The following is a 102,697-nucleotide window of genomic DNA, read 5'->3' on the forward strand; positions in this document are numbered from 1 at the left end:
CTTCATGGCGGCGCATCCGGAGCTGATCGACCCGTTCAACGACTACAAGACGTCGGGCCACAACCCGATGAGCATCCCCTTCGCCGATAACGGCTTTGCCGTCATCACCAAGGAGAATGCCGACTCGTTCGACCTGAACAAGTACATGCAGGGCCGCGATCCCAGCTAATCGCGTCCATCAGGCAATCGCGCCATCCGGCGCGGTTGCCTTATCCCTCCCTGAGCAGGTGAGCACACAAGTGGAAAAACCGCCCCTCCTCAAAATATCCGGCCTCAGCAAATCGTTCGGCCCTGTCCGTGCGTTGCGCGATGTTGGTTTCGAGCTGCGCGCCGGCGAAATCCACGCCATTGCCGGCGAGAACGGCGCCGGCAAGTCGACGCTGATGAAGGTGATCGACGGCATACTGCCGCCCGACAGCGGCGACATCCAGATCGACGGCCGCTCCGTTTCGATCCGCTCGCCGCTGGTGGCGCAAAAGCTCGGCATCGGCTTCGTTCATCAGGAGATCGCGCTCTGCCCCGATGTCTCGGTGGCCGAAAACATCTTTATGTCGATCACCAACGCCAGCAAGGCGCTGCTGATGAATTACCGTGACCTCGAGAAGCGCGCTGCCGCGATCCTGGCGCGGCTTGGCAACATCGATCCGACCGCGATGGTGCGCAGCCTGTCGATCTCCCAGCAGCAGCTGGTCGAGATCGCCAAGGCGCTGACGCTCGATTGCCGCATCCTCATCTTCGACGAGCCGACCGCCGCGCTGACCGAGCGCGAGGCCAAGAAACTGTTCGAGATCATCCACCAGCTTGCCGGCGAAGGCATCGGCATCATCTACATCTCGCACCGCATGGCCGAAATCTTCGAAAACTGCGACCGCGTCACGGTGCTGCGCGACGGCCGGTACATCACCACGCTCGACATATCGGCGACGACGCCCGAACAGGTGGTGGCGTCCATGGTCGGCCGCGTCATCGACAGCCTCTATCCCGAGAAGCTGCGCGACGACGAGCGGGCTGAGGAGATCCTGCTCGAGGTTAACAAGCTCTCGGAAGCAACCACCTTCCGCGACATCAGCTTCCAGTTGCGCAAGGGCGAAATCCTCGGCATTGGCGGCCTGATCGGCGCCGGTCGCAGCGAGATCGTTCGGGGTATCTGCCGGCTGGAGGGTCAGGTGACCGGCAATCTCAGCCTGCATGGCAAGCCGCTGTCGCTGACCCATTATGGCGATAGCATCGCCGCCGGCATCGTCTACCTCTCCGAGGACCGCAAGGGCGACGGCTTGTTCCTCGACATGTCGATCGCTGCCAACATCTCGGCGCTGGCGGTGGATCGGATCTCGACGCGCTTCGGCCTCATCAACGACCGCCGCGAGAAGCAGCGGGCGGAGACGATCGGCAAGCAGCTATCGCTGAAATGCGGCCATGTCGGCCAGCCGGTTTCGACGCTCTCGGGTGGCAACCAGCAGAAGGTGGCGATCGCCAAGATGCTGTCGGTCGACCCGAAAGTGATCTTCCTCGACGAGCCGACGCGCGGCGTCGATGTCGGCGCCAAGGCCGAAATCCACCGGATCCTGCGCAAGCTGGCGCGCGACGGCGTCGGCATCGTGGTCATCTCGTCGGAACTGCCGGAACTGATCGGCGTCTGCGACCGGGTGCTGATCGTACGCGAGGGACGCATCACCGGCGAGGTCACCGGCGCGGAAATGACCGAAGAAAACATCATGGTCCTGGCATCGCTTGCCGATGACGGCCGGCAACGGAGCGCCGCATGAGCATCGTGGGGGAAAGCATGGACAGCGTGACGCCGCCGGCCCGCATCGGGTTCGGTGAAAGGCTTGGCGGCCTGATCAGGATGCGCGAGACCGGTCTGATCCTCATCATCGCCGTGCTCTTTGCGGTCATGTCGTTCGCATCGCCGTACTTCCTGACCTGGGACAACATGCGGGCGATGGCGATGGCCTTCGCGGTCGAAGGCATCGTCGTCGTCGGCATGACGATCCTTCTGATCTCAGGCGGCATCGACCTTTCGGTCGGTTCGGTCACCGCACTCGCCATGGTCATTGCCGGCCTGCTCTTCCTCGGCGGCGTCGACCCCTGGCTGGCATCATTGATTGCATTAGCGGCCTGTGCAGGCATCGGCGCCTTTATGGGCTTCTTCGTCACCCGAGTGGGGCTGCACCACTTCATCGTCTCGCTGGCGGTGATGGTGATTGCGCGCGGGCTCTGCCTGCTCGGCACCGGCGGCCGGCCGCTCGGGCTCTACACGCTGCCGCCCGAGTTCAAATTCATCGGCCAGGGCGCCATTGGCGGCATTCCGGTCGTCATCATCATCTTCATCGTCTTCGTCATCCTGTCCGACTTCATGCTGCGCCGCACGACGATGTTTCGCAAAGTCTTCTACACCGGCAGCAATGAGAAGGCCGCCGCCTATTCCGGCATCCGTACCAAGAAGGTCGTGTTCCTGACGACGACGCTCTGCTCGACCCTGTGCGGCTTTGCCGGCGTGATCTACATGGCCCGTTTCGGCTCGGCCCAGCCGACCTTCGGCTCCGGCATGGAACTAAACGTCATCGCCGCCGCGGTGATCGGCGGCGCCAGCCTGACCGGCGGCTCCGGCACCATTCTCGGCGCCATCCTCGGCACCATCCTGCTCTCCGTCGTTTCAAGCTCGCTCGCTCTGCTCGACGTGTCCGTCTATTGGCAGGACATCATCCGCGGGTCCATTCTGCTGACGGCGGTCACCGCCGATTACTACTTCAACAAGCGGCGGGGCTGAGATGGCGGACGGCAGGGAAGATTTCGAGGCGATCCGGCAGATCCACACCGTTCTGGTGCTGCACTTCGTCGACGGCATGAAGCAGAACGACATTGCGGCGGCGCTCAACCTTTCGGCGTCGAAAGTCAATCGGCTGATCGCGCAAGGGCGCAAGCTCGGCATGCTGAGGATCGCGGTCGAGAGCCCGTTCCAGCGCCTCGTCGACATCGAAAAGCAGCTGATCGAGGTCGCGCAACTGGCAGCCGCGATCGTGACTCCGACCGTGGCCGGCAGTCCCGACAGCACGCTGCAGCAGGTGGGGCGCGCGGCGGCCAACCAGTTGCTCGAGACTTTGCGCGACGGCGACGTCATCGCCATTACCGGCGGCAAGGCGATCAGCGCGCTGGTCGAAAACCTGCAGCCCGAGCGCGCCTTCGACGTCACCGTCGTGCCGCTGACCGGCGGCGTCCAGGGCAAGCACTATACCGACGTCAACCATCTGGCGACGCGGCTGGCCGAACGCCTCGGCGGCACCAGCATGCTCTTGCATGCGCCGCTCTTTGCCGAAAGCCGCGAGCAGCGCGATCTCCTGCTGGACATGGCCTCGGTGCGCGAAATCTTCGATCTGGCGCGCAAGGCGGCGATCGCGCTGGTCGGCGTCGGCTCGATCCAGACGCCGGGGTCGAGCTATTACGACCTCCACCCGGGCCTCGATCCCGACCGCGAAAAACTCGCCGCCAGCGGCGCAGTCGGCGAGTTCCTTGCGCATCTGATCCGCGACGACGGCACGCTGGCCGACTATCCGCCCAACGACCGCCTGGTGGCGCTGGCGCCTTCGGAGCTCGGTCGTTGCCGGTCGGTGATGGGCGTCGCTAGCGGCGCCGAAAAGGTCTGGCCGATCCGCGCAGCGCTTCGCGGCAACTATCTCAAATCACTGGTCGTCGACGAAGAGACGGCCAATGCAGTCCTGAGCAATGCGGGGAGCATACGCAATGTCGCCTGAAATGTTGACGCGCACCATTGGCGCGTCGGGAATATCCGCCTCCGCAATCGGCCTTGGCACCTGGGCCATTGGCGGCTGGATGTGGGGCGGTACCGACGAGGCGCAATCCATCGACACCATCCGCGCCTCGATCGATGAAGGCATTTCGCTGATCGACACCGCGCCGGCCTACGGCAAGGGGCTGTCCGAGGAAATCGTCGGCAAGGCGATCAAGGGCCGCCGCGACAAGGTCGTGCTCGCCACCAAGCTTGGGCTGATCTGGCATACCAAGAAGGGCAACCACTTCTTCGACTATGACGGCGCGCCGGTGCATCGCTATCTCGGTGCCGACTCTGTCGTCTACGAAGTCGAGCAGAGCCTGCGCCGCCTCGGCACCGACCATATCGACCACTACATCACCCACTGGCAGGATCCGACCACGCCGGTCGCTGAAACGATGGAAGCGCTCGACCGGCTGAAAACCCAGGGCAAGATCCGCTCCATCGGCGCCAGCAATGTCAGCGTCGCCGATGTGAAGGCCTATCTCGCGGCCGGCCAACTCGATGCGGTCCAGCAGGAATACAGCATGGTTGCGCGTGACATGGAACAGGATCTCTTGCCCTTCTGCGCCGGGAACAACGTGTCGGTGCTCAGCTATTCGTCGCTGGCGCTCGGTCTGCTCTCGGGCAAGATCGGTCCCGACCGCGTCTTTACCGGCGACGACCAGCGCAAGGACAATCCGCGCTTCTCGCAGCCCAACCGCCGCAAGGTGGCAGCGCTGATGGAAGCGATCAAGCCGAGTGCCGAGGCGCACGGCGCCAGCGAGGCGCAGGTGGTCATCGCCTGGACGCTGCAGCAGCCCGGCATCACCTTCTCACTCTGCGGCGCGCGCAGCCCGCAGCAAGCCAGGGAAAACGCGCAGGCCGGCCGCATCAAATTGTCGGGACAGGAGATCAACCAGATCAGTGAGGCCGCCAGCCGCCATCTGACCAATCTCGACGCCTGACCGCCACCAGTAACCCGAACCAAGTTGAGCTGCCGTCCACCGGACGGCAGAACGGCCCAACCTTGCCCGGCAAAGCCATGCCTGATCAGAGAACCGTCATCCTCGACACGATCCGCCGCAACGGCGCGTTCGATGTCGTTGTCATGGGCGGCGGCATAAACGGCATCGGCGTTTTCCGCGAACTGGCGCTGCAGGGTCTCCGAGTTCTGCTGGTCGAACGCAACGATTTCTGTTCGGGCTGCAGTGCGGCACCCTCGCGCATGATCCATGGCGGCCTGCGCTATCTCGAGAATGGCGAGTTCGGCCTGGTGCAGGAATCGCTGCGCGAACGCGACGCGCTGCTGGCCAATGCGCCGCATATGGTGCGGCCGCTGCCGACGACAATTCCGATCCGCTCCGTCTTCTCCGGGCTGATGAACGGCGCGGCAGGCTTTCTCGGCTTTTCGGAAACGCCTTCCAGCCGTGGCGCGCTGGCGATCAAGGCAGGCCTCGCGCTCTACGACTGGACGACGCGCAAGCGCCGGGTGCTGCCGCGCCACAGTTTCCGTGGCGCCAGGGCGACCTTCGCGCAATGGCCGGCGCTCGATCCCAACCTTCGTTTTTCCGCGACCTACTACGACGCATGGATAAGCTATCCCGAACGGCTCGGCATCGAATTGCTGCTCGATACCGCACGCCTGGCGCCCGACAGCCTCGCGCTGAACCGCGCCGAGATTGCGCGGGTAGGGTCGGCCTTCGAACTCATCGACACGGCTGGCGGAGAACGTTTCGCCGTGACCGTCAAGGCGATCGTCAATGCGACAGGCGCCTGGCTCGATTCGGCGATCGCCCGGCTCGACGCCTCCGACAGGCCTGCGGCGCCCCTGGTCGAGGGCACCAAGGGCTCGCACCTCATCCTCGACAACGAGCCGCTCCACCGTGCGCTCGGCGGTCACATGATTTTCTTCGAGAATGCCGACGGTCGCGTCTGCATCATGTTTCCCTATCTCGGCAAGGTGCTGGTCGGCTCGACGGATATCCGCGTCAGCGAAGCCGGGCGCGTGCGCTGCGAACCGGCCGAGACCGACTACATATTGGCGGCGGCGCGGTTGGTATTCCCGTCCATTCCGGTCCGTGCCGCCGACGTCGTCTTCACCTATAGCGGCATCCGGCCGCTGCCGAAGAGCGACCATGCCTTCACCGGCAGGATATCGCGCGGCCATTCCGTGCATCGCATAGCCGGCGGCATCCCGCAATTCTGCATGATCGGCGGCAAGTGGACGACCTTCCGCGCCTTCGCCGAACAGGCGGCCGACGACGTGCTGGCCGAACTTGGCCGCGAGCGCATTCGCGGCACGCTGGCGCTGCCGATAGGCGGCGGCCTCGGTTTCCCCGCAGATCCGGCATCGATGGCAGCCGATCTCGCCGCTGAGTTCGCGATCAGTGCCAACCGCGCCGCCTATCTCATCGATCGCTACGGCAGCGGCGCGCGCGACATCATCCTGTTCTGCCTCGGTCGTCCCGACGACACCAGGCTCGACGACAGGACCGAAACCACGACGGCCGAGATCGTCTATCTCGCCCGGCATGAGTTCGTGACCTGCCTCTCGGATGTTGTCTTGCGCCGCACGTCGCTTGCCATTGCCGGCGACATCTCGACGGTATCAATCGAGCGCATCGCGGATGCACTGGCCGCCGAACGCGGCTGGAGCGATCCGCACCGCGACGAGGAGATAAAAAGTCTCATCGCCGAACTCGACACCTATCACGGCGTCTCGCAAGAGATGCTCGACCAACGCACGATCCCAGGAGCAGAACATGAAAGTCAGCACCAAGGCCCGGATGAACCGGATGTTCACCAACGGCAATTGCCTCGACGTGGCGCTCGATCACGGCGTCTGCAATGAACCGGGGTTTCTCATCGGCCTGGAGGACATGCCACGTGTCATCGACACGCTGATCGCGGCAGGGCCCGATGCGCTGCAGCTCGCCTATGGCCAGGCCGATCTGCTGCAATCGCGACCGGACAAGGGCAAGCCGGCGCTGGTCATGCGCATCGACATGGGCAACCCTTACAATGCACAGCGCCACCGGGTGATGTGGTCGATGCTGCAGAACCATGACGAGCCGATCATCGGCGCGCTGGAAATGGATGCCGCCTGCGTCGTCGTCAATCTGTTCATGCTGCCCGACGAGCCGGAACTGTTTCGCCAATGCGTCGAAAACATCAGCAAGGTCCGCGCCGCCTGCCATCGCTACGGCATGCCGTTGATGATCGAGCCGCTGGTCATGCTGCCCAACGATATCAGGGGCGGCTACCAGGTCGACGGCGATGCGGAAAAGATCGTGACGCTGGTGCGTTTCGCCGCCGAAATGGGCGCCGACATCATCAAGGCCGACCCGACCGAGCACGCGGAAGATTTCCACCGCGTCGTCGAGGCGGCACGCGTGCCGGTGCTGGTGCGTGGCGGCGGCAAGGACGATCTCAAGACGGTGCTGGCAAAATCGTCAGCCCTGCTCAGACAAGGCGCCAAGGGGCTGGTCTATGGCCGCAACATCTATCAGCATGCCAATCCGAAGGCGGTAGTGAGTGCGTTGATGGCGATGATCCACAACGACGCCGGCGGCGAAGAGGCTTGGGACATCTACAACAATGGCTGATCAAGCCGCCTATCTGCTCGGCCTCGACGCCGGCAACACCATCATCAAGGCTGTGCTGTTCGATCATACCGGACGGCAGCTCGCCATGCATGCGGTCGCCGGCCGTTCGCACACGCCGGAGCCGGGCTATGTCGAGCGCGACCTCGGCGGCATGTGGGCCGATGCGCGCGACGCTATCCGCGCCTGCATCGCGCAGGCCGGCATCGATGCCCGCGGAATCGCCGCCATCGGTTGCGCCGGCCATGGCAACGGCCTTTATCTGGTCGACCGTGCCGGCGAACCGCTGATCGGCATCCAGTCGCTCGACACCCGCGCCGCCGGCATGGCGGCGGCCTTGGCGGCGCGAAATGCCGAAGCGCTGCACGCCATCTGCTTGCAAAAGCCATGGCCGGCGCAGACGCCGACCTTGCTGGCCTGGGTCAAGCAGCATGCGCCCGACCTTTATGCCGCGGCCGGCACAGCGATGCTGTGCAAGGATTTCATCACCTACCGCCTGACAGGGGAGCGGGGGAGCGACGTCTCCGACATGTCCGGTTGCGGCCTCGTCCGCATGCCCGAAGGCGTCTATGATTCCGAGCTTCTCGCGCTCTACGGCATCGAGGACGCGCAGGCCAAACTGCCTCGATTGCGCGAGAGCGCCGACATCGCCGGCGCGGTCACCGCGCAAGCGGCTGAAGAGACCGGACTGGCGGAAGGCACGCCGGTCATCGCCGGCTATTTCGACGTCGTCGCCAGCGCCATGGGAGCCGGCGTCGTGCGTCCCGGCGAAGCCTCTGTTATCGCCGGCACCTGGTCGGTCAATCAGGTCTTCTCCACCGCGCCGGTCGTCGACCCAGATGTTTTCATGGTGGCGCGCTTCGGTCCCGGCCGTTTCGTCAACATCGAATCCAGCGCTACATCGGCCGCCAATCTCGAATGGTATGTACGCGAACTCGTCGAGCGCGGTGCCCATTATGACGATCCGTTCGGCCACTGCAACGCGGCTGTCGGCGCGGTGACGCCAACCTGGGACGATCCGATGTTCCACCCGTTTCTCTACGGGTCGGGACAAGGGGCGGAGTTCCGCGCCGGCTTCTACGGCCTCGCCGGCTGGCATAGGGAAGGCCATATGCTGCGCGCGCTGTTCGAGGGCGTGATGTTCGAGCACCGGCGCCACATCAATGTTCTGAAGGACGCCGGTGTCAGCTTCGACAAAGCGGTCCTGTCCGGCGGCGGTTCGCGCAGCGAGCACTGGCCGCAGATCTTCGCCGACGGGCTTGGCGTGCCGATCACCGTCCCTGAAGCACGCGAGACCGGCGCACTTGGTGCGGCGATCGGCGCCGGGGTCGCGGCCGGCCTGTTCGCCGACTATGAGGCCGGCGTCGACGCCATGACCCGGTCAAGCGCCGCCTACCGTCCGAACCCGGCCATGCAGGACCATTACAACAGGCGTTATCGCGCCTATTGCGGCCTTGCCGATACGCTGCGATCGTTCTGGGCCGAACACGCCGCAGAACCGAGTAGAACACCGCCGAGTAAACCACCGCAATGACCCAACGGCTCGATGGCGACTACGACTACATCATTGTCGGCGCAGGCACCGCCGGCTGCGTGCTGGCCAATCGCCTGAGCGAAAACCCGGCGACGCGCGTGCTGCTGCTCGAGGCCGGCGGCAGCGACAATTATCACTGGGTGCATATCCCGGTCGGCTATCTCTATTGCATCGGCAATCCGCGCACCGACTGGATGATGAAGACTGCCCCCGAAGCCGGCCTGAACGGCCGCTCGCTGGTCTATCCCCGCGGCAAGGTGCTGGGCGGCTGCACCTCGGTCAACGGCATGATCTACATGCGCGGCCAGGCGGCGGACTACGATGGCTGGCGGCAGATGGGCAATGTCGGCTGGGGCTGGGACGATGTGCTGCCCTACTTCCTCAAATCCGAGGACCATCATGGCGGCAAGACCGAGCTGCATGGCTCCCGCGGCGAATGGAAAGTGGCGCGGCAACGCCTGTCGTGGCCGATCCTGAACACCGTGCAGGAGGCGGCCAAGGAATTCGGCATCATGCCGCGCGAGGATTTTAACGACGGCGACAATGAGGGGTCCGGCTTCTTCGAAGTCAACCAGAGCAAGGGCGTGCGCTGGAACACAGCCAAGGCATTCTTGCGCCCGGCGCTGCGACGGCCGAACCTCAGGCTGGTCGTCAACGCGCATGTCGAGACGGTGTTGTTCGAGGGCAAGCGTGCTATCGGCGTTTGTTATCGCGTCGGCGGCCAAACCATCGAGGCAAAGGCCAGGAGCGAGGTGCTGCTGACCGCCGGCTCGATCAACACGCCGAAACTGCTGGAGCTTTCCGGGGTTGGCGAGCCGGATCGCCTCGCCGCGCTCGGCATCGATGTGGTTCACGCCAGCCCCGATGTCGGCGAGAACCTTCAGGACCATCTGCAGATCCGCACTGTCTACAAAGTGTCGTCGGCGCTGACGCTCAACACGCTAGCCAACAGCCTGAGCGGCAAGGCGAAGATCGCGCTGCAATATGCCTTTGGCCGCTCGGGACCGATGTCGATGGCGCCGAGCCAGTTCGGCATGTTCTCGAAATCCGATCCGTCGATGGCGACGCCGGACCTGGAGTACCACGTCCAGCCCTTGTCTACCGACCGGCTGGGCGACCCGCTGCACCCGTTCCCGGCAATCACCATGTCGGTCTGCAATCTGCGGCCCGAGAGCGTCGGCTCGGTGCACGCTACGACGCGCGAGCTGGCCGTGCAGCCGGAGATCCGGCTGAACTACCTCTCTACGGCGCGCGACCGCGAGATCGCGCTGCGTTCGGTGCGCCAGGCGCGCAGCATCATGACCGCCAAGGCTCTTGCCGGCTTCCATCCGGAAGAAATCCTGCCTGGTCTCGCCCACCAGTCGGACGAGGACCTGCTGCACCAGATCGGCTCGATCGCCACGACCATCTTCCACCCGGTCGGCACCTGCCGGATGGGCATCGATGACCGCGCCGTCGTCAGCCCGGACCTGCGCGTGACCGGTATCGAGGGGCTGCGGATCATCGACGCGTCGATCATGCCGCGCATCGTCTCCGGCAACACCGCCTCGCCAGTGGTGATGATCGCCGAGAAGGCGGCGGATATGATCCGCCGGCCTGCATGACGTCGCCGCCGCCTATGACCCCGGCACGTCGTAGATCGCCCTGACTTCGACGGTGCCGATTTCAGCCAGCGGAATTTTGCCGGCGATCTCCAGCGCCTTGTCGAGAGTGTCGGCTTCGATCATGACGAAACCAAGCAACTGCTCCTTTGTTTCGGCAAACGGACCGTCAGTGATCAGCCGCTTGCCTTGGCGCCGCCGCACCGTCTTCGACGTCTTCACCGATTGCAGCGCCTGCGCGATGATCAGCTTGCCTTGCTGGTCCAATGACCGGTCATAGGCCATCGAATCGGCGTCGAGCTTGGCCAGACGCTCAGGCGTCATGGCATGGAGGTCCTTTTCCTCGCCGTAGACCAGACAGACATATTTCATTTCCAGCTCCCTTGCTGTGACGAACCATAGGTGATCACGGCGCCGGCGGCATCCTTGCCGGCAGCAGCGTGGTCGAGCACGCAGACCGCAATGCCGATCACGGCGACCGCAGCAAGCAGCCGGCGGAAGCCGGAAGGTCGCGAGCACTCGATCTCGTGTAGACGCGCGCTTTTGTCGGCGTCGTTCCAATGGGCAGAAAACAGATTGTTCATCTTGGATCTCCATCCGCCACGAGAATCCGTGGACGCTCGCAGGACGGCCGGCGCCGATGCAAGTCGACATTTTTGCACGCACATTTTTTCAGAAAAATTTGCAGGGCACGCCGGCGTCGCATCCGGAACAGCGCGGTGGTCTTCCCCTGCCGCCGCGCTATAGTTGGAGGGAACGCCGCGTGGCCGGCGCTGTCGCTGTAATCAAGGAGAATTCTATGGACCGTACCGCAAACGCCGTCTGGAAAGGCAATCTGAAGGAGGGCACGGGCACGCTCGACAGCCAGAGCGGCACCTTGAAGGGCACGCCCTATTCGTTCAAGGCTCGCTTCGAGGACGAGAGCGGCAAATCCGGCACCAATCCCGAAGAGTTAATCGCGGCGGCACACGCCGGATGCTACGCCATGCAGCTGTCGCATTTCCTGGCCGAGAACGGCACGCCCGCCACCGAGCTCGACGCCAAGGCGGTGGTGACGCTGGTCCCCGGCACCGGCATCACCGGCAGCGCCATCACCCTGATCGGCAAGGTACCGGGCATCGATGCGGCGAAGTTCAAGGAATTGGCCGAGAAGGCCAAGGCCGAATGCCCGGTTTCGAAGGCGCTCGGCGCCATCAAAGTGTCGCTCGACGCGAAACTGGGGTGATCCGCCGATTTTGCCCGGGGTAGCGATTCTTCGCGCCCCCCTCTGCCCTGCCGGGCATCTCCCGGGGAAATTGGAAGCTCGGTAGCTGGCACTCTTCTTTCGACGTTCGTGATTGGCGAAGGCCGGCGTGACATCTGATCTCCCCACTTGAGGGGGAGATGGCCGGCAGGCCAGAGGGGGTGCTGTCCCGCCGACGTCTCGGATACTATTGGGCGCCCAGCGCATCAAGCCGGGCGCGAAGGGCTACGACTTCCTGCTCCAGAGCCTCCAATCTCGCTTCCAGGTCGGAAGCAGGCAAGGCCGGCGCGCTCCGCTGCACCGATAACGCCGCGACGTCCACCGGTCCTGCGAGCAGATGCATAAAACGGTCCTCGCGCTGCCCCGGCCCGCGCGGTATTTCCTGGACGAGCGGCGGGCGGCGGCCGATCAGCATGTCGAGTTCGCCACGCAGGTCCTCGACGGACGAAAACCGCGCCATGCGCTCAGCTCGCGCCAGCAACTCATGCGCCGTCTGCGGCCCGCGCAGCAAAAGCAGGCCGATCACCGCGGTCTGCGGCGTGGTCAGCGAGAAGCGCTGCGCCATCTGATGCTCATAGCGCTCGACGCGCGAGCCGAACATCTGACGCACCAGCCCCTTCTGCTCGAGCAGCTTGAGAGTCCGATGCACCTCCGTCTGCTCCAGCGCCATGACAGGCTCGCGCGCCGTCTTCTGGTTGGCGGCTGCAAGTGCTGCATTCAGCGTCAGCGGGTAGACATCCGGCGTCAGCTCCTTCTTCTCGATCAGGCAGCCGAGCACACGGGCTTCGACGGGATTGAGAATGGGAAGGTCATCGCTCATTGAAGTCCAGCCTCCCGGCGGTAAAATTCGGTTGCAAGGGCATGTTTGCGCGCTTGGCCGGCTTTGTCCCTGACGGGGCCGACTAGGTTCATTTCGTGGTGACCATAGCGGGCTTCGAGATAGCGCGCGATTGCGGTCGGGATGAGGCCCGAGCCCATCTCCCGCGTCCGGCTTTTGCGCTCGATCAGGCCGCGGATTTCGTCGCTGGCTTGAGCCGGTATCTCGGTCTGATCGAGGCATTCGCCAAGGTTCATCGGCGGCAGGCTGGCAAAGCCGCGCTGTTCCATCCAGTCGAGCGCCACGAGCGGGCGGATCAGATAGAACAGCTTCTTCAGCTTCACCTCGCCGGAGAAACTGCCGATCTTGGCGACATGCGAACGCGCAAGGCCGAGATAGTGGTGCGATACCTTCGCCGGATCGACGATCTCGGCCAGCAAATCGAGAAGGGGCTGGCGAAACCCCGAAACCTCCTCATAGACGATCGGCGACTTCGCCCATTCGACTATGACGGCATTGCCGCCAAGCGCCAGCAGCAACGCCTTGCGCAGATCCCAGCCGCCGGCATCGATCTCGCCTTCGATCGGAAACTCGATCACATCGCGCGCCTGCTGCAGCACGAGGTGATCGGTTACCGGTCTGATATAGACAAAGCGGCAGTCATAATCGCTGTCGGGAGACGGAACCCCCCAGGCGCGGCTGCCGCTTTCGATGGCAAACAGGATTTTTACAGGCTGGCTTCGCACCAGATCGAGGCGGGCGCGCAGCGCCGCGACGGCGTCCGGCGAAAAGTCGGCGGGTAGCGGCGGCGTCAGACTCTGCGCTCCACCATCATCTTCTTGATTTCCGCAATCGCCTTGGCCGGGTTGAGCCCCTTCGGGCAGGTCTGGGCGCAGTTCATGATGGTGTGGCAGCGGTAGAGCCGGAATGGGTCTTCGAGATCGTCGAGCCGTTCGCCCGTGGCTTCGTCGCGGCTGTCGATCAGCCAGCGATAGGCCTGCAGCAGCGTCGCCGGGCCGAGATAGCGGTCGCCGTTCCACCAGTAGCTCGGGCACGAGGTCGAGCAGCAGGCGCATAGGATGCACTCGTAGAGCCCGTCGAGCTTTTCGCGGTCCTCATGGCTCTGCAGCCATTCCTTGGCTGGCTCTGGCGACACTGTCTTCAGCCATGGCTGGATCGAGGCGTGCTGGGCGTAGAAATTGGTGAGGTCGGGCACCAGATCCTTGACCACCTGCATATGCGGCAGCGGGTAGACCTTGACGGCGCCGGAAATGTCGTCGCAGCCCTTGGTGCAGGCCAGCGTGTTGGAGCCATCGATGTTCATGGCGCAGGAGCCGCAAATGCCTTCGCGGCATGAGCGGCGCAAGGCAAGCGTCGGATCGATCTTGTTCTTGATCCAGAGCAGCGCGTCGAGCACCATCGGCCCGCAATCGTCCATGTCGACGAAATAGGTGTCGATGCGCGGGTTCTCGTCATCGTCGGGCGACCAGCGGTAGATGCGGTATTCCCGCAGGTTGGTGGCGCCCTCCGGCTTCGGCCAGGTCTTGCCCGGCTGCACCTTGGAGTTCTTGGGAAGCGTGAGTTCGACCATTACCTCAGATCCTTTCGGATGGCGGGCTTCGGCACCATGGTCAGTATACCCTGGCCTTCGGCGCGATCTTGGCAAGACTGATGCCGCCGTCCTTTTCCGCCACCAGCGGCTCGGTGTGCACGGGACGATAGCTGAGGCTCACCTGGCCGTCCTCGCTTAGCCGGGCCAGCGTATGCTTGCGCCAGATAATGTCGTCTCGGGCCGAAAAATCTTCGCGCGCATGCGCGCCGCGGCTCTCCTTGCGCGCCTCGGCGCCGTAGACCGTGGTGATGGCGTTGGCCATCAGATTTTCCAGCTCCAGCGTCTCGACCAGGTCGGAATTCCAGATCATCGAGCGGTCGGAGACTTTCAGGTCCTTGAGCTCGGTCCATATCTGCGAAATGCGCTTGCAGCCGTTTTCGAGCGACTCCTGTGTGCGGAACACGGCGGCGTCTTCCTGCATCGCCTTTTGCATTTTCTCACGCAGAACGGCGGTTGGCGTCGAGCCATTGGCGTGGCGCAGCCGGTCGAAGCGGTCCATGATGTTTTCGACCGAGGCTTCGTTGGGCGAAGGGATCGCCGAATTGCGGTCGATGACCTGGCCGGCGCGGATTGCGGCGGCGCGGCCGAACACCACCAGATCGATCAGCGAGTTCGAGCCCAGCCGGTTGGCGCCGTGCACGGAGGCACAGCCGGCCTCGCCGACCGCCATCAGCCCGGGTGACACCCGGTCAGGATTCTCGACCGTCGGGTTCAGCACCTCGCCCCAGTAATTGGTCGGCACGCCGCCCATATTGTAGTGCACCGTCGGCAGCACGGGGATCGGCTCCTTGGTCAGGTCGACGCCGGCGAAAATCCTGGCCGATTCCGAAATGCCCGGCAGCCGCTCATGCAGCACGGCCGGATCGAGATGGTCGAGATGCAGGAAAATATGGTCCTTGTTCTTGCCGACCCCGCGGCCTTCGCGGATCTCCAGCGTCATGCAACGCGAGACGACGTCGCGCGAGGCCAGGTCCTTGGCCGACGGCGCGTAGCGTTCCATGAAGCGCTCGCCCTCGGAATTGACGAGATAGCCGCCCTCGCCGCGCGCGCCTTCGGTGATCAGGCAGCCGGCGCCGTATATGCCTGTCGGATGGAACTGCACGAACTCCATGTCCTGCAGCGGGAAGCCCGCCCGTGCCGCCATGCCGCCGCCGTCGCCTGTACAGGTGTGCGCCGACGTCGCCGAGAAATAGGCGCGGCCATATCCGCCGGTCGCCAGCACCACCATCTTGGCGGAGAAGCGATGGATGGTGCCGTCGTCGAGGTTCCAGGCGACGACGCCGGTGCAGGTGCCGTCCGGTTCCATGATCAGGTCGAGCGCAAAATACTCGATGAAGAACTGTGCATTGTTCTTCAGCGACTGGCCGTAGAGCGTGTGCAGGATGGCGTGACCGGTGCGGTCGGCGGCAGCACAGGTGCGCTGCACCGGCGGGCCGTCGCCATAATTCATCATGTGTCCGCCGAACGGCCGCTGGTAGATCTTGCCCTCTTCGGTGCGCGAGAACGGCACGCCGTAATGCTCGAGCTCGTAGACCGCCGCCGGTGCCTCGCGCACCAGATATTCCATGGCGTCGACGTCGCCCAGCCAGTCCGAACCCTTGACGGTGTCGTACATGTGCCACTGCCAGGAGTCCGGACCCATGTTGGACAGCGACGCGGCAATGCCGCCTTGTGCCGCCACCGTGTGCGAGCGGGTCGGGAACACTTTGGTGATGCAGGCCGTGCGCAGGCCCTGCTCGGCCATGCCGAGCGTGGCGCGCAGGCCGGCGCCGCCGGCGCCGACGACCACCACGTCGAACTTGTGGTCGACAAAGGTATAGCCGGTGGCCGATTTCGCGTCCTTGGCCAAATCAGCCTCCGAATGCCAGTTTGAGCAGGGCGAAGATCGAGGCGACGCCGACCGCTATGGTGAAAAACGTGCTGAGTGCGATCAGCGCCAGCTTCATGCCTTCGGCATGCACGTAATCCTCGATAATGACCTGCATGCCGACACGCATATGGGTGAGACCGGAAACGAGCACCAGCGCCAACACCAGCGCCACGAACGGACTGGCGAGCGCCGCCCGCACCTCGGCGAAGCCGGCGCCATTGAGCGCGATCAGGAACCCGACGAAGAACAGTATCAGCGGGATGTTGGCAATGGCCGTCAGCCGCTGTCGCCAGAAATGCCCGGTGCCTTCGCGGGCCGAGCCCAGACCGCGGACCTTGGCCAGCGGCGTGCGCATATCGTTGTTGTTCGTGCCGCTCATCACAAGGTTCCCCGCGCCATGTAGCCGGCGACCCAGATCAGCAGCGTGAGCAGGATGGAACCGGCGAGCGTCGCCCAGGCGATCTTCGATGCCGTGTTTTTCTCCAGCCCGGCGCCGGTGTCCCAGACGAGATGGCGCACGCCGCCCAGCATGTGGTGCATCAGCGCCCAGGTGTAGCCGAACAGGATGAGCCGGCCGAGCCAGGTGCCGAAGGCCCAGTTGATCCAATCGAAAGCGCCTTGCGAACTCGCCGCCGCCATCAGCCACGCGGCGACCAGCAGCGTGCCGAAATACAGCGCCCCGCCAGTGATGCGGTGAATGATCGACATCGTCATGGTGATCGGTGGGCGGTAAATCGTCAGGTGCGGCGAGAGCGGCCGTTCACGTCTGGCGGTTCGGGTGGCTGGTGATTTGCTCATGGCTGCCCCAGTTCGATGTCCGGAGCCGCGGTGGAAAGCGGCACTTACCGCCTCGATATATGACTTCAGACAGCCGGTTTCTAATGCTCTTTTTGCACCGCGTCAAAGCCGGAAAATCGTTTTGAAAACGTCATTTAGTCTGACAAAAGGCTGCTGTTTCGCTTCAATCGATTTGGCCACCGTCGAAAGCCGGCGCACCGTTCGCTGCAGTGCGGCATTTCCTTTGCAATCGACGCCAGGCTATCGTTTGCAGGTCTGTGGTGTCGAGCCCCTCTTCATCACCAGCGCCTCGCGCGCGTCGATCACGATTGCGTCATGCGACGCGGCTTCCTGGTAGCGGCTGGACTGGTTGGCGGGTGATGCGGCAAACTCCTCGGTCGTGCCATCGGGCCTGAGAACGCGCAACGCCGTGCCGAGGTTCTGGATGGTGATCATGCCGCCATTGCCGCATCTGTAAGTTGCCGTGCCGACAGCAGACCGCGGCGCGGTAAGGTCGGTGACGATCTTGGCTGAACGTGCGGCAGGCGCTGTCGGAGCCGTTGCGGAAGCCGGGGGCGCCACAGGTGCGGCGGACTGCTGAGCCGGCACGGGCGCGACAGTGGGTGGTACGGTATTCACCGCCGTCGGCGCGCCGTTCTGCGGCACGCAGGCTGCGGCAGTCAGCAAGGGGATCGACAACAGCGTCACCCGAAACGTCCGGCGTAACGCCATATGCTGTCCTCCTGCGCGGCTAACTAGCCGCGATGTTCCACCAAGATCAAGCTCACCCGACGTCAGCGTAGTTGTGTGCGTCGCGGCCGATGGTGCGGGCAAGCATGGCCGAATGATGACGCCCGGGTTTCCATCCCGTCGGATATTAACCATGTTTGGCGAGAGATCGCCGCCGGATGCGCCTGCCCTCTTAACAAAGGTTAAGAAAAGGTTAATTTCCGATTCGATCGGGTCCACAGCAGAGAGGACACCATGCTTTCGAATTCAGGAAGAGCGCGCCTTGCGGCGCTTGTGCTGGCGACAGCCAGTCTCGGCTTCGCCGCCCCGGCAATGGCCTGGTCGCGCCATCATGACCGCGTCTATGCCGATTCCCTGGGCAATCTCGTCATCGACAGCGCCGCCGGCTACAAGCGCATCATTGTCGGCCAAGGCAGGCTGGCCAAGAAATTGTCCGACTACACCAGCGCCGGGCAGCCGGAAGCGGAACCGGAAGTCCTTTATGAAGACGAGGCGGATCACATCTCCAGGCGTGGCTGCTACCAGCCGCCGGTGTTCGTGAAGGGCCGCTCCTATATGTACGGCCTCTCCGATGGCGAAATGCCCAACCTCAGCCCTTGCCGCTGATGATCCGGCACGGCCGAGAGGCCGTTTAAGCGAGACGCTAACCGACGCTGCCTGTATCCGGGATGAACACCGTTTCCGCCCGCTCATAGGACAATCGCACACTGTCGCGGCCGTTCTTCTTGGCCTTGTAGAGCGCTTCGTCGGCGCGCCGCATCAGCGGCTCCAGCCCTTCGTCGCCGGTGCGCGCCGCGACGCCGAAGCTCGCGGTCACCCTGGTGCCCGGCGGCAACCCGTCGACACTGCCGGCCGAATAGTGCGTGCGCACGGCTTCGGCAAACAGCCGCGCCGTGGCAAGATCGCTCAGCGACAGAAGCACGGCGAACTCCTCGCCGCCGATGCGGCCGGCAACCGCACGCATGCCGGCGGCCGCGCGAAGCTTGGCGGCGAAGTCGGCGATCACCTGGTCGCCCGCGGCATGTCCGTATTTGTCGTTGAGCGCCTTGAAGTGATCGAGATCGGCCAGCACCAGCGCGACCGGCACCTTGGTAACAGCGCAATGCTGCAGCACCAGCAAGGCGCGCTCCTCGAAACCCCTGCGGTTGAGCAGGCCAGACAGCGGATCGGTGTGCGTCTCGGTCTTCAGCGCCTTCATCACGTCGAGCGCAGCTGCCGAGAACAGGCAGAGCGCGATCAGCAACGACAGCAGCGCGTGCGTCAAAAGCGCCGTCGTCCAGTAGGACGAGCCATAAAACCCGTCATAGCTGGTGAACGGCCCGTGCGAGATGACGACGAGCAGCGTGCGGCCGATGAAGTTCAGCCCGGACAGCAGCGACAATACGAACAGGATTTTTTCCGTCGGGCCGTTCTTGCGCACGGCGCGCAGCTCGGCGGCGACCAGCAAGCTGAGGCCGCCAAAGCCGAAATTGATCGACAGGATGCGCCAAGTTAAGTCCGGCTGGACGAACAGGAACCAGCAGAATGCGACCATCCCGCCACCCGCCAGAATGCCGATCGCGATATAGGGCACGCGCCTGCCGTAGCGCGAGATGATCGCACCGACGAGGCAGCAGGCGGCGAGCGTGAAGCAGAGGTTGGAGACCAGCTTGGTCAGCACCATGCCGCCGGGCAGCGTGAAATACTGCAGCAGGAAGCCGGGCGCGGACACGCAATAGCTCGTGCCGAGCACAGCCAGATAGGGCCGGTGGCGCTGATAGAACCATAGCACGAGGAACGCCGCGCCGAGCGCCAGCGCGATCGTCGGATTGAGCAGCGCTATGAACAGGCCGGTGTCCAAAGGACGGTGACTTCCCGCTTGACGTCCGGGAAGACCTTAGAGCGCAAGCCCCAACAAGCGGTTAAGCCGGGACGAATATGCAAGTCGCCACTCATGAAGCTGGTGCACGGAACCAGGACCTGAGGCCGGCGTTTCCTGACAGCAATCAAGGAGAAGTTGTTCATGGCCGACACGATCACGCTGACCGATCACGAAGCAATTCGCTCATGGGCCGCAGGGCGCGCCGGATTTCCGGCGATCGTCGATGTATCGCCCGAAACCGGAACGCAGCCGTTGCTGAGGCTCGTCTTCGGCCAGCACGCCTATCAGGACCAGGATCAGCCTGAACGCCCGGTCAACGCAGGCGGCTACGAGCTGGTCGAATGGGACGAGTGGTTCAAGATCTTCGACGAGCGCGAACTGGCGCTGGTGGTCGCGGCCGACGAACCCGGCAGCCGGGAGGAATTTCATGAAATCATCCGGCGTGCCGGCTAGGGCATAATACCCCAAGGGTCTTAGAGCGGCGCGCTTTAAACAAAACCCCGAACGGTGTTGCCGTTCGGGGTTTTGCATACGCTCAGATCAGGCTTGAACCAGTCTGCGCTATTTCCAGTCGCGGATGTCGACGAAATGGCCGGCGATCGCCGCCGCCGCCGCCATGGCCGGCGATACCAGATGGGTGCGGCCCTTGAAGCCCTGCCGGCCTTCGAAATTGCGGTTCGAGGTCGAGGCGCAGCGCTCATGCGGCTTCAGCCGGTCGTCGTTCATGGCCAGGCACATCGAGCAGCCCGGCTCGCGCCAGTCGAAACCGGCGGCAATGAAGATCTTGTCGAGACCCTCGGCCTCCGCCTGTTCCTTGACCAGACCGGAGCCCGGCACGATCATCGCATCGACATGCGCACTCACCGTCTTGCCTTCGACCACCTTGGCCACCGCACGCAGATCCTCGATGCGGCCATTGGTGCAGGAGCCGATGAAGACGCGGTCGAGCGTGATGTCGGTGATCTTCGTGCCCGGCGTCAGCCCCATATAGTCGAGCGCGCGGATCTTTGACGTCCGCTTGTTCTCGTCCGTGATCTCTTCCGGATTGGGAACGACGCCCTGCACCGAAACGACGTCCTCGGGCGAGGAACCCCAGGAGACGATCGGCGGCAGCTTGGCCGCGTCGAGCACGATCACCTTGTCGAAATGCGCGCCCTCGTCGGACTGCAGCGTCTTCCAGTATTCGAGCGCGGCGTCCCACGACGCGCCCTTCGGCGCGCGCGGCTTGCCCTTGACATAGGCGAAGGTGGTTTCGTCGGCCGCGATCAGGCCGGCGCGCGCGCCGCCCTCGATCGACATGTTGCAGATCGTCATGCGGCCTTCCATCGACAGCGCGCGGATAGCCTCACCGGCATATTCGATGACATAGCCGGTGCCGCCGGCGGTGCCGATCTCGCCGATGATGGCGAGGATAATGTCCTTGGCGGTGACGCCTTCCGGTAACTGGCCATCGACACGCACCAGCATGTTCTTGGCCTTGCGCTGGATCAGCGTCTGCGTCGCCAGCACATGCTCGACCTCGGAGGTGCCGATGCCATGCGCCAGTGCGCCGAAGGCGCCATGCGTCGAGGTGTGGCTGTCGCCGCAGACGATCGTCATGCCGGGCAGCGTGAAGCCCTGCTCCGGCCCGATGATGTGGACGATGCCCTGGCGGATATCGTTCTCGGAATAATATTCGACACCGAAATCCCTAGCGTTCTTGGCCAACGCCTCGACCTGGATGCGGCTTTCCTCGTTCTTGATGCCGAATTTGCGCTCCGGCGAGGTCGAGACATTATGATCGACCACGGCCAGCGTCTTTTCCGGATGCCGGACTTTTCTGCCGGTCATGCGCAGACCTTCGAAGGCCTGCGGGCTGGTCACTTCATGGACGAGATGGCGGTCGATGTAGAGCAGACAGGTGCCATCATCCTGGCGATCGACGACATGGTCGTCGAAAATCTTGTCGTAGAGGGTGCGCGGTGCGCTCATGTGCGTAAATCCGTCGATTTGCAAAAAGGGGAAGGGCAGACGCGCCGAAGCCTTCGGCCCGGCGAAAGCGGCTTAGCTAAGTTGGCTGGTGAGCGCGCCGGAAATGCGCGAAGAGAAACGCGACGGCAGGCGTTTTCTGTCCTGCAGCACGAAACCCTTATAGGCCGGATCGCCAAAAAGCTCTTCCATGGCGTGGCTCATACCAATGTTTTGGCTTTTCGGCAATTGCGGCGTGCTTTCGCTTCTCCCCTTGTGAGAGAAGGCGAAGAGGGCGGCGCTCAAAGCACCTCGAACACAAAAGTCTTTACCAACGCATCCGGCTCGGCGATCGCATAGCAGCGGAACCATGGGCTTTGCTCGGCCGGCCGCCATTTCCCGGCCCGCTCCAGCCCGTCGAACACGGCCTGGAAGCCGCCGCTGTCGAACACCTGGTCGCGCACGGTGAAGATCGCGTGGCCGCCTTTTCTGGTGATGCGGACAAGCTCGTGCAGGCCGGACGCCGGCGCATGGCTGATGGTGAACACGCCAGTCGAGAAGAAGGCGCGGAAATGCCCGTCTGGCCAGGGCAGCGGCCCGCCGAGCATTGCCTGCTTCAGATCGCCATAGGCATTGCGGCTGCCGGCGATCTTCAGCATGTCGTCGGAGAGGTCGAGCCCGGCAATGTCGTGATAACCCAGCGCCTTCAATGACGGGCCCGACAGGCCGGTGCCGCAGCCGGCGTCGAGCAGCGGGCCTTCACCCACCTTCACATGGCGCGCCACCCAGGCGGTGATCAGGAACGGCAGCAGATAGCCTAGTGAAGCGGTTTCGCCGTCATAGGTCGCGGCCCAGTCTGCATAGGCCTTGGCCAGCCCTTCCGGCGTGTCGGCCGAATAGACGGTACCCAGCGCCGCATTGGCCTTGTCGATCGTCATCGCCTGCATCCTCCGGAATCCTGTCCTCCGCGATCGTAGCCGTGCCCGCGTCGGACTTCTATTCCTGCTGCGCCCGCCGAAGTCGCTGCTCCAGCCCCCGCAGCGCCAGCGACAGGCTGACGGTGAGGATGAGATAGATATAGGCGACGATCGAATAGGTCTCGAAGAAGCGGAATGAGCCGGCGGCGTAGATCTTGCCCATCTGCGTGATGTCGGCGACGCCGAGCACCGAGACCAGCGAGGAATCCTTGACCATGGCGACGAAGTCATTGCCGAGCGGCGGCAGGATGGTGCGGATCGCCTGTGGGAACACGATCAGCCGGAAGCGCTGCGTGCGCGTCAGCCCGAGCGCCTTGGCAGCCTCGATCTGGCCTTTCTCGACCGACTGGATGCCGGCGCGGAAGACCTCGGAGATGAAGGCGGAATAACCGATGGTCAGCGCCATGATTGCACGCCACAACAGCGACACGTCGCGCACCAAAAGCTCGCCGAGATAGCCGGCGTTTTGCAGCGGCGCGGTCAGCGCATTCCACGCAGTCACGAAGGCCGGCGCGCCGGCGAAGGCGATCCAGAACAACAGCACCAGGATCGGCACGCCACGGATGATCTCGACATAGAAACGAGCGATCTGCCTGAGCCAACGCGACCCCGACAGCCCCATCAGCGCAATGCCGAGCCCGATGGCGGAAGCCAGCGCGAAGGCGACCACGGTGACAAGAATGGTGATGCCGATGCCTTTGGCGACGGTGGCAAAAACCTGGGCGTAGAGATCGCTGGCGGCAATGCAGAGCGCAGCCACGATGGCGAGCGCGATCGCAGCGGCAAGCCACCAGGGGAAATCGGATTTGAGAGTCGAAGCGGGGGGCGTGGCCATCAGGGCGCTTCACCCTCCCCCTTGTGGGGAGGGTCGGCGAACAAGCTTTGCATCGCAAAGCTGGTGAGCCGGGGTGGGGGTCGTGACAAAGCGCCGGCGCTGGCACCCCCACCCCGCTCCGCTTCGCGGATCGACCCTCCCCACAAGGGGGAGGGTAAGGAGTCGGACATCACTGCCCCATCTTGTAGTCGAGAAACCACTTCTTGTTCAGCGCCTCGATCGTGCCGTCGGCCTTCAGCGCCGCGATCGCCGCGTTGACCGGCTTCACCAGGTCCGAGCCCTTCGGGAAGATGAAGCCAAACTCCTCGGTGCCGAGCGGGCCGCCGATCAGCTTGAGCTTGCCGCCGGAGGCATCGACATAGCCTTTGCCGGCGGTGCCGTCGGTCAGGACGACATCGACGTCGCCGGATTTCAGTGCCTGCACCGAAGCGCCGAAGGTCTCGAACTGCTTGATGCGCGGGTTCTGCTCATTGCCGTCGAGCACGCTGTAGACGGCGGTGTAGAACGGCGTCGTTCCGGCCTGCGCGCCGATCAACCCGTCCTTGAAGGCGGCGAAGGTCTTGGCGTCGGTGAAGCGGCTTTCATCGGCGCGCACCAGCATGAACTGCTCCGAACGCATATAGGGGTCGGAGAAATCGACCTTCTCCTTTCGGTCGTCCTTGATGGTGATGCCGGTCATGCCAATGTTGTACTGGTTGTCGGAAACCGCCTGGATCATCGCGTCCCAGGAGGTGTTCTGGTACTCCACCTTGAAGTTCAGCCGCTTGGCGATTTCGTCCATCGCGTCATACTCCCAGCCGATCTGCTTGCCGGTCTTGGCGTCGATGAACTGCAGCGGCGGATAGGCGTTTTCCGTCACCACCACGACCTTCTTGCCGCCGAGATCGGGCAGCGCATCGGCCGCCCATGCAGCGACGGGCGCGAGGAAACAGGCCGCGAGGGCGGCCAGCAGCAGCTTCGATTTGGTCATGACACGCTCCAGGATGAGAAGCCCGCTTGCAGCCGGGCTCGCATGAAAATCCAGGCGCGACTTTAGCCGTCCGCAGACGGCTTGCAAGCCGGTCCGGTGCTCAGCGTCCGGTAAAGCGGATTCCAATGCCTTCAACCAACGCGGTTTTAGAACGCCCCGTGGTCGGAATTTATTCCGTGATTGCGCCGCCGGCAAACCAGGCCCCTCCTGGACACGGGAACCCGTCAGATGACGGATCAGGATGGTGACGTAGCCTCACGCAGCTTGGCGACAAATCCGGTCAAGGTCCGGTGCAGCGACTTCAGCTCCTCGACTTCCAGCGGCATGGCGCAGGCAAGGCCTGCGGATACGTCCTTGATGCGGGCGCGCAGCGCCTGGCCCTTGGCAGTCGGTTCGACCAGCACGCGGCGCTCGTCGGCCGGATCGCGACGGCGGGTGACGAGACCAGCCGCTTCCATCCGCTTGAGCAGAGGCGTCAATGTCGCCGAATCCAGCCCCAGCGCCTCGCCGAGTTCGCCGACCGTGCTCGGCGCATGCTGCCACAGCGCCAGCATCGCCAAATATTGCGGATAGGTCAGGCCGAGCGGGTCAAGCAGCGGCCGATAGAGCTTGGTCATCAGCCCGCTCGCCGAATAGAGCGCGAAGCAGAGCTGCTGGTCGAGGCGCGGAACGGCGATCCTCCCGGCGGTGTCCGCCGGGACTTCGCTGGCCCTGGTTTCGGTCTTCGTCGTCATGCTGCCTTTGCCGGAAGCGCCACGGTCGAAAGCGCCACCTCGATATTGCCTTTGATCGCATTGGAATAGGGGCAAATCTGATGCGCTGCCGATACAAGCGCTTCCGCCGCCGCCTGATCAAGGCCTTTGGTCTCCGCGGCCAGTGCGACACCAAGTTTGAAGCCTTCACCATTGGGAAGCAGGCTGACGGTGGCGCTCACCGCCGCATCGTCCAGCGGCAGCTTCTGCTTGCGCGCGACGAAGCGGATGGCGCTTTCGAAGCAGGCGGCATAGCCGACCGCGAACAGCTGCTCGGGATTGGTGGCGCCACCCTGTCCGCCGAGCTCCTTCGGCAAAGCGAGGTCGACCTTCAGCAGGCCGTCGCTGGTCTCGCCGTGGCCGGCGCGGCCGCCGGTGACGCGAGCCTGTGTGGTGTAGAGTGCCATGTCAGTTCTCCATTTTATTTGTACACCATCATTTAGTGTACAAGATAATTCGAGTCAACAGCCATGGCCAAACTCTCGGCCGGCAATCGTTCACAGTCTGGTGAAACGAAAAAAGGCGGCCGAAGCCGCCTTTTCAAAATCCTTGGACCGACCAGATTTATTCGGCCGGGGTCGCTTCTGCCGCCTTTGCAGCCTCGTCGGCCGCCTTTGCAGCCTCGTCGGCGGCCTTCTTCTCGGCGGCTTCCTTGGCGGCCGTCTCGGCGGCCAGCGCCTGGGCAGCGGCAACCTTCTCGGCTTCGATGCGGGCCTTCTCGGCGTTCAGCGCGTCGCGCTCCTCATCGTTGAGCTTGCGGGCGCGCACGCCGGTGTTTTCCGAAATACGGGCCGACTTGCCGCGACGGTCGCGCAAATAATAGAGCTTGGCGCGGCGCACCTTGCCGCGGCGCACGATCTCGACGCCTTCGACCATCGGCGAGTAGACCGGGAAAACGCGCTCGACGCCTTCGCCGTAGGAGATCTTGCGGACGGTGAAATTTTCCTGGAAGCCGGCGCCGGCGCGGGCGATGACGACGCCCTCATAGGCCTGGACGCGGGTGCGGGTGCCTTCGGTCACGCGGACCTGGACGCGCACGGTGTCGCCGGGCTGAAACTCGGGAAGCTTGCGCTTGGCTTCGATCTTGGCGGCCTGTTCGGCCTCGAGCTGACGGATGATATCCATCTCAATAGTCCACTTCTTGTTCTTCCGACAGTCAGAGCGTCCGACACTCGCCTTGCAGTTCCATTGACCGCTCGGCTATGCCCTTTGTCCCCGAGACATCTTGTCTTCGAAACATTGGGCAGGGGCGACTACACCGTCATTGTTGACGGGTCCGGGAGATTTTTCTCGCCAGTACGGGCGGGCACATACAGCTATTTCACTGACTTGTCACGCCTTGGCCCTGTCTTTTTTGGTCGCATGCCACCACGCAATCGTCCAGTGCAGGGTTGCGCCGGCCCTTCAAGCTTCCTAATCCGGGAGCAGCACACTTATCCGGCGGCCTCACAATGTCTGTTTTCGACGCAGTCCTGCTCTTCCTCGCGGGTTTTCTGTCAGGCGCCGTCAACGCGGTTGCCGGCGGCGGCACCTTCATAACCTTCGGCGCCATGACGCTGGCCGGCCTGCCGCCGATCGTCGCCAACGCCACGTCCTCGGTAACGCAGTTTCCCGGTTACATCACCTCGACGCTGGCTTACTGGACCGACATCAAGCATTTCTGGCGCGGCGCGCTGCTGCTTTGCCTGATCTCGGCTTTGGGCGCGCTGGCTGGTGCGCTCATCCTGCTGGCGCTCTCAAATCCGTCGTTCCGCGCCCTCGTGCCGTGGCTGCTGCTGGCCGCAACCGCCTTGTTCGCCGCCGGGCCGTGGCTGAAACCAACGCCGAAGCCTGGGCATGAAGCCACGGTCGGCTCTCTGGCCGGTTCGCTGGCGCAGTTCGCTACCGCCATCTATGGCGGCTTCTTCGGCGCCGGCATGGGCGTCATGATGCTGGCGACGCTCGGCCTGACGCAAGCCGGCGACTATCACCGGCTGAACGCGCTGAAGAACATGCTGGCCGTTGTCATCGCCGCCGTTGCCATACTGGTCTTCGTCTCCGGCGGCGTCGTCGCCTGGCCGCAGGCGATTGTCATGATCCCCGGCGGCGCGCTCGGCGGCTATGCCGGTGTCTGGATCGCCAAGCGCGTGCCGCAGAACGCCGTGCGCGGCTTCGTCATCGCCGTCGGCCTGTTTCTGGCGTTTTATTATTTCGCCAAGGGCTGAGTGACGAACAGATTCGGTTTTCATGTTTCGCCCAGAGAAAACGAAATGTCGGACTACAAAGTCGTAATTCCCAGAAATCCGTTAGCCGATGGTACTCGCCAGTACGAGTTTCTGACCGATGCCGAATTTCATCAAGTCTCTGAGCTGCTAAAAGCAGATCCGGAAATCATGGCCGCAATCTATAGGCAGGCTGAAAAAATCAATCGAAACCGTGAGGAGGAACCAGACGACGAGATTCCGGTCGCAGGCTATTTGCCTGAAATTGCTGCTGTCATTCATGGTGTCACATCACGCGACACTTCGTCGGGTTTTGCGTTTGCGGTTGTCGCCGAGTTTTTGGAAGAGGAAAAACTCATAGAGAAGATCAGAGGCTAGCCCGGCCTTTGGCGATTTCCGCCATCGTTGCCATTCTCCAGCAAATCAGGCCGCCGCTCCTTCGTCAGCCTCTCGGACTCTGCGCGGCGCCAGGCGGCGATCTTCTTGTGATTGCCGGAAACCAGCACGTCGGGGATTGGCCTGCCTTCGAACTCCTGCGGTCGCGTGTAATGCGGATGTTCGAGCAGACCGTTCTCAAAACTTTCTTCCTCGCCTGATACCGCATTGCCCATCACACCGGGCAACAGCCGGACCACGGCATCGAGCAGCACCAGGGCTGCCGGCTCGCCACCGGAGAGGATGAAATCGCCGATCGAGACTTCCTCCAGCCCACGCGCCTCGATCAATCGCTGGTCTACACCCTCGAAGCGGCCGCAGACGATGACGGCGCCCGGCCCGGCGGCCAGCTCGCGCACCCGCGCCTGCGTCAACGGCTTGCCGCGCGGGCTCATCAGCAATTTTGGACGCGGATCGCCGGACGGCGAGGTGTGGTCGATCGCCTTGGCCAGCACATCGGCGCGCATCACCATGCCGGCGCCACCGCCGGCCGGCGTGTCGTCGACGGTGTGATGGCGATCGCTGGCGAAGTCGCGGATCTGGATAGCTTCCAGCGACCATGTCCCGACTTCGAGCGCCCGTCCGGCCAGCGACAGACCTAGCCCGCCCGGAAACATCTCGGGATAGAGCGTCAGCACCGAAGCCTTGAACGTCACCGGTTGCCCCCGGCGTCGCGTGGCCCGCGCGGCCGGCCCTTCGCGTCGAAGTCTTCTTCGCGCGGCGCCTCGCCATCCTCGTCCTCGACCAGCCCGGCCGCCGCCGGATCGACACGGACAAAACCTTCGGCAACCACCACCTGCGGCACGGCGGCCTGCGTGAACGGGATCAGCACGCCTTTGCGCCCGCCAAGCGTGACATCGAGAATGTCGCCGCCGCCGAAATTGTGTACCGCGACCACCTTGCCGACAACCGCATCCGTGTCGTCGCGGACTTCCAGCCCGACGAGATCGGCGTGGTAGAACTCGTCCTCTTCGCCATCGTCCGGCAGCATCGAGCGGTCGACGAACAGCTCCGTGCCGGCCAGCGCCTCGGCGGCGTTGCGGTCGGCAATGCCCTTGAAACGCACCACGACGACAGTGTTTGCCGGCCTTATGTCGATGATCTGGAAGGCGCGGCCGTCCTTGGCATAGAGCGGGCCATAATCCGCCAGCGCCAGCGGCTCGCCGGTGAAGGTTTTCACCCGCAATTCGCCCTTGATGCCGTGGGCGGCGCCGATCACGGCCATTTGCACGGGGTTCTGGGGCTTCGACATGGCTGATATCCTTTGCCCTGCTCTAACGCCCTACCGGCGTCATTTCAATGATCGCCCGTGGCCATTTCAATGACAGGTTCTTCACCGCTTCCTAACCCGGCTGCCTGACAATGGCGGCATGCAGGAATTTCTCATCCCGGCAAAACCCGACCTCCAGGCAGCGCGCGAAAGCTGGCTGAAGATGCTGGCGCGCGAGCGTCGGCTGTCACCGGCGACCGTCGAAGCCTATGAGCGCGACACGCGCCAGTTCCTGCATTTCCTGACCGGACATTGCGGCGGCTCGCCCGGCATTTCCGACATCGCAACCTTACGCCCGGCCGATCTGCGCGGCTTTCTTGCCGCGCGGCGCAACGCTGGCGCCGGCGCCCGCACGCTCGGCCGGGGTCTTGCCGGCATCCGTTCGCTGCTGCGTTTCCTCGAACGGCGCGGCCTCGCCAACGCCGCGGGTGCAGCAGCTTTGCGCGCGCCGCGCCAGCCGAAATCGCTGCCCAAGCCGCTGACCGCCAGCGATGCCAAACATGTCGTGTCGGTGGAAGGCCAGCTGGCTGAAGAGCCCTGGATCGCCGCCCGCAACGCCGCCGTGCTGACGCTGCTTTATGGATCGGGCCTGCGCATTTCCGAAGCGCTGGGCCTCAGCGCCGCCGACCTGGCATCGGAAGCCGACACCGTGCTGCGCGTCACCGGCAAGGGTGGCAAGACACGGCTGGTGCCGGTGCTGCCGGTGGCGCTCAGGGCAATCGCCGAATACCGAAAACTGTGTCCCTACCATCTCGATCCCAAGGGCCTGCTGTTTCGCGGCGCCCGCGGCGGGCCGCTCAACCCGGCCATCGTCCAGCGCGACATGGCCAGGCTGCGCTCGGCGCTGAACCTGCCTGACACCGCGACGCCGCACGCGTTGCGCCATTCCTTCGCCACCCATCTGCTCGGGCGCGGCGGCGACCTGCGCACCATCCAGGAACTGCTCGGCCACGCCAGCCTGTCGACGACGCAGGTCTATACCGGCGTCGACACCGCAAGACTGCTCGAGATTTACGAATCCGCGCATCCCCGCGCGTGACCACTGTATAAGTCCAGGACAATTTCCCCACGCCGGTTAACCGTTTCGCCGCTTTTCAGTCCTAGAACCGCACCATGAAACGCGCCCTTGCCATTGCCGATCGCGCGGCCCTTGTGTCGCTGAAGCTGCTCGTCGCGCTCAACGCCGTGTTTTGCCTGTCTTTTCTCGTCGTGCTGCTGCTTGCCATGGGCAGGGCGCATGCCGAAGCCCCGGCCTGCGCCGGCGCCGATCTGCTGTCGGCCCTGCAGAAGGAAGACCCCGCCACCTATTCCAGGATCGAGACGGAAGCAGCAGCGACGCTGAACGGCAAGGGCCTGTTGTGGAAGCTGGAGAAATCAGGCGAAAAGCCATCCTTCCTGTTCGGCACCATGCACATGACCGACCCGCGCGTGACCACTCTGCCGCCGGCAGCCAGGAAAGCCTATGACGCCGCCGGCACCATCATCATCGAGACCACCGACGTGCTCGACAAGCAGAAGATGATGGAGGCCATGCTCAAGGAACCCGAGCTGATGATGTTCACCGACAACACGACGTTGTCGTCGCTGTTGTCGCCGGAGGATGCGGCGGTGGTGAACAAAGGGCTCGATGCGCGCGGCATTCCGCCGGCGAGCGTCTCCAAGATGAAGCCGTGGCTGCTGTCGGCCATGGTCGCGCTGCCGGTCTGTGAGGTCGCCCGTCAGGCAGGCGGCGCACCGGTTCTGGACGTCAAGCTGGCGCAGGACGCCAAGGCCTTGGGGAAGCCGGTGGAAGGGTTGGAGACCGCTGCCAGCCAGCTGCGCGCCATGGCCTCGCTGCCGATTGCGTTCCACATCAAAGGGCTGGTCGAGACCCTGAAGCTCGGCGACAAGATAAACGACATCAACGAAACCATGATCGTGCTTTACCAGCGCGGCGACACCGGCACCTTCTGGCCGCTGTTGCGTTCGATCTCGCCCGACGAAGACGACGACGCAGGTTACGCCGAATTCGACCGGACGATGATCACCGGCCGCAACAAGGTCATGGCCGACCATGCCGCACCGATCCTGGCCAAGGGCAATGCCTTCATGGCCGTCGGCGCCATGCATCTTCCCGGCCCCGAAGGCCTGGTCGAGGATTTTCGCAAGGCCGGCTATACCGTCACCGCCGTCGACTGAGCAGCGCCCGTCTTGAATGCCGAATCACGTAAGCCCGGCTCTGTGCGGTGCGCAACTGATTCGCAAAGCGGAGGCGGTTGGCCCTATTTTTGGCGGAAAAGGCCAGCTAAGCTCGTTCTACCTCGTTCGTGATTGATTTTGCGGGGGAAATACAGGCCAACGAGCGGTTGCGAATCAGAATTTTCCTGCGTTCGTCAATTTGAAGGCCTAGTATGAACCCGTTCAACGGTTGCGCGTTGAGGGGTGTTGATTGATGCTTTTCATCCACGGAGGACACTTTTATGGCGAACCCTAACGATCCAGCGCCCAGGTCGGGTGGTGGCAGCGGCTGGCTGATTGCGCTGGTCGTCGTCATCCTTGCGATTGTCGCGTACTATGTTTTCGGCAGAAGCGGCGAACATCCTGCACCCGCAGAGCCGCCGGCAGCCAGCACACCGGCGCCCGCACCTGCACCGGCTGAGCCGATGAAGCCCGCCGAACCGGCTCCCGCACCAGCCCCTGCTCCCGCACCGGCTCCTGCGCCAGCCCCGGCACCCGCGCCCGCTCCGGCGCCGAGCCCGTAATCTGGCCAACTGATCTGGCATCTTGATTCCAGCCAAGAACGGCCCGCTGAAAAGCGGGCCGTTTTGTTTGGGGCACCTATCGGCGAGCGTCGCGATTCTTCACCGCCCCCTCTGTCCTGCCGGACATCTCCCCCTCGAGAGGGGAGATCGGCAGTTCACGAACAGCGCCAGGTTAGAAACGTGAGAAACTTGAAAGCTCGCGACGCGGCGGTGAAGTCCAATCTCCCCCCTTGAGGGTCCCTTGAGGGGGAGATGGCCGGCAGGCCAGAGGGGGGTGCTGTCCCTCCAGCGTTTCCTTAAATATGGATCGGCTTGAAGAACGTCGCCAGCGCTGCTTCCTTCACCGCTTCCGACATTGTCGGATGCGCGTGGCAGGTGCGGGCGAGGTCTTCCGAGGAGCCGCCGAACTCCATCAGCACCGCCGCCTCATGGATCATCTCGCCGGCGCCGAAGCCGACAATGTGGACGCCGAGCACGCGGTCGCTGGCTTTGTCGGCGAGGATCTTCACGAAGCCGTCCGTGTGCAGCATGGCGCGCGCGCGGCCGTTGGCGGTGAACGGGAATTTGCCCATCTTGTAGTCGATGCCGGCCTTCCTCAGCTCTTCCTCTGTCTTGCCGACCGAAGCGATTTCCGGGCTGGTGTAGACGACGCTCGGAATGACGTCGTAATTCACATGGCCGGCCTGGCCGGCAATGGTCTCGGCCACCGCCACGCCTTCATCCTCGGCCTTGTGCGCCAGCATCGGACCGGCGATGACGTCGCCAATGGCGTAGATGCCGGCCACGTTGGTCCTGAGATGCCCGTCGGTCTTGACCCGGCCGCGCTCGTCGACCTCGACGCCGGCTTCTTTCAACCCGAGGCTGTCGGAATAGGCCCGGCGTCCGGTCGAGATCAGCACCGCGTCGGCCTCGATGGTCTCGGCCGCACCACCCTTGACCGGCTCGAACGTAACGGCGGCGCCCTTTTTGGCCTTGGTCACCCCTGTCACCTTGGCGCCGAGCTTGAACTCGAAACCCTGCTTGGAAAGCAGGCGCTGGAACTGCTTGGAGACCTCGCCGTCCATGCCGCCCAGGATGGCGTCGAGGAATTCGACCACGGTGACCTTGGCGCCGAGCCGTGCCCATACCGAGCCGAGCTCCAGACCGATGACCCCACCGCCGACAACCACCAGATGTCCCGGCACTTTCTCCAGCGATAGCGCGCCGGTCGACGATACGATCACCTTCTCGTCGATGTCGACCTTGACGCCGGGAATGCCGGCGACATCGGAGCCCGTGGCAATAACGATATTTTTCGTCTCGATCTCCTCGACCTTGCCGTCCTCAGCCGTCACCAACACCTTGCCGGCCGCAACCACCTTCCCGGTGCCGCGGAAACTATCGATCTTGTTTTTCTTGAACAGGAAGGCGACGCCATTGACGTTGGCCGAAACGGTCGCGTCCTTGTGCGCCATCATCTTCTTCAGATTGAGTTTCGGCGCCGGTATCTCGACGCCCAGCGCATTGAAGGAATGGCCGGCCTCGGCAAACATTTCCGAGGCATAAAGCAGCGCCTTGGATGGGATGCAGCCGATGTTCAGGCAGGTGCCGCCGAAAGTGGCGTTCTTCTCGACCACCGCGACCTTGAGCCCGAGCTGTGCCGCCTTGATGGCGCAGACATAGCCGCCCGGTCCCGACCCGATGATAACGACATCATAAGCCATGTTCGTTTCCCTTAGCTTGGGGCTCAGCGGCCGCCGCTTACATTCAGGATTGCGCCCGTCGTGTAGGACGCTTCATCCGACAAAAGATAGAGAACGGCATACGCGACTTCATCGGCCGTGCCGGCTCGTTTCATCGGCAGCATGTCGCGGAACCGCTCGACCCGGTCCGGCTGGCCGCCCGAAGCATGGATCTCGGTGTCGATAATGCCCGGCCGTATCGCATTGACCCGCACGCCTTCGGTCGCGACTTCGCGCGCCAGGCCGAGCGTGAACGTGTCGATCGCCGCCTTGGACGCGGCATAGTCGACATATTCGCCGGCCGAGCCGTGTAGCGACGCCGCCGACGAGATGTTGACGATGGCGCCGCCCTGGCCGCCATGCTTGCTCGACATGCGTTTGACCGCTTCGCGCGCGCACAGGAACGAGCCGATGACATTGATGCGCATCATGCGCTCCAGCCGCGCCAGGCTCATCTCATCGACGCGCGCCTTGACGTCGACGATTCCGGCATTGTTGACCAGGGCGTCGAGCCGGCCATAGGCGCGATCGACGGCTTCGAACATGGCGACGATGTCGGCTTCGACGCCGACGTCGCCCTTGACGGCAAATGCCTCGCCACCCGCCGCCTCGATTTCGTCGACCAGCGCCTTGGCGGCAGCCTCGTTCGAGGCATAGTTGACCGCGACCCGGTAGCGCGCCTTTGCCGCAAGCCGGCAGGTGGCCGCGCCAATGCCACGACTGCCGCCGGTGACCAGAAGCACCTTCTTGGACGCGCTCATTCCTGGCAACCTTTCAGCAGAAACACGTCCCATGGCAGTTTTGAGAAACCGTTCGGGCCGAAGGCCGTCGACATCTGCAGCGACGGCCCGAGATCGGGGAAGATCAGGCTCTGCGGCGCGTCCGTGCCTTCCGCCGCCAGGAGCGCGATGTTGCCCTTGTCGTCGGCGCTGTAGACGACACCCTGCCACACCGTGCAGCCGGCAAGCTCGTCACCGGTGACGTCGCCGGTCGGGCATTTGTACATCAGCGACCCTTGCGGTCGCGAAACACCGGATGTCCACATGACAATGCCGTCGAGAACGATGCCCTTGTCGAGCACCATCTTGAACGAGTTGGTGACGGTGACCGCATCCGTCGTCGGCCGGAAATCAATGCCGGCCTCGCTTTCGGCATCGCCATAGACAGCAAGCGCCAGCGGGCAGGCGGCATGCGCCTCGTAACCCGCTGCGAGAACAGCCAGCCCGGCCATAAATCCGATCATTGGCGAAGCGATGTTTGTCATGAATTGCTCGGGCTGCTCTCGCGGCCGTCGGCGTTTTCGAGCACCTCGAAATCGGTCATCAAGACCAGCGGCTCGCCGGCCGCATCCAGTCCCCAGAAGGAATAATAGTTCCCATCACCGAAGCCAGTGTCGAACATGGCTATATTAAGCGGATTTCCATCAACCGGATTATCCATGCGGAACTTGTCGAACGAGCATGCAACGTCAGCAAGATAGCTGTCGAGTTCCTCCTGCTTGGACATCAGCGTCAGAACCGACTTGTCCATGAACGAAGCAACATTATCATCGACAATAAATCCAGACTTCCAGGACGATGTGCCGACGTCGCGGACGAAGGCAGCCAACTCCCACCGCACCGGCAAGCCAGTGCCAAACCGCAATACCGCTGCAGCAACACGGCCTTGCGCCTCAAGCAACGTGACTGGATAGCATCCCGGCCTGACCTTACGGCTAAACACAGGCCGTTCCAGCCCGGTAATCAGTGGATCGCAAGCGATGATTTCGCCGGTCGGTAGCTCAAGCTCACCGATCGCGGTGACGATGATCTTCCGCTCCGCCATTTCGGCTTCGCTGAGAGCGAAGACACCGAGATTGCTGCTCGCCGGCGCCGAATCCCATTCAGTCGATGTCGCCGGCGGAGAGATGGCGGCGGAAGCCGCCGGCCGGGAACGCCTCAATACGCTACCCGCTACTCGACCGAGCTTGAACCCAAACCGCGCCAGCCAGCCGCTCATGACGGATCAGCTCCGATCACAAATCAAGCACCAGCCGTTCGGGATCCTCCAGGCTATCCTTGACGCGGACCAGGAAGGTCACGGCTTCCTTGCCGTCGACGATACGGTGATCGTAGCTCAGCGCCAAGTACATCATCGGCCGGATCACGATCTGGCCGCCGACCACGACCGGCCGGTCCTGGATCTTGTGCATGCCCAAAATGCCGGACTGCGGCGCATTGAGGATCGGCGTCGACATCAGTGAGCCGTAAACGCCGCCATTGGAGATGGTGAACGTACCACCCTGCATGTCGGCGACCGACAGCTTGCCGTCCCGCGCGGCGATGCCCAGCCGGCCGATATCCTTCTCGATCTCGGCAATCGACATTTGGTCGGCATTGCGCACCACCGGCACGACGAGACCCTTTTCGGTGCCGACGGCAACGCCGATATGGGCATAGTTCTTGAAGATGATGTCGGTGCCGTCGATCTCGGCATTGACCGAGGGGATTTCCTTCAATGCGTGCGTAACCGCCTTGGTGAAGAAGCCCATGAAGCCGAGCTTCACGCCGTGCTTCTTCTCGAAGATGTCCTTGTACTTGGTCCTGAGCGCCATCACCGCCGACATGTCGACCTCGTTGAAGGTGGTCAGCATGGCGGCGGTCGACTGCGCTTCCTTCAGCCGGCGCGCAATGGTCTGGCGCAGCTTGGTCATGCGCACGCGCTCCTCGCGCGACGCATCGTCGCCCGAAGACGGCGCACGCACGGCGACCGGAGCCGGTGCGGCCTTCGGAATTTCGGCCGGCTGCGACGGCGCGCCCTTGGAAATCGCGTCGAGCACATCGCCCTTCAGCACCTGGCCGCGCTTGCCCGACCCGGAAACCTGGTCGACCGACAGATTGTTCTCGGCGATCAGCTTCGCGGCAGCTGGCGCCGGCGGCATGGTGCGCGGCTCGACCGGCCCGGCGTCGCCGGCTATCTTGGCGGTCTCAGCCGCAGCCTGCCTGGTCGTGTGCGCTGCGTCCGGGCTCGAAGCCTGCGACACCGCTTGCGGCTTGGTCTCCTGCTTGGACGCCGGGGCGGCCGTGGCGACGCCTGCCGAGATCGAACCCAGCAACGCGCCGACGCCGACGGTCTCGCCTTCCTTGGCGGTGATCTCGCCCAGCGTGCCGGCGGCGGCGGCAGGCACCTCCACCGTCACCTTGTCGGTTTCGAGCTCGACCAGCGGCTCGTCGACGGCAATGGCATCGCCGACCTTCTTGAACCACTTGCCGATGGTCGCCTCGGTGACGGATTCGCCGAGAGTGGGAACGCGGATTTCGGTAGCCATTGTGCCTGTTCCGTTTCTTCTCTGTCTGTTCTATTCGCCGGGTTTGTTCTATTCGCCGAGCGCGTCTTCGAGCAGGGCGGCGAGCTGCGCCAAATGCTTCGACATCAAGCCGGTCGCCGGCGATGCCGCCGCCGGCCTGCCGGTGTAGCGCACCCGCTGATGCTTGGCGTCGATATGAGCCAGCACCCATTCCAGATACGGATCGATGAACGACCAGGCGCCCATATTCTTGGGCTCTTCCTGGCACCACACCATCTCCGCATTGCGGAAGCGCGACAGCTCGGTGATCAGGGCCTTGGCCGGGAACGGGTAGAGCTGTTCGACGCGCAAGAGATAGATGTCGTTGATGCCGCGCTTCTCGCGTTCCTCGTAGAGGTCGTAATAGACCTTGCCCGAGCACAGCACGACGCGGCGGATCTTGGAATCCTTGGTGAGCTTGATCGCCTGGTTCTGCAACAGCTGGGCATCGTCCCACAACAGCCGATGGAACGAGCTTTCGCCCGAAATTTCCGGCAGCGTCGACACTGCCCGCTTGTGGCGCAGCAGCGACTTCGGCGTCATCAGGATCAGCGGCTTGCGGAAGTCGCGCTTCAGTTGCCGGCGCAATATGTGGAAGTAGTTTGCCGGCGTGGTGCAGTTGGCGACTTGCATATTGTCTTCGGCGCAGAGCTGCAGGAAACGCTCGAGCCGGGCCGAGGAATGTTCCGGCCCCTGGCCCTCATAGCCATGCGGCAGCAGGCAGACCAGGCCCGACATGCGCAGCCACTTGCGCTCGCCCGACGAGATAAACTGGTCGAACACCACCTGGGCGCCGTTGGCGAAATCGCCGAACTGCGCTTCCCAGAGCGTCAGCGCCTTAGGCTCGGCCAGGCTGTAGCCATACTCGAAGCCGAGCACCGCCTCTTCCGACAGCATCGAGTTGATGACTTCGTAGCCGGCCTGTGCGGCCGAGAGATTGTTGAGCGGGATGTAGCGGGTCTCGTCGCGCTGGTCGTAGAGCACGGAATGGCGCTGCGAGAAGGTGCCGCGTTCTGAATCCTGGCCGGAGAGCCGGATCGGATTGCCGTCGAGCAGGATGGCGCCGAAGGCCAGCGCCTCGGCCGTCGACCAGTCGATGCCTTCGCCGGAGTCGATCGCCTGGCGGCGGTTTTCGAGGAAGCGGATGATGGTCTTGTGCGCCTCGAAACCTTTCGGCACCTCGGTCAGTTTCTTGCCGATGTCCTTCAGCACCTTGACCGGCACGGCGGTCTTGCCGCGGCGCTGTTCGTCCTGGTTGTCGGCGGTGCGCAAACCAGACCAGGCGCCGTCCAGCCAGTCGGCCTTGTTGGGCTTGTAGTGCTGGCCGACTTCCCATTCGGACTCCAGATGGGCGCGCCAGTCGGCCTTCATCTTGTCGAGTTCGGCCTGGCTGATATGGCCCTCGGCGATCAGCCGGTCGCCATAGATCTGCACCGTCGTCTTGTGGTTGCGGATGTTGGCGTACATGATCGGCTGCGTGAAGGCCGGTTCGTCGCCCTCATTGTGGCCGAAGCGGCGATAGCAGAACATGTCCACCACCACCGGCTTGTGGAACTTCATGCGAAATTCGATCGCCACCTTGGTGGCATGCACCACCGCTTCCGGGTCGTCGCCATTGACGTGGAAGATCGGCGCCTCGATCATCTTGGCGACGTCGGACGGATAAGGCGACGAGCGCGAGAAGCGCGGATTGGTGGTGAAGCCGATCTGGTTGTTGATGATGAAATGCAGCGTGCCGGCGACGCGGTGGCCGCGCAGGCCCGACAGGCCGAGAATTTCCGCGATTACGCCCTGGCCAGCAAAGGCGGCGTCGCCATGCAGAAGCAGCGGCAGCACCTTGGCGCGCTCTTCCAGCGGCACGATCTCCTCGCGGCTGCGGCCGAACAGATAGTCCTGCTTGGCGCGCGCCTTGCCCATCACAACCGGATCGACGATTTCCAGATGCGAAGGATTGGCGGTCAGCGACAGATGCACCTTGTTGCCGTCGAATTCGCGGTCCGACGAGGCGCCGAGATGGTACTTGACGTCGCCCGAGCCCTCGACCTCGTCAGGAGCGGCCGAGCCGCCCTTGAACTCGTGGAAGATGGCGCGGTGCGGCTTGGCCATCACCTGGGACAGCACGTTCAGCCGGCCGCGATGCGCCATGCCGAGCACGATCTCCTTCATGCCGAGCTGGCCGCCGCGCTTGATGATCTGCTCCAGCGCCGGGATCAGGCCTTCGCTGCCATCGAGGCCGAAGCGCTTGGTACCCTTGTACTTGACATCGATGAACTGCTCGAAGCCTTCGGCCTCGACCAGCTTCTGCAGGATCGCTTTTTTTCCCGTAGCGGTGAAGGAAATCTCCTTGTCGGCACCCTCGATGCGCGCCTGGATCCAGGCCTTCTCCTCGGGGTCGGAAATGTGCATGAACTCGACACCGAGCGTCGAGCAATAGGTGCGGGTCAGGATCTCCAGCATCTGCCGGATGGTGCCGAATTCGAGGCCGAGCACATTGTCGAGGAAGATCGGCCGGTCGTAGTCGGCTGCGGTGAAACCGTAATTCTCCGGGGACAGCTCGTTATAGTCCTCAAGCGGCTTGGCGATGCCGAGCGGGTCGAGATTGGCATGCAGATGGCCGCGCATGCGGAAGGCGCGGATCATCATGATGGCGCGCACCGAATCGCGCGTCGCCTGATGCACGTCGGCATCCGACAGCACGACGCCATTGGTGACCGCCTTGTCCTTGACCTTCTTTTCCAGATGCTTCTCGACGATGCCCCAATTGCCGTCGAGCGCCGACACCAGTTCGCCATTGGCCTGCAGCGGCCAGGAGGGCTTTGCCCAGGAAGCGCCCTTGGCGTTCTTGCGCACATCGCCGGCGTCGTCCTTCAGCCCGGCGAAAAAATCCTGCCATTCGGGGTTTACCGACTCTGGATCATCCTCATAGGACGCGTACAGCGCGTCGATATAGTCGGCATTGCCGCCATAGAGGAAAGAGGTGAGCGAAAATTGGTCGTTGGCCTGATCTTGTCTTGCCATTTTTGTCCGCGGAGCCTGGCTCCGTCTCCTTTTCAAAAGCGAATAGTGAGTAGCGAATAGCGAGTAGGGATTTTTCCCGGGTCGCGCCGTTACTCTCTTTTCCCTATTCGCTATTCACTACTCGCTACTCACTTGGCCTTGATCGCCTCGACCAGCGTCGTGCCCAGACGCGCTGGCGATGGCGATACTTTAATGCCGGCCGATTCCATCGCCGCGATCTTGTCTTCCGCGCCGCCCTTGCCGCCGGAGATGACCGCGCCCGCATGGCCCATGGTGCGACCGGCCGGCGCGGTGCGCCCGGCGATGAAGCCCGCCATCGGCTTTTTGCGGCCGCGTTTGGCCTCGTCCTTGAGGAACTGCGCGGCGTCTTCCTCGGCCGAACCGCCGATCTCGCCGATCATGATGATCGACTTGGTCTCGTCGTCGGCGAGGAACATCTCGAGCACGTCGATGAACTCGGTGCCTTTGACGGGGTCGCCGCCGATACCGACGGCGGTCGTCTGGCCGAGGCCGACATTTGTGGTCTGGAACACTGCCTCATAGGTAAGCGTTCCCGAGCGCGAAACAACGCCGACCGAGCCTTTGCGGAAGATGTTGCCGGGCATGATGCCGATCTTGCATTCGTCGGGGGTGAGCACGCCGGGGCAGTTCGGGCCGATCAGCCGCGAGGTCGAGCGGTCGAGCCGCGCCTTGACCCTGACCATGTCCATCACCGGAATGCCTTCGGTGATGCAGACGATCAGCGGGATCTCGGCTTCGATGGCTTCGAGGATGGCTTCGGCGGCGCCCGTCGGCGGCACATAGACGACCGAGGCGTTGGCGCCGGTCTTTTCCTTGCCCTCGGCGACCGAGGCGAAGATCGGCAGGTTTTCGCCCTTGGCGCCGGTCCAGGTCTCGCCACCCTTCTTTGGATGGATACCGCCCACCATCCTGGTGCCGTGATAGGCCAGCGCCTGTTCGGTGTGGAACGTGCCGGTCTTGCCGGTCAGGCCCTGCACCAGCACCTTGGTGTTCTTGTCGATGAGAATGGACATCGGAGCCCTTTTCTAAAAACCGTTGATCGAGGAAGGCGAGACGCGCCGGTAGACGCCGCTCACCATGTCTTGCCAGCTGTCGCTGCCGGCAGGTTTGAAATGCAATCGCATGCGGTAGGCATCGGCATTGTCGAAAATATATGTGACCCGCGCGGAACCGCGCGGCGACGACCGATCAAGAGTGAGCTCGCTGCCGTTCCATGCGCCTGTGGCCGGCGAGGCCGGCACAAAGCCCATGGAATCGAACTGGTGCATGGTGACGAGGCTGTTTTGCTGATCGAATCCGAACACTGAGTGCGAGCCGAACGAGACCGTGCCGTCGCGGCGCTGGCGATAGCGCTGCACCACGAACAGGCCGCCGAACTGTGCCTCCCCCAGCACTTCCGACGTCGCCGGTCCACCATCGGCCCATTGTGTTTCCGCCACCTCTTCCTCGCCGCGCCACGCGCCGACCAGCGCCTGCAGGCGCTGGTGATCGGCCGAGAGCAAGGAGAACGCGTTCATGGGTCAGAGCCGCTTCAGGTCGGAGACGGTGAGGTCGCTCTTGGCGTTGCCGGTGTTGAGCGTCGTTGCCGGCTCGAACATCAGCACCACCGGCTCGGCGGTCAGCGACCGCGGCCGGTGCTCGACGCCCTTCGGCACGACAATGAAATCGCCCTCGCCGAGCTCGACCGGGCCGTCGCGAAAATCGATGGCGATCTTGCCCCGCAGCACGAGAAAAGCCTCGTCCTCATGCTCATGTGCATGCCAGTCGAAGGTCTCGCCGAACTTGGCGACCTTCGCCTGGCTGTCATTGACGTCGCCGGCGATATGCGGATCGAAGACCTTGGTGATCGTTCGATCCGCCGCCTCGACCAGGTTTATCTTGCGCGGAGGCATTCGCCTTCAGCCCTTCACCGCCGCCACGATCTTCTTGGCTGCGTCATCGAGATCGTCGGCCGACACCACGTTCAGGCCGCTGTCGTTGATGATCTTCTTGCCGAGCTCGGCATTGGTGCCTTCAAGACGCACCACCAGCGGCACTTCCAGGCCGACTTCCTTGACTGCGGCAATGACGCCCTCGGCGATGATGTCGCACTTCATGATGCCGCCGAAGATGTTGATCAGTATGCCTTTGACGGCCGGATCCTTGGTGATGATCTTGAACGCCGCCGTCACCTTCTCCTTCGACGCGCCGCCGCCGACATCGAGGAAGTTGGCGGGCTCGGCGCCGTAGAGCTTGATGATGTCCATAGTCGCCATGGCGAGGCCGGCGCCATTGACCATGCAGCCGATATTGCCGTCGAGCGCGACATAGGCGAGGTCGTATTTCGACGCCTCGATCTCCTTCTCGTCCTCTTCGGTGGTGTCGCGCAGTTCCATCAGTTCGGGGTGGCGGAAGAGAGCGTTGTTGTCGAACGACACCTTGGCGTCCAGCACGCGCAGGCGGCCGTTTTTCATCACGATCAGCGGGTTGACCTCGAGCAGGCTCATGTCCTTCTCGACAAAGGCCTTGTAGAGGATCGGGAACAGCGTGCCGGCATCCTTGGCGGCATCGCCGGTGAGGCCCAGCGCTTCCACCAATATGTCGACGTCGATGGTCGTCACGCCGGCCAGCGGATCGATGGCGCGGGTGATGATCTTTTCCGGTGTGTCGTGGGCGACGCCTTCAATGTCCATGCCGCCCTCGGTCGAGACGACGAAAGCGATGCGGCCGACCGAGCGGTCGACCAGGATCGACAGATAAAGCTCGCGATCAATGTCGGCGCCGTCCTCGATATAGAGGCGGTTGACCTGCTTGCCGGCGGGGCCGGTCTGCTTGGTCACCAGCGTGTGGCCGAGCATCTCATTGGCGTTGGCAACGACTTCGGCAACCGACTTAGCCAGCCGCACGCCGCCCTTTGCGTCGGGCGACAGTTCCTTGAACTTCCCCTTGCCGCGGCCGCCGGCATGGATTTGGCTCTTCACCACATAGAGCGGACCGGGAAGCGCTTGTGCCGCGGCTTCCGCTTCGCTTGCCTTGAACACCGGCACGCCTTCGGCCACCGGCGCGCCAAACGACTTCAGCAGCGCCTTGCCTTGATATTCATGGATGTTCATCTGGACGGTCTCCGGATCGGCTGCTTTGGGGGATTACTTCGAGGCGAGGTGCGGGGCGATCTTGACGCAGGCCTCGGTCAGGCCCTGCACCGTCGCCACCGAAGCGTCGAACATCTTCTGCTCGGCCTTGTTGAGGTCGATCTCGATGATGCGCTCGACGCCGCCGGCGCCGATGACAACGGGAACGCCGACATAGGTGCCCTTGACGCCATACTGGCCCGAGAGATGCGCAGCGCAAGGCAGCACGCGCTTCTTGTCCTTGAGGTAGGATTCGGCCATCGAGATGGCCGAGGCTGCCGGGGCGTAGAAGGCCGAGCCGGTCTTCAACAAGCCGACGATCTCGGCGCCGCCGTCGCGGGTGCGCTGCACGATCTGGTCGAGCTTTTCCTTCGAGGTCCAGCCCATCTTGATGAGGTCCGGCAACGGAATGCCCGAAACCGTGGAGTAGCGGATCATCGGCACCATGGAATCACCGTGGCCGCCGAGCACGAAGGCGGTGACGTCCTCGACCGAGACCTTGAACTCCTCGGCCAGGAAATAGCGGAAGCGCGCGCTGTCGAGCACGCCGGCCATGCCGACGACATGGGTCTTGGGCAGGCCGGAAAACTTCTGCAGCGCCCAGACCATGGCGTCGAGCGGGTTGGTGATGCAGATGACGAAAGCCTTGGGCGCGTATTTCTTCAGCCCTGCGCCGACCTGTTCCATGACCTTGAGGTTGATGCCCAGCAGATCGTCGCGGCTCATACCCGGCTTGCGCGGCACGCCGGCAGTGACGATGCAGACATCGGCGCCCTCGATCCCGGCATAATCATTGACGCCGGTCAGCCGGGAGTCAAAACCGTCGACCGGCGAAGACTGCGCGATATCGAGCCCCTTGCCTTGCGGAATGCCCTCGGCAATATCGAACAGCACCACGTCGCCGAGGTCCTTGAGGCCGATCATGTGAGCGAGCGTGCCGCCGATCATGCCGGAGCCGATAAGCGCTATCTTGTTGCGTGCCATGTGAGGAAATTTTCCCTTTGTCTGTGACGACGCCCAAATCTCTGGTGATCTGGTTGACGGCGTCGAGGAAGAGGCCGGAATGCTGTGGTCTCAGCGAGATTTCGCCGCATCCAGTAGCCCTGGTGGAAAATATATTCAATCGATTATTTTCGAGTGAATAATTTCAATCGGTTAGAAACATTGGGGTTTACGTAAACGTCAAAGTTTGTAGGCCGACTTGAGAGGTTTTATACAATGAACGTGGAAATCAGAAGACTCTGTCCAGGCGATGACGCCCTTGTGAAGCGCATCGCCGAAGACGTGTTCGACGAGCCGGTGCGGGCCGACAGGCTTGCCGCTTACCTCGCCTCGCCGGGTCATTTAATGATTGTCGCGCTGGCAGACGGCGTCGTCGTCGGCCAATGCGCTGCCATCATCCACCGCCATCCCGACAAGGTGACCGAACTCTACATCGACGAAGTCGGCGTCTCGCCGGCCTTCCAGCGCCATGGCATCGCGCGAAAGATGCTCGACGCCATGTTCGCGCTCGGCCGCGAGCAGGGATGCGGCGAAGCCTGGGTCGGCACCGAACCGGACAATGTTCCAGCGCGGGCGCTTTATGAATCGCGCAGGGAGGTGCATGGGCCGGCGGAGTCGTTTGAGATGTATGTGTATGAGCTTTAGGCGTCGGCGGGACAGCGCCCCCCCTCTGCCTTGCCAGGCATCTCCCCCACGAGAGGGGAGACCGGACGTCACGCGACCTTTCGCCAATCTCCAATGGCCGCAGGAATGAGCGGAGCGCCGAAACCGCCGATCTCCCCCCGTGTGGGGGAGATCTCCGGCAGGACAGAGGGGGGCGAAGGATCACTACATAATGACCTCTTGGAACCCTCAGACCTGCGCTTCCGCGTTGTCCTTCTGCCGTTCCGCCCAGTCCTCCAGCCAGTCGCGGCTTTGCATCTCGATCAGCCGCGAGGCGGTGCGTTCGAATTCGAACACCTCGACGCCGCGCCTGGCCGTATAGAGCTCAGGCGGCGAGGCGTCGGCGCTTACCACCAGCCGCGTGTGATGATCGTAGAGCGTGTCTATCAGGAGGATGAAGCGCTTGGCCTCGTTGCGCTTGCCTTCGCCCAGCACCGGCACGTGATCGATGAAGACGGTCGAGAAGCGGCCGGCAATCGCCAGAAAATCGCGTGCGCCGAGCGGCTTTTCGCAGAGGTCGGCGAAGGAAAACCGCGCTGCATCCCCGGCGGCAGCCGGTATCCTCACTTGCCGCCCCTTGAGCGTCAGCGCGGTCTCGGCCGTTGCCGCCCCGTGCGTCATCGCCTGCCAGGCTTCGTCGAGCATACGATCGGCTTCGGCATCCGCCGGCGTGACATAGACAGGCGTGCGGGCGAGCTTTTCCAGCCTGTAGTCCTTGTCGGCATCAAGCGTCAGCACATGGGCGTGGCGCTCGAGAATGCTGATGAAGGGCAGGAAGAGTTGGCGGTTCAGCCCGTCGCGATAAAGGTCTTGCGGCGCGACATTCGAGGTGGCGACCAGAACCACGCCATTGGCGAACAGCGCCGAAAACAGCCGCGACAGGACCATCGCATCGGCAATGTCGGTGACCGAAAACTCATCGAAGCACAGCACCCAGGCCTGTTCGGCAAGCTGAAGCGCGACCGGCGGGATCGGGTCGTCCTCCTTGACGTCGCCGTTCTTGCGCGCCTGCCGGTGCTTCTGGATGCGGTCCTGCACATCGGCCATGAAGTCGTTGAAATGAACGCGGCGCTTGCGCCTGACCGGCAACAGCTCGAAGAACATATCCATCAGCATGGTCTTGCCGCGACCGACGCCGCCATGAATGTAGAGGCCCTTGACGACCTCGCGCGTCTCGCGCTTGCGGGCAAACAGCCAGCCGAGCGCGCTCGACTTGTGCGCCAGCCGCTTGACCGAGATCTCGTCTGTCAGCCGGTCGAGCGCGGCGGCGATGCGCTCCTGCGCCGCATCGCGCTCGATGGCGCCGGTTGCGACCAGATGGTCGTAGCGCTGCCTGACGGTCGCATGGGTCTGGAGGCCGTCACGCAGATGCATCGGTCACGTCGCTGTCTAGGGATAGGCAGCCTATCTTGTAAGCGATATCGGCAAGCCGTTGGTAGTCTGGCCGTCGAATTTCGAACCGCCCGAGGAATAGAGCCGCGCCAGCGTGCCGCCATTCTCGTCATAGAGCGTCAGCTGCTTGCCGGCGACGTTCCACGATTTGATGCCGTCGATGGGCGGCGGGCAATGCAGCGGCCCGGCGCGGAAGCCGGCGCCGAATTTGGTCTGCGGCGTCGCCACCTTGCAGCTCTGTCCGGACACGCTGGCGTTCCAAACGCCGGCAACGCTCGCAGCGGTAAGGTCGGAGGCTCCGGCCGGCGCCGATCCGTCCGGCGGCAGCGAGGCGACCTGCGCGCCTGCCGGCGCGGTCGGGAATTGCGATGGGTCGGTGGTGCCCGGCGCTGCCGGGGGCGGCAGTTGGCTTCCGCTCACCGTGCCGGCGGGCGCGGGCTGCAGCGGGGCGGGCTGCTGGTCATCCATCGATGAAAAACGCGAGGTCGAACAGCCGCTCGCAACGAGCGCTGCCAGCGATACGGCCATCAGCCCGCTTCTCGAAAAAATCATTCAAACCTCCGTCGGATCCGGCTGGGGGGGAAGCCGTCCGCACAATCTCACCCCTCACCAAGATGGAGAAGGTGGCGAAATTTCAACCCGATATGGTTAAAATAGGGTTTGCACCACGAATTGTTGTAAATTTGTCGCAAAATGGCTGGCGGACAAAAGGCATGTCTTCTCTCTAGCGCGGTTCCAACCGGTACATTGGTTGCGAAAGCGGCACCGGAGCCCGCAGCAGGTCGGCGCATCGGCGGTCGAGCGCAACTGCCGGCGCAAAACTGACTGAAGCGCTTGAGGCGCAAGGCCTGGCGCGTGAGCGGTTTCGCGCCTTCCGTCCGGGCGAGCTTTGGGACGTTCCCGAGATCGAGCGCGGCTGAAGTCTGCATTTGGCCGTTTACGGCACTGCCGTTTTAGCCGATGTTCTATCGCAACAGGGGGAACAGATGAAATCAATCTTGGCAGTTTTGATCGCGCTGGTAATTTCGACGCCGGCCGCTTTCGCGGGCGAAATCTCCGATCGCGCCGCTGAAGCCGAAAAGGCACTGCAGGCGGGTGATGGCGCCGGCGCGCTGGACAAATTCCGCAGCGCCGAGGACGCTCTGTGGCAAGCGATGCCGCTTGGCGTGCAAAATGTGAAGCATATCCTGTCGGCCAGCGGGTTCGGCGCCTACGCCGAGCGCCCGAACCATGTCTACAAGCCGGGCGAAGAGATTGTGCTTTATATGGAGCCGGTCGGTTACGGCTACGGCTCGGATGGGCTCGGCAACAACCAGATCGCGCTTTACGTTGACCTTACCGTGCTTTCCCAGTCGGGCGAGAAGCTGGGAACCGTCGAAAAGCTTGGCCGGGTCCAGCTCGCCTCGCGCTCGCATAACCGAGAGATGTTCTTCAAATTAAACGTCTCCCTGGATGGCGTTCCCCCCGGCAAATACCGCGCGGATTTCCTCATGCATGACGAGAACTCGCAAAAGACGGCGCCTTTCACGACCGACTTCGAGATTGCCGAATAGCGCGCCCAGGCGGAAAGAGCCTCGCGGCAAGGGAACCAGAGCGCGGCAGATGCGTTCTTAAGCCGGCTGCAGGCCAGTCAATTTGCGAGGCATTGTCCATGATCAAATGGATCATCATTCTTCTGATCGTTGCTGCCGCCGCCAGCCTGCTCGGCATGCCGGCGCTGGCCGGTGCCGCCGCCACCGGCGCGCGCCTGCTGATCGGCATCGTTCTCGTCATCTTCCTGCTGATCGTACTCGGCGTTTTCGCGGTAACCTAGACGCAGCCCACACTGGTAATTCCCGCCCGTTTCCGCCATATAGCGGCGAAACGTACAGGAATTACCTCAGATCATGGCAGGCACTGCCCCCTTCGCCAAGATGAACGGCATCGGCAACGAAATCATCGTCGCCGACATGCGTGGCCGTGCCGATAGGGTCACGGCGGCGTCGGCTGTCGCGCTGAACGCCGATGCGGCGACCAGGTTCGACCAGATCATGGCGATCCACGATTCGCGCACGCCGGGCACCGCCTTTTACATCGACATCTTGAATTCCGACGGCTCGGGCGCGCAGGCCTGCGGCAACGGCATGCGCTGTGTCGTCCAGGCGCTGGCCGCCGAAACCGGCCAGAAGACTTTCACCTTCGAGACCCGCGCCGGCATCCTCAACGCCGTCGAACATGCCGACGGGACCATCTCGGTCGACATGGGCACTCCGCGCTTTGGCTGGCAGGACATTCCGCTGGCCGAGGAATTCCGCGACACCCGCATGATCGAGTTGCAGATCGGCCCCATCGACGCGCCGGTGCTCCATTCGCCTTCGGCTCTCTCGATGGGCAACCCGCACGCCATCTTCTGGGTCGAAAACGATGTCTGGTCCTACGAACTCGAGCGTTTCGGCCCGCTGCTCGAAAACCATCCGATCTTCCCCGAGCGCGCCAACATCACCATCGCCCAGGTAACGTCGCCGGAGACGATGATCATCCGCACCTGGGAGCGCGGCGCCGGCCTGACCAAGGCTTGCGGCTCGGCCGCTTGCGCTTCCGTCGTCGCCGCTGCCCGCACCCGGCGCACCGGCCGCAGCGTTACGCTGATGACGCCCGGCGGCGGCTCGCTGCATGTGGAATGGCGCGACGACGACCACGTCATCCTGACCGGTGCCGCTGAATGGGAGTTTTCCGGCAATTTCGATCCGTCGACCGGCACCTGGGCCCGCGACACCGAAAGCGCTGCCTGATGTCTGCACTTGCCGATACCAAAGGCCCCAACTCCCAAGGCATAGACGTCGTCACCTTCGGCTGCCGTCTCAACACCTATGAATCCGAGGTGATGCGCCGCGAGGCCGAAAGCGCAGGTCTCGGCGCGCTCAAAGGCGGCGCGATCATCTTCAACACCTGCGCCGTCACTTCGGAAGCGGTGCGCCAGGCCAGGCAGTCGATCAGAAAGGCCCGCCGCGAAAATCCGGCGGCGCGCATCATCGTCACCGGCTGCGCCGCGCAGACCGAACCGCAGAATTTTGCCGCCATGGACGAGGTCGACCTCGTGCTCGGCAATGAGGAGAAGCTGAAGGCGAACTCCTATCGCGCGCTGCCGGATTTCGGCGTCAACGACACCGAAAAGGCGCGCGTCAACGACATTTTCTCGGTGCGCGAGACCGCCGGCCACATGGTCGACGCCATTGAGGGCCGGGCGCGTGCTTTCGTCCAGGTGCAGAACGGCTGCGACCATCGCTGCACCTTCTGCATCATCCCCTATGGCCGCGGCAACTCACGCTCGGTGCCGATGGGCGCGGTTGTCGAGCAGGTCAAGCGTCTGGCCGGCAACGGCTACGCCGAGATCGTGCTGACCGGCGTCGACATGACCAGCTTCGGCGCCGACCTGCCGGGCGCGCCGAAGCTGGGAAAGCTGGTGAAGACCATCCTGAAGCAGGTGCCTGATGTGAGGCGGCTGCGGCTGTCCTCCATCGATTCGATCGAGGCGGACGACGATCTGCTGGACGCCATCGCCACCGAGCCCAGGCTGATGCCGCATCTGCATCTGTCGCTGCAGTCGGGCGACGACATGATCTTGAAGCGCATGAAGCGCAGGCATTTGCGTGACCAGTCGATCCGCTTCTGCGAGGATGTGCGCAAGCTGCGCCCCGAAATCGTCTTCGGCGCCGACATCATCGCCGGCTTCCCGACCGAGACCGAGGAAATGTTTCAGAATTCGATAAAGATCGTCGAGGAATGTGGGCTGACGCACCTGCATGTCTTCCCGTTTTCGCCGCGCGAAGGCACGCCCGCCGCGCGCATGCCGCAGGTCCGCCGCGAATTGGTCAAGCAGCGCGCGGCCCAGCTGCGCGCCGCTGGTGAGGCTGCGTATCGCCGCCATCTGTCGTCGCTCCCCGGAACGCGCCAAACGATCCTTATCGAGCGCGACGGCCTCGGCCGCACCGAAGGGTTCACACTTGCCGCGCTCGGCACAGGCGCGCCGGGCGAGATCGTCGAGGCAGACATCACCGGCCATGACGGCGTGCGCCTGATAGCGGCGCCGCTCACTGCCTGCGCCGCCTGAGACGATTGAAGCATGGCCGGTTTTTTCAAGAACATATTTTCGTTCGGCAAGAAGGAAGTCGTCGAGGAGCGCATCGACGAAACCGCTCCCCTGCCGCCGATCAAATGGGATGCGCTTGAGGCGCTGAAGCCGGCGGCCGAGCAGGTCGTTCCGGAGTTCTTGAAGCGCGAGGAGCCCGAGCCGCCGACGCCCCACCCTCCCCTCGATGGGGAGGGTCGCCACGAAGTGGCGGGGAGGGGTGAGAGCGCCGACGCCGGCGCCACTCACCCCCAAGCTTCGCTTGGGACCTCCCCCATCGAGGGGGAGGTAAAGCCTGCGCCGCAGTCGGCGCCAGAAGAACCGAATCCCGAACCCGCGCCGACCATCCCGCCCGCACCGGAACCGGTCGTCCCATCCGAGCCGGAACCGTTGCCGGAGCCCGCTCCGGTAGAAGAACCGCAGCCTGAGCCGGAGATACCCGAGCCGCCTGCACCGGAAGAAGTTCCTGCGCCGCCAGCCGTTCCGGAGCCGGCTCCCGAGCCGCAGCCCCAAGAAGTGCCGCCGGCGCCGGCCGAGCCGGAGATCGAACCATCGCGTCCGGAACCGCAGCTGGAGCCCGCTCCCGTCGAAGTGCCGACGCCTGCCGAGACTCCAGCAGAACCGGCCGAAGTGCCGCAACCGTCCGCGCCTCCCGCACAGCCTACCTCAGAGGTCAGCGCCGCCCCTCATCCGCCTGCCGGCACCTTCTCCCCGTATAGCCACGGGGAGAAGGACGAGGCGCCCCACCCTCCCCTCGATGGGGAGGGCTTTACCTCCCCCATCAAGGGGGAGGTAAAGCGCACGTCGGTTGAAGCTGTACCCGCGCCCGTCGAAGCCAAGACCATCGTTGCCGAGCTGGCGCCCGCGCCGGCCCCGCAACCTTCGCCACAGTCAAAACCAGCTCCCGGCAAAGTCACCGTCACCAAAAAGGTCGAGCAGAAAGCCGAGCCGCAAAAGGCGCCCGAACCGGCGCCGCGGCGCTCCTGGTTCCAGCGCATGCGCGACGGGCTTGCCCGCTCCTCGAAAGAACTCACCGGCAACATTGCCGGCGTCTTCACCAAGCGAAAGCTCGACGAAGAGACGCTACAGGACCTCGAAGACGTGCTGATCCGCGCCGATCTCGGCATGGAAACAGCCTTGCGCGTCACCGATGCGCTCGCCGCCAGCCGCTATGGCAAGGATGTCTCCGACGCGGATGTCCGCACCATCATGGCGGCCGAGGTGGAGAAGGTGCTGGCCCATGTCGCCATGCCGCTGGAGCTCGACCTCTCGCACAAGCCGCATGTCATTCTGGTGGTCGGCGTCAACGGCACCGGCAAGACCACGACCATCGGCAAGCTCGCCGCCAAACTGACCGATGGTGGCCTGTCGGTGATGCTGGCCGCCGGCGATACCTTTCGCGCTGCAGCCATCGAGCAGCTGAAGATCTGGGGCGAGAGGACGAAGTCCCCGGTCATCGCCTCAAAGATCGGCGCGGATGCCGCCGGCCTCGCCTACGACGCTTTCGAACGCGCCAAGGAGGCCGGCTCCGACGTACTGATCATCGACACCGCCGGCCGGCTGCAAAACAAGACCGAACTGATGGCCGAGCTGGAAAAGATCGTGCGCGTGCTGGGCAAGCTCGATCCGGAAGCGCCGCATACCGTGCTGCAGACGGTCGACGCCACCACCGGCCAGAATGCGCTCAATCAGGTCGAGATCTTCCGCAATGTCGCCGGCGTCAATGGCCTGGTGATGACCAAGCTGGACGGCACGGCGCGCGGCGGTATTCTGGTCGCGATCGCGGCAAAGCACAAACTGCCGGTCTACTTCATCGGCGTCGGCGAACAGGTCGACGACCTCGAACCATTCTCGGCCGGCGAATTCGCCAGGGCGATCGCCGGCGTAGCGTAACAGGCAATGATCCCGAAGAGCTGACGGCTTTTTGGACAAGATCATGCGTCAGAAGGAAGTCATGAACCCACCCATCCTCGAACGCGACCCGTCCGACCCGCGAAAGAAGAAAGAAAGCGTCAATCCGCTGCTCAAGCTGGTGCTGGAACTCGGGCCGCTGATGGTGTTCTTCTTCGCCAATGCACGCGGCGCCTGGCTGGTGCAGAAATTTCCTGTCCTGGCCGAATTCGGCGGGCCGATCTTCGTCGCCACCGGCCTTTTCATGGCGGCGACGGCGATCGCGCTGATCGCCTCCTGGCTGCTGCTGCGCACCTTGCCGATCATGCCGATGGTCTCGGGCGTCGTCGTCTTCATCTTCGGCGCGCTGACGCTCTATCTGCAGGACGACGTGTTCATCAAGATGAAGCCGACCATCGTCAACACCCTGTTCGGCGGCGTGCTGCTCGGCGGTCTGTATTTCGGCCGATCGCTGCTCGGCTATGTCTTCGATTCGGCCTTTCGCCTCGATGCCGAAGGCTGGCGCAAGCTGACTTTCCGCTGGGGCCTGTTCTTCCTGTTCCTGGCTCTTGCCAATGAAGTGGTGTGGCGGAATTTTTCCACCGACTTCTGGGTTACCTTCAAGGTCTGGGGCATCATGCCGATCACCCTGTTGTTCACCTTCAGCCAGATGCCGCTGATCCTGCACCATTCGATCGAGGATAAGACCGAGAAGGTGGAAGAAGCCGGCAAGTAGAGCAATTCCAGGAAAAGTGTGAAGCCGTCCGGAATTGCGTCCGAATAAACGGAGACGGCCATGGAATTCGTCACCACGCGCGATGAACTGAGGACGATCTACAAGACCCCGCGGCCGACCGACACCTCGATGCGCAAGGAACTCCGGGCGCTCGACGGCCACTGCCGCTCTTTCATCGGCAAGAGCCCTTTCGTGCTGATCGGTTCTTCCGACGGCGCCGGCAATGCCGACGTGACGCCGAAAGGCGACAGACCGGGCTTTGCCCTTGTCCTCGACGACAGGACCATCGCCATTCCCGACCGGCCCGGCAACAACCGGCTGGACACGCTGGAAAACATCCTGCTCAACCCTTCGGTCGGGCTGCTTTTTCTCATCCCCGGCATGAACGAGACGCTGCGCATCAATGGCGACGCCCGCATAACCGTCGATGCCGGTTTGCGCGAGCGCCTCACCGTCGACGGCAAGCAACCGCAAAGCGTCGTCGTGGTGAGCGTCAAGGCCGCCTACATGCACTGCGCCAAGGCCTTCATGCGCTCCGAATTGTGGAAGCCGGACAGCTGGCATGACCGCGCGACGTTGCCGACGCTCGGTCAGATCCTGTCCGATCAGATGGCGCATGCCGAAACTGCCGACGATTTCGACCGCTCGCTGGACGAAGCCTACAGCAAGACCCTGTGGTAGATTTCGGGTACGATTCGCCATTGCGGTCCTTTGCCGGTTTTCCCTAGCCCTGTTTCCCCGTGATCGAACTCCTCGCCATCTCCGGCAGCCTGCGCGCCGCCTCGACCAATTCGGCGCTGCTGGCGGCGCTGTCCGCGAACGCGCCTTCGGATTGCCGCGTAACTGTCTATGACGGGCTCGGCCTGCTGCCGATCTTCAACCCGGATGACGAAGGCGAGCGCACACCGGCCGAGGCCATGCGGCTGATCGAGGCCGTCACCAGCGCCGATGGCATCATCGTCTCCTGCCCCGAATATGCCCATGGCGTGCCCGGCGGCATGAAAAACGCTCTCGACTGGCTGGTCTCGCGCGACGCCGCAGTCGGCAAGCCCGCCATGCTGGCCCACGCCTCCGCGCGCTCGCTCTATGCCCGCGCCGGGCTGGCCGAGATCATGCGCACCATGTCGTTCGCGCTTTGTGAGAATGCGGTTCTGGAGATTGCCTTGCTCGGCAAGAAACCGCCGGAGATAGAAGCGATCCTGGGAGAGGACGAGAACCTGCGGGCCATGCGCGAAGCGGTGCAGGTTTTCGCGAGTTTTATACGCGCAAACGTTGCCTCGTCATCCTAGGGCGGAGCAAGGAGCGAAGCGACGCGGCGCAGACCCTAGGATGACGAACGAAAGGGTGCGGCGCACCCCAACGTGCCGCTGTGCTACCCCTTCCGCAACGTCTCGACATCGGTCACACCGACATACCAGTCGCGCGCGTTGACCTCTTCGAACACCACCCAGACGTCGTCATTGCTAAGCCCGGTGGCGTCCATGATCGCCGCCGTGACCTTTTTGGCAATGTCGGCCTTCTTGCCAGCGGGATCAGCGGCGATCACTTCCTTGACGATGCGGATGTTGACGAATGGCATGACGTCCTCCCCTTGAATTGTGTCTGATAGCGCCGCGCCGCGGCTACGGAATCCGCTCCGGCGAACTGCTTGTCGGTCGTTCCGGCGGCCGCCGCGCAACAGGCGCCGCGGACATGCGCAGAAACGCCATCAAGGGCCGCCAGAGAAGCGTTTCCAGCAGCCTCAATACGTCTTCGCCCCGTTCACCATCAGCCGCACCATGTAGAGCGACGTGGTGCCGGCGATGTAGAGGCAGTTCAGCTTGTTGCCGCCGAACACGCAATTGGCGGTCACTTCCGGCACCTTGACCTTGCCGATCAGCGTGCCGTCGGGATCGTAGCAATGGATGCCGTCGGCGGCACTGGTCCAGATGCGGCCGGCCTCGTCGAGCCGGAAGCCGTCGAACAGGCCGGCCGTGCAGTCAGCGAACACCTTCCCGCCCGAGACCTTCTTGCCGTGCTTGCCGACGTTGAAGACCCGCATATGCGCGGGGTTCTGCGCGCCATGGGTGCGGCCGGTGTCGACGACATAGAGCTGGCTTTCATCCAGTGAAAAGGCAAGCCCGTTCGGCCGGACCATGTCGGTGATGACGGCCTCGACCTCGCCCGTATCCGGATCGACCCGGTAGACATTGCAAGCGCCGATCTCGCTTTCGGCCTTGTCGCCCTCATAGTCGGTGTCGATGCCGTAGCTCGGATCGGTGAACCAGATCGAGCCGTCGGATTTCACGACCGCGTCATTGGGCGAATTCAGCCGCTTGCCTTTCCATTCGGCCGCGATGGTGGTGATCGAGCCGTCATGCTCGGTGCGGCTGACGCGGCGGCCGGAATGCTCGCACGTCACCAGTCGGCCCTGGCGGTCGACGGTGTTGCCGTTGGAATTGCCGGAGGGCTGACGGAAGACGCTGACATTGCCGTCGGTCTCGTCATAGCGCAGCATACGGTTGTTGGGGATGTCGGACCAGACGACATAGCGGCCGGCGGCGAACCAGGCCGGCCCTTCCGCCCACTGACATCCGGTAAACAGCTTTTCCACCTGGGCGTTGCCGTTGAACAGCCGCGCGAAACGCGGATCGAGAATTTCGTAATAGTCTGCGGTCGCCATGCATTTCCTCCGGCATCACGTGACGCGCGGATCAAGCCAGCCTGCGGGCGCGATGGCAAGGTGGCGCAGGCGCAATTGTAAGACAAAAGGTGCCCGGCCGGCATGGCCCGCCAGCCTGTCCGGCCGTTTATGGTGCTGTAGCGCTGTATTAACCCGCTATGCGCCCTGTGCAATGGTGCATTGCAACATCTTCTTTTTGCATCGCACCATTCCTATGTCATGTTGCGAACGACCAAGGGAGGAACAAATTCACCGCTGATATGCGGCACGAAAGGACCCTTGCTATGGCTTTTGACAACCTCTTCTCCCGCGCGCGCTCCTCGATGGCCAAGCGCCGCCACTACAACCGCCTCGTCGCGGAAATCGAAAACCTGACGAGCCGCGATCTGGCCGACCTGCGCGCCGACCGCTCGGAAATGCTCTACCAGGTCCACAGGCAGATCTACGGCTGAGCATTTCAGACCTCAGCGGGGCACCGCCCCCTCACCCGGATTGCCAAACCGAATTGCATGAGCAATTCGGGCAATCCGACCTCTCCCCCCGGGGAGAGGAGCTAGCCTGTGCCGATGCTTCCCTCTTCTCCCCCACGGGGAGGAGGGGGCCGCGTAGCGGCCCGATGAGGGGCATGGCGCCAACGTCAGCCCGGTGCCGCGAGCGCCTTTTCAATCTGCGGCAACAGAACATCCCTCGCCGACTCCCGTGTCAGCGGCCCGACATGCTTGTAGGCAATCTTGCCGTCCTTGCCGATGACGAAGGTTTCCGGCACGCCGTAGACGCCCCAGTCGATGGCCGTGCGGCCGGCCTCGTCGACACCTATCGCCTGGAACGGATTGCCGAGATCACCAAGGAACCGGCGCGCGTTTTGCGCTTGGTCCTTGTAGTTTAGCGCGGCCATGACCAAGCGCTTGTCCTGCGACAGCTGCAAGAGCACCGGATGCTCTTCCCGGCACGGCGCGCACCACGATGCAAAGACGTTGACCAGCGTTACCTTGCCGGCGAAGGCTTTCGAATCCAGCCCGGGCAGGTTTGACCCTTCCAGCGCCGGCAGGTTGGTCTGCGGCGCCGGCAGGCCGATCAGCGCCGACGGCACTGCCGCCTCATCGCGTCCCGACAAAAGCTGCGACAGGAACAATCCGGCGAGGCCGAGAAAAACCAGCAGCGGCAACAGCACGATCAGGCGGCGGCGCGGCGACGCCGGCGTTTCGCTTTCCGTGCTCATGGCTTGCTGGCCCCAGTGCTGGCCCCAGTACCTGCTTTGTCCGAGCGACGCCGCACGCCGGCCGCTTCGAGGTCTGCCAGTTCGCGCTTGCGGGTCCGCTGGTCGAGCAGGATCCAGCCGATCAGCCCGGCCAGCACGATCACCGTGATGCCATAGGCGGCCGCGACATAGAGTGCGTGTGCACTCATGCGCTTCGCTCCCCTTCCACCGTCACTTCGTCGTGCTCGATCATGGCCTTCCCATAGCTTTGCGGCTTTCTTAGCTTTGCGGCTGGGGCTTCGCAATTGATCGTCGCGCCGCAGCGGTCATATCAGTCCGTTCCATGCCGCAGCGCCAGTGCTGCTGCCACCGGACCCAGCACGGCAAGAAACAGCGTCAGCGCGGCAAGAATGAGGAAGGGCTGCAGGAACGGATCAGGGTCGGCCACCGCGCCGTAGCTCGCCGACACCCCGAAGATCAGCACCGGGATCGTCAGCGGCAGCACCAGCACTGAGATCAGCAGCCCGCCACGCGGCAGCGCCACCGCCACCGCCGCCCCGACCGCGCCGATGAAAGTGATCGCCGGCGTGCCGACCAGCAGCGTGAGCGCGGTGGCGCCGATGCTGAGCGGCTCCATGTTCATGAACAGGCTCAGCAGAGGTGCCGCAACCACCAGCGGCAGAACGCTGCCCGCCCAATGCGCCAGGCACTTCACCAGCACCGTCAACGCCAGCATGTGGCGGTCATTGCCCAGCACCAGAAGATCGAGCGACCCGTCTTCGCGATCGGCCTGAAACAGCCGGTCGAGGCCGAGCAGGCAGGCGAGCAGAGCGCCGATCCAAAGGATCGCCGGACCGATGCGGGCGAGCAGCTTCAGGTCCGGTCCGACACCGAAGGGGATGGTGGCGATGACGGCGAGGAAGAAGATGACGCCGGTGAGCGCTCCGCCGCCGGCGCGGATGGAGAGGCGGATGTCGCGCAGGAAGAGGGCTAGCATTGCCAAGCCGCGCCTGCGGTTTGATCGCCATCTTGCCGAAGGTGGCGTTCCTTCACACCCCCCTCTGTCCTCCCGGACATCTCCCCCGCAAGGGGGGAGATTGGCAGCTCCACTGCTGACGCCTCTTTTTCAATGCCGGTGATTGGCGAAAGCCGGCATGACATCTGATCTCCCCCCCTGCGGGGGAGATGCCCGGCAGGGCAGAGGGGGGTGGGCGGGAATGCCGACATCACCCTGTTGCTCCCATCCTCAATTCCTTCGCCCCATCCAATCCGAGCGGCAAATGCGTCGCCGCGACAATGATTCCACCTTCTGCGCAATGCCTCGTCATCAGCCCCGCAAACCGCGCCTCCGAAGCCTTGTCCAGCCCGGCCGTCGGCTCATCCAGCAGCCACAGCGGCTTATGACTGACCAGCAATTTCGCAATTGCCGCGCGCCGCCTTTGCCCGGTCGACAGATAGCCGAAAGGCAGATGGCCGATGCCGCCGAGACCAACCGTCTCCAGCGCCTCTTCGACACCCGACTGCCCATCGCCGTTGAAATCGCGCCAGAAGCGCAGATTCTCCGCCACGCTGAGCGCCGTCTTCATTGCATTGAGGTGGCCGAGATAGTGGACCGCCGAAGCGATCGTCGGAAACGTCTCGCCGCCGCCCTCGATGCGCACGTCGCCTTGCGCCTTCGGCAGCAGCCCGGCGATGACCCTGAGCAGCGTCGATTTGCCCGAACCGTTCGGCCCGGTGACGACCAGCACCTGGCCCTTGTCGAGCGCAAAACCGATGCCGGAAAAGACCGTCTCGCCGCCGCGTTCGCCGCCCAGATTTTCGGCAATCAGCCGCATGCCTGCCCGTCCCGAAAACTTTACCGCGCGATAGCTGCCGCATCGCACAAATTTGCTCCGCAACTGTCTAGAACTATTCCAGAAAATTCTCTATATGCGGGACATCCGTGCCAGCGGTCGGCACGGGAACAGAATTTGCGCCGAACCAGCGCACGCGCCGCCTTGAACGGCTCGGGTTGGCTGGGAACGGACAGCGGAAATGGCCGTACCCGCACCTTTGCGCGTGATTGCATGCCCATCGGCGTCCGTTCCCTTTCAGGCTGAACAGACAAGGACGGACCGCACGTGTCAAAATCCCTCGACAGTTTCAATTGCCGCCGCACCCTCACCGTGGGTGGCGCGGACTATGTCTATTACAATCTGGTCGAGGCCGAGAGGAACGGCCTCACCGGCATTGCCCAGCTGCCTTATTCGATGAAGGTGCTGCTGGAAAACCTTTTGCGCAATGAAGACGGCCGCTCCGTCACCAAGGACTCTATCCAGGCTGTTGCCGGCTGGCTGACCGACAAGGGCACCGCCGGCGTCGAGATCGCCTATCGCCCCGCGCGTGTCCTGATGCAGGATTTCACCGGCGTCCCGGCGGTGGTCGACTTGGCCGCCATGCGCGACGGCCTCAAGGCGCTCGGCGGCGATCCGCAGAAGATCAATCCGCTGGTGCCGGTCGACCTCGTCATCGACCACTCCGTCATCGTCGACGAATTCGGCACGCCACTGGCATTTGCCAGGAATGTCGAGCTCGAATATGAGCGCAACGAAGAGCGCTATAAATTCCTGAAATGGGGCCAGCAGGCGTTCCGCAATTTTCGCGTCGTGCCGCCCGGCACCGGCATCTGCCATCAGGTCAACCTCGAATATCTCGGTCAGGTCGTCTGGACCAACACGGAAGACGGCGAAACCACCGCTTATCCCGACACCTGCGTCGGCACCGATTCGCACACCACCATGATCAACGGCCTTGGCGTGCTCGGCTGGGGTGTCGGCGGCATCGAGGCCGAGGCGGCGATGCTCGGCCAGCCGGTTTCCATGCTGTTGCCCGAAGTCATCGGCTTCCGCCTCACCGGCAAACTCAGGGAAGGCATCACCGCCACTGACCTGGTGCTGACCGTCACCCAGATGCTGCGCAAGAAGGGCGTCGTCGGCAAGTTCGTCGAGTTCTTCGGCCCGGGCCTGTCCAACATGACGCTGGCCGACCGCGCCACCATCGGCAACATGGCGCCCGAGTATGGCGCCACCTGCGGCTTCTTCCCGGTCGACGGCGAGACCATCCGCTACCTCACAATGTCGGGCCGCGAGGAAAGCCGCATCGCCCTGGTCGAGGCCTATTCCAAGGCGCAAGGCATGTGGCGTGACCCCGGCTCGGCCGACCCTGTCTTCACTGACCTGCTCGAACTCGAGCTCGACAGCGTCGTGCCGTCGATGGCAGGTCCCAAGCGCCCCGAAGGCCGCGTTCCGCTCGAAGGCATTCCGGCCGGCTTCGCAAAGGCGATGGAAACCGAGTACAAGAAGGCTGCCGAAATCCACAAGCGCTATGCCGTCGAAGGCACCGACCATGATCTCGGTCATGGCGATGTCGTCATTGCCGCCATCACGTCCTGCACCAACACCTCCAACCCGAGCGTGCTGATCGGCGCCGGCCTTTTGGCGCGCAACGCCAACCGGCTCGGCCTCAAGCAGAAGCCGTGGGTGAAGACCTCGCTGGCGCCGGGCAGCCAGGTGGTCGCCGAATATCTGGAAAAGTCCGGCCTGCAGAAGGAGCTCGACCAGATCGGCTTCAACCTGGTTGGTTTCGGCTGCACCACCTGCATCGGCAATTCCGGCCCGCTGCCGGCGCCGATCTCCAAGACCATCAACGATAAGGGCCTGATCGCCGCCGCAGTGCTCTCCGGCAACCGCAACTTCGAAGGCCGTGTTTCACCTGACGTGCAGGCGAACTATCTGGCGTCGCCGCCGCTGGTGGTAGCCCATGCTTTGGCCGGCACCGTCACCAAGGACCTGACCACCGAGCCACTCGGCGAAGGCCGCGACGGCAAGCCGGTCTATCTCAGGGATATCTGGCCGAGTTCGGCCGAGATCCAGGAGTTCATCGAGAAGAACGTCACACGTGAGCTGTTCGCCCGCAAATATGCCGACGTCTTCAAGGGCGACGAATACTGGCAGAACGTCAAGGCGCCGGAAGGCCAGACCTATGCCTGGGACGACAACTCGACCTATGTGCAGAACCCGCCCTATTTCGCCGGCATGACCTCCGGTTTCGGCAAGATCGGCGACATCAAGGGCGCGCGCGTGCTCGGCCTGTTCGGCGACAAGATCACCACCGATCACATCTCACCGGCGGGTTCGATCAAGGCCGCTTCCCCGGCCGGCAAATACCTCACCGACCATGGCGTCGGCGTTGCCGACTTCAACCAGTACGGCACAAGGCGCGGCAACCATGAGGTGATGATGCGCGGCACCTTCGCCAACATCCGCATCCGCAACCATATGCTGGGCGAGAACGGCCGCGAGGGCGGCTACACCATCCACTACCCGTCGAAGGAAGAGGAATCGATCTACGACGCGGCGATGAGGTACAAAAAGGAAGGCGTGCCGCTGGTCATCTTCGCCGGCGTCGAATACGGCAACGGCTCCTCGCGCGACTGGGCAGCTAAAGGAACGAATCTCCTCGGTGTCCGTGCCGTCATCGCCCAGTCCTTCGAGCGCATCCATCGCTCCAACCTGGTCGGCATGGGCGTCATCCCCTTCGTCTTCGAGGAAGGCACCTCATGGGCCTCGCTCAACCTCAAGGGTGACGAGCTGGTCGAGATCGACGGCATAAGCACCATCAAGCCACGCCAGACGATGATCGCCAAGGTGACCTATGGCGACGGCACCGTGAAGAACGTGCCGATCATCTGCCGCATCGATACGCTGGACGAACTCGACTACTTCAAGAATGGCGGCATTTTGCAATACGTGCTGCGCGATCTGGCCGCGTAGCGGCCAGGGCTTAGGCAGTAGGGTTTGGGCGGTAGCGGGGAACGACATCCCCTACTCCCTACTCCCTACTCCCTACTCCCTACTCCCTACTCCCTACTCCCTACTCCCAGTCTTTCCAAAGCATCGCCCGACCCGATCGAAGCCCCGCCCTGTCCGACAGGAGTAAAAACCGGCTGGGCTCAGCAAGATCTGCCCCACGCTCCTGATGCCATGCTCCCGATCGAACCGGGCGGTGAAGTGCTCCCCCTGTGATGGCCATACCCATGGTTGCGGCAGCAAAAATTTCACCGCAACGTGACTTCCCGTTGACTGTCGCTTCTGCCACAAATCTGGGCAACCAGAACAAGGCCGGCGTCACCGGCGGGAATCGGAACGATCATGGCACCTCGACACCCTCTGCGGCTTGCGGCTTTTGCGCTGGCCTTCTCGGCGCTTGCCGGGACCGGGTTCGCCGAGGAATCGGGAACGACCCAGACCGACAAACCGCAGATTGACAGGCCCTTGGGCGTGGTCGAGCTGTTCACCAGCCAAGGCTGCAATTCCTGCCCGCCGGCGGACGCTTTCTTTGCCGAGCTGGCGGCCAAGGACAACGTCGTCGCGCTCGCCTACCACGTCAATTACTGGGACTATCTCGGCTGGCAGGACACGCTGAGCAGCAAGGACAATACCGACCGGCAATATGACTATATGCGCGCCTTCGGCACCCGCTCCGTCTACACGCCGCAAGCCGTCATCAATGGTCGCAGCCATGTCAACGGCGCCAGCCGCAAGGAGGTCGATGGCGCGCTTGCCCGCATGGAGAAATCCGGTGAAGGCATGCGGGTCAGCGTCAAGGTCAGCCGCACCAGCGATCGCGTCATGATCGATGCCGGCGACGCCGGTAGCGGCCCGAGCGACGCCCATGTCGTCATCGTCTATTTCGAACCACCGCAGACGGTGACCATCGCCAAGGGCGAGAACACCGGCCGCAGCATGACCTACTGGAACGCCGTCACCGGCATCCAGACCGCCGGCATGTGGCACGGCAAGGCGCAGCGCTACGAATTGCCGATGACCGAGATCGCCAAGAAAGGCGGCTGCGCCGTGCTGCTGCAGTCGGTCGGCAAGGACGGCCTGCCGGGGCCTATTCTGGGCGCTGCGTTTATTCACAAGCCTTAAGAGGCCCCCTCATCCGGCCGCTCTCGGCCACCTTCTCCCCGAGGGGAGAAGAGGCTGAATCAGCGCTGGCGCGAACTCCTCCCCGCTCGGGGGAGGTCGGATTGGCCCGAATTGCTGTTCGCAATTCGGCTGGCAATCCGGGTGAGGGGATGCGCCCGCAAACTGGGCACCGCAGCCTCCGGCAAATTCTTCAAGCAGCCAAAAACAAAAAAACCGACGTCAGCTTGCTTCTGACGTCGGTCATTTAGGCTTTGGGATCGTCGCACCCGGTCTCTCCCTGAGGAAAGTCCGAGGTTGGTTCGATCCGACGCAGACCCGTGGGCGGGGGGCTTGGGGTTTACGAGCCGGTGCCGGACCGAACCGTCTCAGGCAACGCCGGTAAATTCGTCGGACATTGGGGCATGAGCGCGGATAAAAAAGGGCGGAAATGTGGCGAGGCATCACCAATTCAAACACCGCGTTTTATAAAAGTGACTGGACGTTGCGAAAACAGCGCGGTCCCGGGATGGTTAGCCGGGCCTTGCAATTCCACGGCGAACACGCCAACTTCTGCAAGCGAGATTCATTTTCAAAGGGATCGCGGGATGACCGATCGCAGCGGTGGGACGGAGGATGGGGACGCATCCGCAATATTGATCCCGCTGCACGAGGCGCGACGCGAACGCCTCGACCAGCCGGTCCGTTTCGACCGGCGTGAACTCGATGAGATCCTGAGGCTGTACGGACGCATGGTCGCCGCCAACGAATGGCGCGACTATGCCATCGATCATCTGTCTGATCGGGCTGTGTTTTCAGTCTTCCGCCGGGCCAGCGAAGTGCCGCTGTTCCAGATCGTCAAGGATCCGAAACTGGCGCGCCGGCAAGGCGCCTTCGCCGTCATCGCCGCCGGCGGCCGAATCCTCAAGCGCGGCCAGGAACTCGGTCGCGTGCTCAACGTCTTCGATGCTAAGCTGAAGATTGTCCAGGCCTAATTGAGAATTGGGGAATTGAAGAATTGAAGAATTGAAGAATTGAAAAAGGAGGATGTAACGGTCGAAATACCGCCGGGTTTGTTGCTATTCAAATCCTCAATTCTTCAGTTCTTCAACTCCTCAATTCCCGCTCCTCAGGCTCTCACGAAACTTCCGCTCCGGCAGCGAATGCGGATCGGGCGGAACCGTTGCGCCGCCATTCAGCGACAGCTGCATGAACACCGTGTCAAGCCAGCGCCCATGCTTGTAGCCGGAGCCTTCCAGGCGACCGGAATGGCGAAAGCCGAGCTTTTCATGCAGCCGCACCGAGGCGCTGTCTGCATGGCCGTCACCGATCACCGCGACGATCTGGCGAAAGCCCGCCATACGGCAGGCTTCAATCAGCGCCTGCATCAGCAGCAGCCCGACGCCCTGGCCCTTCGCATCAGGCGCGACATAGACGGAATCCTCTACGATGAAGCGGTAGGCCGGGCGCGGCCGGAACGCGCCGGCATAGGCGTAGCCGAGCAGCGCGCCATCTCGTTCCGCCACCAGATAGGGAAAGCCCCCCGCCGTCAGGCTGTCGAAGCGCCCACCCATCTCAGTGCGGCTGGGCGGCTCGAGCTCATAGCTCGCGGTGCCATGCGTCACGGCATCGCCGTAGATCTCGGTGATTCGGCCGAGGTCGCCTTCCAAGGCCGCGCGGATGGAAATAGTGCTCATGATTTATGCAGACGATTCATCTGCCTCCATGACAGCAAAGGCCGGCACAAAAGAAAAGGGCGGCCGTTGGCCGCCCTCTTGATATCCGCTGGTCCAGTTGCCTGATGGGAAGACCGCCTAGCGGCGATCGCCCATGAACTGCAGCAGGAACATGAACAGGTTGATGAAGTCGAGATATAGCCTCAACGCGCCCATGATCGCCTTGCGGCCGGCAACGTCGGCCTGATCGCCTTCGTAGTACATTTCCTTGATGGTCTGCGTGTCATAGGCGGTGAGCCCGGCGAAGATCAGCACGCCGATCGCCGAGATGGCGAAGCCGAGCGCCGACGACTGCAGGAAGATGTTGATCAGCATGGCGATCACCAGGCCGACCACGCCCATGACCAGGAACGAGCCCAACGCCGAAAGGTCGCGCTTGGTCGTGTAGCCGTAGAGCGACAGCGCGCCGAAGGCGGCCGCCGTGGCAAAGAAGGTCTGAGTGATCGAGGCGCCGGTGTAGACCAGGAAGATGGTCGACAGCGACAGGCCGACCAGGCCCGAATAGACCCAGAAGGTGGTTTGCGCCGCGGCCACGCTCATCGACTGGATCCTGAACGACAGGAAGAAGACGGCGGCGAGCGGAGCCAGGATGACCACCCAGCGGAAGGCGCTGGCATAGATCAGCGTGCCGAAAGCGGTCAGCTGTCCGTCGCCGGTGACGGCGAGCTGGAAAGCGCCCCAGGCGGCGACGCCGGTGATGAGGAGGCCAAGCCCCATCAAATTGTAGACCTTGAGCATGTAAGTGCGCAGGCCTTGGTCGATGTCGGCGCGCGCGCCCGGCACGGCCGAAGTCTGGTAGTTGCGAATGGGCTCAGCCATTGGAATCCTCTGTTGCTTCTGCCCCGTACGGTGTCAGGCCCTTTCGGACCTGGGCGCCGCTGGCGGGGCTCCAGCATGCCTGTGGCGAAATATGATGGTTCTTGACGTCAAGAACAAGACCGTAACGGGCTGCAACGCTTGGTGAATCTCCGGAAGCCGGTTTTCTTGGGCTTCCATGACTGCACATTACCAAGATTTAATCGGAAACGGCAGATTCGGCCAACCTTGCCGTTTTGGGCCTAGAGGTCGCGCAGCACCGGCGCCGCCTTGTGCCCGAGCACCCGCCAGGTGCCGGCAAGGCCGATGCCGACCGTGATCACCAGCGCAAACACCAAGGTCGCCACTGCCACCTCCGGCATGAAATGCGACGGCAACGTCATGATGCGGGCAACGATGTACCAGGCGGCGATGCCGCCGGCAGCCAACGCAAACACCGCGGTGGCCAGGCCGATCAGCATGTATTCCAGCGAAAACGCCGCGATCAGCGTGCGCCTCGTGGCGCCCAACGTCTTCAGCACCACGGCATCGTGGATGCGGGCGCGATTTCCCGCGGCGAGCGCGCCGGCCAGCACCAGCACCGAAGCGATCAGCGCCACGCCGGCCGCGGCCCGGATCGCCGTGCCGAGCTGGCCGACCAGCCGGTTGACGACATCGAGCGCGTCCTTGACCCGAACTGTCGTCACCGCCGGGAAGGCGCGGGTGACGGCGTTCAGCAGGCGGGCATCCTCTGCTGCCGTGGCATCCTTTTCGGTCAGCGTCGCCAGCCAGCCATGCGGGGCGCCGGCAAAAGTGTTGGGCGAGAACACCATGACGAAGTTGATGCCCATCGTCTCCCATTGCACCTCTCGGAAATTGGCGATCCTGGCCGTCACATTGCGTCCGAGCACATTGACGGTGACGGTATCGCCAAGCTTCAGGCCGAGCGCCTTGCCTTCATCGTTGGAGAACGAAACCAGCGGTTCGCCGCTGTAATTCTCCGGCCACCAGATGCCTTCGGTCAGTGTCGCATTGGCCGGCTGTTTGGCGTCGTAGGTCAGGCCGCGATCGCCGCGCAGCACCCAGGCGCCTTCCGATGGCACATTGGCCTTGTCGACACTAACGCCGTTCAGCGCCATCACCCGGCCGCGCAGCATCGGCACCTTGACCAGCGTTCCCTTCGGCGCCTCTTTGCCGATCAATGTCGAGAAGGCATCGACCTCGCTATTCTGGATGTCGACGAAGAAGAAATTCGGCGCCCGTTCCGGCAGACTGCCGGAGATCTGCTGCCTGAGATTGCCGTCAACCAGCGCCAGCGTCACCAAAAGCGTCAGCCCGAGCCCGAGCGACAGCACGACGGACGGCGTCAGCGCGCCGGGCCGGTGGATGTTGCCGATGGCGAGCCGAAGCGCGACCGAGCGCACACGCGTGCTTTTGCGCGCCACCCACTGCACCAGAGCACCGACCAGGCGCAACACCAGAAAGGCAAAGATCGTCGCGCCGACGAAGATCAAGGCGATGCGCCGGTCGCCAGAAAACAGGATGGCCAAAGCCGCCAAAGCGAGCGCGATGCCGACCGCCGTGGCAAGATAGGGCAGGCGTGGAAAGCCTCGGCCCTCAAAACCCATTTCGCGAAACAGCGCGGTCGCCGGCACATCGCGGGCGCGGCCGAGCGGCAACAGCGCGAAGGCCAGCGTCACCAGCAGCCCGAACAGCGCGGCAAGAGCCAGCGCACCGGGATAGAAGCCGCCTTCAGCCGGCACCGGAATGACCGACTGGAGCGCAGCGCTGGCTGCAAACGGCATGGCAGCGCCGAGGATGAGGCCAAGCGCGATGCCGAGGCCGGCGATCATCAGGATTTGCACGAGATAGACGGTGAAGACGAAGCCGCCCGAGGCGCCAAGGCTCTTGAAGGTGGCGATGACGCCGCGCTTGCCGTCGAGATAGGCGCGCACCGCATTGGCAACGCCGACGCCGCCGACCACCAGCGCCGTCAGCCCGACCAGCGTCAGGAGTTGCGAGAAGCGCTCGATGTTGGCCGACAGCGCCGGCGCCGCATTGGAACGCGTGCGGATCGACCAGCCGGCTTCAGGGAAATCGCTCGCCGCCCGATCCTGGATGGCTTTGAGATCGGCTTGGCTGGCGCCGGCCGGCAGCCGAACCTTGTAGGCATTCTCGACTAGGCTGCCCGGCTGGATCAGGCCGGACGCGGCAAGCCCCGCGGTCGAGACCATCAGCCGCGGCGCGAAGCCGAAACCGTCCGACACCGCATCCGGTTCGCTCACCAGCCTGGCCCGCAATTCGAATGTCGCGCTGCCGACCTTCAGCCGGTCACCGATCTCCACATTCAGCCGGTCGAACAACAGGTCGGGCGCGGCGGCGCCAAAGACGCCTGATTTCTCGCCGAACAAATCCTTTCTGCCAAGCTGCGGCGCGGTCTCGATCGCGCCATAGAGCGGATAGGCGTCGTCGACGGCCTTGGCCTCGACCAGCGCCTGGTCGGAGCCGTCTTCCAGCCGCGCCATCGAGCGCATATTGGCGCTGTGCGACACAGTGCCGAGGCGGTCGAGGAAGGTGCTTTCGGCTGGCGTCGCATCGCGCTGGTTGAGCTGGAAGCGCAAGTCGCCGCCAAGCAGCGTCTGGCCCTGGTCGGCAACGCCTGCGGTGATCGCCTGCGCCACCGAATTGACCCCGCCGATTGCAGCGACGCCGAGCGCGATGCAGGCAAGGAAGATCATGAAGCCGGACAGTCCGCCGCGCATCTCGCGCAGCGAAAAGCGGAACGCGAGCTTCAGCGTCTGCGACAGTGGCATCAGGCCGGCACCTTGACCTGCGCTACCGGCGCATCCTCGATGCGGCCGGAGCGCATCGACACCTGGCGCGAGCAGCGCGCCGCAAGGGCCGGATCGTGCGTGACCAGCACCAAGGTCATGCCGCGCTCGGCCGCTTTGGCGAACAAAAGGTCGGCGACCTGCCGCCCCGTCGCCTGGTCGAGATTGCCGGTCGGCTCGTCGGCGATGAGAATGCGCGGCGACGGCGCCAGCGCGCGGGCGATCGCCACGCGCTGCTGTTCGCCGCCGGACAGCTCGCCCGGATAGTGGGTGACGCGGTCGCTCAAGCCCACCGCTGCCAGCTCGCGCGCGGCGACGCCGAACGGATCGGCATGGCCGGCCAGTTCCAGCGGCACTGCGACATTTTCGAGCGCCGTCATGTTGGGAATGAGATGGAAGGACTGAAAGACGATGCCTATGTTTCGGCCCCGAAACGAGGCGATCTGGTCCTCGCTTTGGCCGTTCAGCAATTCGCCGGCAATGCGCACCGTGCCCGAATCGACCCGCTCCAGCCCGGCCAGCACCATCAGCAAGGTCGACTTGCCGGAACCCGAAGGGCCGACAATGCCGGTCGCCTCGCCGCGCGTCACGTCAAGGCTGACGCCTTTCAGCACATGCACAGACGAAGCCCCTTGGCCCAGGGTCAGGGATATGTCTTTCAGCGCGATGACGGCTTCTGTCACAATTAAAGCGTCCTATATCAGGATGAAGGCTCTGCTTGCCGGAAGCCGTCGCCGGAAGAATCCTCGGGTATATGGGGCCTGCCACATGTCTTTCAAACGCAAGATGTCTTTCAAACGCTTGAATGCCGCAGGGCTCGTCTTTTTCGTCACCCTTTGCGGCGCCATTTCGTCGGTACGCGCCGAGACGTTCACCATCGTCGGGTTCGGCGACAGCCTGATGGCCGGTTTCGGCCTCGGGCCTGGCGATGGCTTTACCGACAAATTGCAAGCTGCGCTGCGGGCCAAAGGCCGTGACGTCACCGTAGCCAACGCCGGCGTTTCAGGCGACACCTCGAGCGGCGGCTTGGCGCGGCTTGACTGGTCGGTGCCGGATGGGACAAGGCTGGTTATCCTCGAACTCGGCGCCAACGACATGCTGCGCGGCGTCTCGCCCAGCATTACGGAAAAGAACCTGGACGACATGCTGGCGAAGCTGAAAGCGCGCAAGATCGCGGTGCTTTTGGCCGGCATGCGCGCCGCTCCCAATCTCGGCGCCGACTACCAGAACGCCTTCGATGCGATCTATCCAAAGCTTGCCGCGAAATACGATGTGCCGCTCTATCCGTTTTTTCTCGATGGCGTCGCCGGGCAGTCCGGCCTGCAGTTGGAGGATGGCCTGCATCCCAATCCGAAGGGCGTCGCAGCGATGGTCGAGCGCATCCTGCCCGCCGTGGAGAAGGCGATTGCGGCAGTTCAGGGTGGCGGTTGAACGCCGGCGTGACGAGAATAACACGCGGCGATCATTTTGACCGGTGTGGCCAAAAAGGACATATAGCCTCCAAAAGGAGGGTCATATGGCCATTATCATCAAGAGAGAGGACGCTGTTCGCCTCGCGCGAACTTTGAAACAAAAGACCGGGCTGCAGAGGGCCCGGGTCGCCTGTTCGTAAAAATGCCTGCAACCAACAAACCACTTGCCCCGTTTGACTATCGATGATTCGCTAGGGGCACAGTTCGATTCGAGGAAGGGAGGCTCACCATGCCGCGTCTTTTCACCGCCCTCGAAATACCGCGTGACGCCGCTCTTTCGCTGTCCCTGCTCAGGGGCGGCCTGCCCGGAGCCCGCTGGATCGATGTCGAAAACTACCATCTGACGCTGCGCTTCATCGGCGACGTCGAAGGCCATGTCGCCGACGAAATCGCCAACGCACTCGACCGGGTGCACCGCCCATCCTTCTCGCTCACCCTGTCCGGAGTTGGCGCTTTCGGCCAGAAGAAGCCGCACGCCGTCTGGGCCGGCGTCTTCGCCTCGCCCGACCTTTCGGCGCTGCAGAGCGAAATCGACCGCATCTGCCAGCGGCTCGGCCTGCCCGCCGACCCGCGCAAGTTCACCCCGCATGTTACGCTGGCACGCTTGCGCAATTCGAGCCCGCTCGACGTCGCCCAGTACCTGTCGGCGCGCGGCAATTTTGCGACGCTACCGTTTCGCGTCGGCCGCTTCGTGCTGATGTCGTCGCGCGATTCGGTCGGCGGCGGTCCCTACATTGTCGAGGAGGCGTGGCCGCTCTCCGGCGTCGACGCCCGCGCCACCAATCTCGTCGCCAGCGCCTCCGACGCTTCGCGGATCATGCGGTAGACCGAAGCGAACGCTTCGGCCCCGTCATAATAGGGATCCGGCACGTCGCGGGTTTTGCCCTGCGCAAACTCTGCCAAGAGATGAATACGTTCGCGCGCACCGGCCGGCGCCAACGCCTTGAGGTCGCGGACATTCTGCCGATCCATGCCGAGGATCAGGTCGAAGCGCGAAAAATCCCCCGGCCTGACCTTGCGTGCCCGCTGCCCTGATATGTCGATGCCGTGGCGGGCCGCAATCGCGATCGAGCGCGGGTCGGGCGCTTCGCCGAGGTTCCAGCCGCCGGTCGCCGCAGAGTCCAGCACAATATCGTCCAGCACCATGTCGCGGCCGCGCTCCGCCAGCACGGCGCGAAACACGCCTTCGGCCAGGGGTGAACGGCAGATGTTGCCGAGGCAGACGAAGAGTATGGAATTTATCGGCTTTACGCTCATTCGATATGCGCCGTTCGTGCATTTGGAAGCCCAAAACGCAAAGGACTTTTGGGCGACTTGCATTATGGTGAGGGTCGATATCTGGGATAGCACGGGAAATCATCATGAAGAGAGAGAAACTCAGCAAGGACGCCATCGCCGCCGCACTGGCCGAACTGCCTGGCTGGTCGCAGGCAGCCGATGGCGCCTCCATCAAGCGCAGCTTTGTCTTCAAGAATTTTTCCGAGGCCTTCGCCTTCATGACCCGCGTCGCGCTGGCCGCCGAGAAGATGGACCATCATCCCGACTGGTCGAACGTCTACAAGACTGTCGACGTGACGCTCAACACCCATGATGCCGGCGGTGTCACCGCGCTCGACATCGCGCTGGCCAAGAAGATGAATGGGTATGCTGGCGGCTGAACGCTGGGGCGGCAACGCCAAATCGGCGCCATCCTCTTGCAGTGGACCGGGACTTTCACCACATTTTCCGTGGCGGCCGCGCGCAACGCGTAGCGCGACGGCCGGCAAGGAGAGGATTGATGGCGCAGCAGCCCGGTTTTGATTTCTTCGGCTTCGGCAGCAAGCTCGGCGACGAGAGTGAAGTGCGCGCCAAATTCTGGCGCACGGCCAAAAAGGCCGCCCGGCAGATTCCGTTCATGGAAGAGGTCGTCGCCGGCTATTATTGCGCGCTCGACAGGAAGACGCCTTTGCGTGCCAAGGGCATATTGCTGGCAGCGCTTGGCTATTTCGTGCTGCCGGTCGACGTCATACCCGATTTCGTCTTCGGCCTCGGCTTCACCGACGACATCGCCGTGCTGACCGCCGCGATCTCCGCGGTAAGCGCCCATATCACCCCTGCGCACCGCAAGGCCGCCAAGGAGGCGATCGCCGACAAGAGCTGAATCGGCGTCGCGTTGGCAACTGGGTTCAGAAGAAATCCTCCGCTCAAACAGGACGATAGCGGCTTGGCTTCGGGTTCCGCTGCGGCCGTTGGAAAAGTCAAACTCTTGCCGCTTTCGTGGCCTCCAAGTCGCCGCAGGGACATTGCGAAAGCCGTTTTTTCAAGAAGCGGCGCGGAAATGGCGGTGGTTTCCATGGGTGAATGTCCTTTTCCAAGGGAAATTCACCGTTTGGTAACCCAGATTAAATCAAAATGAAGCGACGGGCAGGACGCCAAGCCGGCCTGCCCCGCACCATTTGGAATACGGGAAAAGCGATGCGCGGATTGATTGCACTAGTCTCGAGCCTGGTCCTGGTGGCCTTTGCCGCGCCGGCGCTGGCGCAGCAGGCGACCAAGATCGGCCAGCACAATGCCTGGGGCACCTACAGCTACCAGGCGCAGGGCGGCAAGGTCTGCTATGTGCTCACCGTGCCGACCGACAAGCAGCCGCCGACGCTCGATCACGGCGACATGTTCTTCTTCGTCAGCCAGCGCCCGGGCCAGCAAGTGTCCTACGAGCCGCAATTCATCGCCGGCTACACATTCCAGGAAGGCTCCAAGGCCACCGTCACCATCGACAAGAAGACGTTCTCGATGTTCACCCGCGGCAAGTCGGCCTGGGTCGAGAACGCCGCCGAAGAGCCGGTGCTGATCGCCGCCATGAAGACCGGCACCGACATGAAGGTCTCGGCGAAGTCCGGCCGCGGCAATCCGACGACCTATGTGTTTTCGCTGAAAGGCATCTCGGCCGCGCTGACGTCGATCGCCAAGTGCAAGTAGGCTGGCGCGGTTCCCGCCGCATGACTCTCGCCGCAACCTGTGCTATGCGCCGCGCTTCTTTTCGGCACGATGGATGAAATCGGCCGCAATTCGCTTATATTGGCGCTGATATGACCCTTTCCTTCGATCTCACCACTGAGGGCGCACGCGACGCGTTGCGCACTCGCGCCACGCCCGAGAAGCCGTCGCTGATCGGCCTGACCCGGACCGAGCTCGGCGAGGCCCTCATCAGTGCCGGCATCGTGCCCGAGCGCCAGGCGAAAATGCGCGCCCAACAGCTCTGGCACTGGATGTATGTGCGCGGCGTCTCCGATTTTGCCGGCATGTTCAACATCTCCAAGGATCTGCGCGCCGAACTCGACAAGCATTTTACCGTCGCCCGGCCCGAAATCGTCGAGGAGCAGATTTCCTCCGACGGCACGCGCAAGTGGCTGTTCCGCTTTCCGCCGCGCGGTGCCGGCCGTCCCGTCGAGATCGAGACCGTCTACATCCCCGAAATAGGCCGCGGCACGCTCTGCATCTCCTCGCAGGTCGGCTGCACGCTGACCTGTTCGTTCTGCCACACCGGCACACAGAAGCTGGTGCGCAATTTGACGGCGGAAGAGATCCTGGCGCAATTGCTCACCGCCCGCGACCGGCTCGGCGATTTCCCCGACCGCGACACACCCGACGGCGCCATCGTCCCTGCCGAGGGCAGAAAAGTCTCCAACGTCGTCATGATGGGCATGGGCGAGCCGCTCTACAATTTCGAGGCGGTGAAGAAGGCGCTGCTGATTGCCTCCGACGGCGACGGACTGTCGCTGTCGAAGCGCCGCATTACGCTCTCGACCTCCGGCGTGGTGCCCGAGATCTTCCGCACCGGCGAGGAGATAGGGGTCATGCTGGCGATCTCGCTGCACGCCACCAATGACGATCTGCGCGACTTGCTTGTGCCGATCAACAAGAAGTATCCGCTGAAGGAACTGATCGAGGCCTGCCGCGCCTATCCCGGCCTGTCCAACGCCAGGCGCATCACCTTCGAATATGTGATGCTGAAGGACGTCAACGATTCCATCGAGGACGCCAAGGGCCTGATCAAGCTGCTCAAGGGCATTCCAGCCAAGATCAATCTGATCCCGTTCAACCCGTGGCCGGGCACCAACTACCAGTGCTCGGACTGGGAGACGATCGAGAAGTTTGCCGACTACATCAACAATGCCGGCTATGCCTCGCCGATCCGCACCCCGCGCGGCCGCGACATCCTCGCCGCCTGCGGCCAGCTCAAATCCGACTCCGAACGCATGCGCAAGGTCGACCGCCTGGCGCTGGAAGCCATGATGATTGCGGGGCATGGCGAGGCGTGAGCCGCCTCTTCGCCTATATCCTCCGTTTCGCTGTCATCCTGTTCGGCTATGTCGTCGCCTCATTGGCGGCGAGCGCCTTTCTCAACGTGCTGTTCCTGGCTTCCGTCGGTTATATGCCGGACGATGCGCACCCAGCGGCGGCCGCGGCGCTGTATTTTTCGATCCCGTTCGTGGCGCTGTTTGTCGCCTATTTCGCTTTGATACCGGCGGTGGTCGCAATCCTGATCTCCGAGGTCCTCAGCCGCCGCGACTGGCTGTTCTATGCACTCGCGGGCGGCGTCGTGGCCGCGGCCTTCCTCGGCTTCGTCCACCAGAACGTGGATTTCGACGTCACCGAACCGCGCGCCATCGCCGCGGTGATCGGCTGCGGCATGGTCGGCGGCATCTTCTACTGGCTAAGCGCCGGCCGCTGGGCCGGAAGCTGGTGGCAGGCCGCTACTTCGCCTGAGCGGTCAGGATCTTGAGCGCGAAGGCCGAAAACACACCGGCAAAGAGATAGTCGACGACCCGCGTCACCCGCGGGCTGGCCTTCATCGCCGCCGAAAACCTTTCCGCGGCAAACACCATCGGCGCCGTCACAGGGATCGACAGCACGATGAACATGAGGCCGAGGAAGAACAGTTTTCCCGGCGCGTTCGGATCGTGAGCCGAGACGAACTGCGGCAGAAACGTCATGAAGAACAGGATGATCTTCGGGTTGAGCAAATTGACGCCGAGTCCGGCGGCCCAGCTGCGGAACAGCGAAATCTGCGGCCCGTTCTTCTTCTGCGGTGAAAACGCCGAGCCCTTGGTCATCGCCTGCCAGGCCAGGAACACCAGATAGGCGGCGCCGAAGATTTTCAGCACCAGGAAGGCCATCGGCGAGGCGACGATCAGCGCCGAGATGCCGACCGCCACCAAAGTTGTATGGATCAGCGTGCCGAACAGAGCACCCGCCAGCGAGGCAAAGCCGGCGGCGCGGCCCTGGCTCAGTGTTCGCGAGACGAACAGCGTCATATCCGGCCCCGGCGTGATCGCCAGGATCATGGTGGCGATGGCGAACTGGATCAGTGTTGTGGTGTCGGGAATGAAGGACATCGGTGGCCCCTGGCGAATGATCGTCGGTCTATAACGCAGCCTCCCCGCTCACGCCAGCAACTGACTGGCGTGGGCATCTGGTCCAGCGGCTGCGGCGGCCGGCGCCCGTTCATCCCTTGCGCTGGCCGGAAATGCCGTGATACCTCGCCCGCGAAACTCACGCGCGGAACCGCCAAAATGTCCCCAGCAATGCCCAAGACAAAAGACGTCAAGAAGGTCGTGCTCGCCTATTCCGGCGGTCTCGACACCTCCATCATCCTGAAATGGCTGCAGACCGAGCTCGGCGCCGAAGTCGTCACCTTCACCGCCGATCTCGGCCAGGGTGGCGAGCTGGAGCCGGCGCGCAAGAAGGCCGAGATGATGGGCATCAAGGATATCCGCGTCGTCGATGTGCGCGAGGAATTCGTCTCGGATTTCGTCTTCCCGATGTTTCGCGCCAACGCCGTCTATGAAGGCACCTATCTGCTCGGCACCTCGATCGCCCGCCCGTTGATTTCCAAGCACCTGGTCGAGATCGCCCAGGAGGTCGGCGCCGATGCCATTGCGCACGGCGCGACCGGCAAGGGCAACGACCAGGTCCGCTTCGAGCTGTCGGCCTATGCGCTGAATCCCGACATCAAGGTCATCGCGCCATGGCGCGACTGGTCGTTCAAGTCGCGCACCGACCTGATCAACTTCGCCGAGCAGCACCAGATCCCGGTGGCCAAGGACAAGCGGGGGGAGGCGCCGTTCTCGGTCGACGCCAACCTTCTGCACTCCTCTTCCGAGGGCAAGGTGCTGGAAGACCCGTGGAGCGAGCCGCCGGAATTCGTCCATCAGCGCACCGTCTCGCCGATGGAGGCGCCGGACAAGGTCACCGAGATCGAGATCGAATTTTTGAAGGGCGATCCGATTGCACTGAACGGCAAGAAGCTGTCGCCGGCCGCCATGCTGACGGCGCTTAACGATCTTGGCCGCGACAATGGCATCGGCCGGCTCGATCTGGTCGAGAACCGCTTCGTCGGCATGAAATCGCGCGGCGTCTACGAGACCCCCGGCGGCACCATCCTGATCGTCGCCCACCGCGCCATCGAATCGATCACGCTCGACCGCGGCGCCGGCCACCTCAAGGACGAGTTCATGCCGCGCTACGCCGAGCTGATCTACAACGGCTTCTGGTTCTCGCCCGAGCGGCTGATGCTCCAGGCGATGATCGACAAGAGCCAGGAAGACGTCGAAGGCACGGTGCGCCTGAAACTCTACAAGGGCAATGTCATGGTCACCGGCCGCAAATCCAAGAAGACGCTCTATTCCGACGCGCTGGTCACCTTCGAGGATGACCGCGGCGCCTACGACCAGAAGGACGCCGCCGGCTTCATCCGCCTCAACGCGCTGCGGCTGAGAACGCTGGCCGCGCGCAACCGCAAGGGTTGAGCCCAACTACTATTCCGGGCAACCCGGCGGAGACTGCCAAGAGGGGCTAACGCTGGGCTCTTGATTATTCGCATGGCCATGCACCAACAAAAAAGCCCGGCGTTGGCCGGGCTTTCATGTCGAATGAAGATTATCGTTCAGCTGCCGTCGATCGCGTCGGCGATCTGGGCGATGGCCTGCTGGTAGACGCTGGCGGAATTCCAGCCGGCGATGGCCCCCATATTCGCACTCGCGCTCGCACCGGCCCGCCAGCCATGAGCCTTGAGGAAGTTGGCCGTCGAAGCCAAGGCCGTCGCCTTGTCGCGCAGATTTCCGTTGCCGACGCCATACTTCAGGACATTGCCGGGCAGGAACTGCGTATGGCCGATCTCGCCATGCGCAGCCCCAACCGACGAGGCGCTCAGCGCGCCGCGATCGACCAGCTTCAGCGCCGCAATGGCATGCGGGTAAAAGAAGCCCGGGCGACGGCAATCATAGGCAAGCGTCAGAATGGCGGAGACCGTGTTCTGGTTGCCCAGGGAGGCTCCAAAGCCGGTTTCCATGCCCCAGATGGCCAGCAACACGCCCGGCGACACCCCATAATTGCTCTCGATCCTGTCGAACATCGCCGCATTCGACTTCTTCAGCGCACGGCCTCTGGAAATGATAGCAGCTCCGCCACGGCGCTTCATGAAGGCGTCCACCGAACCGCTGAACGCCTTGTGGATGGCGCGGTCGACGGAGATTGTCTTTGTCGCGTAGCTGGCACCGGCCAGAGCAGCCAGACCCTTCCCGCCGACACCTTCGGACCTGGCCTGCGCGGCAAAGTCCTGCTTCCACGCTTCGAAGCCCGCGCCGGTCTTGCCGCAGCTGGCCGCCGCCTGCGCGCCCGTCGCCAGCGCAAGTACCGCGACCACCGCGGCAGCAATAATCTTTCCCTTGGCAAGCAATGCCATGCTTTCTCTCCTGATTGCCTGAATCACGTCCCGGTTGCGAACTTGCCAGCGAAACGCGCCATTGTCACCGTACCCCCGGCGCTACGCTGGCCAATGCAGCGGAATTTGCTTACGATCAAGTGCTTATTGTGGCCGAAACGCCCGGGCGCCGGGCAGGCGAATTCGCTGCTCGGGTAAAAAGAGGCGACGGGGGCATGGAACGGCGGCCCGTGGCGGGCGTTTGGGCGAGGCGCCGCTCCGCACCATATTCCTCCTCTGACGCATACGCCAACGCCTGACGCATCGAGATCGACATGAAACTGTTCGACTGCCCGCATTGCGGCCACCGCCTCTACTTCGAGAATGCGCAGTGCCTGAATTGCGGGAGTCTCGTGCTTTACGATCCCGAGCATGCGCGCTTTGCCTTGTCTGACGTCGACGGCATCTTCCACTGCACCAATGCGGATGAATGCGCCTGCAACTGGATGGCCGAACCGGGCCATACCTACTGCCGCGCCTGCGTGCTGAACCAGCTGATCCCCGACCTCTCCGTCGACGGCAACCGCCGCCGCTGGATTCGCGTCGAGGCGGCCAAGAAGCGCGCCGTCTATTCGCTGCTCGCCTTCGGCCTTCCGGTAGCGCCCAAGCACAAGCACGGCGACGAAATCGGCCTCGCCTTCGACTTCATTGCCGATCCGATCGGCGGCGGTCCCGGCGGCGAACGCATCCTTACCGGCCACGACAACGGCCTGATCACGCTCAACGTCGCCGAGGCGGACTCGGCCGAGCGCGAGAGGCGGCGCGTCGAGATGGGCGAAAATTACCGCACGCTGCTTGGTCATTTCCGTCATGAGCTTGGCCACTACTACTGGGACCGGCTCATCCGCGACGTGCCGCAACGGCTCGATGCCTTCCGGGCGCTGTTCGGCGACGAACGCCCCGACTACGAGCAGGCGCTGAAGGCCTATTACGCCAATGGCGCTGCGCCCGACTGGCAGCAGAACCACATCTCCGCCTATGCGACGTCGCATCCATGGGAAGACTGGGCCGAGACCTGGGCGCACCATCTCCACATCACCGACACGCTGGAGATGGTGCACGCGCTGAATTTTCCACTCGGCCAGCTTGAGACAATGGAGACCAATGTGCTGCCGCAAGGCGACACCGGCGGCCGGTTGCAGGCGGCGCCCGCGGAACCTGACGCCGTGCCCGAGCCGTTCGAAAAGATTCTCGCCCGCTGGCTGGTACTCTCGGAAGCCTCCAACTCGATCAACCGCTGCATGGGCCTGCCCGACCTCTATCCCTTCGTCATTTCGGACGTGACGGCGCAGAAACTCAGCTTCGTGCATGAGCTTTTGACCGGTTTGCCGAAAGAAACCGGAACAAATCGTGAGCTGGCGTCGGTATTTTAGCCGGAACGCATGCGCTCTGGTTTCGTTTGGTGTCGCGAGGGACCATGAAAGGGAGAGAAACATGAGACGCATATTGTTTCCGGCCGTCGCCGGGGCGCTTGTCGCGATGTCGGGTGCGGCACTCGCCGATACCGCCGTCTCGGCCGTCACCGACCTTAATGTGCGCGCCGGCCCCGGCCCGCAATATCCTGTGATCGGCGTGCTCGCCGCCGGCCAGTCGGCGACGCTCAATGGCTGCATCGAAAACAGCAAATGGTGCACCATTGCCGAAGCCGGAGGCCAGGGCTGGGTCTATTCCGACTATGTCACGGCCGATTTCGGCGGCAACCGGGTCGTTCTGACACGCCGCCCCGCCGACGCCGCCATCACCGTGGTTACACCGCCGCAGGATGATTATCCCGATACCTATACCGGTGCGATTCTGTCCGACGACGGCCCCGTCGACGCCATCGACAGGCCACCGGCGGAAGTCGGCACCTATGTCAGCACGCACCGGCTCGATCCGGTCTATCTCGAGGGCGAGGTGGTGACCGGTGCTACCTTGCCCGACACAGTCGAACTGCGCGAAATCCCCGACTACCGCTACCGCTACGTCTATGTGAATGGCCAGCAGGCGCTGGTCGACCCGCAGACACGGCGCATCATGTACGTCGTGCGCTGATTTTGCCTGGAAAGAATGACAAGTGAACTCGTGCCGCCCTCCTGCCGAGGCTGAGGGCGGCACAAGGGCTCGCTGAAACAGCAGCAATTGCGCGAGAGCCGACGATCCCCTAGATCATGCCACCCGATGCGTTCGCAGAGGAACTCGCGTGATATCAGATCCAACCGCCTTCGAGCGCTATCGCAACACGGCCACCGAAAAGACGAACCTGCCGCGGCTGATAATCGGAACGGCGGTCGTCGTCCTGTTCTGGGTGGCGATCACCCTGGTTGTGGTGCTTGGCGGCACCTATGTCGCCATCCTCTGGCATGTATTGCCGGGCGATCCGCGCGGGCCGCTTCAGGGCTTTCTGGCCTCGCCCATCGGGATACTCACCGCACTCACCTCGTTTGCCGGCATCTGGCTCGGCCTCTGGCTTGCCATGCGTTTCGTCCATGGCGAGCCGCTCTCGGCGCTTTTCGGTGCCAGCCGCCGCGTGTCCTTGTCGGGCTTCCTCAAGGGCCTGGTCGCGGTGCTGATCACATCGGCGCTTTCCGAAATCCTGCTCTACTGGCTACAGCCCGAAATCGCCCGCGGCACGATCAACCTGTCGACCTGGCTGCTGTTCCTGCTCCCGATCGTGGCGCTGACCCTGCTGCAGACCTCGTCCGAGGAGATGCTGTTTCGCGGCTATCTGCTGCGCGGCCTGGCCAGGCGCTTCGAGAGCCCTTACGTGTGGGCGCTATTGCCCGCTTTGCTGTTCACCTCCTTGCATTGGAGCCCGGGCTCGACCCCCGCCATCAACGCCTGCGTGCTGGCCTCGATCGCCGCCTTCGCCTTGCTGTTGACGCTGGTGGTTTATGTCACCGGCAATCTCGGCGCCGCCTTCGGCGCCCATCTCGGCAACAATCTCACCGGCTTCCTGCTGATCTCGCATCAGGAGAACTACAATTCCTTCGCCCTGTTCAACGCCAAGCCGCTGGAAGGTCCGGACTGGACGACGACGGATGCCGTCATCATCGCCGCCATCGGTATCGTCTGCACCTTGCTGACGATCCTGCTGCTTCTGCACCCGCGCTCGCCGCTGAAGGTTACGGCCGACCCTCGGGATGCAGGGTGAACTAAACAGGGACCGATCCAGAGACCGGCAAGCCGCCCTTGTCTTGACTCTTCGGCCGATTTCCTGTCTACAGCCCCGAAATCCGCGACGAGTATCCCTCCGAGCAAGCCGACCAGGACGCCAAAACCTTTTGAGGTGGGTGCTGTAAACAGATCCTGGAGGCCAACACCCGGCAGCGCTAAGCGCCCCCGGGTGCTTTTTGGTTTTGAGCTTTGCTTGGATGAGCGGCGCGAACGCACTACCTCTCGGGCACCATCGGGGTGCCTGAGAAAAAGGAAACGGAATGTTTGAATCGCTGCAGGAGCGCACAAGAGGCGTGGAGGGCCATCGGCCCGACAGGGATCACCATGAATCCAAGGCGCTCTCGCGCGGCGGGTTGACCAATGTTTGAATCACTTCAGGAGCGCCTTGGGTCCATCCTGAACGGCCTGACAGGCCGCGGCGCGCTGTCGGAGGCTGATGTCTCGGCGGCGTTGCGCGAGGTGCGCCGTGCGCTGCTCGAAGCCGACGTTGCGCTGGAAGTGGTGCGTTCCTTCACCGACAAGGTGCGCGAGAAGGCCGTCGGCGCCGCCGTCGTCAAGTCGATCAAGCCCGGACAGATGGTCGTCAAGATCGTCCATGACGAGTTGGTCGACATGCTCGGCGCCGAGGGCGTCGCCATCGACCTCAATGCGCCGGCGCCGGTCGTCATCATGATGGTCGGCCTGCAGGGCTCCGGCAAGACGACGACCTCGGCCAAGATCGCCAAGCGCCTGACCGAGCGCCAGAACAAGAAGGTTCTGATGGCCTCGCTCGACACGCGGCGGCCCGCGGCGCAAGAGCAGCTGCGCCAGCTCGGCGAGCAGGTCAAAGTCGCGACCCTGCCTGTCATTGCGGGCCAGAACCCGGTCGACATCGCCAGGCGCGCCGTCCAGGCAGCCAAGCTCGGCGGTCATGACGTCGTCATCCTCGACACCGCCGGCCGCACCCATATCGATGAGCCGCTGATGGTGGAGATGGCCGACATCAAGAAGATGTCGAGCCCGCACGAAATCCTGCTGGTCGCGGATTCGCTGACCGGCCAGGACGCCGTCAACCTTGCCAAAAGCTTCGACGAGCGCGTCGGCATCACCGGCCTGGTGCTGACCCGCATGGACGGCGATGGCCGTGGCGGTGCCGCGCTTTCGATGCGCGCCGTCACCGGCAAGCCGATCAAGCTGATCGGCACCGGCGAAAAGATGGACGGGCTGGAGGAATTCCACCCCAAGCGTATTGCAGACCGCATCCTCGGCATGGGCGACATCGTCTCGCTGGTCGAAAAGGCCGCCGAAAACATCGACGCCGAGCAGGCGGCGGCGATGGCCAAAAAGATGCAGTCGGGCAAGTTCGACCTGAACGACCTTGCCGGCCAGCTTCAGCAGATGTCGAAAATGGGCGGCATGGGCGGCATCATGGGCATGATGCCCGGCATGGGCAAAATGAAGGACCAGATGGCGGCCGCCGGCCTCGACGACAAGATGTTCGGCCGCCAACTCGCCATAATCTCGTCGATGACCAAGGCCGAGCGCGCCAATCCGGACATGCTGAAACATTCGCGCAAGAAGCGCATCGCCGCCGGCTCAGGCACGGATGCGGCCGAGATCAACAAGCTCTTGAAAATGCATCGCGGCATGGCCGACATGATGAAGGCGATGGGCGGCAAGGGCAAAGGCGGCGGCCTGATGCGCGGCATGATGGGCGGCCTTGCCTCCAAGATGGGCCTCGGCGGCATGATGCCGGGTGGCCCCGGCGGCATGATGGGTGGCGGCATGCCCGACCTCTCCAAGATGGATCCCAAGCAGCTCGAAGCCTTGCAGAAGCAGATGCCCGGCCTTGGCGGCATGAAGGGCCCGCCCACCCCGAGCGGCGGTGGCCTGCCCGGTCTGCCCGGCGGCATGAAGCTTCCCGGCCTTGGCGGCGGTGGTCTGCCCGGCCTCGGAAAGAAGAAGTGAGGACGCTATGAACGAAGAAAAAGACATGGCCGACGCACGCACCATCCTGGCCGGCTATCGCGCCTCGATCGACAACATCGACGCCGCCCTCATTCATATGCTGGCCGAGCGCTTCCGCTGCACCAAGGCGGTCGGCGTGCTCAAGGCCGAGCATGGCCTGCCGCCCGCCGACCCGGCGCGCGAGCAGGAGCAGATCACCCGCCTTCGCCAGCTGGCGAAGGACGCTCATCTCGACCCCGATTTCGCGGAAAAATTCCTCAACTTCGTCGTCCGCGAAGTGATCCGCCATCACGAGCAGATCGCCGCGTCCAACGGCGCAAGCAAAACCGGCTAACAAAGTGCATGTCGCCCAAAAGTGCGCAGCGGTTTTGGGACAACGACCTGCACCAGACAAAGCCATTAACCCAACACTGAAATCAGAAATTTAGGAGAAATGAAATGCCCTTGAAGATCAGACTGGCCCGTGCGGGCTCGAAGAAGCGCCCTTACTACCACGTCGTCATTGCCGACGCCCGTTCGCCGCGCGACGGCCGGTTCATCGAGTCGATCGGCTCGTGGAACCCGCTGCTGCCCAAGGACGGCGAGCGCGTCAAGGTCGACGCCGACCGCGTCAAGCATTGGCTGTCGCACGGCGCTCAGCCGACCGACCGCGTGCTGCGCTTCCTCGATGAGGCCGGCCTCCTCAAGCGCGAAGCCCGCTCCAACCCGAAGAAGGCCGAGCCCGGCAAGAAGGCGCAGGAACGCGCCTCTCTGCTGAAGAAGGCCCAGGAAGACGCTGCCGCCGCCGTTGCCGCCGCTGCTGCAGCCCCGGCCGAAGCGGAAGCCGCCACCGCCGAATAAGCATCGCGTCATCGCATCGACAAAACGGCGGGCCTGTGCCCGCCGTTTTGCTAATGTGCGGCGATGTCATATGCGTTCGAACGAAAGATGACTGAGCGGACCGTCACGGAAGAGACCCTTTTCGGCGGCGTAGCCGGAACGCTGTTGCGATGCGCCGGCGCCACGACAGGCGTCGTCGTGCTCAGCGGATCGAGCGGCCGCATCGACGTCACCCGCGCCCGGCTCTTTGCCAAGGAAGGAGCATCCGCTCTCGCGCTGCAATGGTTTGGCGGCGAAGGTCAGGTGCCCGGCCGGGCGAAAATCACGCCGCGCTCGAGGCTGCATGCCCATGGCGGCAATGACGACGCCGACACGCGCCTGGGCCGCCTGGCTTGGGAGCATATCCGGGGATTGCTGTAGCGCAGGCAGCCATGGTCCAGCTGCCTTGGGCAACAGCGAAACCGGCGATCTATAGCCGCCGGTTTCCGATGTTGGACCTGGCTGTGTTCAATAACCGTCGGGGCAGCTGGCGATATAGGTGCGCCCGTTGCGGCCGCGGTAGCGACATTGACCGCTTTCGCTGGCACGGCCGATCAGCGCGCCGGCCACGGCGCCGACGGCGCCGCCGACGACGGCGCCCTGAACCGGATCATTTGCCACAGCTGCGCCAACCGCCGCGCCGCCGAGACCGCCGACCGCGGCACCCTTTTCGGTTTGCGAGCACGCACCCAGTGCGGTCGCCAGTACCAGAATGATCATCGCTTTTTTCATTGTCGTTCCTCTCTCACGCGGATCGCCGTCCTCGCCGCCACGGCTCTAACTCCCAGACAGCTGATTTGATCCCGAAGACGTGAGAGATCCCGGTGCGCGCGCCTGTCACATTCGTAACGACCACCGCCGAGCTTGTTGAAATGCAGGACGTTTTACCTTTCAGTGGCCTTCTTCAGATTGGCGAGGCCAGCCTCGAAATCCTTGCCGATCAGCGTATCGAAATTCATGAAGAGACCCAAAAGCTTGGCAATGAAGGGCCGGCTGCCGCGCATTGCCCAGGTGACTGCGGTGGTGTCGCCCGAGGGCTTCAGGGTGAAGTCGACGCTGTTGTTGGCCCGGAACGGCTTCTCGAAGTCGAGCTTCAGCGACACCAGCGAGGATGGCACGGAATTGACGATCTCCATGCGTCCCTTGCCGGCCTTGGCATTGCCTTCCCAGGCGTAGGCGGCGCCCTTGCCGGCATCAGCGCCCGACAGCGTGCGCTTCATCTCGGGGTCGAGCTTTTCGTAGGGTGACCACTCCGGCCAGTGCTTGAAATTGTTGATCAGCGGAAAGATCGCTTCCGGCGCGGCCTTGATGCTGGCGGTGCGGGCGGTGACGAAATCATTCGACCTCGTCGCCGCATAGATGAGCACGGCGGCGATGATGACGACCAGGATGATGAGAATGGTGCTGAGCATGTTTTTCTCCTCGCTTAACGGCTGAACGGGATCAGGGCGCGCACGCTTGGGTCGCGCAGATAGAGACCGCCCCACAGGATGATGCCGAGATAGACGCTAAACAGCGTGTGCGAAAACAACGGGCTGCCGACGCGCATATTTGTGGCGATGGCGCCGCCGAGATAGCCGGTGAGCAGGATGGCGCCGAGCACCGAGGTGCGGGGCAGCGCATAGAGCGCGGTCGAGATCAGCCCGATAATGCCGAGCGTGCGCGCGACATTGACATCGGCCGGCCAGCCGAGCGGCACCATGGTCTGGGTGACGACATCGAGCGGCGGCAGCTTGATGACGCCGTCGAAGATCATGAACAGGATGATGAGGCCGCTGAGCACGCGGCCGGTCCACAGGGCGCCCGATGAGACGGGCATGGTTTGAGAAATACTCACGGGTGTTCCCTCCTAAGCGGTTCGAGCCGTTTGCTGGCTTCGGACCAAGGACGAGCGATGGGGCGGCAATCCTACAGGGTGCGGATTCTTTTTGGGTAGCAGCAAGCAAAAGCCGCTGCGTGGCGATCCTTCACCCCCCCTCTGGCCTGCCGGCCATCTCCCCCGCAAGGGGGGAGATTACACGCTCGACCGCTTCGGCAATGTTCCATGAATGAGCGGAGCATCGAAACCGCCGATCTCCCTGCTTGCGGGGGAGATGCCCGGCAGGGCAGAGGGGGGCGCTGTCCCTCCACCTTGACGGACTATCGACATCCACCAGTCACGGCTATTGATAGGGCTGGGCGAGAGACGAGCGAATGGCCGGCGAGACTGATCTGAAAAGGCTGCTGGCGGCGATGACGCCGGAACTGCTGCCGGACGTCTACGTGTTCGCTACGCTCACACCTGGAATCAGCCGGCAGGCAGGCCTCGATCCCGTGATGGTCTTTCGCGAGCGCGAGGGTGTGACACTGATCGTGACCGAGGACGCGGCACGGGCGGCCGGGCTGACCGCTTCGTTCCGCTGCCGCATGATCACCCTGAACGTCCACTCCTCGCTGGAAGCCGTCGGCTTCCTCGCCGCCATCACCGCCCGGCTGGCCGCCGCCGGCATGGGCGTCAATCCGGTCTCTGCTTTCTATCATGACCATCTGTTCGTGCCCGCTGAGCGGGCCGAGGAAGCGATGGAGTTATTGCGCCAACTGGCCAAGGATAACGCCGGCTGAATATCAAGCTCGACGCACGTAGAGAATATCCGGCAGGCCTTCTTCGTTGGTGGTGCCCGCGCCGAACGCCTCGGGGCGAAAGCCATGGCGCTCGTAGAAGCGACGCGCGCCGGTGTTGGCCTGGAAGCAATGCAGTTTAACGATCCGTAGCGCGGCGGTCGCTTGCACCAGCAGCCGGCTGCCGATGCCTTGCCCCGTCCAGGCGGGGTCGAGATAGAGCTGTTCCACCCAATCGCCGCTGAGGGCAATGAAGCCGACAATGCCGGTGCCGGCCTCGGCGACCGTCACCTGCTGCCGGGACAGCACGATCTCGCGGATGAAGGCAAGATCCTCATCCGGCGTGTGGATGACCGGCATCCAGGAGAACGAGCCAAGTGCGGCCCGCATGACAATGGCGATGGTCGCGGCATCCAAAGCCGTGGCGGGGCGCAGCACGATTTTGGTGGGATCGTTCAAAGGCGTTTCTCAACAGAGGTCAGCGCTGCCCTCATCCCCCTGCCGGGACCTTCTCCCCGTGAACGGGGAGAAGGAAGGCTTCGGCCGAAGGCCGAGCCCGCGACTACGGGCCGCCGGCTTTCCGGCGCCCCGCGGAGGGCCAGCCGCGGCAGCGGCGATACGGCCCGTGAGCGATAAACGGAATCGGCCGAAGGCCGAACCCCGTGAGCGAAAACAAACCAGCCGTCAGGCCGCCTTCTTCTTCGGCTGGATCAGGCCGCGCTCGACCAGAAGCTCGGCGATCTGCACCGCGTTGAGCGCCGCGCCCTTGCGCAGATTGTCGGAGACGATCCACATCGACAGGCCGTTGTCGATGGTCGAATCCTCGCGGATGCGCGAGATGAAGGTGGCGTCCTCGCCGGCCGATTCCAGCGGCGTGATGTAGCCGCCATCCTCGCGCTTGTCCAAGACCTGGCAGCCCGGCGCTTCGCGCAGGATATCGCGCGCCTCGTCGGCGGTGATCGGCTTTTCGAACTCGATGTTGACGGCTTCGGAATGGCCGATGAACACCGGCACGCGCACACAGGTCGCCGTCAGCTTGATCTTGGGGTCGAGCATCTTCTTGGTCTCGGCGACCATCTTCCACTCTTCCTTGGTCGAGCCGTCGTCGAGGAAGACGTCGATATGCGGAATGACGTTGAAGGCGATGCGCTTGGTGAACTTCTTGACCTCGACGCCATCGGCGACGAACACCGCGCGGGTCTGTGTAAAGAGTTCGTCCATGCCTTCCTTGCCGGCGCCGGATACCGATTGATAGGTGGCGACGACGACGCGCTTGATGGTGGCGACATCGTGCAGCGGCTTCAGCGCCACGACCAGCTGCGCCGTCGAGCAGTTCGGATTGGCGATGATGTTCTTGCGGGTGAACAGCGAGATCGCATCCGGGTTCACTTCCGGCACGATCAGCGGCACGTCCTGGTCGTAGCGGAAGGCCGACGAGTTATCGATGACGACGCAGCCCTGCTTGCCGATCTTCGGCGACCACTCCTTCGAGACGTTGCCGCCGGCCGACATGATGCAGATGTCGGTGTCGGAAAAATCATACTGGTCGAGCGTCTTGACCTTCAGCGAACGGTCGCCGAACGACACTTCGGTGCCCTGGCTGCGCCGCGAGGCCAGCGCCACGACTTCGCTTACCGGAAAGCCGCGCTCTTCCAGTATGTTGAGCATTTCGCGACCCACATTGCCCGTGGCGCCGACTACCGCAACTTTGAAACTCATCAGAAATCTCCTGTCCCTCTCCGCTTGGTTTTTGGAGAAAACCCGCCGGCCAATGCGGGTTTCGTCCCCCGGGCCGGACCCGGGAGAGGGTGGTTAGGCCAAGGGAATCACACCGTTTTGGTGGTGGTTTTGGCCATAGTTTTGCTGGAACGGTAAGACGCGCCAACGCGCCCGGCCCCATGATTGTGGCCGGGGAAGTCGAAGGCAAGAAGAGCCATCAGAAGGCCGCGCATCGAAAATGATCCCGTTCGATGCCGGCTTTTACGCGGTTTGCGTCAGGAGTCAATTGCGGCCAGGCACACGCCTGCCCTGTACAATAGCGGCCGCAAGAAGTACGAACGCCCAAATAGTGTTTGGCTGGCGTGCGTCAGCCCCGGCATGTGCTCCATGATGAGCCCAGACCCTGAATTCCGAAAGAGTGAGATGTCCAATTTCGAAGCTATTGTTCCTGCGCTGGCAGAAGCGCTGGAAAAACGCGGCTATACCGAGCTGACGCCAGTGCAGAAGGCCGTGCTGGAGCTCGGCGAGTCCGACGCTCTGGTGTCGGCGCAGACCGGCTCAGGCAAGACCGTCGCCTTCGGCCTCGCTTTGGCGCCGACCCTTCTTGGAAGCGCCGAGCGTTTTGACCAGGCTGGCGCACCGCTGGCGCTGGCCGTGGCGCCGACGCGCGAGCTCGCTCTGCAGGTGATGCGCGAATTGCAATGGCTCTACGCGCCGACCGGCGCCACCGTCGCGTCCTGCGTCGGCGGCATGGACATGCGCTCCGAACGGCGCGTGCTGGAGCGCGGCGCCCACATCGTCGTCGGCACGCCCGGCCGCCTGCGCGACCACATCACCCGCAACTCCCTCGACATGTCGGCGCTGAAAGCCGTGGTGCTGGACGAGGCCGACGAGATGCTCGACCTCGGCTTTCGCGAGGACCTCGAATTCATCCTCGATGCCGCACCGGCTCAGCGCCGCACGCTGATGTTTTCGGCCACCGTGCCGCGCTCGATCGCCACGCTGGCGCAAGGCTATCAGCGCGACGCCGTACGCATCTCGGCCGGCGGCGAGGAAAAGCAGCATCTCGATATCGAATACCGGGCGCTGAATGTCGCCTATCCCGACCGCGAGAACGCCATCATCAACGTGCTGCGCTTTTACGAGGCGAAGAACGCGCTGGTGTTCTGCAACACCCGCGCCGCCGTCAATCATCTGACGGCACGCTTCAACAACCGCAATTTTTCCGTCGTCGCACTGTCGGGCGAGCTCAGCCAGAACGAACGCACCCACGCGCTGCAGGCGATGCGGGACGGCCGCGCCAAAGTCTGCATTGCCACGGACGTCGCAGCGCGCGGCATCGACCTGCCCAATCTCGAACTGGTCATCCACGCCGATCTGCCGACCAATCCCGAAACGCTGCTGCACCGCAGCGGCCGAACCGGCCGCGCCGGACGCAAGGGCGTCAGCGCGCTGATCGTGCCCAACGGCGCCCGCAAGCGCACCGAACGGCTGCTGCAGAATGCCGGGCTGAAGGCGACATGGGCGAGCCCGCCCTCCGCCGACGAAGTCATCAAGCGCGACGACGAGCGCATCCTTGCCGATCCAGCCTTCGAAGAGCCGATTGCCGAGGACGAGCGCGGCTTCATCGACGCGCTTCTGGCCAGGCATGGCGCCGAACAGGTGGCCGCCGCCTTCGTGCGCCAATGCCGCGCCAGCCGCTCGGCGCCCGAGGAGCTTACGGATGTCGCACCGTTCACGCCTTCGCGTGACAAACCGGCGGGCGAAAAATTCGAGCGCCGCGATGAAGCGCCAGGCCGGCGCGACGATTTCGGCGACAGCGTCTGGTTCTCGCTGTCGATCGGGCGCAAGCAGAATGCCGAGCCGCGCTGGCTGATCCCGATGCTGTGCCGCACCGGCAACATCTCCAAGCGCGAGATCGGCTCCATCAAGATGCAGCAGGATGAGACCTACGTGCAGATCGCGGCCGACTGGGCCGATCGCTTCCTCGCCGCCATCGGCCCCGACAAGAAGCTGCAGGGCAACATCGTGGTGAAGCGCCTGGACGGCACGCCCGACCTGTCGCGGGCCGGCTACCAGGCGCCGAAGCCGGACAAGAAACCGCATCGCGGCAAGCGACCGTTCGAGGCGCCGCAAAGCGCACACAAGCCGAAATTCGAGAAGCGGGAACGGCCCGCCGGCGATGCAAAGCCTTGGGCCGGGAAACCGAAATTCGACAAGGCGGGACCGCCGAAGAACAAGAAGCCGAAGAAGCGGCCGGTTTGAGGCTCTTATCGGCCAATTACAAATGCAGGCGCTGCCCCTCATTGCCCTGCCGGGCATTTCTCCCCGTAGAGTGACGGGAGAAAGGGCGGACCGCAGCCTTGGCGCTCTTCTTGCAGCGTTGGTGATTGGCGGAATCGTCGATAACAGCGACCCCTCTCCCCGTCACTATACGGGAGAGGATGCCGGCAGGCAGGTGAGGGGCAGCGCCAACGCACCGGAAAATAAAGCAACTCATGCCTGAACCGTTTGCCCTCCATTTCGTCCACCCCCTTGCAGTCCGCCGCAACTTTGAACAGTCTGTGCCTGCACGGGGGCGAGGCTAAATGCGCGGCGAAGTTCTTCACTATGACGAGGCCCAGGGTTTCGGCTTCATCACCGGGGCGGACGGCAACCGCTACACCTTCGCGCGCGAGGATCTGCGCCGTGATACCGTGATCGCGAACGGCGCAGTGGTCGAGTTTCTGCCGGCAAGCGGTCAGGCGCGCGACGTTTTTTCAATCCGCGCCCAGCCCGCCAGTCCCGCCACCGCTGCGCCAGCGGCAAGCGCCGCGCCGCCCAAGGCGGCTGCCGCTTCAGCCGCGCCACAGCATTTCGGCCGCCTGGCGGAAGACGGCGCGGTTCGCGATAGCGGACTGCCGGGTTATTTCTGGCGAGGCGTGACGCGCAACTACATCAACTTCGCCGAACGCGCCCGCCGCAAGGAATTCTGGGGCTACTGCCTGTTCTGGACCGTCAGCTTCATCCTGGTCGGAATTGCCGGCGCCCTCGCCGACCAGGCGGTCGGCAATTTCGATGCCGGCAACTGGCCGATTGTGATGATCGGCGTCTGGGGGCTGTTTTGGCTAGCGACGTTCCTGCCCTGGGTCGGGCTCGTCGTGCGCCGCTTGCACGACATCGGCCTGACCGGCTGGCTGGCAATACCTTACTTCGCAATCACCTTCATGTTCGCTCCGGCTACGCTGATCCTCGCGCTGATACTCGGATTGATCCCGACCCAGGCCCACGAAAACCAGTGGGGGCCGGTGCCTGGAGGAGGCGGAGCCTAGACCCGCACCAAGAAATGAGCAGCCGGCTGTTTGCGGACAGCCGTGCTATAACAATGGCTTAGGTCGCAGCCGGGAAGGCAGCTGCTGTTTTGACCGAACGAACGAAATATTCTCTTTGCCATTTAGTCCGTGCACAGATAATCTGTGCAATCATCAAATCGACGATCGAAAACGGATGATGGAGCCAAGACAAATGTGGACCAACGAGTACACCGCAATTTCCCCCCTTTCGGCGCAGGCCATCTGGAACGCGCTCAAGGCGCTGCACGAAGGCCGCCTCACCTACGAAGGGTCCGATACCTTCGTACTGCACGGCCCGTTCGCCAAGGGCACCCGCGTCTCTGTAACGCCCGTCGGGCAGGACACCTTCGAATCGACGATCGTCGACCTCGTCGACGCTGTAACCTATGCCGACGAGACCTCGTTCGGCGACACGAAACTGTTGTTCAGGCATACGCTGACGCCGGTCGAGGGTGGCACTCAAGTGACGCATCGCCTCGATATTTCCGGCCCATCGGCCGCCGAGGTCGGACCAGAGCTCGGGCCGCAGATCAGCGGCGATTTCGACACTTCGATGGCCAAACTGTTCGAGCAGGCAATGGTGTTGGCGAACGGTGGCTGATCAAGGGGATCTGAACACGCGCTTCAGCGGACCATCCGAGAGCCCCGGCTTGCTGCTCTGGCGAACCACCATGCGCTGGCAGCGCGTCATGACGGCGGCGCTGGCCCCGCTTGACCTTACCCATGTCCAGTTCGTGCTGCTGGCTTCGGCGATGTGGCTCGGCCGCTATGGCGAGCCGCCCAACCAGGTGCAGCTCGCCGCCCAGGCCGGCACCGAGGTGAAGATGACGTCGGACGTCGTCGCCCGGCTTGAGGCAAAGGGACTGATTGTGCGGGACACCGACCCGCGGGATTCCCGCGCCAAGGTGATCCGCGTCTCCACGACGGGGACGGCCGCAGTCCAGCGCGCTATCGTCGCCGTCGAAGCCGCCGACGCTGCTTTTTTTTCAACCGTGGACGAGGCGCAACTCGTCGGCCTGCTGAGACGGCTAGCCGGCGAGATCCGCTGAGTTTGGCCGCTAAGCCAGGAATTTGGCGATGATGGCGTCACCCATCTCGACAGTGCCGACTTCGGTCATGCCGTCGGACAAAATATCCTTCGTCCGGAGCCCGTCGTCGAGCACGGCGGCTATGGCGCCTTCGAGCTTGTCGGCCTCATCGACCATGCCGAAGGAATATCGCATGCACATGGCAAACGACGCGATCATGGCGATCGGGTTGGCGATGCCCTGTCCCGCAATGTCCGGCGCCGAGCCATGCACCGGCTCGTACAGCGCCTTGCGCTTCCTGGTTTTCACATCGGGCGCGCCGAGCGAGGCCGACGGCAGCATGCCGATCGATCCGGTCAGCATGGCGGCGATGTCGGACAGCATGTCGCCAAACAGATTGTCGGTGACGATGACGTCGAACTGCTTTGGCCAGCGCACCAGCTGCATGCCGCCGGCATCGGCGAGCATGTGGTCGAGTTTGACGTCGGCATATCTGGCTGTGTGGGTCTGGGTGACGACCTCGTTCCACAGCACCCCGGATTTCATGACGTTGCGCTTCTCCATGGATGTCACATGGTTCTTGCGCGTGCGCGCCAGCTCGAAGGCGACGCCGGAAATGCGCTCGATCTCGAACGTGTCGTAGACCTGCGTGTCGATGCCGCGCTTCTGGCCGTTGCCGAGATCGATGATCTGCTTCGGCTCGCCGAAATAGACGCCGCCGGTAAGCTCGCGCACGATCAATATGTCGAGGCCCTCGACGACTTCCTGCTTCAGCGAGGACGACGCGGCCAGCGCCGGATAGCAGATGGCGGGCCGGAGATTGGCGAACAGCTCCATATCCTTGCGCAGCCGTAGCAACCCGGCCTCGGGACGCACCTCGTAAGGCACCTTGTCCCATTTCGGCCCGCCGACGGCGCCGAACAGCACGGCGTCCGCAGCCATCGCCTTTGCCATGTCGCCATCCGAAATCGCCGCGCCATGCGCGTCGTAGGCACAGCCGCCGACCAAGCCTTCATCAGTGGCAAAACCGCTGCCGAGCTTTGCGTTCATGGCGGCGATCAGCTTCTTCACCTCGGCCATCGCCTCGGGGCCGATGCCGTCGCCGGCGAGCAGGAGAAGATTTTTCGAAGCCATGGAGAACCGTCCGATGCTGTTTGGAGAAACCGCGGCCTTGCTAAACGCCAAGAGCTTGCGGCGCAAGGGGATGAAGAACGCTACGACGGCGCCCGCCTCTCAAGACCTGGGTTCCTCGCCGTGGCCAGAGGCGGGGGAGAGGAACAAATCACTTGTGCGACAAAATATTCACCAACCGGCCGAACGGATCGCGCACATAAAACCGCCGTACGCCCCACGGCTCGTCGGCCGGACCGTATTCGACGGCAAAGCCGGCGGCCTTCATGCCTTGCAGCGCCGCATCGACATCGTCGACCTCGATGGAGAGGTCCGGCACCGGCGTGCCGGAGCCGCCCCGGGCCATGAAGCTGATCTGCACCTGCATCCGTTCGTCGGACCCGTAGGTGACGATCCAGCCCTGATCCATCAGCACATCGAGGCCAAGCACGTCCTGATAGAAGCGTTTCGCCGCCGCCGCGTCCTGCGTCCCGATATTGGCTACGATGCGCCGGACCGTCATGGCTTTGGCCTCCTCAAGCCGTGCGCCGCAGCGCCGTGACTTCGATCTCGATCTTCATTTCCGGCTTGTTGAGCTGGCACACGATCATCGTCGCCGCCGGCCTGATCTCGCCGAAAGCCTCGCCGAGGATGGGGAAGACGACGTCCGCGATGGCCTGGTCGGTGATGTAGTAATGCGCCCGCACCACATCGGCCATGTCGAAGCCGCCATCCCTCAGCGCCTCGGCGATGGTCGCCAGGCAATTGCGCGTCTGCGCCTCCACCGTTTCCGGCATGGTCATCGTCGCATAGTCGTAGCCGGTCGTTCCCGACACGAAGCACCAGTCGCCCTGCACCACCGCGCGCGAATAGCCGGCGGTTTTTTCGAAGGGCGAACCGGTGGAGATGAGTGTGCGCATGGAGCCTCGCTGTGGTTTCGGACACTTTTGCAGGGAAAGGGCCGGCCGGGCCATGGGCCAAGTCAGGTGCAAATCTTGGTCGTCGGCGGGACAGCACCCCCCTCTGGCCTGCCGGCCATCTCCCCCTCAAGGGGGGAGATTAGCAGTTCGGACGCCTTTCTCGCTTTCCACATTTGCGATTGGCGAAAGCCAGAGTGACGTCTGATCTCCCCCCTTGAGCGGGAGATGCCCGGCAGGGCAGAGGGGGTGTGACGGATCGCGACGGAACAAGCATGAACACCGAGTGTTCGCCGCGCTGCCGCAAACCCTAGTTCCCCGACTCCTGCGCCTTGTCCATTGCTTCCTTCACATCCGCCGGCCAGTCCGCCACCGGCGGCCAGGCCTGCGGCTCGCCATTGTCGCCGCGGCGGGCGAAGTAGAGCGTGTGCTTGGCCGGGTCGACCGCCATGAAACCGTCATTGCTGCCGCATGCGTGCGGCACGCAGCCGGTGGCGTAGAAGGGGCCCGACGCCATCTTTTCGGTGCCGCCGCCGACCAGCAGGCTGGTTGCCATGTCGGGCATGGTGTCGCCGAGCAGCGTCTGCGCCGCGTTGTAGACGGCCTCATTGTGGAAGGCGTCGATGATGTTCTGGTATTTGGCCGGATCGACGTCCTTCCAGTCCGTACCCGGCTCCGGCGCGTAGGTCAGGTCGCCCGAGATCGTCAGCCCGTCGCTGGGCGACCATTGCAGCGCTTGCTTCGTATCGCCCGGCAACAGATACGGCACGAAATAGATGGCGTTGTCGGCCACCGCCGCCGGCGGCGCCCCGCATTCGTCCTGTTCGACCTTGAGGCTTTGTATCTCGCCGCCTTCCGGCTTCCAGACGATGACCTTGGCCGGGCCGCACTGGTTGCCGCCGTCGCCGACATCGACCAGCGCCACGTCGACGCCGCCGACCTTGACTGTTCTGTCGAAGAACACGTCATAATTGCTGGCCAGCTGCTTGCCGTCATAGGCCAGCACCTTCTCGCCATCCTGCTCCGGCTGGGTGATGGTCAGCTGCCCGCCCTCGAACGGGACCGGCCCCTGGCTGTCATCGTCCGCCAGGGCCGCATTGTTCGACGCGCCCAGATCGGCGGCGGACGGATCTTCTGCCGGCACGAGTATCTTGTCGGTCTGTGCTTGCGCGCCGGCCACCGGCATCAGCATCCACGCCAGCGCGCAGGCGCCGGCAAGAAGAAAACGTGTCATGACTGTCCCCTCCGTTCAGCCGCCACGAACCCGGCTTTGTGGCGGCCGGGCCATCTCGTACCACTCAGGCCCAAGGACGCTCGGCAGCGTTCTTCTTCTCGAACGAGGCGATGGCGCCGGCCTTCTCCATGGTCAGGCCGATATCGTCGAGACCGTTCAGCAGGCAGTGGCGCTTGAAGTCGTCGAGGTCGAAGGTGACCACGCCGCCGTCGGGGCCGCGGATTTCCTTGGCCTCGAGGTCGACCGACACCGTCGCATTGGAGCCGCGCGAGGCGTCGTCCATCAGCTTCTCCAGGTCTTCGGGGCTGACGGTGATCGGCAGGATTCCGTTCTTGAAGCAGTTGTTGTAGAAAATGTCGGCGAACGACGTCGAGATGACGCAGCGAATGCCGAAATCGAGCAGCGCCCACGGCGCGTGTTCGCGGCTCGAACCGCAGCCGAAATTGTCGCCGGCGACCAGGATCTGCGCCTTGCGGTAGGCCGGCTTGTTGAGCACGAAGTCGGGGTTTTCCGAGCCATCGTCCTTGTAGCGCATTTCGGCGAACAGGCCGCTGCCGAGCCCGGTGCGCTTGATCGTCTTGAGATAATCCTTGGGGATGATCATGTCGGTGTCGACATTGACGATCGGCATCGGTGCGGCGACGCCGGTGAGCTTGGTGAATTTTTCCATGGCTTTTGCCCGTTCTTGATCGAATTCGTTGCGTCAGGGTTTGCTGCGCCCGGTTTACACAAAGCCGCCGGCAAATAAAAGGCAACTGTTGGTGCGCGGCCCGATCGAAAGATCGGCGGCAAACGTCTTTAAAACCGGCCGCCGCTGGTGCACCTTGCGCCCATGACCACACAATCGAATATTATCTATGCCAGTGAACCTGAGCTCGACGTCGCTGAATTCCGCCGCGTGCTGGTCGAATCCACGCTCGGCGAAACACGCCCCGTCGATGACGACGCCCGGCTGCAAGCAATGCTTTCAGGCGCGAACCTGGTGCTCACGGCGCGGCTCGACATCGAAGGCAGGCCGCTGATCGGCGTTATCAGGGCCATCACCGATTTTTCCTGGGTGTGCTACGTCTCAGAGCTCGCCGTGTCGCAATCGGCGCAAGGCGTCGGCATCGGCAAGGGCCTGATGGACGAGGCCCGCCGGCAGCTTGGGCCTTCGGTCGCCATCAGCCTGATCTCGATGCCCGACGCCGTCGGCTTCTACGAGCGTATCGGCATGAAGCGCATGGCCGACGCGTTCTGGTTCTCCCGCGAGGGCTGACGCCGCATCGGGCGCAATTGCCGACCGGGTTGGGCAGTCAAGGCGGGCAAGGTTATCGGGCAATGCGGAACGGTGTTCAGGACCCTGCTGAGCAACGCCTCCTTGCCGCCCTTGACCCGCGCTTCATCCGGTCCACATCCCCAGCATGGGAAATCGCCGATCTCTCATAGGCACCGCCGGCTGGGGAATTCCGTCTCGATACAAGGCTGAGTTTCCGCAGTCCGGTTCGCATCTCGAACGTTACGGAAAACGCTTTCCGGTCGTCGAGATCGACACCTCGTTCTACAAGCCGCACCGCCGCGAGACCTATGAGCGCTGGGCTCACGCCGTGCCGGAGCACTTCCGCTTCGCGGTCAAGGCACCGAAGAGCATGACCCATGAGCATCGCCTCGCCGATTGCGAGGGGCTGACAGAGGACTTTCTCGGGCAGGTCGAAGGTCTCGGCGAAAAGCTGAGCGTGCTTCTGGTGCAGCTGCCGCCGAGCTTGCCCTTCGAGCCGGAGGTCGCCGGCGGTTTCTTCGACATGTTGGGCAAGCGTATCCGGGCAAGGCTGGCATGCGAGCCGCGCCATCCCACCTGGTTCAGTGCCGAGACGGACGCACTGCTGGCCGGTCACCAGGTCGCCCGGGTCGCCGCCGACCCGGCTTCGGTTCCGGAGGCAGCAGGGCCGGGTGGCTCGCCCGGCCTTGCCTATTTCCGCTGGCACGGCGCGCCGCGCATCTACTATTCGGGTTACGATGCCGAAACGCTCGACCGGTTTGCGCGGCAAGTGGAAGCAGCGGCCGCTTCCGGTGCCGAGGTCTGGGGCATTTTCGACAACACGGCCGCCGGGCATGCACTGGGCAACGCGATGGCTGTCGATGCGATGGTTGCTTAGACGCTCGCGGGACAGCACCCCCCTCTGGCCTGCCGGCCATCTCCCCCGCAAGGGGGGAGATTAGACGCTCGATCGCTTCGCCAATCTCCAACGTTGCGAGGATAGCGGGACGCCGGAGCTATCGATCTCACCCCTTGCGGGGGAGATGCCCGGCAGGGCAGAGGGGGGTGGGCGGGAACTCGGCAGTGAGCTTTTGCCGCCTCAAATCACGTTCAATTCCCGAAACGCCCTTCCCTCAGCCACTCTGGCGTACCCAAACGCCGAGCAATCCACCGTCCGATACCCGCCATGCACCAACAACTCCGCCAGCGCCTTGCCGACGGCCGGCGCCTGCTGCAGGCCGTGGCCGGAAAAACCGTTGGCGAAGATGAAGTTGCCGACCTCGGGATGCGGTCCGACCACGGCGTTCTGGTCGAGCGTGTTGTAGTCGTAATGGCCTGCCCAGGCGCGGGTCGGCTTGATCGCCTCGAAGGCGGGGATGCGGGTTGCCAGCACGGGCCAGATCACCTCTTCGAACAGCGGCCAGTCGACGTCGAAATCCCGGGGGTCGGCGGGGCCATCGCCCTCCTCCGGCTCGGCGCCGCCGGTGAGATAGACCGAGCCTTCAGGCCGGACATAGATGCCGGATGGGTCGACCAGCAGCGGCATGTCGGCGTATTTTTCCCGCGCCTCGAAGACGAAAACGTTGCGCTTGCGCGGCTCGACGGGCAGGACGAGTCCCGCCATGCCGGCCACCTTGCCGGCATTCGGCCCGGCGGCATTGACGACGATGCCGGCTTGCAGTCTTTCGCCATTGTCGAGGTCCACGCCGGTGACGCGGTTGCCCTGCCTCTCGATGCCGGTGACGTCGGCGGCGATGAAATCGATTTGTCTGTCGCGCAGCGCCTTGCGGAACAGCGTCAGCATCGCATGAGCGTCGAACCAGCCCTCGCCGGTGCGGCCGAAGGCGCCGGCGCTGATGCCTTCCGTCGACAGCCACGAAAAGCGCTTTGCCAGCTGGTCGGCATCCTCGAGCAGAATGTCGGCGCCCTCGGCGACCTGCGCCTCGTGGTTGGCTTTCAGGATCGGCAACCCGGCCTCGCCGGCCAGGATGAGATAGCCGCCTTCGCGAAAACCGATATCGGCATCGGTGCCGAAGGTCTCCTTCAGTCGCCGGAACAGGTTTAGCGTGAACTGCGACAGCCGGATATTTTCCGGAATCGAGAATTGCTGACGGATCGAGGCCATGGACAGCGTCGTTGCCGCATGCGCGAATTGCGGGTCGCGTTCGATCAGCGCGATGGAGCCGGAAAAGCCTTCCTCGCGCAGATAATAGGCGACCGAGGAGCCGACGATGGCTCCGCCGATGATGACGGTGTCGTAGCGCACTTTGTTCTCCGATCCGGCCGCCGGCATCCTTCACGCCGCCGGCACAATGATCTCGAAGCGCGTGCCGCGCCCGGAGTCAACCAGCGCGATCGTGCCATCATGCGCTTTCAGGAGGGCCAGCACTATGCCGAGGCCCATGCCGGTGCCGCCGGACTCGCGCCGCGTGGTGAAGAACGGCTCGAAAATGCGCGCCCTGTTGCTCGGCGAAATGCCGGCGCCATCATCGCTGATCGCAATCGTCACTTTGCCGTCGGCGCTGGCAGCCGCCAGCAAAACCTGGGTCGCGCCGTGCCTGGCGGAATTGTCGATCAGGTTGGCAAGCACGATCGCCGCATTCTCGGCCGAGATGCGCAGACCGGTTTCGCCGCCCGTCTCGATGGTCACAGCCAGCCTGCCGTCCACCGGCAGCAATGCCAGCGCCGCATCGAGCGATGTGCTTTCGCCGCTCGGCGCCAGGTTTTCCGCGCGCGCCAGATCGAGCAGGCGCCGTACCAGCAGATTGAGCCGTCCGGCATCGTTGACGATGTTGCCGGAAAACCGCTTGCGCTCTGCCGCGTCCATCGCCTCGCCGGAATCGCGCAAGAGTTCGGCCGCGCCCTGGATCGCCGTCAGCGGCGATTTGAGCTCGTGCGAGACATGGGTGGCAAAGGTCTGGATCGAGTCGGAGCGCGCCTGCAGCTTTTCGGCCATGTCGAGAAAGGCCGCGGACAGCTCGGCCATTTCGCGCGTGCCGTGATGGTCGAGCGGCCGGATGGCGTCGCGGTCGCCGGCGGCGATGCGCCTCGTGCGCTCCATCAGCGCGTAGATCGGCCGGCTGACGGTGCGCAGGAACACCAGCGCGATCAGCAGCGTGCCGAACAGCATGGCGATGGCCGCCAGCGTCACCTTGCCGCGTTCGCCATAGAGATGCTTGACGATGTTGTTCGGCGTTCGAGACAGGTAGATCACGCCGGCGACATGGCCGTCGACCGCGATCGGCATGGCGACAAAGACGCGAACTTTCGTGCCGCGGCTGACCGAATAGAGGGGCGGTGGCGGCTGGTCGGGAATTCTTTGTCTCAACACGCTGGCGTAGTGGCCGGCAAGGGCGGTGCGCACCTCTTCGACATTGGCCAGCGATAGTCCGACCTCGTCGCGCCCTGCAATGACAACGCCGCGCGGATCGAGCAGCCGGAAGCCGGCCAGCGTGGTTTTTTGCGTCGTGTCGAGAATGCCGGACAGGCTGGCGCCGATCGCCGCGAAGGCTGGATCGATGGCCGCGGCGATGCCGGCGGGTCGGGTCGGCAGCAGGTAGTCGGAAGCGAGATCGAGGCTCGGCTCGATCGGCTGGTAAGGCGAGTCGTCGCCACGGCTGGCATCGCCGCTCTCCGCGTTCATCGGCGCACCGAGCCTGTCCGGGGAAATGCCGGCGTCGCTGATATCCTGCGCATAGATCGCCGCGATGACGGCGCCTTGCGCGATCAGCTCGCCCTCGGTCTGGCGGATCAGCTGGTTTTCATAAAGCCGGAAGAAGAACAGGCCGACCAGCGGCAGCGCCAGCACCATGATGAGGATGGCGAGAACCACCGTGGCCAGCCTTGGCCGCCATTTGGTGCCGATCCATTTGGCGTCGCTCAGGCGCCGCATCGGCCGAGCCGGAAACCGACGCCATGCACCGTTTCGATGGCGTCGAGACAGCCCGCCGCCGCCAGCTTGGCGCGGATGTTGCGGATGTGGCTATCGACGGTACGGTCGGCGACGTGGATGTTGGCGGCATAGGCGCTGGCGACCACCAGGTCGCGGCCCAGCACATGCGCCGGCCGCGCCAGAAATCCCCTGAGGATCGAGAACTCGATCGCCGTCAGCGCCAGCGCCTTGCCGTCGAAACTGGCGCCGTGGCTGGCCGGCACCAGGCTGAGCTTGCCATGCGCAAAGTTCTTGTCACCGGCGGGGTCCGGGGCCACCGGGCGGGCGCGGCGCAGGATAACGTTGACGCGCGCCACCAGCTCGCGCGGGCTGAACGGTTTCGTCACATAGTCGTCGCCGCCCATTTCGAGCCCGAGGATGCGATCGATTTCTTCGTCGCGCGCGGACAGGAACAGAACCGGCACATCGGAGCGCTGCCTCAGCCGCCGGCAGACTTCCAGCCCGTCCATCTCCGGCATGCCGATATCGAGCACGACGAGGTCGGGCTCGCGGCCTTCGATCGCCTGCAGGGCGGCTGCGCCGTCGGACACGGCTTGCGTCTTCATCCCGGCCCTCTCCAGCGCAAAGCAGATGATCTCGCGAATGTGCGGATCGTCGTCGGCGACCAGGATCTGATGCGGCATGGATCTAACGGTCCGGCACTGAAGGTTGCGAGGGCTGGGTAGGTGGAGGAAGCACGAGCGGACCTCTCTTGTCGAGAACCTGCACGAGCCTCCAGCCGCGAAAGCTCCAGGCGCGCCACTGCTTCTGCTCGGCGATAGTGTCGTCGATCATCATTTGATCGGCCAGACAGGTGGTTTGGTTTCCGAATTGATGCATGTAGAGGCGGTCCAGAGCCGGCATGGCGGCAGCGCCAAGCGAGCGCAGATATTCGGTATCGATAGGCGTGCCGTCGCCGGTCATTTCAAGGGAATGGTCGACATTGAAATTGGCGATCGTTGCGGCGAAGTTGATGAAGCAGCAGGCATAAAGCGTCGCCGATAACGTCGCAAGATTGGCGGAGAGCAGCCATTCGTTGGATTTTCCAAGCGCGATGCGGGCAATGATCAGTGCAAGCCCTGACGCCACCAACCCCATCCAGACGAAGGCGGCGATGCGCCAGTAGGTCAGTGCATAGACGCCGATATAGAGATCGAGCCTGAGAATTGACGAGATGACCAGCACGATGTTCTGCGCCACCCAGGCATAGACCAGCCGGCGGATCAGCGGATCGCCTGAGGTTTCGCTGCCCGGCCGCAGCGCCGCCAGCACGAAGCCGGCGGCCAGCAGCGCCGTGGCGATCAGCGGATAGGCACCGCGATGGGCATAGGCGGCATAGCTCAACCCGTCCGGCAGGGCGACCCCACCCCAGAGATAGGCGGCGTCGAGCCCGGTCTGCAGCGCAAACAAGGCGTTGAAGACGATCAGCGCGCGCAGAATCGCGGCCTTGCCGAAGACGACGGCCTCGATCGTTGTCGCTGGTTTAGTCGCGGCCGGTGCGGCCACGGCTGCAGGCGGCGTCAAAGGTGGAAGGCGGCGTGGAAGGCGGCGCGGGAAACGCGGCAGGCGAGGCCGCAGGAAAGCCCAGACGCCGGCGAGCACGAACAGCCAGAAGACGATCCGCGCCAGTTGGATGAGATCGAGCAGCTTCATCAGGTCAATCAGCGACAGCCAGTATTCGATGACCGGATTGGCGGCGCCGAACAAGAACAGGAACACCGCGCCCAGCGTCACCGGCATGACCCAGACGATGATGGACGCCAGGCGGATGCGGCGGCCGCCAAGCCGGCGCACCGTGCGGCGCCATTGGAAAAAGTCACGGATAAGGCGCAGCGGCGCCGCCAGCAGGAACAGCGCGACCTGGCCGGCAATGCGGGCGATGCCGTGCCGCAGCCGCCCGGACAGGGACAGCGCAAACACCACCAGCGCCACGACAGCTATCGCCACCGACAGCGGGCTGACGTTCTCGGCCAGCGGCAGCAGCGCGACGAACAAAGCGGCCGGCTTGAGCCAGGGTCGGGTGGAATTCAGTGCGGCAGGATGCACAGCGACCACCGCGCCGGCGATCAGGATGGCAAACAGCAGCACCGTGATCCCGGCGGGCTGGCCGTAAAAGAAAAAATCCGCCAGCGCCACGAGCAGGACGGCGATGCCGAAGCGGCTGGAAACGCTTGCAAACGATGTCATGCGCGGATTTTCCTGATGGGCTGGGTCCGCTCGGCCGGTGGGCGGATAAAGGGGAGCAGGCTCGCTTCCAGGTAAGGGCGGGCCGCCGCCCGGGGCGGATCGACCAACCACCAGCTTTCGCTGCGCAGGCGATAGGGCAAGGACCAAAGGTGAGCGTTTCGCTGTTGCATGCCGCTGTTGTCGCGGGCTCGCATGGAAACGGCGGGGCGGAGCGGAGGAGGTTTTCCGCAGGGATGTGCAGTTTTCGTGCAGGACCTGCGCTTACGGCCGGGGCGCTCCCCCCCATCTTTCCGGACGTTGGCGCTGTCCCAGCCAGGCTCCTTTCCTCTCCCTCCGGAGGGGGGAGAGGTGGCTCGGCGAAGCCGAGACGGAGTGGGGGAACCACCTGGCAATCGCCGCGAACGGACACAGGAAGGGCATTCGGTGCAAACATCGCCTCGCCTTGCGCCCCAAGGGTCGACATCCACTCCGTCGACCCCCACTCCGTCGAGCTTCGCTCGACACCTC

110 protein-coding genes and 1 pseudogene (1 of these 111 only partly in view) are annotated in these 102,697 nt (G+C 63.6%); 51 read left to right on the forward strand and 60 right to left on the reverse strand.

The window, feature by feature from the left end:
• From NKI35_RS17160 to NKI35_RS17200, 9 genes are all read left to right on the forward strand, one after another.
• On the forward strand, positions 1-169 hold the 3' portion of the coding sequence (locus tag NKI35_RS17160) for a substrate-binding domain-containing protein (protein ID WP_050587426.1). The gene continues 803 nt to the left of window position 1, outside the view; only the last 169 of its 972 coding nucleotides appear in the window; its start codon lies off the left edge, out of view; it ends in the stop codon at positions 167-169.
• 70 nt (positions 170-239) lie between these two features.
• Positions 240-1,766, forward strand: coding sequence for a sugar ABC transporter ATP-binding protein (locus NKI35_RS17165; protein ID WP_352741014.1), 1,527 nt, complete (start codon positions 240-242; stop codon positions 1,764-1,766).
• 17 nt (positions 1,767-1,783) lie between these two features.
• Positions 1,784-2,770 (forward strand): ABC transporter permease, encoded by a 987-nt coding sequence (locus NKI35_RS17170; protein ID WP_352741089.1) that lies wholly within the window; start codon positions 1,784-1,786, stop codon positions 2,768-2,770.
• 1 nt (position 2,771) lies between these two features.
• Positions 2,772-3,752, forward strand: coding sequence for a sugar-binding transcriptional regulator (locus NKI35_RS17175; protein WP_023736785.1), 981 nt, complete (start codon positions 2,772-2,774; stop codon positions 3,750-3,752).
• Complete coding sequence (locus NKI35_RS17180; RefSeq protein WP_023818312.1) at positions 3,742-4,737, forward strand: aldo/keto reductase; 996 nt, start codon at positions 3,742-3,744, stop codon at positions 4,735-4,737. Before NKI35_RS17175 ends, NKI35_RS17180 begins: the two co-directional genes overlap by 11 nt.
• Positions 4,738-4,814: 77 nt before the next feature.
• A complete protein-coding gene (locus NKI35_RS17185; RefSeq protein WP_352741017.1) occupies positions 4,815-6,623 on the forward strand; it encodes a glycerol-3-phosphate dehydrogenase/oxidase in 1,809 nt (602 codons plus the stop codon).
• Complete coding sequence (locus tag NKI35_RS17190; protein WP_352652338.1) at positions 6,535-7,377, forward strand: class I fructose-bisphosphate aldolase; 843 nt, start codon at positions 6,535-6,537, stop codon at positions 7,375-7,377. Before NKI35_RS17185 ends, NKI35_RS17190 begins: the two co-directional genes overlap by 89 nt.
• Complete coding sequence (locus NKI35_RS17195; protein ID WP_352652337.1) at positions 7,370-8,908, forward strand: FGGY-family carbohydrate kinase; 1,539 nt, start codon at positions 7,370-7,372, stop codon at positions 8,906-8,908. Before NKI35_RS17190 ends, NKI35_RS17195 begins: the two co-directional genes overlap by 8 nt.
• A complete protein-coding gene (locus tag NKI35_RS17200) occupies positions 8,905-10,512 on the forward strand; it encodes a GMC family oxidoreductase (RefSeq protein ID WP_023742127.1) in 1,608 nt (535 codons plus the stop codon). The genes NKI35_RS17195 and NKI35_RS17200 overlap by 4 nt, the downstream gene beginning before the upstream one ends.
• Before the next feature lie 12 nt (positions 10,513-10,524).
• Here the strand turns inward: NKI35_RS17200 and NKI35_RS17205 are convergent, their stop codons facing one another.
• Positions 10,525-10,881, reverse strand: coding sequence for a YciI family protein (locus NKI35_RS17205; protein WP_023698373.1), 357 nt, complete (start codon positions 10,879-10,881; stop codon positions 10,525-10,527).
• The gene (locus NKI35_RS17210; RefSeq protein ID WP_352741019.1) at positions 10,878-11,093 is read right to left on the reverse strand and encodes a hypothetical protein; all 216 of its coding nucleotides are present in this window, start codon (positions 11,091-11,093) and stop codon (positions 10,878-10,880) included. The genes NKI35_RS17205 and NKI35_RS17210 overlap by 4 nt, the downstream gene beginning before the upstream one ends.
• Before the next feature lie 215 nt (positions 11,094-11,308).
• Between NKI35_RS17210 and NKI35_RS17215 the strand changes: the two genes are divergently transcribed.
• Positions 11,309-11,734, forward strand: a complete 426-nt coding sequence (locus NKI35_RS17215) for an OsmC family protein (RefSeq protein ID WP_023670508.1) — start codon at positions 11,309-11,311, stop codon at positions 11,732-11,734.
• 205 nt (positions 11,735-11,939) lie between these two features.
• On the opposite strand, the gene NKI35_RS17220 is transcribed toward NKI35_RS17215, so the two are convergent.
• The 7 genes from NKI35_RS17220 to NKI35_RS17250 all read right to left on the reverse strand — a co-directional run bounded on the left by NKI35_RS17220 (position 11,940) and on the right by NKI35_RS17250 (position 17,560).
• The gene (locus tag NKI35_RS17220; RefSeq protein ID WP_352741021.1) at positions 11,940-12,572 is read right to left on the reverse strand and encodes a YceH family protein; all 633 of its coding nucleotides are present in this window, start codon (positions 12,570-12,572) and stop codon (positions 11,940-11,942) included.
• A complete protein-coding gene (locus tag NKI35_RS17225; RefSeq protein ID WP_352741023.1) occupies positions 12,569-13,315 on the reverse strand; it encodes a nucleotidyltransferase domain-containing protein in 747 nt (248 codons plus the stop codon). Before NKI35_RS17225 ends, NKI35_RS17220 begins: the two co-directional genes overlap by 4 nt.
• Positions 13,316-13,380: 65 nt before the next feature.
• Positions 13,381-14,160 carry a succinate dehydrogenase iron-sulfur subunit gene (locus NKI35_RS17230; protein ID WP_023670510.1) on the reverse strand — a complete coding sequence of 260 codons (780 nt, stop codon included), beginning with the start codon at positions 14,158-14,160 and terminating at the stop codon, positions 13,381-13,383.
• Between the two features lie 40 nt (positions 14,161-14,200).
• Entirely contained in the window at positions 14,201-16,030 is a 1,830-nt protein-coding gene (gene sdhA, locus NKI35_RS17235; protein WP_023687711.1) for a succinate dehydrogenase flavoprotein subunit, read from the reverse strand.
• A gap of 1 nt (position 16,031) precedes the next feature.
• Positions 16,032-16,430: a succinate dehydrogenase, hydrophobic membrane anchor protein gene (sdhD, locus tag NKI35_RS17240; RefSeq protein WP_023683885.1), complete on the reverse strand. Its 399-nt coding sequence runs from the start codon at positions 16,428-16,430 to the stop codon at positions 16,032-16,034.
• On the reverse strand, positions 16,430-16,849 hold the full coding sequence (gene sdhC / locus NKI35_RS17245; RefSeq protein ID WP_023747372.1) for a succinate dehydrogenase, cytochrome b556 subunit: 420 nt from the start codon (positions 16,847-16,849) through the stop codon (positions 16,430-16,432). Before sdhC ends, sdhD begins: the two co-directional genes overlap by 1 nt.
• Before the next feature lie 240 nt (positions 16,850-17,089).
• The gene (locus tag NKI35_RS17250; protein ID WP_352741025.1) at positions 17,090-17,560 is read right to left on the reverse strand and encodes a hypothetical protein; all 471 of its coding nucleotides are present in this window, start codon (positions 17,558-17,560) and stop codon (positions 17,090-17,092) included.
• Positions 17,561-17,812: 252 nt separating this feature from the next.
• Here NKI35_RS17250 and NKI35_RS17255 point away from each other — a divergent pair, with 252 nt between their 5' ends.
• Positions 17,813-18,184 (forward strand): hypothetical protein, encoded by a 372-nt coding sequence (locus tag NKI35_RS17255; RefSeq protein ID WP_023687709.1) that lies wholly within the window; start codon positions 17,813-17,815, stop codon positions 18,182-18,184.
• Between the two features lie 37 nt (positions 18,185-18,221).
• Here the strand turns inward: NKI35_RS17255 and NKI35_RS17260 are convergent, their stop codons facing one another.
• Positions 18,222-19,418, reverse strand: a complete 1,197-nt coding sequence (locus NKI35_RS17260; RefSeq protein ID WP_352741027.1) for a GGDEF domain-containing protein — start codon at positions 19,416-19,418, stop codon at positions 18,222-18,224.
• Positions 19,419-19,580: 162 nt separating this feature from the next.
• On the opposite strand from NKI35_RS17260, the gene NKI35_RS17265 reads away from it, so the two are divergent.
• Entirely contained in the window at positions 19,581-19,892 is a 312-nt protein-coding gene (locus NKI35_RS17265) for a hypothetical protein (RefSeq protein ID WP_023670517.1), read from the forward strand.
• A 108-nt stretch (positions 19,893-20,000) separates the two neighbouring features.
• Here NKI35_RS17265 and leuC read toward each other — a convergent pair whose 3' ends face one another.
• The 8 genes from leuC to rplS form a co-directional block, all read right to left on the reverse strand.
• Positions 20,001-21,410, reverse strand: a complete 1,410-nt coding sequence (gene leuC, locus NKI35_RS17270) for a 3-isopropylmalate dehydratase large subunit (protein WP_023670518.1) — start codon at positions 21,408-21,410, stop codon at positions 20,001-20,003.
• Positions 21,411-21,482: 72 nt separating this feature from the next.
• Positions 21,483-21,692 (reverse strand): hypothetical protein, encoded by a 210-nt coding sequence (locus NKI35_RS17275; protein WP_352656430.1) that lies wholly within the window; start codon positions 21,690-21,692, stop codon positions 21,483-21,485.
• A complete protein-coding gene (locus tag NKI35_RS17280; protein WP_023730242.1) occupies positions 21,689-22,324 on the reverse strand; it encodes a class I SAM-dependent DNA methyltransferase in 636 nt (211 codons plus the stop codon). Before NKI35_RS17280 ends, NKI35_RS17275 begins: the two co-directional genes overlap by 4 nt.
• A gap of 58 nt (positions 22,325-22,382) precedes the next feature.
• Entirely contained in the window at positions 22,383-23,198 is an 816-nt protein-coding gene (locus tag NKI35_RS17285) for an amino acid ABC transporter permease (protein ID WP_352741029.1), read from the reverse strand.
• Positions 23,199-23,367: 169 nt separating this feature from the next.
• On the reverse strand, positions 23,368-24,168 hold the full coding sequence (locus tag NKI35_RS17290; RefSeq protein WP_023694502.1) for a transporter substrate-binding domain-containing protein: 801 nt from the start codon (positions 24,166-24,168) through the stop codon (positions 23,368-23,370).
• 236 nt (positions 24,169-24,404) lie between these two features.
• Positions 24,405-24,902, reverse strand: coding sequence for a MarR family winged helix-turn-helix transcriptional regulator (locus NKI35_RS17295; protein ID WP_023683877.1), 498 nt, complete (start codon positions 24,900-24,902; stop codon positions 24,405-24,407).
• The gene (locus tag NKI35_RS17300; RefSeq protein ID WP_023694503.1) at positions 24,899-25,327 is read right to left on the reverse strand and encodes an organic hydroperoxide resistance protein; all 429 of its coding nucleotides are present in this window, start codon (positions 25,325-25,327) and stop codon (positions 24,899-24,901) included. Before NKI35_RS17300 ends, NKI35_RS17295 begins: the two co-directional genes overlap by 4 nt.
• Positions 25,328-25,484: 157 nt before the next feature.
• Positions 25,485-26,045, reverse strand: a complete 561-nt coding sequence (rplS, locus tag NKI35_RS17305) for a 50S ribosomal protein L19 (RefSeq protein WP_023747377.1) — start codon at positions 26,043-26,045, stop codon at positions 25,485-25,487.
• A 326-nt stretch (positions 26,046-26,371) separates the two neighbouring features.
• Here rplS and NKI35_RS17310 point away from each other — a divergent pair, with 326 nt between their 5' ends.
• Complete coding sequence (locus tag NKI35_RS17310) at positions 26,372-27,124, forward strand: sulfite exporter TauE/SafE family protein (protein ID WP_352741032.1); 753 nt, start codon at positions 26,372-26,374, stop codon at positions 27,122-27,124.
• Positions 27,125-27,169: 45 nt separating this feature from the next.
• A complete protein-coding gene (locus NKI35_RS17315; RefSeq protein WP_352741034.1) occupies positions 27,170-27,499 on the forward strand; it encodes a hypothetical protein in 330 nt (109 codons plus the stop codon).
• On the opposite strand, the gene trmD is transcribed toward NKI35_RS17315, so the two are convergent.
• Both trmD and rimM read right to left on the reverse strand, forming a co-directional pair.
• A complete protein-coding gene (gene trmD / locus NKI35_RS17320; RefSeq protein WP_352536274.1) occupies positions 27,496-28,212 on the reverse strand; it encodes a tRNA (guanosine(37)-N1)-methyltransferase TrmD in 717 nt (238 codons plus the stop codon). The two genes, NKI35_RS17315 and trmD, sit on opposite strands and share 4 nt — an antisense overlap.
• A complete protein-coding gene (gene rimM / locus NKI35_RS17325) occupies positions 28,209-28,808 on the reverse strand; it encodes a ribosome maturation factor RimM (RefSeq protein ID WP_023814767.1) in 600 nt (199 codons plus the stop codon). Before rimM ends, trmD begins: the two co-directional genes overlap by 4 nt.
• 118 nt (positions 28,809-28,926) lie before the next feature.
• Here rimM and NKI35_RS17330 point away from each other — a divergent pair, with 118 nt between their 5' ends.
• Together NKI35_RS17330 and NKI35_RS17335 are read left to right on the forward strand one after the other, a co-directional pair.
• The gene (locus NKI35_RS17330) at positions 28,927-29,865 is read left to right on the forward strand and encodes a tyrosine recombinase XerC (RefSeq protein WP_023670529.1); all 939 of its coding nucleotides are present in this window, start codon (positions 28,927-28,929) and stop codon (positions 29,863-29,865) included.
• Positions 29,866-29,939: 74 nt separating this feature from the next.
• The gene (locus tag NKI35_RS17335; protein WP_023821964.1) at positions 29,940-31,004 is read left to right on the forward strand and encodes a TraB/GumN family protein; all 1,065 of its coding nucleotides are present in this window, start codon (positions 29,940-29,942) and stop codon (positions 31,002-31,004) included.
• A gap of 859 nt (positions 31,005-31,863) precedes the next feature.
• Here NKI35_RS17335 and lpdA read toward each other — a convergent pair.
• From lpdA to mdh, 11 genes are all read right to left on the reverse strand, one after another.
• Positions 31,864-33,270, reverse strand: a complete 1,407-nt coding sequence (gene lpdA, locus NKI35_RS17340) for a dihydrolipoyl dehydrogenase (RefSeq protein WP_352741036.1) — start codon at positions 33,268-33,270, stop codon at positions 31,864-31,866.
• A 23-nt stretch (positions 33,271-33,293) separates the two neighbouring features.
• Positions 33,294-34,049 carry an SDR family oxidoreductase gene (locus tag NKI35_RS17345; RefSeq protein WP_352741038.1) on the reverse strand — a complete coding sequence of 252 codons (756 nt, stop codon included), beginning with the start codon at positions 34,047-34,049 and terminating at the stop codon, positions 33,294-33,296.
• Entirely contained in the window at positions 34,046-34,552 is a 507-nt protein-coding gene (locus NKI35_RS17350) for a hypothetical protein (protein ID WP_352741040.1), read from the reverse strand. Before NKI35_RS17350 ends, NKI35_RS17345 begins: the two co-directional genes overlap by 4 nt.
• Positions 34,549-35,286, reverse strand: a complete 738-nt coding sequence (locus NKI35_RS17355) for a DUF4241 domain-containing protein (RefSeq protein ID WP_031251241.1) — start codon at positions 35,284-35,286, stop codon at positions 34,549-34,551. The genes NKI35_RS17350 and NKI35_RS17355 overlap by 4 nt, the downstream gene beginning before the upstream one ends.
• A gap of 16 nt (positions 35,287-35,302) precedes the next feature.
• Positions 35,303-36,595 carry a 2-oxoglutarate dehydrogenase complex dihydrolipoyllysine-residue succinyltransferase gene (odhB, locus tag NKI35_RS17360; protein WP_023670535.1) on the reverse strand — a complete coding sequence of 431 codons (1,293 nt, stop codon included), beginning with the start codon at positions 36,593-36,595 and terminating at the stop codon, positions 35,303-35,305.
• 48 nt (positions 36,596-36,643) lie between these two features.
• Positions 36,644-39,631: a 2-oxoglutarate dehydrogenase E1 component gene (locus NKI35_RS17365; protein ID WP_023670536.1), complete on the reverse strand. Its 2,988-nt coding sequence runs from the start codon at positions 39,629-39,631 to the stop codon at positions 36,644-36,646.
• A gap of 128 nt (positions 39,632-39,759) precedes the next feature.
• Positions 39,760-40,665, reverse strand: a complete 906-nt coding sequence (gene sucD / locus NKI35_RS17370; protein WP_023805930.1) for a succinate--CoA ligase subunit alpha — start codon at positions 40,663-40,665, stop codon at positions 39,760-39,762.
• A 12-nt stretch (positions 40,666-40,677) separates the two neighbouring features.
• On the reverse strand, positions 40,678-41,169 hold the full coding sequence (locus tag NKI35_RS17375) for a DUF1579 family protein (protein WP_023699238.1): 492 nt from the start codon (positions 41,167-41,169) through the stop codon (positions 40,678-40,680).
• Between the two features lie 3 nt (positions 41,170-41,172).
• Complete coding sequence (locus tag NKI35_RS17380) at positions 41,173-41,544, reverse strand: cupin domain-containing protein (RefSeq protein WP_023706740.1); 372 nt, start codon at positions 41,542-41,544, stop codon at positions 41,173-41,175.
• Positions 41,545-41,550: 6 nt separating this feature from the next.
• Positions 41,551-42,744 (reverse strand): ADP-forming succinate--CoA ligase subunit beta, encoded by a 1,194-nt coding sequence (gene sucC, locus NKI35_RS17385; protein ID WP_023726041.1) that lies wholly within the window; start codon positions 42,742-42,744, stop codon positions 41,551-41,553.
• Between the two features lie 33 nt (positions 42,745-42,777).
• Entirely contained in the window at positions 42,778-43,746 is a 969-nt protein-coding gene (gene mdh / locus NKI35_RS17390; RefSeq protein WP_023670541.1) for a malate dehydrogenase, read from the reverse strand.
• 234 nt (positions 43,747-43,980) lie between these two features.
• Between mdh and NKI35_RS17395 the strand changes: the two genes are divergently transcribed.
• Complete coding sequence (locus NKI35_RS17395; protein ID WP_023670542.1) at positions 43,981-44,409, forward strand: GNAT family N-acetyltransferase; 429 nt, start codon at positions 43,981-43,983, stop codon at positions 44,407-44,409.
• Positions 44,410-44,616: 207 nt separating this feature from the next.
• On the opposite strand, the gene zapE is transcribed toward NKI35_RS17395, so the two are convergent.
• Together zapE and NKI35_RS17405 are read right to left on the reverse strand one after the other, a co-directional pair.
• Positions 44,617-45,801 carry a cell division protein ZapE gene (zapE, locus tag NKI35_RS17400; protein ID WP_023715762.1) on the reverse strand — a complete coding sequence of 395 codons (1,185 nt, stop codon included), beginning with the start codon at positions 45,799-45,801 and terminating at the stop codon, positions 44,617-44,619.
• Positions 45,802-45,831: 30 nt separating this feature from the next.
• Positions 45,832-46,371: a protease inhibitor Inh/omp19 family protein gene (locus NKI35_RS17405; RefSeq protein ID WP_023687689.1), complete on the reverse strand. Its 540-nt coding sequence runs from the start codon at positions 46,369-46,371 to the stop codon at positions 45,832-45,834.
• A 446-nt stretch (positions 46,372-46,817) separates the two neighbouring features.
• Here NKI35_RS17405 and NKI35_RS17410 point away from each other — a divergent pair, with 446 nt between their 5' ends.
• The 8 genes from NKI35_RS17410 to NKI35_RS17445 all read left to right on the forward strand — a co-directional run bounded on the left by NKI35_RS17410 (position 46,818) and on the right by NKI35_RS17445 (position 53,842).
• The gene (locus tag NKI35_RS17410) at positions 46,818-47,372 is read left to right on the forward strand and encodes a hypothetical protein (protein ID WP_245272143.1); all 555 of its coding nucleotides are present in this window, start codon (positions 46,818-46,820) and stop codon (positions 47,370-47,372) included.
• Between the two features lie 98 nt (positions 47,373-47,470).
• The gene (locus tag NKI35_RS17415) at positions 47,471-47,632 is read left to right on the forward strand and encodes a DUF1328 family protein (RefSeq protein WP_023671746.1); all 162 of its coding nucleotides are present in this window, start codon (positions 47,471-47,473) and stop codon (positions 47,630-47,632) included.
• Positions 47,633-47,705: 73 nt separating this feature from the next.
• Complete coding sequence (dapF, locus tag NKI35_RS17420; protein ID WP_023671745.1) at positions 47,706-48,590, forward strand: diaminopimelate epimerase; 885 nt, start codon at positions 47,706-47,708, stop codon at positions 48,588-48,590.
• Positions 48,590-49,909: a tRNA (N(6)-L-threonylcarbamoyladenosine(37)-C(2))-methylthiotransferase MtaB gene (mtaB, locus tag NKI35_RS17425; RefSeq protein ID WP_352741043.1), complete on the forward strand. Its 1,320-nt coding sequence runs from the start codon at positions 48,590-48,592 to the stop codon at positions 49,907-49,909. The genes dapF and mtaB overlap by 1 nt, the downstream gene beginning before the upstream one ends.
• A gap of 12 nt (positions 49,910-49,921) precedes the next feature.
• A complete protein-coding gene (gene ftsY, locus NKI35_RS17430; RefSeq protein ID WP_352741045.1) occupies positions 49,922-51,820 on the forward strand; it encodes a signal recognition particle-docking protein FtsY in 1,899 nt (632 codons plus the stop codon).
• Between the two features lie 61 nt (positions 51,821-51,881).
• Positions 51,882-52,553 (forward strand): septation protein A, encoded by a 672-nt coding sequence (locus NKI35_RS17435; protein WP_023715760.1) that lies wholly within the window; start codon positions 51,882-51,884, stop codon positions 52,551-52,553.
• Between the two features lie 60 nt (positions 52,554-52,613).
• Positions 52,614-53,234, forward strand: coding sequence for a pyridoxamine 5'-phosphate oxidase family protein (locus NKI35_RS17440; RefSeq protein ID WP_023683854.1), 621 nt, complete (start codon positions 52,614-52,616; stop codon positions 53,232-53,234).
• A 59-nt stretch (positions 53,235-53,293) separates the two neighbouring features.
• Positions 53,294-53,842, forward strand: coding sequence for an NADPH-dependent FMN reductase (locus NKI35_RS17445; protein WP_352741047.1), 549 nt, complete (start codon positions 53,294-53,296; stop codon positions 53,840-53,842).
• Between the two features lie 83 nt (positions 53,843-53,925).
• Here the strand turns inward: NKI35_RS17445 and NKI35_RS17450 are convergent, their stop codons facing one another.
• Both NKI35_RS17450 and NKI35_RS17455 read right to left on the reverse strand, forming a co-directional pair.
• On the reverse strand, positions 53,926-54,132 hold the full coding sequence (locus tag NKI35_RS17450; RefSeq protein WP_023683852.1) for a tautomerase family protein: 207 nt from the start codon (positions 54,130-54,132) through the stop codon (positions 53,926-53,928).
• A gap of 162 nt (positions 54,133-54,294) precedes the next feature.
• Positions 54,295-55,215 (reverse strand): SMP-30/gluconolactonase/LRE family protein, encoded by a 921-nt coding sequence (locus tag NKI35_RS17455; protein WP_023706748.1) that lies wholly within the window; start codon positions 55,213-55,215, stop codon positions 54,295-54,297.
• 284 nt (positions 55,216-55,499) lie between these two features.
• Here NKI35_RS17455 and NKI35_RS17460 point away from each other — a divergent pair, with 284 nt between their 5' ends.
• Positions 55,500-55,667 carry a hypothetical protein gene (locus tag NKI35_RS17460; protein ID WP_023687680.1) on the forward strand — a complete coding sequence of 56 codons (168 nt, stop codon included), beginning with the start codon at positions 55,500-55,502 and terminating at the stop codon, positions 55,665-55,667.
• 185 nt (positions 55,668-55,852) lie between these two features.
• Here the strand turns inward: NKI35_RS17460 and NKI35_RS17465 are convergent, their stop codons facing one another.
• From NKI35_RS17465 to ccmA, 4 genes are all read right to left on the reverse strand, one after another.
• Entirely contained in the window at positions 55,853-56,434 is a 582-nt protein-coding gene (locus tag NKI35_RS17465) for a DsbE family thiol:disulfide interchange protein (RefSeq protein WP_352741050.1), read from the reverse strand.
• Positions 56,431-56,622 carry a heme exporter protein CcmD gene (gene ccmD, locus NKI35_RS17470; protein WP_023671735.1) on the reverse strand — a complete coding sequence of 64 codons (192 nt, stop codon included), beginning with the start codon at positions 56,620-56,622 and terminating at the stop codon, positions 56,431-56,433. The genes NKI35_RS17465 and ccmD overlap by 4 nt, the downstream gene beginning before the upstream one ends.
• A gap of 122 nt (positions 56,623-56,744) precedes the next feature.
• Complete coding sequence (gene ccmB, locus NKI35_RS17475; protein ID WP_352741052.1) at positions 56,745-57,410, reverse strand: heme exporter protein CcmB; 666 nt, start codon at positions 57,408-57,410, stop codon at positions 56,745-56,747.
• Between the two features lie 229 nt (positions 57,411-57,639).
• Entirely contained in the window at positions 57,640-58,248 is a 609-nt protein-coding gene (gene ccmA, locus NKI35_RS17480) for a heme ABC exporter ATP-binding protein CcmA (RefSeq protein WP_023687677.1), read from the reverse strand.
• Between the two features lie 285 nt (positions 58,249-58,533).
• Between ccmA and acnA the strand changes: the two genes are divergently transcribed.
• The 3 genes from acnA to NKI35_RS17495 all read left to right on the forward strand — a co-directional run bounded on the left by acnA (position 58,534) and on the right by NKI35_RS17495 (position 63,353).
• Positions 58,534-61,224 carry an aconitate hydratase AcnA gene (gene acnA, locus NKI35_RS17485; RefSeq protein ID WP_352741054.1) on the forward strand — a complete coding sequence of 897 codons (2,691 nt, stop codon included), beginning with the start codon at positions 58,534-58,536 and terminating at the stop codon, positions 61,222-61,224.
• A 378-nt stretch (positions 61,225-61,602) separates the two neighbouring features.
• On the forward strand, positions 61,603-62,382 hold the full coding sequence (locus NKI35_RS17490; protein ID WP_023683845.1) for a DUF1223 domain-containing protein: 780 nt from the start codon (positions 61,603-61,605) through the stop codon (positions 62,380-62,382).
• A 584-nt stretch (positions 62,383-62,966) separates the two neighbouring features.
• The gene (locus NKI35_RS17495) at positions 62,967-63,353 is read left to right on the forward strand and encodes a DUF2794 domain-containing protein (protein ID WP_023683844.1); all 387 of its coding nucleotides are present in this window, start codon (positions 62,967-62,969) and stop codon (positions 63,351-63,353) included.
• Between the two features lie 120 nt (positions 63,354-63,473).
• Here NKI35_RS17495 and NKI35_RS17500 read toward each other — a convergent pair whose 3' ends face one another.
• The 4 genes from NKI35_RS17500 to NKI35_RS17515 form a co-directional block, all read right to left on the reverse strand.
• Complete coding sequence (locus NKI35_RS17500) at positions 63,474-64,055, reverse strand: GNAT family N-acetyltransferase (RefSeq protein WP_023698867.1); 582 nt, start codon at positions 64,053-64,055, stop codon at positions 63,474-63,476.
• Between the two features lie 117 nt (positions 64,056-64,172).
• Positions 64,173-64,913 (reverse strand): Bax inhibitor-1/YccA family protein, encoded by a 741-nt coding sequence (locus NKI35_RS17505; RefSeq protein ID WP_023826872.1) that lies wholly within the window; start codon positions 64,911-64,913, stop codon positions 64,173-64,175.
• Positions 64,914-65,152: 239 nt separating this feature from the next.
• Positions 65,153-67,702: an ABC transporter permease gene (locus NKI35_RS17510; RefSeq protein WP_352741057.1), complete on the reverse strand. Its 2,550-nt coding sequence runs from the start codon at positions 67,700-67,702 to the stop codon at positions 65,153-65,155.
• The gene (locus tag NKI35_RS17515; protein WP_023738019.1) at positions 67,702-68,403 is read right to left on the reverse strand and encodes an ABC transporter ATP-binding protein; all 702 of its coding nucleotides are present in this window, start codon (positions 68,401-68,403) and stop codon (positions 67,702-67,704) included. Before NKI35_RS17515 ends, NKI35_RS17510 begins: the two co-directional genes overlap by 1 nt.
• 103 nt (positions 68,404-68,506) lie before the next feature.
• On the opposite strand from NKI35_RS17515, the gene NKI35_RS17520 reads away from it, so the two are divergent.
• Together NKI35_RS17520 and thpR are read left to right on the forward strand one after the other, a co-directional pair.
• A complete protein-coding gene (locus NKI35_RS17520; RefSeq protein WP_352741059.1) occupies positions 68,507-69,151 on the forward strand; it encodes an arylesterase in 645 nt (214 codons plus the stop codon).
• A 270-nt stretch (positions 69,152-69,421) separates the two neighbouring features.
• Positions 69,422-70,018 (forward strand): RNA 2',3'-cyclic phosphodiesterase, encoded by a 597-nt coding sequence (gene thpR / locus NKI35_RS17525; RefSeq protein WP_023818342.1) that lies wholly within the window; start codon positions 69,422-69,424, stop codon positions 70,016-70,018.
• Here thpR and NKI35_RS17530 read toward each other — a convergent pair.
• Entirely contained in the window at positions 69,922-70,449 is a 528-nt protein-coding gene (locus tag NKI35_RS17530; protein ID WP_023671721.1) for a low molecular weight protein-tyrosine-phosphatase, read from the reverse strand. The genes thpR and NKI35_RS17530 overlap by 97 nt on opposite strands.
• 104 nt (positions 70,450-70,553) lie before the next feature.
• On the opposite strand from NKI35_RS17530, the gene NKI35_RS17535 reads away from it, so the two are divergent.
• From NKI35_RS17535 to NKI35_RS17555, 5 genes are all read left to right on the forward strand, one after another.
• Positions 70,554-70,850 (forward strand): 4a-hydroxytetrahydrobiopterin dehydratase, encoded by a 297-nt coding sequence (locus NKI35_RS17535; RefSeq protein WP_023706758.1) that lies wholly within the window; start codon positions 70,554-70,556, stop codon positions 70,848-70,850.
• Between the two features lie 119 nt (positions 70,851-70,969).
• Entirely contained in the window at positions 70,970-71,332 is a 363-nt protein-coding gene (locus NKI35_RS17540; RefSeq protein ID WP_023687669.1) for a YkvA family protein, read from the forward strand.
• A 314-nt stretch (positions 71,333-71,646) separates the two neighbouring features.
• A complete protein-coding gene (locus NKI35_RS17545; RefSeq protein WP_023671718.1) occupies positions 71,647-72,150 on the forward strand; it encodes an invasion associated locus B family protein in 504 nt (167 codons plus the stop codon).
• A 110-nt stretch (positions 72,151-72,260) separates the two neighbouring features.
• A complete protein-coding gene (gene rlmN, locus NKI35_RS17550; protein WP_023818343.1) occupies positions 72,261-73,493 on the forward strand; it encodes a dual-specificity RNA methyltransferase RlmN in 1,233 nt (410 codons plus the stop codon).
• Positions 73,490-73,957 carry a hypothetical protein gene (locus tag NKI35_RS17555; RefSeq protein WP_023818344.1) on the forward strand — a complete coding sequence of 156 codons (468 nt, stop codon included), beginning with the start codon at positions 73,490-73,492 and terminating at the stop codon, positions 73,955-73,957. The genes rlmN and NKI35_RS17555 overlap by 4 nt, the downstream gene beginning before the upstream one ends.
• Here NKI35_RS17555 and NKI35_RS17560 read toward each other — a convergent pair.
• Positions 73,929-74,570 carry a LysE family translocator gene (locus tag NKI35_RS17560; RefSeq protein WP_023747392.1) on the reverse strand — a complete coding sequence of 214 codons (642 nt, stop codon included), beginning with the start codon at positions 74,568-74,570 and terminating at the stop codon, positions 73,929-73,931. The two genes, NKI35_RS17555 and NKI35_RS17560, sit on opposite strands and share 29 nt — an antisense overlap.
• A gap of 189 nt (positions 74,571-74,759) precedes the next feature.
• Here NKI35_RS17560 and NKI35_RS17565 point away from each other — a divergent pair, with 189 nt between their 5' ends.
• Positions 74,760-75,983, forward strand: a complete 1,224-nt coding sequence (locus tag NKI35_RS17565) for an argininosuccinate synthase (protein WP_352741091.1) — start codon at positions 74,760-74,762, stop codon at positions 75,981-75,983.
• Between the two features lie 137 nt (positions 75,984-76,120).
• On the opposite strand, the gene NKI35_RS17570 is transcribed toward NKI35_RS17565, so the two are convergent.
• On the reverse strand, positions 76,121-76,918 hold the full coding sequence (locus NKI35_RS17570) for a lytic murein transglycosylase (protein WP_023694544.1): 798 nt from the start codon (positions 76,916-76,918) through the stop codon (positions 76,121-76,123).
• 293 nt (positions 76,919-77,211) lie between these two features.
• Here NKI35_RS17570 and NKI35_RS17575 point away from each other — a divergent pair, with 293 nt between their 5' ends.
• The 7 genes and pseudogenes from NKI35_RS17575 to NKI35_RS17605 all read left to right on the forward strand — a co-directional run.
• Positions 77,212-78,309, forward strand: coding sequence for a zinc-binding metallopeptidase family protein (locus NKI35_RS17575; RefSeq protein ID WP_023687662.1), 1,098 nt, complete (start codon positions 77,212-77,214; stop codon positions 78,307-78,309).
• A gap of 61 nt (positions 78,310-78,370) precedes the next feature.
• Positions 78,371-78,970 carry a DUF1236 domain-containing protein gene (locus NKI35_RS17580; protein WP_023683834.1) on the forward strand — a complete coding sequence of 200 codons (600 nt, stop codon included), beginning with the start codon at positions 78,371-78,373 and terminating at the stop codon, positions 78,968-78,970.
• Positions 78,971-79,118: 148 nt separating this feature from the next.
• Positions 79,119-80,069 (forward strand): CPBP family intramembrane glutamic endopeptidase, encoded by a 951-nt coding sequence (locus NKI35_RS17585; protein ID WP_352741062.1) that lies wholly within the window; start codon positions 79,119-79,121, stop codon positions 80,067-80,069.
• A 383-nt stretch (positions 80,070-80,452) separates the two neighbouring features.
• On the forward strand, positions 80,453-82,039 hold the full coding sequence (ffh, locus tag NKI35_RS17590; RefSeq protein WP_023671707.1) for a signal recognition particle protein: 1,587 nt from the start codon (positions 80,453-80,455) through the stop codon (positions 82,037-82,039).
• A gap of 7 nt (positions 82,040-82,046) precedes the next feature.
• Positions 82,047-82,373, forward strand: a complete 327-nt coding sequence (locus tag NKI35_RS17595; RefSeq protein ID WP_023671706.1) for a chorismate mutase — start codon at positions 82,047-82,049, stop codon at positions 82,371-82,373.
• A gap of 104 nt (positions 82,374-82,477) precedes the next feature.
• Positions 82,478-82,879 (forward strand): 30S ribosomal protein S16, encoded by a 402-nt coding sequence (gene rpsP, locus NKI35_RS17600; RefSeq protein ID WP_023671705.1) that lies wholly within the window; start codon positions 82,478-82,480, stop codon positions 82,877-82,879.
• Between the two features lie 87 nt (positions 82,880-82,966).
• Positions 82,967-83,182: pseudogene (locus NKI35_RS17605) on the forward strand (acyl-CoA thioesterase); the annotation flags it as partial.
• 183 nt (positions 83,183-83,365) lie between these two features.
• On the opposite strand, the gene NKI35_RS17610 reads toward NKI35_RS17605, so the two are convergent.
• The 3 genes from NKI35_RS17610 to NKI35_RS17620 all read right to left on the reverse strand — a co-directional run bounded on the left by NKI35_RS17610 (position 83,366) and on the right by NKI35_RS17620 (position 84,734).
• Entirely contained in the window at positions 83,366-83,629 is a 264-nt protein-coding gene (locus NKI35_RS17610) for a YMGG-like glycine zipper-containing protein (protein ID WP_023683830.1), read from the reverse strand.
• 152 nt (positions 83,630-83,781) lie between these two features.
• A complete protein-coding gene (locus tag NKI35_RS17615; protein WP_023752732.1) occupies positions 83,782-84,309 on the reverse strand; it encodes an SRPBCC family protein in 528 nt (175 codons plus the stop codon).
• Between the two features lie 14 nt (positions 84,310-84,323).
• A complete protein-coding gene (locus NKI35_RS17620) occupies positions 84,324-84,734 on the reverse strand; it encodes a DoxX family protein (RefSeq protein WP_023687655.1) in 411 nt (136 codons plus the stop codon).
• 356 nt (positions 84,735-85,090) lie between these two features.
• Here NKI35_RS17620 and NKI35_RS17625 point away from each other — a divergent pair, with 356 nt between their 5' ends.
• A complete protein-coding gene (locus NKI35_RS17625; RefSeq protein ID WP_352741065.1) occupies positions 85,091-85,498 on the forward strand; it encodes an ACT domain-containing protein in 408 nt (135 codons plus the stop codon).
• Between the two features lie 3 nt (positions 85,499-85,501).
• On the opposite strand, the gene NKI35_RS17630 is transcribed toward NKI35_RS17625, so the two are convergent.
• Both NKI35_RS17630 and NKI35_RS17635 read right to left on the reverse strand, forming a co-directional pair.
• Positions 85,502-85,954: a GNAT family N-acetyltransferase gene (locus tag NKI35_RS17630; RefSeq protein WP_023671699.1), complete on the reverse strand. Its 453-nt coding sequence runs from the start codon at positions 85,952-85,954 to the stop codon at positions 85,502-85,504.
• A gap of 225 nt (positions 85,955-86,179) precedes the next feature.
• A complete protein-coding gene (locus NKI35_RS17635; RefSeq protein WP_023671698.1) occupies positions 86,180-87,214 on the reverse strand; it encodes an aspartate-semialdehyde dehydrogenase in 1,035 nt (344 codons plus the stop codon).
• A 423-nt stretch (positions 87,215-87,637) separates the two neighbouring features.
• On the opposite strand from NKI35_RS17635, the gene NKI35_RS17640 reads away from it, so the two are divergent.
• The 4 genes from NKI35_RS17640 (at position 87,638) to NKI35_RS17655 (ending at position 91,595) form a co-directional block, all read left to right on the forward strand.
• Positions 87,638-89,479, forward strand: coding sequence for a DEAD/DEAH box helicase (locus tag NKI35_RS17640; RefSeq protein WP_352741067.1), 1,842 nt, complete (start codon positions 87,638-87,640; stop codon positions 89,477-89,479).
• A 323-nt stretch (positions 89,480-89,802) separates the two neighbouring features.
• Positions 89,803-90,525, forward strand: a complete 723-nt coding sequence (locus NKI35_RS17645) for a DUF805 domain-containing protein (protein ID WP_023683826.1) — start codon at positions 89,803-89,805, stop codon at positions 90,523-90,525.
• A 193-nt stretch (positions 90,526-90,718) separates the two neighbouring features.
• On the forward strand, positions 90,719-91,147 hold the full coding sequence (locus NKI35_RS17650) for an SRPBCC family protein (RefSeq protein ID WP_352741069.1): 429 nt from the start codon (positions 90,719-90,721) through the stop codon (positions 91,145-91,147).
• A gap of 49 nt (positions 91,148-91,196) precedes the next feature.
• On the forward strand, positions 91,197-91,595 hold the full coding sequence (locus NKI35_RS17655) for a MarR family winged helix-turn-helix transcriptional regulator (protein ID WP_352675718.1): 399 nt from the start codon (positions 91,197-91,199) through the stop codon (positions 91,593-91,595).
• A 9-nt stretch (positions 91,596-91,604) separates the two neighbouring features.
• Here the strand turns inward: NKI35_RS17655 and leuB are convergent, their stop codons facing one another.
• From leuB to leuD, 5 genes are all read right to left on the reverse strand, one after another.
• Positions 91,605-92,708, reverse strand: coding sequence for a 3-isopropylmalate dehydrogenase (gene leuB, locus NKI35_RS17660; RefSeq protein ID WP_352741071.1), 1,104 nt, complete (start codon positions 92,706-92,708; stop codon positions 91,605-91,607).
• A gap of 148 nt (positions 92,709-92,856) precedes the next feature.
• Positions 92,857-93,207: a VOC family protein gene (locus tag NKI35_RS17665; protein WP_023826854.1), complete on the reverse strand. Its 351-nt coding sequence runs from the start codon at positions 93,205-93,207 to the stop codon at positions 92,857-92,859.
• Between the two features lie 13 nt (positions 93,208-93,220).
• Positions 93,221-93,604 (reverse strand): RidA family protein, encoded by a 384-nt coding sequence (locus NKI35_RS17670; RefSeq protein ID WP_023826853.1) that lies wholly within the window; start codon positions 93,602-93,604, stop codon positions 93,221-93,223.
• 307 nt (positions 93,605-93,911) lie between these two features.
• Positions 93,912-94,835 carry an Ivy family c-type lysozyme inhibitor gene (locus NKI35_RS17675; RefSeq protein WP_352741074.1) on the reverse strand — a complete coding sequence of 308 codons (924 nt, stop codon included), beginning with the start codon at positions 94,833-94,835 and terminating at the stop codon, positions 93,912-93,914.
• Between the two features lie 64 nt (positions 94,836-94,899).
• Positions 94,900-95,505: a 3-isopropylmalate dehydratase small subunit gene (gene leuD / locus NKI35_RS17680; protein WP_023694556.1), complete on the reverse strand. Its 606-nt coding sequence runs from the start codon at positions 95,503-95,505 to the stop codon at positions 94,900-94,902.
• A 162-nt stretch (positions 95,506-95,667) separates the two neighbouring features.
• Between leuD and NKI35_RS17685 the strand changes: the two genes are divergently transcribed.
• Entirely contained in the window at positions 95,668-96,093 is a 426-nt protein-coding gene (locus tag NKI35_RS17685; protein WP_023694557.1) for a GNAT family N-acetyltransferase, read from the forward strand.
• A 145-nt stretch (positions 96,094-96,238) separates the two neighbouring features.
• Positions 96,239-96,970: a DUF72 domain-containing protein gene (locus tag NKI35_RS17690; RefSeq protein WP_352741076.1), complete on the forward strand. Its 732-nt coding sequence runs from the start codon at positions 96,239-96,241 to the stop codon at positions 96,968-96,970.
• A gap of 201 nt (positions 96,971-97,171) precedes the next feature.
• Here the strand turns inward: NKI35_RS17690 and NKI35_RS17695 are convergent, their stop codons facing one another.
• Genes NKI35_RS17695 through NKI35_RS17710 form a run of 4 tightly spaced genes read right to left on the reverse strand, consistent with a single transcriptional unit; the run spans position 97,172 to position 102,190 of the window.
• Positions 97,172-98,338 (reverse strand): NAD(P)/FAD-dependent oxidoreductase, encoded by a 1,167-nt coding sequence (locus NKI35_RS17695; RefSeq protein ID WP_352741078.1) that lies wholly within the window; start codon positions 98,336-98,338, stop codon positions 97,172-97,174.
• Positions 98,339-98,368: 30 nt separating this feature from the next.
• Complete coding sequence (locus NKI35_RS17700; protein WP_352741080.1) at positions 98,369-99,964, reverse strand: sensor histidine kinase; 1,596 nt, start codon at positions 99,962-99,964, stop codon at positions 98,369-98,371.
• On the reverse strand, positions 99,952-100,647 hold the full coding sequence (locus tag NKI35_RS17705) for a response regulator (protein ID WP_352741082.1): 696 nt from the start codon (positions 100,645-100,647) through the stop codon (positions 99,952-99,954). Before NKI35_RS17705 ends, NKI35_RS17700 begins: the two co-directional genes overlap by 13 nt.
• Before the next feature lie 4 nt (positions 100,648-100,651).
• On the reverse strand, positions 100,652-102,190 hold the full coding sequence (locus NKI35_RS17710; RefSeq protein ID WP_352741084.1) for a DUF4153 domain-containing protein: 1,539 nt from the start codon (positions 102,188-102,190) through the stop codon (positions 100,652-100,654).
• Between the last annotated feature and the right edge of the window lie 507 nt (positions 102,191-102,697).

Origin of the sequence: Mesorhizobium sp. M0676 (assembly GCF_040320535.1) — a bacterium.
In the GTDB taxonomy this organism is placed as follows: domain Bacteria; phylum Pseudomonadota; class Alphaproteobacteria; order Rhizobiales; family Rhizobiaceae; genus Mesorhizobium.

Coding starts and splice junctions, on each gene's coding strand:
- NKI35_RS17170 (WP_352741089.1), top strand. CDS start 1,784: ATGGACAGCGTGACGCCGCCGGCCCGCATCGGGTTCGGTGAAAGGCTT.
- NKI35_RS17175 (WP_023736785.1), top strand. CDS start 2,772: ATGGCGGACGGCAGGGAAGATTTCGAGGCGATCCGGCAGATCCACACC.
- NKI35_RS17180 (WP_023818312.1), top strand. CDS start 3,742: ATGTCGCCTGAAATGTTGACGCGCACCATTGGCGCGTCGGGAATATCC.
- NKI35_RS17185 (WP_352741017.1), top strand. CDS start 4,815: ATGCCTGATCAGAGAACCGTCATCCTCGACACGATCCGCCGCAACGGC.
- NKI35_RS17190 (WP_352652338.1), top strand. CDS start 6,535: ATGAAAGTCAGCACCAAGGCCCGGATGAACCGGATGTTCACCAACGGC.
- NKI35_RS17195 (WP_352652337.1), top strand. CDS start 7,370: ATGGCTGATCAAGCCGCCTATCTGCTCGGCCTCGACGCCGGCAACACC.
- NKI35_RS17200 (WP_023742127.1), top strand. CDS start 8,905: ATGACCCAACGGCTCGATGGCGACTACGACTACATCATTGTCGGCGCA.
- NKI35_RS17205 (WP_023698373.1), bottom strand. CDS start 10,881: ATGAAATATGTCTGTCTGGTCTACGGCGAGGAAAAGGACCTCCATGCC.
- NKI35_RS17210 (WP_352741019.1), bottom strand. CDS start 11,093: ATGAACAATCTGTTTTCTGCCCATTGGAACGACGCCGACAAAAGCGCG.
- NKI35_RS17215 (WP_023670508.1), top strand. CDS start 11,309: ATGGACCGTACCGCAAACGCCGTCTGGAAAGGCAATCTGAAGGAGGGC.
- NKI35_RS17220 (WP_352741021.1), bottom strand. CDS start 12,572: ATGAGCGATGACCTTCCCATTCTCAATCCCGTCGAAGCCCGTGTGCTC.
- NKI35_RS17230 (WP_023670510.1), bottom strand. CDS start 14,160: ATGGTCGAACTCACGCTTCCCAAGAACTCCAAGGTGCAGCCGGGCAAG.
- sdhD (WP_023683885.1), bottom strand. CDS start 16,430: ATGAGCGGCACGAACAACAACGATATGCGCACGCCGCTGGCCAAGGTC.
- sdhC (WP_023747372.1), bottom strand. CDS start 16,849: ATGAGCAAATCACCAGCCACCCGAACCGCCAGACGTGAACGGCCGCTC.
- NKI35_RS17250 (WP_352741025.1), bottom strand. CDS start 17,560: ATGGCGTTACGCCGGACGTTTCGGGTGACGCTGTTGTCGATCCCCTTG.
- NKI35_RS17255 (WP_023687709.1), top strand. CDS start 17,813: ATGCTTTCGAATTCAGGAAGAGCGCGCCTTGCGGCGCTTGTGCTGGCG.
- NKI35_RS17265 (WP_023670517.1), top strand. CDS start 19,581: ATGGCCGACACGATCACGCTGACCGATCACGAAGCAATTCGCTCATGG.
- leuC (WP_023670518.1), bottom strand. CDS start 21,410: ATGAGCGCACCGCGCACCCTCTACGACAAGATTTTCGACGACCATGTC.
- NKI35_RS17280 (WP_023730242.1), bottom strand. CDS start 22,324: ATGACGATCGACAAGGCCAATGCGGCGCTGGGTACCGTCTATTCGGCC.
- NKI35_RS17285 (WP_352741029.1), bottom strand. CDS start 23,198: ATGGCCACGCCCCCCGCTTCGACTCTCAAATCCGATTTCCCCTGGTGG.
- NKI35_RS17290 (WP_023694502.1), bottom strand. CDS start 24,168: ATGACCAAATCGAAGCTGCTGCTGGCCGCCCTCGCGGCCTGTTTCCTC.
- NKI35_RS17295 (WP_023683877.1), bottom strand. CDS start 24,902: ATGACGACGAAGACCGAAACCAGGGCCAGCGAAGTCCCGGCGGACACC.
- NKI35_RS17300 (WP_023694503.1), bottom strand. CDS start 25,327: ATGGCACTCTACACCACACAGGCTCGCGTCACCGGCGGCCGCGCCGGC.
- rplS (WP_023747377.1), bottom strand. CDS start 26,045: ATGGATATCATCCGTCAGCTCGAGGCCGAACAGGCCGCCAAGATCGAA.
- NKI35_RS17310 (WP_352741032.1), top strand. CDS start 26,372: ATGTCTGTTTTCGACGCAGTCCTGCTCTTCCTCGCGGGTTTTCTGTCA.
- NKI35_RS17315 (WP_352741034.1), top strand. CDS start 27,170: ATGTCGGACTACAAAGTCGTAATTCCCAGAAATCCGTTAGCCGATGGT.
- rimM (WP_023814767.1), bottom strand. CDS start 28,808: ATGTCGAAGCCCCAGAACCCCGTGCAAATGGCCGTGATCGGCGCCGCC.
- NKI35_RS17330 (WP_023670529.1), top strand. CDS start 28,927: ATGCAGGAATTTCTCATCCCGGCAAAACCCGACCTCCAGGCAGCGCGC.
- NKI35_RS17335 (WP_023821964.1), top strand. CDS start 29,940: ATGAAACGCGCCCTTGCCATTGCCGATCGCGCGGCCCTTGTGTCGCTG.
- lpdA (WP_352741036.1), bottom strand. CDS start 33,270: ATGGCTTATGATGTCGTTATCATCGGGTCGGGACCGGGCGGCTATGTC.
- NKI35_RS17345 (WP_352741038.1), bottom strand. CDS start 34,049: ATGAGCGCGTCCAAGAAGGTGCTTCTGGTCACCGGCGGCAGTCGTGGC.
- NKI35_RS17350 (WP_352741040.1), bottom strand. CDS start 34,552: ATGACAAACATCGCTTCGCCAATGATCGGATTTATGGCCGGGCTGGCT.
- NKI35_RS17355 (WP_031251241.1), bottom strand. CDS start 35,286: ATGAGCGGCTGGCTGGCGCGGTTTGGGTTCAAGCTCGGTCGAGTAGCG.
- odhB (WP_023670535.1), bottom strand. CDS start 36,595: ATGGCTACCGAAATCCGCGTTCCCACTCTCGGCGAATCCGTCACCGAG.
- NKI35_RS17365 (WP_023670536.1), bottom strand. CDS start 39,631: ATGGCAAGACAAGATCAGGCCAACGACCAATTTTCGCTCACCTCTTTC.
- sucD (WP_023805930.1), bottom strand. CDS start 40,665: ATGTCCATTCTCATCGACAAGAACACCAAGGTGCTGGTGCAGGGCCTG.
- NKI35_RS17375 (WP_023699238.1), bottom strand. CDS start 41,169: ATGAACGCGTTCTCCTTGCTCTCGGCCGATCACCAGCGCCTGCAGGCG.
- NKI35_RS17380 (WP_023706740.1), bottom strand. CDS start 41,544: ATGCCTCCGCGCAAGATAAACCTGGTCGAGGCGGCGGATCGAACGATC.
- sucC (WP_023726041.1), bottom strand. CDS start 42,744: ATGAACATCCATGAATATCAAGGCAAGGCGCTGCTGAAGTCGTTTGGC.
- mdh (WP_023670541.1), bottom strand. CDS start 43,746: ATGGCACGCAACAAGATAGCGCTTATCGGCTCCGGCATGATCGGCGGC.
- NKI35_RS17395 (WP_023670542.1), top strand. CDS start 43,981: ATGAACGTGGAAATCAGAAGACTCTGTCCAGGCGATGACGCCCTTGTG.
- zapE (WP_023715762.1), bottom strand. CDS start 45,801: ATGCATCTGCGTGACGGCCTCCAGACCCATGCGACCGTCAGGCAGCGC.
- NKI35_RS17405 (WP_023687689.1), bottom strand. CDS start 46,371: ATGATTTTTTCGAGAAGCGGGCTGATGGCCGTATCGCTGGCAGCGCTC.
- NKI35_RS17415 (WP_023671746.1), top strand. CDS start 47,471: ATGATCAAATGGATCATCATTCTTCTGATCGTTGCTGCCGCCGCCAGC.
- dapF (WP_023671745.1), top strand. CDS start 47,706: ATGGCAGGCACTGCCCCCTTCGCCAAGATGAACGGCATCGGCAACGAA.
- mtaB (WP_352741043.1), top strand. CDS start 48,590: ATGTCTGCACTTGCCGATACCAAAGGCCCCAACTCCCAAGGCATAGAC.
- ftsY (WP_352741045.1), top strand. CDS start 49,922: ATGGCCGGTTTTTTCAAGAACATATTTTCGTTCGGCAAGAAGGAAGTC.
- NKI35_RS17435 (WP_023715760.1), top strand. CDS start 51,882: ATGAACCCACCCATCCTCGAACGCGACCCGTCCGACCCGCGAAAGAAG.
- NKI35_RS17440 (WP_023683854.1), top strand. CDS start 52,614: ATGGAATTCGTCACCACGCGCGATGAACTGAGGACGATCTACAAGACC.
- NKI35_RS17450 (WP_023683852.1), bottom strand. CDS start 54,132: ATGCCATTCGTCAACATCCGCATCGTCAAGGAAGTGATCGCCGCTGAT.
- NKI35_RS17455 (WP_023706748.1), bottom strand. CDS start 55,215: ATGGCGACCGCAGACTATTACGAAATTCTCGATCCGCGTTTCGCGCGG.
- NKI35_RS17460 (WP_023687680.1), top strand. CDS start 55,500: ATGGCTTTTGACAACCTCTTCTCCCGCGCGCGCTCCTCGATGGCCAAG.
- NKI35_RS17465 (WP_352741050.1), bottom strand. CDS start 56,434: ATGAGCACGGAAAGCGAAACGCCGGCGTCGCCGCGCCGCCGCCTGATC.
- ccmD (WP_023671735.1), bottom strand. CDS start 56,622: ATGAGTGCACACGCACTCTATGTCGCGGCCGCCTATGGCATCACGGTG.
- ccmB (WP_352741052.1), bottom strand. CDS start 57,410: ATGCTAGCCCTCTTCCTGCGCGACATCCGCCTCTCCATCCGCGCCGGC.
- ccmA (WP_023687677.1), bottom strand. CDS start 58,248: ATGCGGCTGATTGCCGAAAATCTGGGCGGCGAACGCGGCGGCGAGACG.
- NKI35_RS17490 (WP_023683845.1), top strand. CDS start 61,603: ATGGCACCTCGACACCCTCTGCGGCTTGCGGCTTTTGCGCTGGCCTTC.
- NKI35_RS17495 (WP_023683844.1), top strand. CDS start 62,967: ATGACCGATCGCAGCGGTGGGACGGAGGATGGGGACGCATCCGCAATA.
- NKI35_RS17500 (WP_023698867.1), bottom strand. CDS start 64,055: ATGAGCACTATTTCCATCCGCGCGGCCTTGGAAGGCGACCTCGGCCGA.
- NKI35_RS17505 (WP_023826872.1), bottom strand. CDS start 64,913: ATGGCTGAGCCCATTCGCAACTACCAGACTTCGGCCGTGCCGGGCGCG.
- NKI35_RS17510 (WP_352741057.1), bottom strand. CDS start 67,702: ATGCCACTGTCGCAGACGCTGAAGCTCGCGTTCCGCTTTTCGCTGCGC.
- NKI35_RS17520 (WP_352741059.1), top strand. CDS start 68,507: ATGTCTTTCAAACGCTTGAATGCCGCAGGGCTCGTCTTTTTCGTCACC.
- thpR (WP_023818342.1), top strand. CDS start 69,422: ATGCCGCGTCTTTTCACCGCCCTCGAAATACCGCGTGACGCCGCTCTT.
- NKI35_RS17530 (WP_023671721.1), bottom strand. CDS start 70,449: ATGAGCGTAAAGCCGATAAATTCCATACTCTTCGTCTGCCTCGGCAAC.
- NKI35_RS17535 (WP_023706758.1), top strand. CDS start 70,554: ATGAAGAGAGAGAAACTCAGCAAGGACGCCATCGCCGCCGCACTGGCC.
- NKI35_RS17540 (WP_023687669.1), top strand. CDS start 70,970: ATGGCGCAGCAGCCCGGTTTTGATTTCTTCGGCTTCGGCAGCAAGCTC.
- NKI35_RS17545 (WP_023671718.1), top strand. CDS start 71,647: ATGCGCGGATTGATTGCACTAGTCTCGAGCCTGGTCCTGGTGGCCTTT.
- rlmN (WP_023818343.1), top strand. CDS start 72,261: ATGACCCTTTCCTTCGATCTCACCACTGAGGGCGCACGCGACGCGTTG.
- NKI35_RS17560 (WP_023747392.1), bottom strand. CDS start 74,570: ATGTCCTTCATTCCCGACACCACAACACTGATCCAGTTCGCCATCGCC.
- NKI35_RS17565 (WP_352741091.1), top strand. CDS start 74,760: ATGCCCAAGACAAAAGACGTCAAGAAGGTCGTGCTCGCCTATTCCGGC.
- NKI35_RS17570 (WP_023694544.1), bottom strand. CDS start 76,918: ATGGCATTGCTTGCCAAGGGAAAGATTATTGCTGCCGCGGTGGTCGCG.
- NKI35_RS17575 (WP_023687662.1), top strand. CDS start 77,212: ATGAAACTGTTCGACTGCCCGCATTGCGGCCACCGCCTCTACTTCGAG.
- NKI35_RS17580 (WP_023683834.1), top strand. CDS start 78,371: ATGAGACGCATATTGTTTCCGGCCGTCGCCGGGGCGCTTGTCGCGATG.
- ffh (WP_023671707.1), top strand. CDS start 80,453: ATGTTTGAATCACTTCAGGAGCGCCTTGGGTCCATCCTGAACGGCCTG.
- NKI35_RS17595 (WP_023671706.1), top strand. CDS start 82,047: ATGAACGAAGAAAAAGACATGGCCGACGCACGCACCATCCTGGCCGGC.
- rpsP (WP_023671705.1), top strand. CDS start 82,478: ATGCCCTTGAAGATCAGACTGGCCCGTGCGGGCTCGAAGAAGCGCCCT.
- NKI35_RS17610 (WP_023683830.1), bottom strand. CDS start 83,629: ATGAAAAAAGCGATGATCATTCTGGTACTGGCGACCGCACTGGGTGCG.
- NKI35_RS17615 (WP_023752732.1), bottom strand. CDS start 84,309: ATGCTCAGCACCATTCTCATCATCCTGGTCGTCATCATCGCCGCCGTG.
- NKI35_RS17625 (WP_352741065.1), top strand. CDS start 85,091: ATGGCCGGCGAGACTGATCTGAAAAGGCTGCTGGCGGCGATGACGCCG.
- NKI35_RS17635 (WP_023671698.1), bottom strand. CDS start 87,214: ATGAGTTTCAAAGTTGCGGTAGTCGGCGCCACGGGCAATGTGGGTCGC.
- NKI35_RS17640 (WP_352741067.1), top strand. CDS start 87,638: ATGTCCAATTTCGAAGCTATTGTTCCTGCGCTGGCAGAAGCGCTGGAA.
- NKI35_RS17645 (WP_023683826.1), top strand. CDS start 89,803: ATGCGCGGCGAAGTTCTTCACTATGACGAGGCCCAGGGTTTCGGCTTC.
- NKI35_RS17650 (WP_352741069.1), top strand. CDS start 90,719: ATGTGGACCAACGAGTACACCGCAATTTCCCCCCTTTCGGCGCAGGCC.
- leuB (WP_352741071.1), bottom strand. CDS start 92,708: ATGGCTTCGAAAAATCTTCTCCTGCTCGCCGGCGACGGCATCGGCCCC.
- NKI35_RS17665 (WP_023826854.1), bottom strand. CDS start 93,207: ATGACGGTCCGGCGCATCGTAGCCAATATCGGGACGCAGGACGCGGCG.
- NKI35_RS17670 (WP_023826853.1), bottom strand. CDS start 93,604: ATGCGCACACTCATCTCCACCGGTTCGCCCTTCGAAAAAACCGCCGGC.
- NKI35_RS17675 (WP_352741074.1), bottom strand. CDS start 94,835: ATGACACGTTTTCTTCTTGCCGGCGCCTGCGCGCTGGCGTGGATGCTG.
- leuD (WP_023694556.1), bottom strand. CDS start 95,505: ATGGAAAAATTCACCAAGCTCACCGGCGTCGCCGCACCGATGCCGATC.
- NKI35_RS17685 (WP_023694557.1), top strand. CDS start 95,668: ATGACCACACAATCGAATATTATCTATGCCAGTGAACCTGAGCTCGAC.
- NKI35_RS17690 (WP_352741076.1), top strand. CDS start 96,239: ATGGGAAATCGCCGATCTCTCATAGGCACCGCCGGCTGGGGAATTCCG.
- NKI35_RS17700 (WP_352741080.1), bottom strand. CDS start 99,964: ATGCGGCGCCTGAGCGACGCCAAATGGATCGGCACCAAATGGCGGCCA.
- NKI35_RS17705 (WP_352741082.1), bottom strand. CDS start 100,647: ATGCCGCATCAGATCCTGGTCGCCGACGACGATCCGCACATTCGCGAG.
- NKI35_RS17710 (WP_352741084.1), bottom strand. CDS start 102,190: ATGACATCGTTTGCAAGCGTTTCCAGCCGCTTCGGCATCGCCGTCCTG.